The organism is Stenotrophomonas sp. 1278, assembly GCF_029892765.1.
In the GTDB taxonomy this organism is placed as follows: domain Bacteria; phylum Pseudomonadota; class Gammaproteobacteria; order Xanthomonadales; family Xanthomonadaceae; genus Stenotrophomonas; species Stenotrophomonas indicatrix.
In genome coordinates, this window is sequence record NZ_JARXWD010000003.1 from 166,375 (window position 1) to 276,719 (window position 110,345).

Annotated in this window: 111 protein-coding genes (2 of these 111 only partly in view); 47 read left to right on the top strand and 64 right to left on the bottom strand. The window is 67.2% G+C overall.

Translation table 11 applies throughout. The features are described from left to right. Positions 1 to 158, top strand: the 3' portion of a protein-coding gene (locus M2299_RS04710) for a gluconate 2-dehydrogenase subunit 3 family protein (RefSeq protein WP_033830572.1). The gene continues 418 nt to the left of window position 1, outside the view; only the last 158 of its 576 coding nucleotides appear in the window; its start codon lies off the left edge, out of view; the stop codon is at positions 156 to 158. Further along, positions 143 to 916: a DUF1080 domain-containing protein gene (locus tag M2299_RS04715; RefSeq protein WP_099842080.1), complete on the top strand. Its 774-nt coding sequence runs from the start codon at positions 143 to 145 to the stop codon at positions 914 to 916. Before M2299_RS04710 ends, M2299_RS04715 begins: the two co-directional genes overlap by 16 nt. Positions 917 to 926: 10 nt before the next feature. On the opposite strand, the gene M2299_RS04720 is transcribed toward M2299_RS04715, so the two are convergent. Genes M2299_RS04720 through M2299_RS04740 form a run of 5 tightly spaced genes read right to left on the bottom strand, consistent with a single transcriptional unit; the run spans position 927 to position 5,561 of the window. Then, entirely contained in the window at positions 927 to 1,214 is a 288-nt protein-coding gene (locus M2299_RS04720; RefSeq protein WP_280884006.1) for a cytochrome c, read from the bottom strand. 27 nt (positions 1,215 to 1,241) lie between these two features. Beyond that, the gene (locus tag M2299_RS04725) at positions 1,242 to 2,108 is read right to left on the bottom strand and encodes a sugar phosphate isomerase/epimerase (protein WP_099844227.1); all 867 of its coding nucleotides are present in this window, start codon (positions 2,106 to 2,108) and stop codon (positions 1,242 to 1,244) included. A 19-nt stretch (positions 2,109 to 2,127) separates the two neighbouring features. Continuing rightward, positions 2,128 to 3,252 (bottom strand): Gfo/Idh/MocA family oxidoreductase, encoded by a 1,125-nt coding sequence (locus M2299_RS04730; protein ID WP_280883964.1) that lies wholly within the window; start codon positions 3,250 to 3,252, stop codon positions 2,128 to 2,130. A gap of 12 nt (positions 3,253 to 3,264) precedes the next feature. After that, positions 3,265 to 4,482, bottom strand: a complete 1,218-nt coding sequence (locus M2299_RS04735; RefSeq protein WP_099783178.1) for a nucleoside permease — start codon at positions 4,480 to 4,482, stop codon at positions 3,265 to 3,267. A 26-nt stretch (positions 4,483 to 4,508) separates the two neighbouring features. Beyond that, complete coding sequence (locus tag M2299_RS04740) at positions 4,509 to 5,561, bottom strand: sugar phosphate isomerase/epimerase family protein (RefSeq protein ID WP_280883965.1); 1,053 nt, start codon at positions 5,559 to 5,561, stop codon at positions 4,509 to 4,511. Positions 5,562 to 5,656: 95 nt separating this feature from the next. Between M2299_RS04740 and M2299_RS04745 the strand changes: the two genes are divergently transcribed. Further along, complete coding sequence (locus tag M2299_RS04745; RefSeq protein WP_100435941.1) at positions 5,657 to 6,664, top strand: LacI family DNA-binding transcriptional regulator; 1,008 nt, start codon at positions 5,657 to 5,659, stop codon at positions 6,662 to 6,664. A 39-nt stretch (positions 6,665 to 6,703) separates the two neighbouring features. Here the strand turns inward: M2299_RS04745 and M2299_RS04750 are convergent, their stop codons facing one another. The 4 genes from M2299_RS04750 to M2299_RS04765 all read right to left on the bottom strand — a co-directional run bounded on the left by M2299_RS04750 (position 6,704) and on the right by M2299_RS04765 (position 9,172). Further along, complete coding sequence (locus M2299_RS04750; RefSeq protein WP_025873933.1) at positions 6,704 to 7,096, bottom strand: DoxX family protein; 393 nt, start codon at positions 7,094 to 7,096, stop codon at positions 6,704 to 6,706. A gap of 187 nt (positions 7,097 to 7,283) precedes the next feature. After that, positions 7,284 to 8,306 carry an ACR3 family arsenite efflux transporter gene (gene arsB, locus M2299_RS04755; protein ID WP_280884007.1) on the bottom strand — a complete coding sequence of 341 codons (1,023 nt, stop codon included), beginning with the start codon at positions 8,304 to 8,306 and terminating at the stop codon, positions 7,284 to 7,286. A gap of 14 nt (positions 8,307 to 8,320) precedes the next feature. Next, the gene (locus tag M2299_RS04760; RefSeq protein WP_025873932.1) at positions 8,321 to 8,827 is read right to left on the bottom strand and encodes an arsenate reductase ArsC; all 507 of its coding nucleotides are present in this window, start codon (positions 8,825 to 8,827) and stop codon (positions 8,321 to 8,323) included. A gap of 15 nt (positions 8,828 to 8,842) precedes the next feature. Further along, a complete protein-coding gene (locus M2299_RS04765; protein WP_080149449.1) occupies positions 8,843 to 9,172 on the bottom strand; it encodes a metalloregulator ArsR/SmtB family transcription factor in 330 nt (109 codons plus the stop codon). Positions 9,173 to 9,189: 17 nt separating this feature from the next. Here M2299_RS04765 and arsH point away from each other — a divergent pair, with 17 nt between their 5' ends. From arsH to M2299_RS04780, 3 genes are all read left to right on the top strand, one after another. Then, complete coding sequence (arsH, locus tag M2299_RS04770; protein ID WP_280883966.1) at positions 9,190 to 9,921, top strand: arsenical resistance protein ArsH; 732 nt, start codon at positions 9,190 to 9,192, stop codon at positions 9,919 to 9,921. A gap of 85 nt (positions 9,922 to 10,006) precedes the next feature. Next, positions 10,007 to 11,032, top strand: a complete 1,026-nt coding sequence (locus tag M2299_RS04775; RefSeq protein ID WP_032975895.1) for an AI-2E family transporter — start codon at positions 10,007 to 10,009, stop codon at positions 11,030 to 11,032. Positions 11,033 to 11,087: 55 nt separating this feature from the next. Beyond that, positions 11,088 to 12,830 carry a GGDEF domain-containing protein gene (locus tag M2299_RS04780; RefSeq protein ID WP_280883967.1) on the top strand — a complete coding sequence of 581 codons (1,743 nt, stop codon included), beginning with the start codon at positions 11,088 to 11,090 and terminating at the stop codon, positions 12,828 to 12,830. A 5-nt stretch (positions 12,831 to 12,835) separates the two neighbouring features. On the opposite strand, the gene M2299_RS04785 is transcribed toward M2299_RS04780, so the two are convergent. The 3 genes from M2299_RS04785 to M2299_RS04795 form a co-directional block, all read right to left on the bottom strand. Then, positions 12,836 to 13,342, bottom strand: coding sequence for a PaaI family thioesterase (locus M2299_RS04785; protein WP_280883968.1), 507 nt, complete (start codon positions 13,340 to 13,342; stop codon positions 12,836 to 12,838). Between the two features lie 25 nt (positions 13,343 to 13,367). Further along, positions 13,368 to 13,811: a hypothetical protein gene (locus tag M2299_RS04790; RefSeq protein ID WP_033830584.1), complete on the bottom strand. Its 444-nt coding sequence runs from the start codon at positions 13,809 to 13,811 to the stop codon at positions 13,368 to 13,370. 171 nt (positions 13,812 to 13,982) lie between these two features. Beyond that, entirely contained in the window at positions 13,983 to 15,323 is a 1,341-nt protein-coding gene (locus tag M2299_RS04795; RefSeq protein WP_280883969.1) for a retropepsin-like aspartic protease, read from the bottom strand. Between the two features lie 50 nt (positions 15,324 to 15,373). Between M2299_RS04795 and M2299_RS04800 the strand changes: the two genes are divergently transcribed. From M2299_RS04800 to M2299_RS04820, 5 genes are all read left to right on the top strand, one after another. After that, a complete protein-coding gene (locus tag M2299_RS04800) occupies positions 15,374 to 15,892 on the top strand; it encodes a hypothetical protein (RefSeq protein WP_152543169.1) in 519 nt (172 codons plus the stop codon). A gap of 7 nt (positions 15,893 to 15,899) precedes the next feature. Then, positions 15,900 to 16,127: a helix-turn-helix transcriptional regulator gene (locus M2299_RS04805; protein ID WP_280883970.1), complete on the top strand. Its 228-nt coding sequence runs from the start codon at positions 15,900 to 15,902 to the stop codon at positions 16,125 to 16,127. 75 nt (positions 16,128 to 16,202) lie between these two features. After that, a complete protein-coding gene (locus M2299_RS04810) occupies positions 16,203 to 16,646 on the top strand; it encodes a hypothetical protein (RefSeq protein ID WP_223484853.1) in 444 nt (147 codons plus the stop codon). An 11-nt stretch (positions 16,647 to 16,657) separates the two neighbouring features. Further along, complete coding sequence (locus M2299_RS04815; RefSeq protein WP_032975904.1) at positions 16,658 to 17,158, top strand: GNAT family N-acetyltransferase; 501 nt, start codon at positions 16,658 to 16,660, stop codon at positions 17,156 to 17,158. A 144-nt stretch (positions 17,159 to 17,302) separates the two neighbouring features. Then, on the top strand, positions 17,303 to 17,734 hold the full coding sequence (locus tag M2299_RS04820) for a pyridoxamine 5'-phosphate oxidase family protein (protein ID WP_025873924.1): 432 nt from the start codon (positions 17,303 to 17,305) through the stop codon (positions 17,732 to 17,734). 42 nt (positions 17,735 to 17,776) lie between these two features. Here M2299_RS04820 and M2299_RS04825 read toward each other — a convergent pair whose 3' ends face one another. Both M2299_RS04825 and M2299_RS04830 read right to left on the bottom strand, forming a co-directional pair. Then, positions 17,777 to 19,165 (bottom strand): DUF2867 domain-containing protein, encoded by a 1,389-nt coding sequence (locus tag M2299_RS04825; RefSeq protein WP_280883971.1) that lies wholly within the window; start codon positions 19,163 to 19,165, stop codon positions 17,777 to 17,779. 11 nt (positions 19,166 to 19,176) lie between these two features. Beyond that, positions 19,177 to 19,488, bottom strand: a complete 312-nt coding sequence (locus tag M2299_RS04830) for a metalloregulator ArsR/SmtB family transcription factor (RefSeq protein WP_025873922.1) — start codon at positions 19,486 to 19,488, stop codon at positions 19,177 to 19,179. 131 nt (positions 19,489 to 19,619) lie between these two features. Between M2299_RS04830 and M2299_RS04835 the strand changes: the two genes are divergently transcribed. The 5 genes from M2299_RS04835 (at position 19,620) to M2299_RS04855 (ending at position 23,925) form a co-directional block, all read left to right on the top strand. Further along, positions 19,620 to 20,213 carry a hypothetical protein gene (locus tag M2299_RS04835; RefSeq protein WP_280883972.1) on the top strand — a complete coding sequence of 198 codons (594 nt, stop codon included), beginning with the start codon at positions 19,620 to 19,622 and terminating at the stop codon, positions 20,211 to 20,213. 186 nt (positions 20,214 to 20,399) lie between these two features. Further along, positions 20,400 to 20,867, top strand: coding sequence for a DUF2975 domain-containing protein (locus M2299_RS04840; RefSeq protein ID WP_059063423.1), 468 nt, complete (start codon positions 20,400 to 20,402; stop codon positions 20,865 to 20,867). Positions 20,868 to 20,880: 13 nt separating this feature from the next. Continuing rightward, entirely contained in the window at positions 20,881 to 21,105 is a 225-nt protein-coding gene (locus M2299_RS04845; RefSeq protein ID WP_025873919.1) for a helix-turn-helix transcriptional regulator, read from the top strand. 62 nt (positions 21,106 to 21,167) lie between these two features. Continuing rightward, a complete protein-coding gene (locus tag M2299_RS04850; RefSeq protein ID WP_099783194.1) occupies positions 21,168 to 22,706 on the top strand; it encodes a TerC family protein in 1,539 nt (512 codons plus the stop codon). 82 nt (positions 22,707 to 22,788) lie between these two features. Then, positions 22,789 to 23,925: a metallophosphoesterase gene (locus M2299_RS04855; RefSeq protein WP_100436584.1), complete on the top strand. Its 1,137-nt coding sequence runs from the start codon at positions 22,789 to 22,791 to the stop codon at positions 23,923 to 23,925. A gap of 36 nt (positions 23,926 to 23,961) precedes the next feature. On the opposite strand, the gene M2299_RS04860 is transcribed toward M2299_RS04855, so the two are convergent. The 6 genes from M2299_RS04860 to M2299_RS04885 form a co-directional block, all read right to left on the bottom strand. Then, entirely contained in the window at positions 23,962 to 24,696 is a 735-nt protein-coding gene (locus M2299_RS04860) for an SDR family oxidoreductase (RefSeq protein WP_025873916.1), read from the bottom strand. 23 nt (positions 24,697 to 24,719) lie between these two features. Further along, entirely contained in the window at positions 24,720 to 25,358 is a 639-nt protein-coding gene (locus tag M2299_RS04865) for a ferric reductase-like transmembrane domain-containing protein (protein WP_280883973.1), read from the bottom strand. Between the two features lie 50 nt (positions 25,359 to 25,408). Further along, positions 25,409 to 26,143, bottom strand: a complete 735-nt coding sequence (locus M2299_RS04870) for a putative DNA-binding domain-containing protein (protein WP_280883974.1) — start codon at positions 26,141 to 26,143, stop codon at positions 25,409 to 25,411. Further along, positions 26,136 to 26,981, bottom strand: coding sequence for a DUF692 domain-containing protein (locus M2299_RS04875; RefSeq protein WP_223484857.1), 846 nt, complete (start codon positions 26,979 to 26,981; stop codon positions 26,136 to 26,138). The genes M2299_RS04870 and M2299_RS04875 overlap by 8 nt, the downstream gene beginning before the upstream one ends. A gap of 54 nt (positions 26,982 to 27,035) precedes the next feature. Then, complete coding sequence (locus tag M2299_RS04880; protein ID WP_025873912.1) at positions 27,036 to 27,512, bottom strand: EF-hand domain-containing protein; 477 nt, start codon at positions 27,510 to 27,512, stop codon at positions 27,036 to 27,038. 102 nt (positions 27,513 to 27,614) lie between these two features. Then, on the bottom strand, positions 27,615 to 28,259 hold the full coding sequence (locus M2299_RS04885; RefSeq protein WP_280883975.1) for a DoxX family protein: 645 nt from the start codon (positions 28,257 to 28,259) through the stop codon (positions 27,615 to 27,617). Between the two features lie 343 nt (positions 28,260 to 28,602). Here M2299_RS04885 and M2299_RS04890 point away from each other — a divergent pair, with 343 nt between their 5' ends. The 5 genes from M2299_RS04890 to M2299_RS04910 all read left to right on the top strand — a co-directional run bounded on the left by M2299_RS04890 (position 28,603) and on the right by M2299_RS04910 (position 33,420). Beyond that, the gene (locus M2299_RS04890; protein WP_032975918.1) at positions 28,603 to 29,397 is read left to right on the top strand and encodes an alpha/beta hydrolase; all 795 of its coding nucleotides are present in this window, start codon (positions 28,603 to 28,605) and stop codon (positions 29,395 to 29,397) included. A 3-nt stretch (positions 29,398 to 29,400) separates the two neighbouring features. Then, positions 29,401 to 29,946, top strand: a complete 546-nt coding sequence (locus tag M2299_RS04895) for a redoxin family protein (protein ID WP_280883976.1) — start codon at positions 29,401 to 29,403, stop codon at positions 29,944 to 29,946. 56 nt (positions 29,947 to 30,002) lie between these two features. Next, a complete protein-coding gene (locus M2299_RS04900; protein WP_280883977.1) occupies positions 30,003 to 30,743 on the top strand; it encodes a response regulator in 741 nt (246 codons plus the stop codon). Then, a complete protein-coding gene (locus M2299_RS04905; protein ID WP_280883978.1) occupies positions 30,740 to 32,053 on the top strand; it encodes a HAMP domain-containing sensor histidine kinase in 1,314 nt (437 codons plus the stop codon). The genes M2299_RS04900 and M2299_RS04905 overlap by 4 nt, the downstream gene beginning before the upstream one ends. 92 nt (positions 32,054 to 32,145) lie before the next feature. After that, a complete protein-coding gene (locus M2299_RS04910) occupies positions 32,146 to 33,420 on the top strand; it encodes an MFS transporter (RefSeq protein WP_025873906.1) in 1,275 nt (424 codons plus the stop codon). Positions 33,421 to 33,424: 4 nt separating this feature from the next. Here M2299_RS04910 and M2299_RS04915 read toward each other — a convergent pair whose 3' ends face one another. Next, positions 33,425 to 34,372: a nucleoside hydrolase gene (locus tag M2299_RS04915; RefSeq protein WP_032975923.1), complete on the bottom strand. Its 948-nt coding sequence runs from the start codon at positions 34,370 to 34,372 to the stop codon at positions 33,425 to 33,427. Positions 34,373 to 34,526: 154 nt separating this feature from the next. Here M2299_RS04915 and M2299_RS04920 point away from each other — a divergent pair, with 154 nt between their 5' ends. Further along, complete coding sequence (locus M2299_RS04920; protein WP_049466048.1) at positions 34,527 to 34,865, top strand: hypothetical protein; 339 nt, start codon at positions 34,527 to 34,529, stop codon at positions 34,863 to 34,865. Between the two features lie 136 nt (positions 34,866 to 35,001). Here M2299_RS04920 and M2299_RS04925 read toward each other — a convergent pair whose 3' ends face one another. The 14 genes from M2299_RS04925 to M2299_RS04990 all read right to left on the bottom strand — a co-directional run bounded on the left by M2299_RS04925 (position 35,002) and on the right by M2299_RS04990 (position 50,075). After that, on the bottom strand, positions 35,002 to 35,721 hold the full coding sequence (locus M2299_RS04925) for a GntR family transcriptional regulator (RefSeq protein ID WP_099842099.1): 720 nt from the start codon (positions 35,719 to 35,721) through the stop codon (positions 35,002 to 35,004). Between the two features lie 104 nt (positions 35,722 to 35,825). Next, a complete protein-coding gene (locus M2299_RS04930; protein ID WP_032975926.1) occupies positions 35,826 to 37,193 on the bottom strand; it encodes an SLC13 family permease in 1,368 nt (455 codons plus the stop codon). Between the two features lie 101 nt (positions 37,194 to 37,294). Beyond that, positions 37,295 to 38,215, bottom strand: coding sequence for a malonate decarboxylase subunit epsilon (gene mdcH, locus M2299_RS04935; RefSeq protein ID WP_280883980.1), 921 nt, complete (start codon positions 38,213 to 38,215; stop codon positions 37,295 to 37,297). Beyond that, positions 38,212 to 39,069: a triphosphoribosyl-dephospho-CoA synthase MdcB gene (gene mdcB / locus M2299_RS04940; RefSeq protein WP_280883981.1), complete on the bottom strand. Its 858-nt coding sequence runs from the start codon at positions 39,067 to 39,069 to the stop codon at positions 38,212 to 38,214. Before mdcB ends, mdcH begins: the two co-directional genes overlap by 4 nt. Further along, a complete protein-coding gene (gene mdcG / locus M2299_RS04945; RefSeq protein ID WP_280883982.1) occupies positions 39,066 to 39,716 on the bottom strand; it encodes a malonate decarboxylase holo-[acyl-carrier-protein] synthase in 651 nt (216 codons plus the stop codon). Before mdcG ends, mdcB begins: the two co-directional genes overlap by 4 nt. Beyond that, positions 39,709 to 40,413, bottom strand: a complete 705-nt coding sequence (gene mdcE, locus M2299_RS04950) for a biotin-independent malonate decarboxylase subunit gamma (protein ID WP_099844233.1) — start codon at positions 40,411 to 40,413, stop codon at positions 39,709 to 39,711. The genes mdcG and mdcE overlap by 8 nt, the downstream gene beginning before the upstream one ends. Positions 40,414 to 40,415: 2 nt before the next feature. Further along, positions 40,416 to 41,324: a biotin-independent malonate decarboxylase subunit beta gene (locus M2299_RS04955; protein WP_280883983.1), complete on the bottom strand. Its 909-nt coding sequence runs from the start codon at positions 41,322 to 41,324 to the stop codon at positions 40,416 to 40,418. Beyond that, positions 41,321 to 41,641: a malonate decarboxylase acyl carrier protein gene (gene mdcC / locus M2299_RS04960; protein WP_280883984.1), complete on the bottom strand. Its 321-nt coding sequence runs from the start codon at positions 41,639 to 41,641 to the stop codon at positions 41,321 to 41,323. The genes M2299_RS04955 and mdcC overlap by 4 nt, the downstream gene beginning before the upstream one ends. A gap of 10 nt (positions 41,642 to 41,651) precedes the next feature. Beyond that, positions 41,652 to 43,295, bottom strand: coding sequence for a malonate decarboxylase subunit alpha (gene mdcA / locus M2299_RS04965; RefSeq protein WP_280883985.1), 1,644 nt, complete (start codon positions 43,293 to 43,295; stop codon positions 41,652 to 41,654). 221 nt (positions 43,296 to 43,516) lie between these two features. After that, positions 43,517 to 45,715, bottom strand: coding sequence for a TonB-dependent siderophore receptor (locus M2299_RS04970; RefSeq protein ID WP_099842104.1), 2,199 nt, complete (start codon positions 45,713 to 45,715; stop codon positions 43,517 to 43,519). 356 nt (positions 45,716 to 46,071) lie between these two features. Next, the gene (mqo, locus tag M2299_RS04975) at positions 46,072 to 47,763 is read right to left on the bottom strand and encodes a malate dehydrogenase (quinone) (RefSeq protein ID WP_025873893.1); all 1,692 of its coding nucleotides are present in this window, start codon (positions 47,761 to 47,763) and stop codon (positions 46,072 to 46,074) included. Between the two features lie 193 nt (positions 47,764 to 47,956). After that, positions 47,957 to 48,403, bottom strand: a complete 447-nt coding sequence (locus M2299_RS04980) for a GNAT family N-acetyltransferase (RefSeq protein WP_280883986.1) — start codon at positions 48,401 to 48,403, stop codon at positions 47,957 to 47,959. Positions 48,404 to 48,482: 79 nt separating this feature from the next. Continuing rightward, positions 48,483 to 49,067: a hypothetical protein gene (locus tag M2299_RS04985; RefSeq protein WP_025873891.1), complete on the bottom strand. Its 585-nt coding sequence runs from the start codon at positions 49,065 to 49,067 to the stop codon at positions 48,483 to 48,485. A gap of 102 nt (positions 49,068 to 49,169) precedes the next feature. After that, positions 49,170 to 50,075, bottom strand: coding sequence for a LysR family transcriptional regulator ArgP (locus M2299_RS04990; RefSeq protein WP_025873890.1), 906 nt, complete (start codon positions 50,073 to 50,075; stop codon positions 49,170 to 49,172). A gap of 139 nt (positions 50,076 to 50,214) precedes the next feature. On the opposite strand from M2299_RS04990, the gene M2299_RS04995 reads away from it, so the two are divergent. The 4 genes from M2299_RS04995 to M2299_RS05010 all read left to right on the top strand — a co-directional run bounded on the left by M2299_RS04995 (position 50,215) and on the right by M2299_RS05010 (position 57,130). Next, on the top strand, positions 50,215 to 50,850 hold the full coding sequence (locus M2299_RS04995) for a LysE family transporter (RefSeq protein WP_025873889.1): 636 nt from the start codon (positions 50,215 to 50,217) through the stop codon (positions 50,848 to 50,850). Between the two features lie 165 nt (positions 50,851 to 51,015). Then, on the top strand, positions 51,016 to 53,004 hold the full coding sequence (locus M2299_RS05000) for a S9 family peptidase (protein ID WP_280883987.1): 1,989 nt from the start codon (positions 51,016 to 51,018) through the stop codon (positions 53,002 to 53,004). Between the two features lie 94 nt (positions 53,005 to 53,098). Then, a complete protein-coding gene (locus M2299_RS05005) occupies positions 53,099 to 55,084 on the top strand; it encodes a S9 family peptidase (protein WP_280883988.1) in 1,986 nt (661 codons plus the stop codon). A gap of 60 nt (positions 55,085 to 55,144) precedes the next feature. After that, positions 55,145 to 57,130, top strand: a complete 1,986-nt coding sequence (locus M2299_RS05010) for a S9 family peptidase (RefSeq protein WP_280883989.1) — start codon at positions 55,145 to 55,147, stop codon at positions 57,128 to 57,130. 55 nt (positions 57,131 to 57,185) lie between these two features. Here M2299_RS05010 and M2299_RS05015 read toward each other — a convergent pair whose 3' ends face one another. The 3 genes from M2299_RS05015 to M2299_RS05025 all read right to left on the bottom strand — a co-directional run bounded on the left by M2299_RS05015 (position 57,186) and on the right by M2299_RS05025 (position 60,818). Further along, positions 57,186 to 58,940, bottom strand: coding sequence for an oligopeptide:H+ symporter (locus tag M2299_RS05015; RefSeq protein ID WP_033830614.1), 1,755 nt, complete (start codon positions 58,938 to 58,940; stop codon positions 57,186 to 57,188). 97 nt (positions 58,941 to 59,037) lie between these two features. Further along, positions 59,038 to 60,183: a heparan-alpha-glucosaminide N-acetyltransferase domain-containing protein gene (locus tag M2299_RS05020; protein ID WP_099783225.1), complete on the bottom strand. Its 1,146-nt coding sequence runs from the start codon at positions 60,181 to 60,183 to the stop codon at positions 59,038 to 59,040. Between the two features lie 92 nt (positions 60,184 to 60,275). Beyond that, positions 60,276 to 60,818 (bottom strand): hypothetical protein, encoded by a 543-nt coding sequence (locus M2299_RS05025; RefSeq protein WP_243378961.1) that lies wholly within the window; start codon positions 60,816 to 60,818, stop codon positions 60,276 to 60,278. A gap of 277 nt (positions 60,819 to 61,095) precedes the next feature. Between M2299_RS05025 and M2299_RS05030 the strand changes: the two genes are divergently transcribed. The 3 genes from M2299_RS05030 (at position 61,096) to M2299_RS05040 (ending at position 66,665) form a co-directional block, all read left to right on the top strand. Further along, positions 61,096 to 63,060 carry an oligopeptide transporter, OPT family gene (locus M2299_RS05030; RefSeq protein ID WP_025873881.1) on the top strand — a complete coding sequence of 655 codons (1,965 nt, stop codon included), beginning with the start codon at positions 61,096 to 61,098 and terminating at the stop codon, positions 63,058 to 63,060. A 172-nt stretch (positions 63,061 to 63,232) separates the two neighbouring features. Next, the gene (locus M2299_RS05035) at positions 63,233 to 65,311 is read left to right on the top strand and encodes a S9 family peptidase (RefSeq protein WP_280883990.1); all 2,079 of its coding nucleotides are present in this window, start codon (positions 63,233 to 63,235) and stop codon (positions 65,309 to 65,311) included. A 130-nt stretch (positions 65,312 to 65,441) separates the two neighbouring features. After that, the gene (locus tag M2299_RS05040; protein WP_080149422.1) at positions 65,442 to 66,665 is read left to right on the top strand and encodes a DUF819 family protein; all 1,224 of its coding nucleotides are present in this window, start codon (positions 65,442 to 65,444) and stop codon (positions 66,663 to 66,665) included. A gap of 88 nt (positions 66,666 to 66,753) precedes the next feature. Here M2299_RS05040 and M2299_RS05045 read toward each other — a convergent pair whose 3' ends face one another. The 5 genes from M2299_RS05045 to M2299_RS05065 are packed head-to-tail and all read right to left on the bottom strand — an operon-like array spanning position 66,754 to position 69,791. Next, on the bottom strand, positions 66,754 to 67,233 hold the full coding sequence (locus M2299_RS05045; protein ID WP_280883991.1) for a hypothetical protein: 480 nt from the start codon (positions 67,231 to 67,233) through the stop codon (positions 66,754 to 66,756). Between the two features lie 46 nt (positions 67,234 to 67,279). After that, positions 67,280 to 67,540, bottom strand: coding sequence for a cell division topological specificity factor MinE (minE, locus tag M2299_RS05050; protein ID WP_005408532.1), 261 nt, complete (start codon positions 67,538 to 67,540; stop codon positions 67,280 to 67,282). Between the two features lie 2 nt (positions 67,541 to 67,542). Next, positions 67,543 to 68,352, bottom strand: a complete 810-nt coding sequence (gene minD, locus M2299_RS05055; protein WP_025873877.1) for a septum site-determining protein MinD — start codon at positions 68,350 to 68,352, stop codon at positions 67,543 to 67,545. A gap of 36 nt (positions 68,353 to 68,388) precedes the next feature. Next, positions 68,389 to 69,249: a septum site-determining protein MinC gene (minC, locus tag M2299_RS05060; protein WP_059063452.1), complete on the bottom strand. Its 861-nt coding sequence runs from the start codon at positions 69,247 to 69,249 to the stop codon at positions 68,389 to 68,391. Then, positions 69,195 to 69,791: a GNAT family N-acetyltransferase gene (locus tag M2299_RS05065; protein WP_025873875.1), complete on the bottom strand. Its 597-nt coding sequence runs from the start codon at positions 69,789 to 69,791 to the stop codon at positions 69,195 to 69,197. The genes minC and M2299_RS05065 overlap by 55 nt, the downstream gene beginning before the upstream one ends. A gap of 150 nt (positions 69,792 to 69,941) precedes the next feature. Between M2299_RS05065 and M2299_RS05070 the strand changes: the two genes are divergently transcribed. The 4 genes from M2299_RS05070 (at position 69,942) to M2299_RS05085 (ending at position 73,583) form a co-directional block, all read left to right on the top strand. Then, positions 69,942 to 71,147, top strand: a complete 1,206-nt coding sequence (locus tag M2299_RS05070; RefSeq protein ID WP_025873874.1) for a sensor histidine kinase — start codon at positions 69,942 to 69,944, stop codon at positions 71,145 to 71,147. Further along, entirely contained in the window at positions 71,147 to 71,788 is a 642-nt protein-coding gene (locus tag M2299_RS05075) for a response regulator transcription factor (protein ID WP_025873873.1), read from the top strand. The genes M2299_RS05070 and M2299_RS05075 overlap by 1 nt, the downstream gene beginning before the upstream one ends. Positions 71,789 to 72,033: 245 nt before the next feature. Beyond that, complete coding sequence (locus M2299_RS05080) at positions 72,034 to 73,107, top strand: SRPBCC family protein (RefSeq protein WP_049467700.1); 1,074 nt, start codon at positions 72,034 to 72,036, stop codon at positions 73,105 to 73,107. A 104-nt stretch (positions 73,108 to 73,211) separates the two neighbouring features. Continuing rightward, entirely contained in the window at positions 73,212 to 73,583 is a 372-nt protein-coding gene (locus M2299_RS05085) for a DUF423 domain-containing protein (protein WP_025873872.1), read from the top strand. 262 nt (positions 73,584 to 73,845) lie between these two features. On the opposite strand, the gene M2299_RS05090 is transcribed toward M2299_RS05085, so the two are convergent. Genes M2299_RS05090 through M2299_RS05115 form a run of 6 tightly spaced genes read right to left on the bottom strand, consistent with a single transcriptional unit; the run spans position 73,846 to position 77,829 of the window. Continuing rightward, complete coding sequence (locus tag M2299_RS05090) at positions 73,846 to 74,655, bottom strand: D-alanyl-D-alanine carboxypeptidase family protein (protein ID WP_280883992.1); 810 nt, start codon at positions 74,653 to 74,655, stop codon at positions 73,846 to 73,848. Between the two features lie 9 nt (positions 74,656 to 74,664). Beyond that, positions 74,665 to 75,258, bottom strand: a complete 594-nt coding sequence (locus M2299_RS05095; protein ID WP_025873869.1) for a PH domain-containing protein — start codon at positions 75,256 to 75,258, stop codon at positions 74,665 to 74,667. Continuing rightward, entirely contained in the window at positions 75,255 to 76,544 is a 1,290-nt protein-coding gene (locus M2299_RS05100) for an alpha/beta fold hydrolase (protein ID WP_280883993.1), read from the bottom strand. Before M2299_RS05100 ends, M2299_RS05095 begins: the two co-directional genes overlap by 4 nt. A gap of 2 nt (positions 76,545 to 76,546) precedes the next feature. Further along, entirely contained in the window at positions 76,547 to 76,726 is a 180-nt protein-coding gene (locus M2299_RS05105) for a DUF4177 domain-containing protein (RefSeq protein WP_025873867.1), read from the bottom strand. After that, positions 76,723 to 76,902, bottom strand: coding sequence for a hypothetical protein (locus tag M2299_RS05110; RefSeq protein ID WP_005412615.1), 180 nt, complete (start codon positions 76,900 to 76,902; stop codon positions 76,723 to 76,725). Before M2299_RS05110 ends, M2299_RS05105 begins: the two co-directional genes overlap by 4 nt. A 45-nt stretch (positions 76,903 to 76,947) precedes the next feature. Then, the gene (locus M2299_RS05115) at positions 76,948 to 77,829 is read right to left on the bottom strand and encodes an SPFH domain-containing protein (RefSeq protein WP_099842114.1); all 882 of its coding nucleotides are present in this window, start codon (positions 77,827 to 77,829) and stop codon (positions 76,948 to 76,950) included. Between the two features lie 145 nt (positions 77,830 to 77,974). On the opposite strand from M2299_RS05115, the gene purT reads away from it, so the two are divergent. Beyond that, entirely contained in the window at positions 77,975 to 79,162 is a 1,188-nt protein-coding gene (purT, locus tag M2299_RS05120) for a formate-dependent phosphoribosylglycinamide formyltransferase (protein ID WP_033830620.1), read from the top strand. Positions 79,163 to 79,251: 89 nt separating this feature from the next. Here purT and M2299_RS05125 read toward each other — a convergent pair whose 3' ends face one another. Both M2299_RS05125 and M2299_RS05130 read right to left on the bottom strand, forming a co-directional pair. Further along, positions 79,252 to 80,457: an endonuclease/exonuclease/phosphatase family protein gene (locus M2299_RS05125; RefSeq protein ID WP_263929754.1), complete on the bottom strand. Its 1,206-nt coding sequence runs from the start codon at positions 80,455 to 80,457 to the stop codon at positions 79,252 to 79,254. Positions 80,458 to 80,495: 38 nt separating this feature from the next. Next, positions 80,496 to 81,251 (bottom strand): arginyltransferase, encoded by a 756-nt coding sequence (locus tag M2299_RS05130; protein WP_032975961.1) that lies wholly within the window; start codon positions 81,249 to 81,251, stop codon positions 80,496 to 80,498. A gap of 156 nt (positions 81,252 to 81,407) precedes the next feature. Here M2299_RS05130 and M2299_RS05135 point away from each other — a divergent pair, with 156 nt between their 5' ends. Next, positions 81,408 to 81,971 carry an EF-hand domain-containing protein gene (locus M2299_RS05135; protein WP_280883994.1) on the top strand — a complete coding sequence of 188 codons (564 nt, stop codon included), beginning with the start codon at positions 81,408 to 81,410 and terminating at the stop codon, positions 81,969 to 81,971. A gap of 51 nt (positions 81,972 to 82,022) precedes the next feature. On the opposite strand, the gene M2299_RS05140 is transcribed toward M2299_RS05135, so the two are convergent. The 4 genes from M2299_RS05140 to M2299_RS05155 form a co-directional block, all read right to left on the bottom strand. Further along, the gene (locus tag M2299_RS05140) at positions 82,023 to 83,234 is read right to left on the bottom strand and encodes an RNA polymerase sigma factor (RefSeq protein ID WP_280884008.1); all 1,212 of its coding nucleotides are present in this window, start codon (positions 83,232 to 83,234) and stop codon (positions 82,023 to 82,025) included. Positions 83,235 to 83,388: 154 nt separating this feature from the next. After that, positions 83,389 to 83,898, bottom strand: coding sequence for a pathogenicity-like protein (locus tag M2299_RS05145; protein ID WP_032975965.1), 510 nt, complete (start codon positions 83,896 to 83,898; stop codon positions 83,389 to 83,391). Between the two features lie 3 nt (positions 83,899 to 83,901). Next, entirely contained in the window at positions 83,902 to 84,801 is a 900-nt protein-coding gene (gene tesB, locus M2299_RS05150) for an acyl-CoA thioesterase II (protein ID WP_280883995.1), read from the bottom strand. Between the two features lie 153 nt (positions 84,802 to 84,954). Continuing rightward, positions 84,955 to 85,731 carry an enoyl-CoA hydratase/isomerase family protein gene (locus M2299_RS05155; protein WP_093817639.1) on the bottom strand — a complete coding sequence of 259 codons (777 nt, stop codon included), beginning with the start codon at positions 85,729 to 85,731 and terminating at the stop codon, positions 84,955 to 84,957. Positions 85,732 to 85,766: 35 nt separating this feature from the next. Here M2299_RS05155 and M2299_RS05160 point away from each other — a divergent pair, with 35 nt between their 5' ends. Then, complete coding sequence (locus M2299_RS05160) at positions 85,767 to 86,216, top strand: copper chaperone PCu(A)C (protein WP_025873857.1); 450 nt, start codon at positions 85,767 to 85,769, stop codon at positions 86,214 to 86,216. Positions 86,217 to 86,269: 53 nt separating this feature from the next. Here M2299_RS05160 and M2299_RS05165 read toward each other — a convergent pair whose 3' ends face one another. The 3 genes from M2299_RS05165 to uvrA all read right to left on the bottom strand — a co-directional run bounded on the left by M2299_RS05165 (position 86,270) and on the right by uvrA (position 90,475). After that, positions 86,270 to 86,995, bottom strand: coding sequence for an enolase (locus M2299_RS05165; RefSeq protein WP_099783239.1), 726 nt, complete (start codon positions 86,993 to 86,995; stop codon positions 86,270 to 86,272). Between the two features lie 76 nt (positions 86,996 to 87,071). Then, a complete protein-coding gene (locus M2299_RS05170) occupies positions 87,072 to 87,479 on the bottom strand; it encodes a thioesterase family protein (RefSeq protein ID WP_059063469.1) in 408 nt (135 codons plus the stop codon). Then, positions 87,479 to 90,475 (bottom strand): excinuclease ABC subunit UvrA, encoded by a 2,997-nt coding sequence (gene uvrA / locus M2299_RS05175; RefSeq protein ID WP_032975969.1) that lies wholly within the window; start codon positions 90,473 to 90,475, stop codon positions 87,479 to 87,481. Before uvrA ends, M2299_RS05170 begins: the two co-directional genes overlap by 1 nt. A gap of 317 nt (positions 90,476 to 90,792) precedes the next feature. On the opposite strand from uvrA, the gene rplU reads away from it, so the two are divergent. From rplU to obgE, 3 genes are all read left to right on the top strand, one after another. Further along, entirely contained in the window at positions 90,793 to 91,110 is a 318-nt protein-coding gene (gene rplU / locus M2299_RS05180; RefSeq protein WP_004148331.1) for a 50S ribosomal protein L21, read from the top strand. Positions 91,111 to 91,121: 11 nt separating this feature from the next. Beyond that, positions 91,122 to 91,385, top strand: coding sequence for a 50S ribosomal protein L27 (gene rpmA / locus M2299_RS05185; RefSeq protein WP_025873853.1), 264 nt, complete (start codon positions 91,122 to 91,124; stop codon positions 91,383 to 91,385). 193 nt (positions 91,386 to 91,578) lie between these two features. Continuing rightward, on the top strand, positions 91,579 to 92,634 hold the full coding sequence (obgE, locus tag M2299_RS05190) for a GTPase ObgE (RefSeq protein ID WP_025873852.1): 1,056 nt from the start codon (positions 91,579 to 91,581) through the stop codon (positions 92,632 to 92,634). A gap of 193 nt (positions 92,635 to 92,827) precedes the next feature. On the opposite strand, the gene rpsT is transcribed toward obgE, so the two are convergent. Continuing rightward, on the bottom strand, positions 92,828 to 93,097 hold the full coding sequence (rpsT, locus tag M2299_RS05195) for a 30S ribosomal protein S20 (protein ID WP_025873851.1): 270 nt from the start codon (positions 93,095 to 93,097) through the stop codon (positions 92,828 to 92,830). 116 nt (positions 93,098 to 93,213) lie between these two features. On the opposite strand from rpsT, the gene murJ reads away from it, so the two are divergent. From murJ to M2299_RS05230, 7 genes are all read left to right on the top strand, one after another. After that, entirely contained in the window at positions 93,214 to 94,818 is a 1,605-nt protein-coding gene (gene murJ, locus M2299_RS05200) for a murein biosynthesis integral membrane protein MurJ (protein WP_032951562.1), read from the top strand. Between the two features lie 75 nt (positions 94,819 to 94,893). After that, a complete protein-coding gene (locus M2299_RS05205) occupies positions 94,894 to 95,841 on the top strand; it encodes a bifunctional riboflavin kinase/FAD synthetase (protein WP_025873849.1) in 948 nt (315 codons plus the stop codon). After that, positions 95,838 to 98,669, top strand: a complete 2,832-nt coding sequence (gene ileS, locus M2299_RS05210; RefSeq protein WP_180831437.1) for an isoleucine--tRNA ligase — start codon at positions 95,838 to 95,840, stop codon at positions 98,667 to 98,669. The genes M2299_RS05205 and ileS overlap by 4 nt, the downstream gene beginning before the upstream one ends. Beyond that, positions 98,669 to 99,193, top strand: a complete 525-nt coding sequence (gene lspA / locus M2299_RS05215) for a signal peptidase II (protein WP_280883996.1) — start codon at positions 98,669 to 98,671, stop codon at positions 99,191 to 99,193. The genes ileS and lspA overlap by 1 nt, the downstream gene beginning before the upstream one ends. Positions 99,194 to 99,220: 27 nt before the next feature. Next, positions 99,221 to 100,171 (top strand): 4-hydroxy-3-methylbut-2-enyl diphosphate reductase, encoded by a 951-nt coding sequence (ispH, locus tag M2299_RS05220; protein ID WP_032975974.1) that lies wholly within the window; start codon positions 99,221 to 99,223, stop codon positions 100,169 to 100,171. 257 nt (positions 100,172 to 100,428) lie between these two features. Further along, positions 100,429 to 102,312 carry a peptidase M61 gene (locus tag M2299_RS05225; RefSeq protein WP_280883997.1) on the top strand — a complete coding sequence of 628 codons (1,884 nt, stop codon included), beginning with the start codon at positions 100,429 to 100,431 and terminating at the stop codon, positions 102,310 to 102,312. Next, positions 102,309 to 102,974: a lysoplasmalogenase gene (locus M2299_RS05230; RefSeq protein WP_280883998.1), complete on the top strand. Its 666-nt coding sequence runs from the start codon at positions 102,309 to 102,311 to the stop codon at positions 102,972 to 102,974. Before M2299_RS05225 ends, M2299_RS05230 begins: the two co-directional genes overlap by 4 nt. Positions 102,975 to 102,982: 8 nt before the next feature. Here M2299_RS05230 and M2299_RS05235 read toward each other — a convergent pair whose 3' ends face one another. From M2299_RS05235 to M2299_RS05255, 5 genes are read right to left on the bottom strand one after another with little or no spacing between them, the layout of a single operon-like run. Beyond that, complete coding sequence (locus M2299_RS05235; protein ID WP_099842127.1) at positions 102,983 to 103,687, bottom strand: hypothetical protein; 705 nt, start codon at positions 103,685 to 103,687, stop codon at positions 102,983 to 102,985. Beyond that, on the bottom strand, positions 103,684 to 104,652 hold the full coding sequence (locus tag M2299_RS05240; RefSeq protein ID WP_099842128.1) for a hypothetical protein: 969 nt from the start codon (positions 104,650 to 104,652) through the stop codon (positions 103,684 to 103,686). Before M2299_RS05240 ends, M2299_RS05235 begins: the two co-directional genes overlap by 4 nt. 45 nt (positions 104,653 to 104,697) lie before the next feature. Then, positions 104,698 to 107,481 (bottom strand): TonB-dependent receptor, encoded by a 2,784-nt coding sequence (locus tag M2299_RS05245; RefSeq protein ID WP_280883999.1) that lies wholly within the window; start codon positions 107,479 to 107,481, stop codon positions 104,698 to 104,700. Positions 107,482 to 107,507: 26 nt separating this feature from the next. Further along, positions 107,508 to 108,476, bottom strand: a complete 969-nt coding sequence (locus M2299_RS05250; protein WP_099842130.1) for a FecR domain-containing protein — start codon at positions 108,474 to 108,476, stop codon at positions 107,508 to 107,510. After that, positions 108,473 to 108,973, bottom strand: coding sequence for a sigma-70 family RNA polymerase sigma factor (locus M2299_RS05255; RefSeq protein WP_080149532.1), 501 nt, complete (start codon positions 108,971 to 108,973; stop codon positions 108,473 to 108,475). Before M2299_RS05255 ends, M2299_RS05250 begins: the two co-directional genes overlap by 4 nt. A 267-nt stretch (positions 108,974 to 109,240) precedes the next feature. Here M2299_RS05255 and M2299_RS05260 point away from each other — a divergent pair, with 267 nt between their 5' ends. Further along, positions 109,241 to 110,345, top strand: partial view of an autotransporter outer membrane beta-barrel domain-containing protein gene (locus M2299_RS05260; protein WP_280884000.1) — the 5' end (the start) only. 1,781 nt of this gene lie beyond the right edge of the window; 1,105 of the gene's 2,886 nt are visible here — the first part of the coding sequence; the start codon lies at positions 109,241 to 109,243; its stop codon lies off the right edge, out of view.

Sequence of the window (110,345 nt, forward strand, 5' to 3'; positions counted from 1 at the left end):
TGCCGCATTACTTCACGATGTTCAAGCAGCTCACCATCTTCGGTTTCTTTACCTCCAAGGTTGGCGCGACCGAAGTGCTGCGTTACGTCGCCGTGCCGGGCCGCTACGACGGCGACCTGGCCTATGTTCCCGGCACGCCCGCATGGGGGACCAGCTGATGGATCACGCCATGAAGATCGCGCCGCTATTGATCGCCGCCGGCGTGCTGGCCGCGGCACCGGCGTTCGCGCAGGCCAACACCGATCCTGCGCGCGACCCGGCGAAGACCGAGGTGTGGACGCCCGTGCCTGCAACCGTGGCCACGCCGCCGGGCAAGGCGCCGTCCGACGCCATCGTGCTGTTCGATGGCAAGGATGCCTCCGCCTGGGAGTCGGAGCAGGGCGGACGTGTGCCCTGGACCGTCGCCGACGGCGCCATGACCATCGTGCCGGGCAGCAAGGGCATCCGCACCAAGCAGCGCTTCTGCGACATCCAGCTGCATGTCGAGTGGCGCACACCCGTCGAGACCAAGGGTTTCGACGGCCAGAACCGGGGCAACAGCGGCATCTTCCTGCAGGAACTCTATGAGCTGCAGGTGCTGGACAGCTACAACAACCCGACCTATGCCAACGGCCAGGCCGGCTCCATCTACAAGCAGGCCATGCCGCTGGTGAACGCCTCGCGTGCGCCGGGGCAGTGGCAGGCCTATGACATCCTCTGGAAGGCGCCGCGCTTCTCACCGGGCGGCGGGCTCATCTCGCCGGCGCGCATCACCGTGCTGCACAACGGCGTGCTGGTGCAGGACGACACCGTGCTGGCGGGCAGGACCGAGTACATCGGCCCGCCCTCGTATTCACCGCATGCGTGCGCGCCGATCCATCTGCAGGAGCACGACGCCAAGGTCAGCTACCGCAACATCTGGGTGCGCGAGCTGTAACGCTGGCGGCCTATTTCGCCAGATAGCTGGTGATGTCGTCGATCTCCTGTTGCGACAGCTGGGAGAACGGCGGCATCAGTCCGCCGCCCTTCCTGATCTTGTCCTTGATCTGCGCGGCATCCAGGCGCTTGCCGATGTCGGTGAGCGCGGGGAATGCGCCCGGCATGCCGGCGCGATCGGCACCATGGCAGGCCGTGCAGTTCGCTGTGTAGAGCTTTGCGCCGGCTGCAGGGTCGTCCTTGGACCATGCCGTGGTTGCCAGCATCGCCGCACAGAGAATCACAGTCACTTTCAGCATCGTTTTCAATCAGGACTCCTTCGCGTACTAGCGCTGCGCGCTGGCTGGCAGGCGGGGGGACAGGTGTTCACGCAGGTAGTCCGCGCCGGTCTGGATGACCTTGGCCGGATCGCGTGGCTGGTCGTGCTCGAGGATGTACCAGTGCACGCCGGCCGCTGCGGCGGCTGGCAGGATCGCGCGCCAGTCCAGCACACCCTGGCCGACGGCAGCGAAGCCGCCCTCGTCTTCGGCCTGGCCCTTGGCTGCATTGTCCTTGGCGTGCACCGCGAACAGGCGGCCGCGGAACTTGCCGAGCATCACCGCCGGGTCCAGGCCCGCACGCGCGACCCAGGCCAGGTCCAGCTCGGTCTGCAGGTACGGCCCGGCCGCTGCGAACAGCAGTTCCAGGCCGGTCCGGCCATTGAAGTCGACCAGTTCGAAGTCATGGTTGTGGTAGGCCAGGCGCATGCCCTTGGCCCGTACCTGCTTGGCGATCGCGCCCAGTTCCTTGCCCAGCGCGGTCCAGCCTGCGGCATCGGTCGGCCGATCCTTCGCGTCCAGGTAAGGCACCACCAGGGTGGTGTTGCCGATCGACCGGTTGAAGGCCACCACGCCGTCCAGGTCCTTGCGCAGCTCGGCCAGTTGCACGTGGGAGGAAATCGCCCTGATCGAATACCGGTCCAGCAACTGCTTGAGTTCGCTGGCGCTGACGCCCTGCGTGCCCACCGTTTCCACCGCATCCACGCCGGCGTCATGGACGATCTTCAACTGCTGGTCGAGCGGGCCGGCGTTGCGCAGTGAGTACATCTGCACGGCGATGGGCTTGTGCGGGCTGACGGCTTCGTGTGCCAGGACGGGCAGGGTAGCGAACAGCAGCAGGGCGAGGGTGGCAGTTCTGCGGGCAGGCGTGTTCATCATGAGATGCTCCCGGGGTTCAACCGATGGCGGTCCAGGCACGGGTCCTGGCCGAGGTGATGACGCGGTCGACGATCAGCGCCGAGCGCACGCCGTCTTCGAAGGTGGGCAGGCCATCCGGTCGCTCGCCTTCGATGGCGCGGTAGGTGTCGGCGACGAATGCCTCGAAGCAGTGGCCGTAGCCCTGCGCGTGCCCGGCCGGCAACAGCGACAGCCGGCGCTGTTCGGCACTGCCGGCGCCCGGTCCGCGCACGAAGACTTCCTCGCGTTGGTCGGGCTTGCCGATCCACAGCCGCTCGGCATCTTCCTGGTTGAACGCCACACTGGCCCTGGCACCATCAATCTCGAACCAGAGGCGGTTGTGGCGTCCGGCCGATACCTGGCTGACCGTCAACGATGCCAGCGTCCCGGCGCCGGTACGGAACATCGCTGCCGCCACGTCCTCGCTGGTGACCGCCTGCATCGCGGCACCGGCCGCTGCTGTGGTGAAGCTCTGCCCGGTGTCGGTGCTGCGTTCGGCGATCACCGTGTCGAACGCCGCGCTGACCTCGGTGAAGCGCTCGCCGCTGACCCATTCCACCAGGTCACACCAGTGCGAGCCGATGTCGGCGAACACGCGCGACGCGCCGCCCAGCGCCGGGTCCACGCGCCAGTTGTTGCTGGCCGGGTCCAGCAGCCAGTCCTGCAGGTAGCTGCCATGAATCAGGTGCAGCGGCCCCAGTTCGCCATGGGCGATGCGTGCGCGCGCCTCGCGGACCACCGGGTGGAAGCGGTAGACGAAGGGCACCGTGGCGACCAGCGCGTTGGCGGCCGCCAACGCTGCCAGCGCCCGGGCGTCTTCCAGCGTGGTGGCCAGCGGCTTCTCGCAGACCACGTGCTTGCCGGCTTCCAGTGCGGCCTGTGCCATGGGACGGTGCAGGTGGTTGGGCGTGCATACGTGCACGACCTGCACCTGTGGGTCGGCGACCACCTCCTCGATGTCCCGATAGGCACGCGGGACACCCCACGCCTGCGCCACATCGCGTGCGCGCTGCGGAGAAGAGGCGGCCACGCCACGGATGTCGGCACCCGCCAGCAGCGCCGCGCGACGGTGCACGGCACCGATCATTCCCGTGCCGACGATGGCGATTCCAGGCTTTGGCATCAGGTAGGGTCCTCAGGGCGTGGAAGGTGCGGCCGCAACCACTGGCCGGTCGCGGAACAGCAGCAGGAAGGCGATCAGCACGAGCAGCGCGACCCCTGCCGGGAACAGCCAGATCTGCTGCCAGTCCGGACCGGCTGCAGTGGTGAAGTGCTCCACCACCGCGCCGGACAGGAACGTACCGATCAGCATGCCCACGCCATACGTGGCCAGGGTGATGAATCCCTGCGCGCTGCTGCGCGCGGCCGGGCCGGCATGCGCATCGGTGTAGATCTGGCCGGTGACGAAGAAGAAGTCGTAGCAGATGCCGTGCAGCACGATGCCGATCACCAGCAGCGAGAAGCCGCCGCCCGCATCGCCAAAGGCGAACATGACGTAACGCACGACCCATGCGGCCATGCCCACCGCCAGCATCGTCTTCACCCCCAGCCGCACGAACAGGAACGGCATGGCCAGCATCAGCAGGACTTCGGAGACCTGTCCCAGCGACTGCAGGCCCGCCGCGCCGCGCACGCCCAGGTCGTTGAGATACGGGTTGGTGAAGTTGTAGTAGAACGCCAGCGGGATGCAGATCGCGATGGACGCAAGGAAGAACACCAGGTACGAGCGTGACTTCAGCAGGCGCAGCGAATCCAGCCCCAGGATCTGCCCCAGGCCGGCATCGCGCTGCCGTGCCAGCGGCGGGGTGTGCGGCAGGGTGAACGCATACAGGCCCAGCGCCAGCGACGCCACCGCCGCCATCCGGAAGGTCAGCTCGAGCCGGTGCGCCTGTTCCCAGCCCAGCCAGCCGATCAGCACGCCTGCCACGATCCAGCCGACGCTGCCGGCCACCCGCACCAGCGGGAACTGTTTCTCGGGCGATTGCATGTGCCGCATCGCCACGCTGTTGGCCAGTGCCAGCGTCGGCATGAACAGCAGCATGTAGCCCATGACGCAGGCGGAGAACATGCTGAAGCTGGTTGCGGTGGACGCCAGCCACATCAGCACTGCGCCAGCCAGGTGCAGGACCGCAAGGATGCGCTGCGCCGCGAAGTAGCGGTCAGCGATCAAACCGACCAGGAAAGGCGCGACGATGGCACCGATGGACTGGCTGAGGAAGGCCGTCGCCACTTGGCTTGCGCTGGCCTGCAGCGGGCCCTGCACCAGATAGGTTCCCAGGGTGACGAACCATGCCCCCCAGATGAAGAACTGCAGAAACATCATCGCGCCCAAGCGCGACATGGTGTGCGTCATGGCTTGCCCTCCCAGGCAGTGATGTCTCAGATCCCGAGCATGCGGCGCAGTGATCCGGGATCGGTGCCGCTGTCGGCAAAGTCGTCGAAGGCGCGTCCGGTCACGCGGATGATGTGGTCGCGGATGAAGGCGGCTCCTTCCCGTGCACCGTCTTCCGGGTGCTTCAGGCAGCACTCCCATTCCAGCACCGCCCAGCCGGGGAAGTCGTACTGGGCGAATTTCGAGAAGATCGCCTTGAAGTCGATCTGCCCATCGCCGAGTGAACGGAACCGGCCCGGACGATCGATCCAGTCCTGGTAGCCGCCATACACGCCACTGCTGGCACTGGGGTGATATTCCGCGTCCTTGACGTGGAAGATGCCGATGCGATCGTGGTAACGGTCGATGAAGCCGAGGTAGTCCATCTGCTGCAGCAGCAGGTGGCTGGGGTCGTACAGGATTTTCGCGCGGGGATGGTGGTCCACCACGTCGAGGAAGCGCTCGAAGGTCGCGCCGTCATGCAGGTCCTCGCCGGGATGGATCTCGAAGCACAGGTCCACGCCGCAGGCGTCAAAGGCATCCAGGATCGGGCGCCAGCGTCGGCCGAGTTCGGCGAAGGCTTCGTCCACCAGCCCGGGTGGCCGCTGCGGCCAGGGATAGAAGTAAGGCCAGGCCAGTGCGCCGGAGAACGTGGCATGCGCGGTCAGCCCCAGGCGCTGGCTGGCCTTGGCGGCCAGCAGCAGCTGCTCCACCGCCCAGGCCTGGCGGGCGGCCGGATCGCCACGCTTGTCCGGCGGCGCGAATCCGTCGAACAGGCTGTCATAGGCCGGATGGACGGCAACCAGCTGCCCCTGCAGGTGGGTGGACAGCTCGGTGATCTGCAGGCCATGTCCGCCCAGCATGCCGCTGACGTCGTCGCAGTACGCCTGGCTGCGCGCCGCCTCGGCCAGATCGAACAGGTGGGGCGCGCTGGTCGGCACTTGTACGCCAGAATAGTCCAGCCCCGCGGCCCATCCGGCCAGCGTGTCCAGCCGATCAAAGGGAGGTGTGTCGCCGATGAACTGCGCCAGGAACAGCGCTGGACCCTTGAGCATCTTCACGTTGATTCGCCCTCGATGCAATCGATTGCATTATCCTAGCAGGGGCATTCGAAAGACCCGTTGTGCACTGCACAGCGGAAGGAAGAGGTAACGCCATGGCCACCATCTACGACATCGCAAGGCACGTCGGCGTCTCCGCAGGCACGGTGTCGCGAGCGCTTTCCCGGCCGGACAAAGTGCTGCCGGCTACTCGCACGCGCATCGAGCAGGCCGCTGCTGCGCTGGGCTACGTGCCCAACACGGTGGCCAGGACACTCAAGACCCAGCGCAGCGGCAAGATCCTGGTCACCGTGCCGGACATCGCCAACCCGTTCTTCGCGCAGATCCTGCAGGGCGCGGAGGATGCGGCGCAGGCCGTTGGCTACGCCGTCCTGCTGGGCGACACCCAGAACCTGCCCGAGCGCGAGGAGCGCTACGCGCAGATGCTCCGGCGCAACGAGGCCGATGGTCTGATCGTGCTGGGGCATCGCCTGCCGCCGACGGCGCGCGAGATTGTCCAGCAACGAGGTACCGCTGCACCGGTGGTCAATGGCTGCGAGTTCGATCCCGCGCTGGGCATCCCCAGCGTCCACATCGACAACGCGGCCGCCGCGCGCGCTGTGATGGAGCACCTGTACGGACTGGGGCACGAGCGGATCGCTGTGGTGGGCGGACCGCCCGACAATCCCCTGCACACGCAACGGCTGGAAGGCGTGCGCGCCGCCGGCAGGGCGCGTGGCCGCCTGCGCCACCTCAGCGTCGTGCCGGGTGACTTTTCCGTGGAGTCCGGCCATGCGGCCGCGATGGCGCTGCTGCCGCCCGCAACCGCACCCACCGCGATCTTCTGCTTCAGCGACCAGATGGCGCTGGGTGCGTTGGCAGCCTGCCGTGACCTGGGCATCCGCGTGCCGGATGACGTCTCCATCGTCGGCTTCGACGACCTGGCGTCATCGCGTTACCTCACGCCTCCGTTGACGACCATCAGGCAACCGATGCGGGAGATCGGTGAGCGCGCGGTCAACCTGCTGCTCGCCATCATCGAACAGGTCGATGTACCGCTTCAGCAGACGCTGGATTTCAGCGTGATGCTGCGGGGTTCGACGGCCCCGCCCAAGGGTCGCTGAGGCAAGGGCAGGGCGGCGGGATGCCGCGCTTTGCCCGGCTCAGGGCTTGCCGCGCCTGGCGTCCACGCTGAAGCGGCCAGGCCCGCTGCAGGCCAGCAGCAGGAAGCCGCCGGCGATGGCCAGATTTTTCAGGAACATGATCTGCTGCACCGGGTCGGCGAGCTGGTGGTGGAAGATGAAGGCCGTGACCAGGCTGAAGGCGGCGAGCACCGCTGCCACTGCCCGGGTCTGGAAACCGAGCAGGATGCACAGGGCCGTGCCGATCTCGAACAGGATGGTCGGCCACAGCAGGATGCCGGGGAGACCCATCGCGGCCATGTAGCCCTGTGTTGCCGCCGGGTCGGACAGCTTGCCCAGGCCCGATACCAGGAACAGCAGCATCAGCAACACGCGGGCGGCCAGCTTCGCAAGGGAGTGAAGCGATGTGTCCACGGCAACGTCCTCAGGGTGGGCAGGGCGGGGGATGATCAACAACCATGGAGGGCGGTATGCCCTTGCCCAACCGACCGGGCGCTGCAGCAGGAGCTCCTGTCCGGCCATCGAATCCCATCACGGGTGAAGTGGATGTTGAGAGCGATGGCGTCGGCAGCCTGGGCGACCTGCGCGGTGCGTCCTTGCCTCAGCGCCGCTCGTACCAGCCGCGCGATGCATTGACGATGCGCACCACCGACAGCATCACCGGTACTTCGATCAGCACGCCGACCACGGTCGCCAGCGCCGCGCCGGAATGCACGCCGAACAGGCCCACGGCGGTGGCCACGGCCAGTTCGAAGAAGTTGCTGGCGCCGATCAGCGCCGAGGGACCGGCCACGCAGTGGGCAACACCCAGGCGCCGGTTGAGCAGGTAGGCCAGCCCGGAGTTGAAGTAGACCTGGATCAGGATCGGTACCGCCAGGATGGCGATGACCAGCGGCTGCTGCACGATCTGCTCGCCCTGGAAGCCGAACAGCAGCACCAGCGTCAGCAGCAGGGCCAGCAGCGAGACCGGGCCCAGCGTGCGCAGCGCGGACTGCAGGCCAGCCTGGCCGCGACGGGCCAGCATCCAGCGCCGCAGCAGTGCGGCCACCAACACCGGCGCGATGATGTACAGCGACACCGACAGCAGCAGCGTGTCCCACGGCACGCTGATCGCCGACAGGCCCAGCAGCAGCGCCACCACCGGTGCATAGGCCACCACCATGATCGCGTCGTTCAACGCCACCTGGCTGAGGGTGAAGTTGGCATCGCCGCGGCACAGGTTGCTCCACACGAAGACCATCGCGGTGCAGGGCGCTGCTGCCAGCAGGATCAGCCCGGCGATGTAGCTGTCGATCTGCGCGGCGGGCAGCGCGTCGGCGAACACGTGGCGCAGGAAGAACCCACCCAGCAACGCCATCGAGAAAGGCTTGACTGCCCAGCTGATGAACAGCGTCACGCCAATGCCTTTCCAGTGCTGGCCGAGCTGGCGCATCGCACTGAAATCGACCCGCAGCAGCATCGGGATGATCATCAGCCAGATCAGCACCGCGATGGGCAGGTTGACCTCGGCCACCTCCGCCGACGCCAGTGCAGCGAATGGCTGCGGCAGCGCGTGGCCAAGCAGGGTGCCGGCCACGATGCACAGCGCCACCCACAGGGTCAGGTAACGCTCGAACAATCCCATCGGTGCTGGTGCGCTCACGCCTGGCCGTCCCCGGGCTGCACGAAGCCAATGCGATCCAGCGCGTCTTTCAACGGCCCGCGGTCGGACCATGTCGCTGCGGGCAATGCCAGCAGGGCCAGCAACCGTGCCTTGACGATGGCGTGGGCCTGCGCGAATGCAGCCGCCTTGTCCTCCGCGCTGCCATCGACGGCGGCCGGATCAGGCAGGCCCCAGTGCGCGCGCACGAAATCGCCGAACACCACCGGGCATGCCTCGGCGGCCGCGGCATCGCAGACCGTGATCACCAGGTCCATCGGCGCGCCGTCGGCGAACTCGTCCCACGATTTGCTGCGCAGGCCTGCCGTTGCAATACCCTCGGCCTGCAATTGCGCAAGTGCGAACGGATTGACCTCGCCGGTGGGCTGGCTGCCGGCGCTGAAGACCTCGAAGCGATGACCGGCCCACGCCCGCAGCGTGGCTTCGGCAAGGACGCTGCGGGCGGAATTGCCCGTGCACAGGAACAGGACGCGTTGGGTGGTCACGAAGCAGATCTCCGGTCAGCAGGCGCAATCAGGGGAGGTGGGGCTGCAGGCCGGATCGGGCGAGCCTGCGCAGCAGTTGTGGGTGAGGTAGTCGATCAGGCCGGTCATCGCGCTGAAGTTGGCGCGGTAGCAGACATTGCGGCCCTGGCTCTCGCTCTCGACCAGCCCGGCCTGCAGCAGCTCCTTCAGGTGGAAGCTGAGCGTGGCCGGCGGCACCTGCAGGGCGGCGGCGATGTCACCGGCCATGCGTCCGGCCGGGCCGGCTTCGACCAGCAGCCGGAACGCGGCCAGGCGGGTGGCATGACCGAGGGCAGTGAGGGCGGCGATTGCATTCTTCGTTTCCATATTTCTAGAATAGTCGAATGAATGAATCCATCGCAAGCGCCACCCTTCCGAATCTGGCCGAAGCCTCGCTTCCCCAGCCCGACCCGACCCTGCTGGGCGCCGGCCGCGCACACCCGCCGCGGATCCTGCTGTTGTATGGCTCGCTGCGCCCGCAGTCGTTCAGCCGCAAGCTGGCGCTGGAGGCCGAGCGCCTGCTGCGCCACCTCGGCTGCGAGACCCGGGTGTTCGATCCGCATGCGTTGCCCATGCTCGACAGCGTCGGCGCCGATCACCCTGAAGTGCAGCGCCTGCGCGCGTGGTCGCACTGGTCCGAAGGCCAGGTCTGGATCAGCCCGGAGCGCCACGGCACGGTCACCGGCGTGTTCAAGAACCAGATCGACTGGCTGCCGCTGGAAGACGGCAGCGTGCGCCCGACGCAGGGCAGGGCGCTGGCGGTGATGCAGGTCAGTGGCGGTTCGCAGTCGTTCAACACGGTCAACACGCTGCGCGTGCTGGGGCGGTGGATGCGCATGCTGACCATCCCCAACCAGTCTTCGGTGGCCAAGGCATGGCAGGAGTTCGACGAGAACGGGCGGATGAAGCCCTCGGCGTACTACGACCGGGTGGTGGATGTGATGGAGGAACTGGTCAAGTTCACCCTGCTCACGCGGGATCGTGCGGACTACCTGGTTGATCGCTACAGCGAGCGCAAGGGTGATCAGGAGGCGGTCGCATTGGCGCGTGCGGCAGGCGCGGTGGCCGCACGCTGACGGCACGCGACCGCCACAGGACGCGCATGCGCGGGCGCATCACCTCAATCCACTACCATGGGCCACCCCACCAGGATGTGCCCCGATGTCCCTCGTCATCCCGACCCTGCCCAGGCCTCCCGCCGCACGCATCGCCGCCTGGCTGATGATGCTGCTGGGCATGTGGCTGGCACTGAAGCTTGGCCTGGTGGTGACCCTGCTGTCGGGGCTGCTGGTGTTCCAGCTGACCCATGTGCTGGCCTCCACCGTCGAAGGCAAGCTGCGTCCCGGCCGGGCGCGGGCGATCGCGGTGATCGTGCTGTCGGCGGTGATCATCAGCGTGCTGGTGCTGGCCGGTATCGGCGTGGCCTCGTTCTTCCGCAACGAGACCGGTGGCCCGGATGTGCTGCTGGCGCGGTTGATGGACATCCTCAACACCTCGCGCCACCAGGTGCCGGCCCTGCTGCAGCCCTACATTCCCGAGGATCTGACGGCGCTGCGCGCCGCCGTGAACGAATGGGCCGCCGAGCACCAGCGCCAGCTGGGCGTGGCCGGCACATCGGTGGTGCAGGTGGGCGTGCGGGTGCTGATCGGCATGGTGCTGGGTGCGATGATCGCGCTGTATGACGAACTGCCGCTGCCGAAGATGGGCCCGCTGGCGCAGGAACTGATCGGCCGCACCAGCCGCCTTGCCACGGCGTTCCGCCAGGTGGTGTTCGCGCAGGTGAAGATCTCGCTGCTCAACACCGTGTTCACCGCCATCTTCCTGCTGGGCGTGCTGCCGCTGTTCGGCGTGCACCTGCCGTTGTCGAAGACGCTGGTGCTGATCACCTTCCTGGCGGGCCTGCTGCCGGTGGTGGGCAACATCATCTCCAACACCATCATCGCCATCGTCGCGCTGTCGGTGTCGTTCTACGTGGCCGTGGCTGCGCTGCTGTACCTGGTGGTGATCCACAAGCTGGAGTACTTCCTCAACGCGCGCATCGTCGGCGGCGAGATCCAGGCGCGCGCCTGGGAGCTGCTGCTGGCCATGCTGGTGATGGAGGCGGCCTTCGGCCTGCCCGGGCTGGTAGCCGCGCCGGTGTTCTACGCCTACGTGAAGCGCGAACTGGTGGACCAGCGCTGGATCTGACCCGCCTTCACCCGGGCAGAGCGCTACACTGATCCGCACGCCAGGGGATACATCGATGGGCCGCAGGGCATCGCCAAACGGACTGCAGACCTGGCTCTGGATCCTCGGTGGCCTGTTCGTGCTGTGCACGCTGCCGCTGATGGCCATCGCGCTGGTGCAGGGCACGCAGCGCTACACCGAAGCCGAGGCCAACCTGGTCAGCCTGCAGCAACTGCGGCAGACCTTCGAACTGGCCAATCTGGTGTCGGCCGAGCGGGGACCGGCCAACAGCCTGCTCGGCGCCGACAGCACCGATGTGCAGGAGCAGCGCCGACTGGCCGCGCAGTTGGCGGTCGCACGGCAGCGGGTGGACGCAGCGACGCAGCACCTGCAGAGCGTGTTCCAGAACGACCCGCGGGTGGTGGACGAAACACCGCGCCTGCACGAAGCGCGGCGCCGGTTGCAGACTGCGCGCGCCGCGGTCGACCGGGTGGCCGCGCTGCCAAGAGGCGAGCGCTCGGCAGAGGAGGTGGAGCACGCGATCAACAACATGTTCGCGGTGTATGACCGGCTGCAGGTGCTGACCTCGGTGCAGATCAGCGATCTGGTCGCGGCTGATCGCGAAGCCGCGATTCCTGCCATGCAGGGGCAGATCCTGATCGACCTGCGCGAGCACGGTGGCCGCTTGGCATCCAACGTGATGGCGCCGCTGGCCGTGCCCGGCGCGTGGCGGGAGCCGCAGGTACGCGCTGCGCAGCAGACCGAGGGCCGCCTGTTGGAGCTGTGGCGATTGGCGGCCAGCCACGAATCGGTGTTCCGCAGCGAGCCGGCGCTGTCCCTGCACTGGGACATGGCGCGCCGGCAGTTCTTCGGCCAGTCGCTGCCGATGGTGGAACAGCTGATCGACGATGGCCGGCGCGGCGTACCGCCCCCCTGGACGGCGGCCGAGTTCACCGCGCGCTACGTACCCACCCTGCAATCGCTGGAAGCGCTGCGTGATGGCTACCTCGGCGTTTCGATCGCGCGCTTCCAGCACACCCGCAACAAGGAAGCGGTACGCCTGGCCGTGCTGGGCGCCACCGTGCTGGGTACGCTGCTGCTGCTTGCGCTGGCACTGCGCATCGCCCACGTGCAGATCCTGCGGCCGTTGCTGCAGGCGCAGGCGCAGGTGATCCAGATCGCCTCGGAAACGCCGGGTGCAGAGCAGCATGCCACCCACCCGATGGCGGAAATGCAGCGCCTGTTCGATGCCATCGAGGTACTGCGGGCGAAGTCGCACCAGCGCTCGGCATTGACCCGTGAGCTGCGCGAGCTGGCCGATACCGATCAGCTGACCGGCCTGTTGAACCGGCGCTCGCTGGAGGAAAGGGTACGACAGCGGCGTGCCGAGGGAAGCACGCAGGCGGTGGTGATTCTGCTGGACGTGGACCATTTCAAGGCGATCAACGATGGCCAGGGGCACGCGGCCGGCGATGACGTGCTGGTGCAGGTGGCGCAGTTGCTGCGCAGCCATCTGCGCCGCAACGACAGCATCGCCCGTTACGGCGGCGAGGAATTCCTGGTGCTGCTGGCCGATGGTGATCTGGCCAGTGGCCGGCGGTTGGCCGAGTCGCTGCGGGTGGCATTGCGTGCGCAGGACATCGTGCTGGGCAGCCGTGACATCCTGCGGGTCACGGCCAGCTTCGGTGTTGCCCAGGGCGCGCTTGATCCGATTGGCTGGCACGCGCTGGTGCGCGCCGCCGACGCCGCCATGTACGAGGCCAAGGCGCTGGGCCGCGACCGGGTGCAGGTGGCGGGCAGCGGACGCGCCGCGCGCTGAGCGGGTCAGCCATTGTCCGCCTGCGCCCTGCGCAGGATGTGGCCGACCATGTGCCGGGCCACGGTGCTGGGCACCGGCAGTCCGCGCCAGCGCATCGCCCCCACGCGGAACGTGGCGCTGGCCGTGGCCAGCAAGCGGCCGCTGGGCGAGATCAGGCGCCCGCGGGTGAAGATGATGCTGCCCTTGCTGTGCTCGATCTGCCCCCAGCCGATGATGCGCCCGGGACGGGCGGGACTGACGAAACTGGTCTTCGATTCGACCGTTACCGCCAACCGGTTGGGCGGCAGCGTTGCGTAGATCGCCGGACCCATGCAGTCATCCAGCATCGCCGACAGGAAGCCGCCCTGGATATTGCCCATCGGGTTGGTCAGGGCGGTGCTGGCATCGAACTCGACATTGATCTGGTCCTGTGCGGGATCGTGGCTGATGAAACGCCACCCCAGCAACAGGCCGGCCTTGGACGGAGGAAGGTCGCCGTTGATCACGCTGTACAGCAGGGACTGGGGATTCATGCGGGAAACCTCGGTGTGGGGGAGGTCAGGCAGGTTGCAGCAGCGACAGCAGGGCCAGCAGGAATCCGATGCAGCACAGCGCGACCACGGCCGCACCGGCAGAGACCGGCGTCCTGGCACCCGTGCGCTTTCGCACGCCGGATGCGACCGCGACCGGTGGCAACGTGGCCAGCAGACAGAACAGCTGGAAGGCGACCAGCTGTGGCAGCGCGAAGTGACCACCGAAAAAGATCAGCCAGGCCAGCATCACCCCTGCGCCGGCCAGCGCGATCCAGCCCGCGCCGACCACCTTGATCAATGCCATCAGCAGCACCTGCATGCGCGGTGGGACGCCGCCCCAGGCCAGCCCGACCGCTTCACCGTGGTAGGGCATGAACTCCGAGCGTTTCAGGTAGGCCGCCGCGAACAGCGCGACGATGAAAAAGGCCAGCAGGTAGCTGCCGAACGCGAGCGAGGCGAACAGGTCCATGTGCCATCCATGCCGATGCCGAGAGGGAGCCGATGGCCAGGGCAGGCGCTGCATCCCCTGGCTGGCACATGGCCGTGCGATTCTTGAACGGCGCCCTGTTAGCCGCGTGTCGCGCCGATCACGGCCCTTTCTGCATCCGGAATTAACGCGCGCAGCGTGTTGCGTGCTGCATCACAACGGTGTTGTGACCGACGTTGCGGCTTCACGCGTGCTGATGCCTTCCAGCTCCAGCCGCATGTGATCGAAATCGAGGGTCCAGGCCGGGAAGGCGGCCAGTACATCCCAGCCGAGCACACACTGGTTGCGCACGCTCACCTCGGTTGGATCCTGCAGGGTGACCGCCAGCGACGGCAGCATCGCGCGCTGCCCGCCGATCTGCACCGTCACCTGTGGCCACTGTGCCACTGCGCGTTCGCTGCTGCCGCCGGCGCCGGCCAGGCGCTGGCGCGTTACCGCCAGGTCCTTCAGCACCTGCGGATGTGCGCGGGCGAAATGGGCCGACAGGGACGAGCTGCTGGCGCCGCTGTCCAGGTGCATGGGCACCTCGATGCCGCCGATGCGTGCGTCGACGAACAGATCGCTGCCCGCCAGCGCCAGGTTGCGGGGCAGGTCGGCCGCGCCGGCACCCGGTTGCGGTTGCAGCTGGCCATCGCCGCCGAAGCGGATCCGGCCCATCGCGCGCAGCACCGGGAAGCCGATGATCGCGTCGATGTGGTAGCCGCCGGGCACCGGCATGTCCAGCTGTGCATCGTCCAACACCAGGAACACCACATTGCGCAGGTCCAGCCCGGCCAACTGCAGGCGGTCGGCGATGGCCACGCGGGTGGCCACGGTGCGCCGGCTCGAACTGCCCACCGCGGCCTCGTCGCCGATCTGCAGGCCGAGCCGTTGCGCAGTGCTGGCCGAGATCACCGACAGATTGGCGCCGGTATCGAGCACCGATTCCTGCGCACGGCCGTTGATGAGCACCGATGCGCGCGGCAGGCCGACCTTGTCGCGCGCGAATGCCGTGGGCGCAGGCGTGAACTGCTGCACGCGCTGCGGCGGCGCGCTTGCCAGTGCAGCGGCCAGTGTCGCCAGGGTCTGGCTGCCCTCCACTGCATCGCGGTCGGCAGGGCAGCGTGCGAGCACGTGCAGGGATGCCTGCGCCGCGGCTGCGGCGCGTGCGTAGTCGGCCGCAGCGAAAGCCGCATCGGCGATGACCCGCTGCGCCAGCGCGGTATCGCAGGTGCCACCGCCGCGCTGGGCAATGAAGGCCTCGGCCAGGCTGATCGCCTGCCGCTCATGCAGTTGCGCCGCTGCCTGCCGTGCCTGTGCCAGCAACGGCCACGGCGCGGGCAGCACGGCCGTGGCATCGGCCAACGCAGACAGGTTGCCGTCGGCCGCCTCCCGCAGGCGCTCCCGCGCATCATCGGCGGAGAGCGGGCCCGCCCAGCAGGGCAGGGACAGCAGCAGGCAGAGCGCTGCCACCGACATGGCGCGGGCGCGCGGCAGCTTGGAATGTGCAGTCATCCGAAGTATCCTGTAGATGGATAAAAACTTTCTGTAAAACAGAAATTACTATGCGTGAATCAGAAAAATCAAGGCGTCTCGTCCAGGCCGCGCGCCGGCTGCGCTGGGTGGCGTGGGCCGGCGTGCTGATAGCGCCGCTGTTGACCGCGGCAGCGCTGGCCAATACGTGGCTGGGCAGCACCGCGCCGGTGCAGGCGGAAATGGATGCGGGTGGGTTGCCGCTGGCCTGGGCCGGTACGCTGGCGCTGGCGCAGGCGGCACTGGTGGCCGCAGCGTTGTGGCAGCTGGCGCAGCTGTTGGGCCAGGTCCGCATCGAGCGCCTCTTCCCCCTGCAGGGCAGCCGCCGCTTCGGCCGTTTTGCCGGTCTGCTGCTGCTGGCGGTGCTGGTCAACGGCGTGCTGGCGCCGCTGCTGGGCGCACTGCTGTCGGCCAGCGCGCACGGCCAGCTGCGCCTGTCCATCGATGGTGCCGACCTGCTGGCCGTGCTGGTGACCCTGGTACTGTGGCTGGTAGCCCGCTTCCTCGATGCCGCAGCGCGGTACGAGGACGACCATCATTCGATCATCTGAGGCGCCGATGGGAAGCATCGTCATCCGCCTCGATGTCATGCTGGCGCTGCGCAAGGTGCGCTCGCGCGAGCTGGCGCAGCATGTGGGCATCACCGAATCGAACCTGTCGCTGCTCAAGTCCGGGCGCGTGCGCGGCGTGCGCTTCGACACGCTGGCGCGGATCTGCGAGTACCTGCAGTGTCAGCCCGGAGACCTGCTGGTCTACGACCCGGACGCCGAGGGCGATGAAGGATGAGCGCGCGGCGCATGTTCATCGGTGGCGCACGCGCTGCTGTCTAGACTGGCCATTCGCCCGTCCCAGGAGTACGCCATGACCCTGCGTTCCGTTGTGACTGCCACGCTGCTGGCGGGCCTGTTCGCTGGCTGCGCCAGCAGCACACCGCGGCCCGATCCGGGCGCCGATGCGCCACGTCATCCGTCGATTGCCGCTGATGCCAGCCCGGTGCCCGCCTTCACCGGCGGGGGCGCCGGCTGGTCCATCGAGATCGCCTCCACCGGCAAGGGCAACCACGATGCCACGCTCACCGTTGCTGGCCGCAGCAGCGCTGGAACGCTGCGCTACCTCGGCCAGCCGGCCGGTGCGCCCAGTTCGTTGACGGTACTCAACGGTGAGCTGGGCACGCAGCCCACCATCGTCGAGATCAAGCGCGAGCCCTGCCGCAACGCCGAAGGCGTGGATACATCGGCCAGCGTGCGGGTGACTGTCGAGGGCCAACCACAACGCCGCGGCTGCGGCTTCCTGGCCGTGTACTGACTGGCACACGCATGATCCACATCCCAGTGCTGGAGACACCGCGCCTGCGCCTGCGCGCGCAATGCCTGGACGACTTCCCGGTGTATGCCGCGTTCCTGGCCTCGCCCCGTGCGCGCGGCATGGGCGGGCCGTTCGCTGAGGTCGCCGCGTGGGGGCAGTTCTGCCACGACCTGGCCAGCTGGCATCTGTTCGGCCACGGCGCGTTGATGATCGAGCGCCGCGACACGGGCGAGTGCATCGGCCAGGTCGGCATCAACCATGGCCCGCTGTTTCCGGAACAGGAACTGGGCTGGTTGCTGTATGCCGGGCAGGAAGGGCAGGGTTTCGCCAGCGAGGCGGCGGCGGCGCTGCGTGATTGGGCGTTCGTGGTGCGCGGATTGCCGACGCTGGTGAGCTACATGGCAGCGGACAACCACGCCTCGCAGGCAGTGGCGGTCCGCCTCGGCGGCGTGTTGGACGCGCAGGCGGTGCGCAGCGATCCGGATGACCTGGTGTTCCGCTATCCGCGCTGATGAGTGACGGTCACCGCGGCGCGGGCGCGCTGCATGCGGGAATGCCAACTACGGCCACTGCGTGAAGAAGGCGCCAGCAGCCATCCACGCATCGGTCACCGCGTCGAGCAGACGCTGGACACCCATCTGTTGAAGGAACTGCCCATGACCACGCTCACCCTTCCCGAACTGGCCAAGAAAATGGCCGGCATCGATTTCACCATGCTGCAGACCCATGCCGGCGGCCAGATCGCTGGCCGCCCGATGAGCAACAACGGCGATGTGGACTACGACGGCGACAGCTGGTTCTTCACCATGGAAAACACCGATATGGTGCGCGAGATCAGTGCCGACCCGAACGTGGCGCTGGGCCTGACCGGCAGCAAGTCGCTGCTGGGCAAGCCACCGCTGTTCGTGCACGTGCAGGGCAGGGCGGCGCTGATCCGCGATCGCGCCACGATGGCCCAGCATTGGGTGAAGGACCTGGAGCGGTGGTTCGAGCAGGGCGTGGATACGCCGGGTCTGGTGCTGATCCACGTACACGCCAGCCGCATCCATTACTGGGATGGCGAGGACGAAGGCGAGATCGTGGTCTGATCGCGGGGGCCGCCCAGGGCCCCTGCACATTGCTGCCCCAGCTCAGGAATGCGCAGGCGCGCCGGACCACGCGGCCAGTTCCGGTGCCAGCGCATGTTCAACGGCGCGGCGCAGCAGTGCCGGGGCCACGTAACGACGATGCGCGCTGTCGATCATGGCCATGTAGAAGCGGCCAAACGCATTGAGCGTCTGCACGCGCGAGCCCAGGCTGATCTGGACCTGGCCGTCCTCGCAGAACTGCACGCGCACGCTGCTGCGGAAGCGGAGATGGCGGTCGTCTGCGCCGAGCAGCACTTCGGCACACCGGTCTTCCGCATCTACTTGGGCATCCAGCACCGGGAAACGTCCGCCGAACACGCGGCTGCGATCGGTGGACAGCAGCGACGACACCGGGCAGCCCAGCGGCGAGGTGCGCAGACGCAGTGGTGCAACCAGACGATTGCGCAGGGCCATCAAGCGGCCGACGCCCGCCGGCGGGTTGCGCAGGAACCCGTCCAGTATGTCGGCCAGCAGGGCGGAGGCCGATCGATGGCGGGTCTGCCCGCCGTGCAGGGTCAGCGTGGTCGTGTCGTTGTAGTGACCGTGCGGCAGGGCGCTGGCGAGCATTCCCGCTGGAGGCGACGACGCGCTGCTGCAGACCGGGTACGCCGGCGTCGCCCGCTCCACGAATCCGCGCAGTGGCTCCAGGCTGAAGCGACGCAGCGGCCCCAGCAACGTGCGCGTCTGCACGCACAGGCGTGCGCGCAGGCTGGGCGCCGCCGCCTGCAGTGACAGTTGCAGCAACGGCGTGGCGGCAAGTGTGGTTGCGCTGGGCCAGTGCGCTGCTGGCAGCACGTCGGTCAGGCTGGGAATGTCCGCGGCGTTTGCCTGTGCCAGTGCGCGCGCCTGCGCGCTCATTGCCCCGGCCAGTTCATTGCTGTGGCACGAGAGCGCGAACAGGGCAGGGTGGGCAGGACTGTTCGAGGCGAACTGGTGCCAGGTGCCACCACCAAAGCGCACGGTGAACAGGCAATCGGGCGGGATGCGGACACGACGCAGCGACCGCAGGAAGTGCGAGGGATCGTCCGCCAGCTGCTGATCGGATGCGCTGGCAAACCGCAGCTCGGCACCGGCACTGCCGGCGATGGCGGTGAACATGCGCGGCCCGGCATGGCGGTGGAAGGGATGGCCGCCGGCACCCACCACGAAGCTGTACAGCGATGACGGATCGCCGTGCTGCAGGTGCATGCCACCCAGCCGTGCCGAGGGCTCGTCCAGCGCATCGATGAAGGCCGGGTGGTGGCGCTGGCGCTGGCTGGCATCGCTTACCAGCGCATCGCCGGCACCGATGCCGAGCTGCGCGATCAGGGTGACTTCCACCGGGCCGCCACCGTCGTGTGCCGGAAGCTGGATACTCGGGAACGAACGGCTGGTGCGGGTCGAACCGGGCATCGCAGTGCTCCTCAGCGGGCGGGTGTCTTGCGGCGTGCGCGCGCTTCGCGCTTCAGCGGGCCGCCGACCGGACAGACTTCGGCGGCCCAGGAAAACAGTGTGTTGGCCAGGCGGTCGGGCACCTGCCGGAAGTACACGAACTGGCCGCGCTTCTCGCGTTCGATCAGGCCGGCGTCTTCCAGGATGCGCAGGTGGCTGGAGAGTGCCGGCTTGCTGAAATCGAAGCGCTCGGCCAGCTCGCCGGCGCTGAGTTCGCCGGCGCTGAGGTAGGCCAGGATCTGCCGGCGTGCGGTGGAGGCCAGGGCTTCGAAGATGCGGTCCATGGTTGCAGTTAACTAATTCGTTAACTGATGTTCCCCCTGGTGGCAGGTGATGTCAAGCGCGGGGGGGGCCGTTGCGTACTGCCTCCCGGCTTTGTCATCCTCCCCGCTGTTTTCCGTTCCGTGGAGTTCCGATGCGCCCTGCGCCCTGGCTGATCGCTGGCCTGCTGCTGCCGATCGTGGTGATGGCCCAGCCTGCGCGTGCGCCGAAGGTACCGGCGCAGGATCCCTTCAGCGAACTCTTCGACACTGCCTGCATGCAGCACATCGGCGCGCCGGCGCGGCTGCAGTCGCTGATGGATGCCAATGGCCTGACGCCGCTGCAGCCGGCCGAGGCCGCTACGCTGCTGCAGGGCCAGCCGGGCATGGCATGGATGGTGCCGTTGGCCAGTGGCCGCTACGCGGTCAGCTGGGCCGATGATGGCACCTGCACCGTGTATGCCGAGAAGGCCGACCCGGCGGTAGTGCAGAAGGGCTTCGCGCGGCTGATGCAGGCCGCACCGAAGCCGCTGCAGATCCGCTCGCTGCCATCGCGCGGTCCATTGTCCGGCGACCAGGTGGCGATCCAGTACGGTTGGGCAACGCCGGGCGAAAGCAAGCTGCGCGTGCGCTTCCGGCTGGTCACCCGGCAGGCCGCCGAGGCCGGGGTGCAGGCGATGGCCTCGGCCACGCCGGGCGAAGCGATGCGCGAACAGGCCGCGCCGCCTGCACCGGCACCCGCCCGGTAGCGCTGCCGGAGTACACGCGATTCAGCCAACAGCCCGGGGATGTGATATATCGTTTATCGATAAATCCACCCCGGGGCGGCAGGGCCGCTCCACATCGGAGGCTGCTTGACCGCTCGTCCCGCCCGCGCCCTTCCTGCGCGCGGCTTGTTCACCCTGGCCCAGACCGCCGTGCAAGCGGTGCGCGCGATGTGCTGGCTGGGCATCCTGGCCGCGCTGCTGGCGGTGCCGCTGGTGGCCTACGACCGCAGCTGGCTGCTGGACAGCGTGCACGACGCGCAGGCCGCGGCCATGCACGGTTCGCATCTGTTCCTGCATTTCTGCGTGGGCCTGGCCGCCATCGTCGCGCTGCTGGTGTTGTGCCTGGTGTTCCTGCGCCACCTGGCGCGGCTGCTGCGTTCTGCGGCCAACGAACGCCCCTTCACCCATGCCAATGCCGTACGCCTGCAACGCATGGCCTGGCTGATGCTGGCGATGGAGGTGCTGTCCATCGTGATCGGTCTGTATGCCAGCTGGATGGGGCCGGACTTTGCGTGGATGGAAGTTGGCGGTGGCATGTCGATCACCGGCCTGGTGGCCGTGCTGATGCTGTTCGTGCTGGCGCGGGTGTTCACCGTTGGCGCAGCGATGCGCGACGATCTGGACGGTGTGATTTGATGGGCATGATCTGATGGCGATCGTCATCACCCTCGACCGCATGCTGCAGCAGCGCGGCATGACCTTGTCCGAGCTGGCCGGGCGCATCGACATCACCCTGGCCAACCTGTCGATCCTGAAGACCGGCAAGGCACGCGCAATCCGCTTTTCCACCCTCGATGCGATCTGCCGCGAACTGCAATGCAGCCCTGGCGACCTGCTCGGGCATGACCCTGCGCAGGCGCAGGATGCGGATTGAGCCTGGCCGCGCCGCACGCCTGCACCGCACCACTTTTCCCTTACTGACGAAACGGACCTGAAATGGAATGGTTGGCTGACCCCTCGATATGGATGGGCCTTGCAACCCTGGTCGTGCTGGAGATCGTTCTCGGCATCGACAACCTGGTGTTCATCGCGATCCTGGCCGACAAGCTGCCGCCGCACCAGCGCGACCGCGCGCGGGTGATCGGCCTGGCATTGGCGCTGCTGATGCGGCTGGTGCTGCTGGCTGCGTTGGCCTGGATCATGAAACTGACCGAACCACTGGTCACGCTGCTGGAGCACAGCTTCTCCGGCCGCGATCTGATCCTGCTCGGCGGCGGCCTGTTCCTGCTGTTCAAGGGCACCATGGAGCTGCACGAGCGGCTTGAAGGCCGCGAGCATCACGAGGACGGCAAGAAGGTCTATGCCAGCTTTGCGATGGTGGTGGCGCAGATCGTGGTGCTCGATGCGGTGTTCTCGCTGGATTCGGTGATCACCGCGGTCGGCATGGTCGACAACCTCGGCGTGATGTATGCGGCGGTGACCATCGCGATGGCGCTGATGCTGCTGGCCAGCAAGCCGCTGACCCGCTTCGTCAACAAGCACCCGACCGTGGTGGTGCTGTGCCTGGGCTTCCTGCTGATGATCGGTTTCAGCCTGGTGGCCGAGGGCCTGGGCTACAGGATTCCGAAGGGGTACCTGTACGCGGCCATCGCGTTCTCGATCCTGGTGGAAGCGTTCAACCAGTGGATACGTTTCAACCGCGAGCGCAACGAGCAGCGCCAGCCGTTCCGCCAGCGTACTGCCGATGCCGTGCTGCGGCTGCTGGGTGCGCGCCAGGCCAATGGCCACGATGAAGATGAAACCGATGAGCGCGGCAGCACCGAAGAACGCCTGCAGCCCGCCGAGCACGAGATGATCCGCAGTGTGCTGGGCCTGGCCGACCGTCCGGTATCGAGCGTGATGACGGTGCGTGCCGACGTGCAGTGGATCGACATGGCGCGTGGTCACGACGATGTGGTCGCGCGCCTGGTGGCGTCGCCGCATACGCGGATGCTGGTGGGCGAGGGCGACCTGGACAGCCTGCGTGGCGTGGTGCAGAGCCGTGACCTGCTGGCCGACCTGCTGCAGGGCAAGCCACTGCAACTGGAAGGCAACCTGCGCGAGCCGCAGTACGTGCTGTCCAGCGCCAGTGCGTTGCAGGCCCTGGAGCTGATCCGCCAGCACCCGGTGCCGTTGGCGGTGGCGGTGGACGAGTACGGCAGCGTGGAAGGCCTGGTAACGGCCAACGACCTGCTGGCGGCGATCGCCGGTGATCTGGCCGATACCCAGGACGAGCGCTATGGCGTGGTTGCACAGGGCGAGGACTGCTGGGACGCCGACGGCGCGCTGACCCTGGACGACCTGCAGCGGCTGGCCGGCGTGTCGCTGCCGCGCAGCGCGGACTACATGACCATTTCCGGGCTGGTGCTGGAGCAACTGGGACGCCTGCCCGACATCGGCGACACGCTGGAGGTGGCCGGTATCCGCATCACCGTGCTGGCGATGGAGAAGCGGCGCATCACGCGGTTGCGGGTGGAACGCCTGCCAGAAGCGTGACGATGTCGGGGCTGGGCCCATGCCCGGCTCTATCCATTGCCATCTTCTGCCGTCACCATGGCGGGCCTGTTCGCCGTTCTGGATTGTCGTAGTGCTGAGTACGATTGGTTTTCTGATGGGCCTGTATGTGGCCTGGCGCCTGTTCTGGCCGCTGCGCCTGCCTGTCTGGTCGAAGGTGGTGCTGTCGGTGCTGCTGGTGGGCATTGCCGTGCAGCTGCGCATCGTCGCCAGCTTCTGGGGCACGATGGCCTCCCCGGAAATTCCGAAGATGGCCATTGCCACGCTGGCCACCGGTTCCACCGCCGTGCTGCTCCTGGCCCTGGCGTTGCTGGTGCTGGACGCGGGCCTGTTGGCCGCGCGCCTGCTGCGCGCCCCGCGCGCCCTTTGCGTACTGCGCAGCAAGGCGCTGCGCCCGACTGCCGCGGTGCTGGCGCTGCTGCTCAGTGCCTTCGGTGTCAGCCAGGGCATGGCCGTACCCAAGCCACGGCAGATCGAGGTGGCCATCAGCGGCCTGCCGCAGGCCTTCGATGGCTACCGTGTGCTGCAGCTCACCGACATCCATGCCAGTCGCCTGCTGACCGGCGACTGGGTGCGCCAGGTCGTGGCTGCAAGCAACGCACTGCAACCGGATCTGGTGGTGATCACCGGCGACCTGATCGACGGCAGCGTGCAGGCGCGCCGCAACGATTACACCCCACTGGCGGACCTGCGTGCGCCGGACGGGGTGATCGCCATTACCGGCAACCACGAGTACTACGCGCAGTACAGCGAATGGATGCAGGCGTTCCGCGCGCTGCACATGCAGGTGCTGGAAAACAGCCACACCCAGGTGCGCCGTGGTGAGGCAGCACTGACCATCGCCGGTGTCACCGACCCGGTAGCCGCACGCTATGGCCTGCCGCTGCCCGACCTGGAGGCCGCCCTGGCCGGTGCCGACCCCAGCGCACCGGTGATCCTGCTCGACCATCGGCCACGCAATGCACGCGAGGCCGCTGCACGCGGGGTGAAGCTGCAGCTGTCCGGGCACACCCATGGCGGACAGATCATCGGCATGGACCAGCTGGTGAAGCGCGCCAACGGCGGCTTCGTCTCCGGTCGCTACGCGGTGGATGGCATGACGCTGTACGTGAGCAACGGTGCCGGCCTGTGGGCCGGGTTCCCGGCCCGCATCGGCGTACCGTCGGAGATTACGATGATCACCCTGCGCCGGGCGCCGTGATGCGGTGGGGTGTGGGATGGGGGATCGTGCAACGGCTCAGAGGATGAAGCCTCCATCGATGGTCAGGCTGCTGCCTGTCATGTAGCCCGCTTCCGGCCCCGCTACCCAACTGGCCAATGACGCGATCTCGGCAGGCTGGGCAATGCGGCCCAGGGGTACCCGCGCAGCAAGCTTTTCATCCAGCCCGGCGGTGATGTCGGTCGCAGTCGGGCCGGGTTGCAGGTTGTTGATGGTGATGCCGCTGGGGGCCAGCTCCAGCGCCAGCTCGCGCACCAGAGCGGCCACCGCCGCCTTGCTCATCGCATACAGGCTGCTGCCGGGCGAACCACTGCGCACGGCAGTGTTGCTGCCGATGGTGATGATGCGGCCACCGCCGGACAGATGCGGCAGGGCCGCCTGGATGGCCAGCACCACGCCACGTATGTTCACCGCCAGCAGCTGGTCCAGCGTAGGCAGATCCACGCTGTCGATCGGTGTATGCCGGTACAGGCCGGCATTGACCACCAGCACATCCAACCCACCGAAGGCCTGGGCAGCGGCGGCCACGGCCCGGCGCAACGCATCGGCATCGCTGCTGTCAGCCTGGAAGGCGAGCGCGCGGCCACCGTGCGCGCGGATGGCATCAAGCGATGCCTGCGCCCCATCGGGGCGCGAGACGTGGGTGATGGCGACGTCATGGCCATCAACGGCCAAGCGTTGCGCAATGGCCGCACCGATACCGCGTGAGCCGCCGATGACCAGTGCACGGCGGCGAGAGGAAGAGACTGTCATGTTCAAACTCCGGTTTGGGATGATCAGGCCGCTGGCAGGGAAGGACGGGCGTGGGCGCTGCGGCGCAGCGACTGAGCACGTTTGGCGATCCAGCGGACCACGAAGGCGGTGAACAGCAGTGCCGAAGGCACCGAATACCAGAAGTTCGTGGGTACACGTTTGAAGTACGAATAGGTGAACACCGCCGCGATGACCCACATGCCGGTGACGTGCAGTCGCCGCCAGGCGGTTGGGCCCATGCGCCGGGCGATGCTCCGGTGCGAGGTGATGGCCAGCGCCAGGATGGCCACGTAACCCATCGTTCCGGGAAGATTGGCAAGGGCGGAGCGCGCTGGCCAGAACGCCGGATTGAGGATGCCGAACGCGGTGATGGCGAAGGCATGCAGCAGGTGCGAGAACGCAAACGACAGGCCGATGATGCGGCGTTCGCGCATCAGGAAGCGGGTGGTCGGCCCGGGCAGCAGGGTGGCAAATGACGATGCCGTAAACGCGGCCAGGAACAGCAGGAATGACGTGCGGGCAGTGACCCGGATCGCTGCGCGGCTGCCCTCGGCCAGATCCGGTTGCAGAGCGAAGGCTGCCAGCGCAAAGGCGATCAGGACTGCGGCGATGGCCACGAACAGGCGCCAGCCATGCAGCAAGGAAGTGTTGGAAACAGCCATGGTCAGACCTCGAATCAGATAAAGGTAGTGCCGGCCGCTGGCCGGCAATCTCAGAACCCGGTCAGCGCGACCAGCACGCCGGCCGCGCACAGTTCGCCCAGCAAGGGCGCGGCCACCACGCGCAGTGCATCGGTGGCCACGCCATGCGCCTCAGCCAGCGCCTGCCTGGCGTCGTCCACGCGCGCACCGTCATTGCCAAATGCCGACAACAGCGCATATGCAAGCGGTGCCAGTTCCTCGACCTGCAGGCGGTCGTCCGCCATGCGACGCAGCAGCAGAAGCGTCGGCTCGCTGGCGGGCGCATCGTCCAACCCGGCGTCCTCATGCACCGGCCACTGGTAGCCCAGTACCCGCACCAGCGGCGACAGCGCCAGCACGTCGCTGCCCGCAGGCATGGAGTGCAACGAATGCCCGGCATCACGCGCTTCGATGTGCAGTGCCTGCTGCGTGCTCTCGTAGTGCGCCAGTTCCGCCGCCCAGCCGGGCAGCGCGAACGTGTCCTGCGCCGCCAGCCAGGCAGCGAACTCGCTGGCGATCTGCGGGAACAGCGGGGTGTGGCAGTCGTGGTACGCATAGTAGTGCTCGACCAGGCCACGCCAGCGCGCTTCGCCCAGTTGTTGATGCAGGCGCGGCAGGCTGCCGGCCAGCAGGTTGTCCAGGCTGTCGATGCACAGGCGGCGGTAGATCGCCAGCCGCCATGCCGCGATGCCATCGGGTGCGGGCATCGAGGGATCGCGCACATGGTCGGCCCAGCGCCGCTGCAACGTGGCCAGGGACTCAGCCATGGGCCACCTCCGGCAACTCGGCGTCGGCCTGGGCCCTGCGGATCTGTTGCACTTCAGCCAGCAGTTCGGCCAGCGGCGGGAAATTGAAGTCGCGCTCCAGCAGGGTGGGGCGCACGCCGACGTGCGCATAGGCCTGGCGCAGCAGGGCCCAGACCACACCCTTCACCGGCGCGCCGTGGGTGTCGACCTTGAAGCCGTCGTCCTCGTCGAAGTGGCCAGCCACATGCAGGGAGGCCACGCGGTGGGCCGGCACGCGGCGCAGGAAATCGAAGGCGTCGTAGCCATTGTTGCAGGCGTTGACGAAGACATTGTTGACGTCCAGCAGCAGGTCGCAGTCGGCTTCGGCAAGCACGGCAGTGATGAACTCGATCTCGCTCATGTCGGCAGCGGGCACTGCGTAGTAGGAGATGTTTTCCACCGCGATACGACGCCCCAGGCTGTCCTGCACCTGGGCGATGCGACCGGCAACGTGGCGTACGGCCTCGGCGGTGAACGGCAGCGGCAGCAGGTCATAGAGGTGGCCCCCGGCGGCGCAGTAACTCAGATGTTCGCTGTACAGCTGTACCTGGTGCAGGTCGAGAAAAGCGCGGGTCTGTTGCAGCAGCGTGCGGTCCAGTGGGTCCGGGCCACCCAGCGACAGCGAAAGACCGTGGCAGGTCAGGCGGTGGCGCTCGCTCAGCTGGCGCAGCGCGGCACCGTGTGCACCGCCGACGCCGATCCAGTTGTCCGGCGAGCATTCGAGGAAGTCGATGGCATCGGCCGGCATCGCCAGCAGTTCATCGATCAGGCCTCGGCGCAGGCCGAGGCCCGCACTGGCGGTAGGCAAAGGCAGGGACATGGTGGGTACTCCGGGATGAGGTGCCGCCACGAGGGCGGCACCGGGTGCGGGCAATCAGTCGGCAACGCGCGAGAACAGGCCCTTCGGCATCGGCTTGCCATTGGCGGTATAGACGCTGCGCAGGTAGTCGTGCGCTTCCTGCTCGCTGATGTAACCGTCGTGGTCGGTGTCGATGCGGTCGAATTCGGCGGCACGTTTGGCGGCCACGGCATTGAACTCGGCACGCGACACCTTTCCGTCGTGGTCACGGTCGGTCCGGGCAAACGAGGCGTCGCCGCACTTGCCTTCGCCGCACTGGCCCTCGGCTACCTTGGCCTTTCCGGCGGGCTTGCTGGTGGTGGCCTTGTTGGCGCCGCACTTGCCTTCACCGCACTTGCCTTCGGCGGCGGCGCTCATGGCCACGGCACTGATCGCCAGCGGCTGGATCGCGGCAGCCTGGCCGGCCAGCAGCAGGCCGCCGGCCAGGGCGATGCCGATGGCGCCGATGCGCGGCAGACGGGAAGCAGAGGTGTTATTGGTCGAGACGGACATGGTGATGACTCCTTGGGATGTGCACGCAGGGCGTGCGGGATGGACGCCGCTGGAAGGCGACGGAATGCGATGCGAGGAAGGGTGGGAAAGGGCGGAAGCGGATCAGGCGCTGCGGCGGCGGCGCAGTACATGGGCCAGCAACAGCGCGGCGCCGAGCAGGGCACCGCCGAAGCCGACGCCGGGCAGTAGTGCGGCGACCGGCAGCAGCAGCGCGATCAGGCTGCTGCCCCAGCCGAGGCCGTCATCGTCTGCGGCGGCGTGTTGCGGGCCGGCAAGCAGACGGTCCAGGCTGAGTGATCCAGCACCGTTGAGGATCAGCGGCAGCAGCATGGCCAGGAACAGCAGCGGCAGCTTGAAGTTGCCGTAGCCCTGGTCGGTGATCGCATAGCCCCGCCAGAGTTCATCCAGACCGTTCCACTGGTCGGGCCAGTGCACGGCGGCGATGGCCACGATGGTGAGCACCCAGAAGATGTACGCCACCGAGCGCGTGGCCAGGCCCAGCAGCAGCATCACCGCGCCCACCAGTTCCAGCCAGGTGGCCAGCTGCCAGTTGAGCGAGGCGGGCAGGGTGGAGAAGGGGAACGGGAACCGGCCTTCCAGATCGGCGAACCAGTTCTGGCCGCCCAGCTTCTCGCGGCCGGATTCAAAGAATTCCCAGGCGAGCAGGGCGCGCAGGGCCAGCGGCGAAAGCCAGCGGCCGACGGCATCCAGGCGTGGGGTGTAGAGGGAGGAGGCGGTGCTGATCATGGGTGTGTCCTGCGGGCCGGTGGTCGATGCAGGCCATTTCGGGCCACGCAGGTATCGGCAACGTGTGCCGATGCCCGGGGTTTTGTCAGCGACTGTGGCTGCGGCAGGGGTTTCGTACAGTTGGATACAAAGACGCCGCATCGGGGGCGCATCGGCGCGTTGCGCGCCCGCGTGCGGGGAGCGATATGCACCCGATGGCGCCGGGGCATGCCCAGCGGCCGAATGTATCCCACTGTAGGAACCCGCCGCCGCCCTACAGTCCGGTACAACTCGGCATCACAGCGAAACAGCAGCGATACACCGGCACGCGGAAATGGCCACTCCCAACACCGGAGTGCCACCCATGATCCGCACCACCCTGCTTGCCGCTGCCCTGGCCCTGGCCGGCGCCGCCACCCCCGCCTTCGCCGTGCAGGCCGATGCCGGCGCGCCGCCCACCATCATCCTGGTGCATGGCGCCTTCGCCGATGGCTCCAGCTGGAACAAGGTCATCGGCACCCTGCATGCCTGGAAGCTGCCGGCGGTGGCGGTACAGAATCCGCTCACCTCGCTGGCCGATGACGTTGCCGCTACCCGTCGCGCGATCGCTGCCGCGCCCGGCAAGGTGGTGCTGGTCGGCCACAGCTGGGGCGGCACGGTCATCACCGAAGCGGGCGACGATCCCAAGGTGCAGGCGCTGGTCTACGTGGCCGCGTTCGCACCGGATGTCGGCCAGTCCTCCGCGCAGCAGGGCGAAGGCTTCCCGGTTGGCCCCGGGCTGACCCGCCTGCAGGAGAAAGACGGTTACCTGACCCTGCCGGCCGATGCCATCGCCCAGGATTTCGCACCCGACGTGATGAAGAAGGCCGCCGCCCTGCTGTACAGCACGCAGGTGCCGTTGAAGGCCAGTGCGCTGGGTGAGGCCGTGACCACGGCGGCATGGCGCAGCAAGCCGAGCTGGTACGTGGTCAGCCGCGATGACCGCATGCTCTCGCCGCAGCTGCAGGTCGCCACCGCGCAGCGCATTGGCGCGCAGCTGCAGTCGATCGGCAGCAGCCATGTCTCGCTGCTCTCGCACCCCGCGCAGGTGGCCGACAGCATCCTGGAAGCTGCCGGTGTGAAGCCGGCCGAGCTGCCGCTGGCCGAGCAGGGGGGCTGAGCAATGGCCACGCGTCGTGCCTATACCGTGCCGCTGCTGCTGTCCCTGCTCGGCGCCGTTGCGCTGCTGCTTGCGTGGCCAAGCCCCGAAGCCGGTGCACAGACTGCCGAGGCCGCACCCGCTGCGGGATTCAGCGGCGGTGGGCCATGGCACAACAGCCCGCCGCTGACCCTGCAGCAGCTGCGCGGGCAGGTGGTGCTGGTCGAATTCTGGACCTACACCTGCAGCAACTGCCTCAACGTGGCGCCGTACGTTCACCAGTGGCATCGCCGATACGCGGAACAGGGCCTGCACGTGATCGGCGTGCACACCCCCGAATTCGCGTATGAAGGGCTGCCGGGAAACGTGCGCCGTGCGATCCACCGGCTGGATATCACCTGGCCGGTGGTGCAGGACAACCAGTACCGGATCTGGAACGCGTGGGGTAACCGTTTCTGGCCCGCGCTGTACCTGATCGACCGGCAGGGGCGGGTGGTCTACCGGCACTACGGTGAAGGCGACTATGCGCGTACTGAAAGCGAGATCCAGCGCCTGCTGGCCAGCCCCTGAGCCGCGCTACCATGGCCGCGCCGCGCGGTTTCGCCCCTGCCTCGATAGAGAATACGATGAACCACGTACCGCACATCCTTGTCGTCGACGATGACAGCGACATCCGCCAGATGCTGGCCGACTACCTGCAGCGCAACGGCCTGCGCGTCAGCCAGGCCGATGGTGGCCGCGCGATGCGCGCGCTGATGGACACCCATGCGGTGGACCTGGTGGTGCTGGATGTGATGATGCCCGGCGAGGATGGCTTGAGCCTGTGCCGCAACCTGCGGGCCGGCAAGCACCGCGCCGTGCCGGTGGTGCTGCTGACCGCCCGCGATGATGAGACCGACCGCATCATCGGCCTGGAAATGGGCGCCGATGATTACGTGACCAAACCGTTCTCCTCGCGCGAACTGCTGGCACGCATCAACGCGGTGATCCGCCGCACGCAGATGCTGCCGCCGAACCTGCAGGTGAGTGAAGCCGGCCGCCAGCTGGCCTTCGGCGAATGGCGCCTGGATACCACCGCCCGCCACCTGCTGGACGCGCAGGACACCGCCTATCCGCTCAGCGGCGCCGAGTTCCGGCTGCTGCGCGCGTTCCTTGACCACGCCAACCGTGTGCTCAGCCGCGACCAGCTGCTCAGCCTCACCCAGGGCCGCGATGCGGAGCTGTTCGACCGCTCGATCGACCTGCTGGTCAGCCGCGTGCGCCAGCGCCTGGGCGACGATGCGCGTGAGCCGACCTACATCAAGACCGTGCGCAGCGAAGGCTATGTGTTCAGCGTGCCGGTGCAGTTGCTGGGGCCGGAGGAATGAACGCCGCGGCGCGCCGCCTGCCGTGGCCGCGCACGCTGTCGGCGCGGCTGCTGCTGTTGCTGCTGGGTGGGCTGACTCTGGCCCATGCGCTGTCGTTCGGCCTGCTGTTCTACGAGCGCTACCAGTCCACCCGCAGCATGATGCTGCGCAACCTCGACGAGGACGTAGCCGTGAGCGTGGCCTTGCTGGAGCGCTTGCCCGCCAGCGAGCGCGAAGCGTGGGTGCCGCGTCTGGAACGGCGAACCTACCGCTATCTGCTGCGCCCGGCCGCGGCCGGCCCTGCGCCGGAGACTGATCGTGCGCGGCAGGTCACCAGCATCATCGATGACAGTCTGCGGCATCGATATCCGCTGCAGGCGCGGCAGGTCTCGCGTATGCCCGAGCGCTTCGAAGTGGAGCTGCGCCTGCACGACGGCACGCCGCTGACCATCGAGGTCACACCGTCCGGCCTGCCACTGGCACGCTGGTTACCGCTGGTGCTGATGGCGCAGCTGGCGCTGCTGTTGCTGTGCGCATGGTTGGCGGTGCGGCTGGCGATGCGGCCGTTGGCACAGCTGTCGCACGCGATGGAGCACCTGCAGCCCGGCCAGGACGGGCCGGCGCTGCCTGAAGGCGGTCCCGCGGAGGTAGGCACCGCAGCAACGGCACTCAACGCACTGCAGGCCCGCATCCGGGGTCATGTCAGTGAACGTCTGCAGATCCTGGCGGCGATCTCGCACGATCTGCAGACGCCGATCACGCGGATGAAGCTGCGGGTGGAAACGCTGCCTGAAGACGCCACCCAGCAACGGCTGCTGGCCGATCTGGACCATCTGGGACAGCTGGTACGCGAAGGCGTGGCGTACGCGCGCAGCAGCCATGTGGCCAGTGGTGAACCGGTGGCAATGGATCTGGCGGCATTCCTGTCCAGCGTGGTCGGCGATTACCAGGACGTGGGCAAGCCAGTCAGTGGTGGCGCCCCGAGCGGCCTGATCGTGCAGACGTGGCCGCAACCACTGCGGCGGGTGGTCGGCAATCTGGTCGACAACGCTTTGCGCTATGCCGGGAGCGCGGAGATTGATGCCGGTCGCGACGAGGTGGGCAGGGTGTGGATTCGGATTTCCGATCGTGGCCCCGGTATTCCCGAAGACCAGCTGCAGGCGGTATTGGCGCCCTTCCATCGGCTGGAGAGCTCACGCAACCGGGATACCGGCGGTACCGGGCTCGGTCTGGCCATCGCCGTGCAGCTGGCGCAATCGCTCGGTGGTTCTCTACGGCTGCACAATCGCGAGGGCGGCGGTTTGCAGGCGCTGTTGCAGTTGCCGGCCTGAAGTCTGGCGGGGCAGGCCATCCACGCATGGCGTGGATCTACTGCATCGTCACCGCCTTCATGACACGCTGCGGCCATGAAGGAAAGCACGCAATGACCGCAGGACGGCAGCGCTCGATGTGGGTGGCCGGCCTGTCCACGGTGGTGGAGTGGTACGACTTCACCTTGTACCTGTACTTTGCCACGGTGCTGTCGCGGGTGTTCTTCGGCGGTGGCGAAGAGGCGATGCTGGTCACCCTGGCCGGCTTCGCGGTGTCCTACCTGATGCGTCCGCTCGGTGCGCTGTGCTTCGGCCACCTGGGTGACCGGCTCGGTCGGCGCTGGATGCTGCTGGCCTCGATGGCACTGATGGCCGCGGCCATGCTGGCCACCGCGTTGCTGCCGACCGCGGCCACCGCCGGTGCGACTGCTGGCGTGCTGTTGCTGATCCTGCGCTGCGTGATGGCCTTCTCCGTGGGCGGCGAATACACAGGCGTGGTCGCCTATCTTCTGGAAAGCGCGCCGGCGCGACGACGTGGCCTGGTCACCTCGCTGGCCTCGGCGGCCAGCGAAGTGGGCGCGTTGCTGGCAGTGGCCATCTCCGCGCTCACCGTGGCCCTGCTGCCTGCGCCGCAGCTGGACAGCTGGGGCTGGCGGATCCCGTTCTTGTTCGGCGCGGCGCTGGCACTGGTGATCCTGATCGCGCGTTCGGGCATGCACGAATCGCCGGAGTTCGAACGGCAGCGGCGCGAAGGCAGCATTCCGGCTACGCCGCTGCGGCACGTGCTGCGCAACCATCCTGGTGCGGTGGCGCGCACGTTCGCGATTTCCGCACTGGGTTCGATCACCTACTACGTGGGCATTACGTATGTGCCGGCGTTCCTGCACGCGCAGGGACACGATGAAGGTGATGCGCTGTGGCTGTCGACGATTGCGGCGGTGGCGGTGATCGCGATCACCCCGCTGTGCGGCGCGTTGTCCGATCGCTTCGGGCGGCGACCGCTGCTGCTGGGGCTGACGGTGCTGGCGGCGCTGCTGCCGCTGTCGATGTTCGGCTGGATGGCCTCTGCTGCGCCGTTGGGCATCGTGCTGGCAGCGGTGAGCCTGGCCTGTGTGGCCGGCGGTATCAGTGCGGTGGCGGCACCGGCTACGGCCGAGCAGTTCCCCGGCGAGGGCCGGGTCAGTGGGCTGGCGCTGGGGGTGACCATGGCCACCGCAGTGTTCGGCGGGGCGACGCCGTGGTTGGCGCAATGGTGGGTGGAACGCAGCGGTTGGGCGGCGGCGCCGGGGGCGATGATCGCGCTGGTGGCGGTGCTGGTGCTGCCGGTGCTGTGGACGCTGCCGGAGACCGTGCCGAAGACCCGCCCCGTGTCCCGGGGCGGGCAGTGAGCGCTTAGACCTTCAGGGTCTGCTCGATGTCGGCCAGCACCGCGGCCGCATCCACGCCGATGGCGATGGACTGCAGGACATGGCCGTCCCACACGCTGGGGCCGAAGCCCATGCCTTCCGGCTTGGGAATGGTCATGCCACGGGCGACGCCGTCGGTGGCCACGCGCACGCTGGCGCGCTCGAACTGGAACAGCTCCGGGCGGGTCAGGGCGATGCAGGCGCAGCAGTCGTGCACGACCATGCCCTTGTGGCCGGCCTGCAGATAGAAGTCGACGTAGTCCTGCGACAGGGCGCGCACCAGTTCGGCATCGGCGCCGCCGATCGCGGCCAGCTTGTCCAGGCCGTCGCGGTTCATCTCGACGCGGGTGGTCACGTCCAGGCCGATCGCGGTGACCGGCCAGTGGGCGGTGAACACGATGTCGGCCGCTTCCGCGTCGCCCCAGATGTTGGCCTCGGCCGCCGGGGTGATGTTGCCGTTGACGTGGAACGCACCGCCCATCAGTACCACGCCACGCACCAGGCCGGCGATGTCCGGGGCCTGCTGCAGGGCCAGCGCCAGGTTGGTCATGCGGCCGACCGCCACCAGGGTCACTTCGCCCGGATGGGCGCGCACCAGGTCGATGATCAGCTGGTGCGCGGGACGGCTGTCGGCGGTTGCGTCCAGCGCTTCCGGCACCGGGTGGTTGCCCAGGCCGTTGTGGCCATGGATGTGCACCGGCCAGGCTTCCGGGGTGGCTTCGGGCTGCAGCGGGCCGTCGGCGCCGCGCGCGACCGGTGCGGACAGGCCCCAGGCCTGCTTCAGGTACAGCGCGTTGTGGGTGGTCGACTCCACCGAGGCATTGCCGAAGGTGGTGGTGACGCCGATCAGGTCGATCTGCGGGTGCTTGTGCAGGTACAGCAGCGCCAGCGCGTCGTCGACGCCCGGGTCGGTATCGAAAATGACTTTCAGCATGTTGTTGTTCTTCTTCTTCCGTCTGGTGCAGGGGGGCCGGCGGCCCCGAGGGCAGGCCGGCGCGCCCCACATTGTCCCATCTTCATGACAGGCAGGGCGAACCGGCGGCGGTGGTATCGTCTGCGGGCCCGAACCCGTCGCAAGGAGCTGCGCCATGCTGGCTGTGACCCTCGTCCTGATTGCCCTGGTGCTGGGGCTGAACCTGGTGGCCAGTTTCGTGGTGCTGGGCCGCGATGACCTTCCCGCCAGCAGCCGCGCCGGGCAGCTGCTGGTGGTGTGGCTGCTGCCACTGGTCGGCGCGATCGTGTGCATGGCGATGGCCACCGCCGATGGTTCGCCCGCGCGCGCCGATGGCAGCAGCGGTGGACCGGCTGATTTCTCCGGGGGCTATTCCGGAGACAGCAACAGCCACCACAGCTACAGCAGTTCCGACTGCAGCAGTGGCGACAGCGGTGGGGGCGGAGACGGCGGCAGCTGCGGCGGCGGCGATTGAGGAGAGATTCCAGGTTGCCGGCCAGCGGCCGGCACTACCCGGACGTGACCTATCGAGGTTGCCGGCCAGCGGCCGGCACTAACGTGACCGGGCCTCGCCGGGGTAGTGCCGGCCGCTGGCCGGCAATCCCATGAGCTCAGCTTCCGCCTTCGGTCGGCAACGGCGCAGGCACGTTCAACAATCCGCCGCTGGCCACATACGCAGCCAAGGCCTGGCCCTGGCTGAGCAGGTGGCGTTCCATCGTGCGTTCGGCGGCTGCAGCATCGCGCTGACGGAAGCAGTCCATCAGTTCGCGGTGTTCGGCCAGCGACTGCGCGGTGCGGCCCGGCGCCAGCAGCTGGCGGCCGCGATGCATCTTCAGGATGCGGTGCAGGTCGTGGGTGATGCGGATCAGCCACGGGTTGCCGGCGTAATGCTGCACTGTCTCGTGGATGAGGTAGTTGTTGCGGTAGTACTCGGCGATGTTGCCCTCGGTGGCGGCCGCTTCCATCGCCGCGTGCAGGTCCTCCAGCTGCTGCACGCCTGCGTCATCGATGTGCTTGACCGCTTCATGCGCACATCGGCCTTCCAGCATCGCCATCACCGGGAACAGCTGGTTGAGGTCTTCCAGGGTCAGCCGGGTTACCCGTGCGCCGCGGCCGGCATCGATCTGCACCAGGCCTTCGGCGGCGAGCAGCTTCAACGCTTCGCGCAGGGGCGTACGGCTGATGGCCAGTTCCTCGCACAGCGCCGGCTCGTCGATCCACTCGCCCGGCGGCAGGCGGTAGTCGTAGATCCGCTCGCGCACGTGTTCTGCCACCTCCTCATACAGAGGGGCGCGCTTCTTCGGAGGACGCGGAGCGGGAGCGATGGTCATGCGGAAAGTGTAACGCCAGGTAGTGCCGGCCGCTGGCCGGCAACCCGTGACCGATCGACGGATCCACGAGGTTGCCGGCCAGCGACCGGCACTACCGCAGGCATTTACATCCAGCCCGGCACCACGAACACCAGCCACGCCAGCAGCGGGCCGAATGCCACCACGAGGCCGCTGTAGACCAGGAAGCGGCGGAACAGCGTTTCGCGTTCTTCCTTCGCGGCCGAGGCCACCACCAGTGCGCCGTTGGTCGAGAACGGACTGACATCGACGATGGTGGAGGACACCGCCAGCGCGCAGATCACGCCTGCGGCACTGAGATGGCCCTGCATCAGGAATGGCACGGCCAGCGGAATGGTGGCACCCAGTACCGCCGCCGACGAGGCGAATGCGGAGACGATGCCGCCCACGTAGCAGACCAGCAGCGCGCCCAGCAGCGGGATACCGATGCTGGAGACGCCGTGGCCGATGAAGTCCACGGCACCGGCATGTTCCAGCACGCCGATGTAGGTGACCACGCCGCAGATCAGCAGCACCGTGGACCAGCTGATGCCGTCCACCGCACCCTTCTGGCTCTGCGGCGACAGCAGGGCCAGCACCACCGCAACCGTGATCGAGACCAGGCCGACGTTGAGGTTGTAGATCAGCGCGGCCACACCCAGGCCGAGCAGGCCGATCAGGGTGAACAAGCGCTCGCGGGTCAGGCCCACCGCATCCAGTGCCACCGGATCGTTGGACAGGGTGCCACCACCGGCTGCGACCAGCGCACCGTGGCCTTCGATGGCGAACTGCCGCGACGAAGCCTGCGGGCCGCCGGCCATCGCCAGCTCCGCGTTGCCCACCGTGCCCGCCGCAGTGATCGAACCGCGACGCAGCAGCGCGATGCCTCCGAAGGCGAAGAAGCAGATCGTGGCCATCATGAAGTTGAAGCCGAGGCTGGTCAGGAACACCGCCATTTCGGTGACTTCCAGCCCGGCCTTCTGCACCACGCCATTGGTGATGCTGCCGTACACGCTGATCGGCGAGAAGCCACCCGCCTGCGCGCCATGGATCACCAGCAGGCCCATCATCAACGGATTGATGTTGTACTGCTTGGCAAAGCGCAGCGCGACCGGGCCGATGATCGCAACCGCGGCCGGGCCCAGCGCGCCGAAGGCGGTCAGCACGGCGGTGATCACGAACATCACCCACGGGATGGCCACGATATGGCCGCGTACCGCTTTCACCGCCCAGTGCACCAGCAGGTCGATGGTGCCGTTCTTCTGCGCGATCGCGAACAGGTAGGTGATGCCGACCAGGGTCAGGAACAGGTCGCCCGGGAAGCCGGCGAGAACCTCCTTGCCCCCCATGTCGACCCAGAGCCCGCCGACGATGAAGGCCAGTGCGAAGGCAACGGCGCCCATGTTGATCGGCATCGCGGTGGCGACGATGAACATGATCACCAGACCGATGATCGTTGCAATTTGTGGAGTCATGCGCCCTCCCAGACACCTGATTCGCGTGTTGCACGGATGGAAGCCCGCCATCCCGGGGTATGGCCTGTTACGTACTGCGCGTTACGTACTGCTCAAACCCGTTACTGCAGCCGCTGCAGCGCGCTGCGGACCCACGCCGCCGCGCCGTCCAGGCTCTGGAATTCCTCGATCGCGCGTACCTCGCAGCACCGATAGGCCGGCGCGATCATGCGTGCCAGTGCGTTGCCCGGGCCCAGCTGCAGGAACACCCGCGCGCCGCGCTCGAAGGCCTGGCGCATCACCTGTGCCCATTCGATGGTCTGTGCCAGCTGCGCGGACAGCGTGTGCACCACCGCTGCGGTGTCGCGCACCGGCCGTGCATCGATGCCGGCCAGCAACGGCAGGCGCGGCGCGTGCAACGTGGTGGCCTGCAGTGCGGCGGCAAACGGTGTGACCGCCGCCGACAGCAGTGGCGTATGCGCCGGCACATGTACCGGCAGCACGCGCACCTCGGCACCCTGTGCGTGCGCGGCAGCGGCCAGCGCACGCAGTGCCGGCAGCGTGCCGCCAACGATGAAATGATCTGTGCCGTTGGCGATCGCCACGTGCGTGCCGTGGATTTCGCACAGCGTCTGCACCGTCTGTCGATCCAGCCCCAGCATCGCCTGCATTCCGGCATCGACCGGACTGACGGCGTCCATGAATCGTGCACGCTGCGCCGACAGGGACAGGCAGGTGGTCACGTCTAAACTATCGGCGATGGCATGTGCCGCCAGTTCGCCGATGCTGTACCCGGCCACCACGATCGGGTCCGGCACGGCGCCGCGCAGGGCATGCCAGTGCGCGATGCTGGCGGCGCACAGCAGCGGCTGCGCCTGCGCGTTGTCGAAGCGGTCGTCGGCGGCCGCAGCCGCGAACACATCGCGCCCCAGCGCATCGCTCGCCGCATCCAGTACCGCGCGTGCAGCGGCCATGCCGCGCACATGGTCGAACATCGCCGGATGCTGCGCACCCTGTCCGGGGCAGAGCAGGGCCAGGCTCATGCGCCCTCCTGCTGCAGCAGGAACCAGGCGCAGGCCAGCAGATCGGCACTGCCACCCGGGCTGAGCCGACGCCTCACGAACGCATTTCCGATGGACTGCAGGCGCACGCGCCAGTCCGGCGCGAAGGCGCCACCGGCGGAAAGGAATGTGGCCGCTTGTTGTTGCGCCCAGCGCAGGCCCTCGCTACCGCCGCGATGCAGCAGGTTCAGATCGTCCACCTGTGCCACCAGCTGCATCAGCGTCTGGCACAACGCGGCGTCGCGCGGCAGGCCGCTGTCCAGCGCATGGCGCAGGGCAGGCAGGGCCAGCTCGCGCAGCACCGGGTAGCCGGCGGCAGCCTGTTCGCGTACGCCGCAGACCCCATGACGCGCACGTGCGCGCTGTCCCGGGCTGTGCGGGTCCAGCGGCGCAGCGATGAGTGCGTCTTTCCACTGCTGAACCGCCAGGCACACCTGCGCGCCCGGCACGGCATGGCCATGCACGCGCCTGCGCTCAGCAGCGGCGGCCACCAGCAGGCCAAGGCTGAAGATCGCACCGCGATGGGTGTTGATGCCGGCGGTGGCGGCCAGCATGGCCGCTTCAGCGGCAATACCGTGATCGCGCAGCACCGTGAAGGGGGCGCCGGCGGCACCGGCCCTGGCCACCGCCGTGAAGTAGTGGCGCAGGGCGAACAGACTGCGCAGGAAAGTGCCGGCATCCATGTCGTCATGGCTGCCGCTGTCGAACGGTGTGACCAGGCCCGGCTTCGGGGCGCACGCCAGTTCGGCGTGCAGGCTGGCAATGGCCAGCCGTCCCAGGCGTGCGCTGTCGACCACCGCGTCGCGTGCCAACAACGGCTTCGGGGCGGCGATCATGCGATCGCCTCGCGCGTGGCGAACAGTGCATCACGCGCTTCCAATGCGGCTCCATCAAGGCGTTTCACCAGCACCTGGCGACTGCGGCCGGCAAGTTCGCGCCAGTTCACCGCGCCACCATCGGGCAGGCACAGCTCGCCATCAAGGCGATGCGGATGGCGGGTCTGCCATGCCAGCAACTGCGCGATCAGCGCCTCGGCCTGCGCGGCATCGGTCACCTGCCACAGCAGGTCGATGTCCGAACGCTCATGTATATAGGGCAGGGCGGTCAGCCATTGCCAGGCGAAGGCGCCGAACACACGGGCCGGCGCCAGTGCCTGCAGGTCGTGGAGTGATTCCTGCCACGGCTGTGGAATACCTGCGTCGCCTGCTGCCAGCAGCTCGCTCAACGCCGGCGGAGCGCGCATGTGCGCGACGTCGCACAGCGGTACGCGCAACGACACGCGCTGCTTGCCTTCGGCCGGTGGCAACGGAACGCCCAATCGCAGGCGCGTATCGGCATCATCCGCGGCACGACGCGCCACCACTGCAGGGAAGCCCTGCGCGAACCAGGCGGCAAGACGCGGCTCGTGCGCGGGCAGGTCGGCCCGCCAATCGGCATCGGCCGACAGCCAGACCAGCGTGTGCCGGGCGGGCCGCTCAGGCATTGCCCTGGCTCACAGCAGTGGCTACCTGCGCAGCCAGCGTACGGCCACCCCGTTCGGCGCCGAGTGCAGCGCGATGGTCACCGTCGACGGCTGCACGCAGTGCTTCAAGCAGGTGATGCGCCAGATCGCCATCCCACAGCGATTGCACTGCGCCCATCGCCACGTAGTTCTCCACGCCCGGTGCGAACACCGGCGAGGTCAGGCTGAGCGCCTGCAGTTTTTCCAACGGCTGCTTGGTCACCCGTGCCATCGCGCGCAGATCCATCACCCGCACCTGCGCATCGGGCAGGGCATGGATGAGGTCGGCCATCAGCCCGAACGACAGGAAGCCGCCGCTGACCGATTCGCCGTAGACCAGCGTGACCAGGCGAGCGCCACGGCGGCGGGCCAGGTCCAGGGTCTGTGCGAGGTGGGCGAAGTAGCCGTTGATGCCCAGCAGTTCATCGCGGCGCGCCAGCCGCTGGCCGGCGGTATCGACCAGCATCACGATGGGGCGCTGCGGATGTGCAGCGGTGCTGGCCAGCACGGTGTCGGCCAGCACCAGCGCGTGGTCCACACCGACTTCGATCCTGTCGGTGGTGCCGATCACCGTCACCTCACCGTCGTCGGTGGTCGCTGTGCCGGTCAGTATCGAATCGTTCACCGCGATCGTATGGCCACGCGGGAACAGTGCGTCCAGCAGCGAATTCAATGGCAGGCTCATGGCAGGCTCCGCTGCGCAGTGGCGGCAAGAAAGGCATCGGTTTCCAGCAGCGCCAGGCGTTCCGGGTCGGCAATGCCCTGGCGTGCCCAGATCTGCAGGCCATCGTTGCAGTCGCCCCACGCCTGTACGCGCGCCTTCAGCGCGGCGTGGCGTGCCTGCAGCGCGGCCAGTGCCGCGTCGGGGTCGGCGCTGGCGGTGTCTGGCTGCAGCGCATCCGAGGCGGCCTCGGCGAACGCGCTGATCGCATCGGGCACCAGCACCTGGGCCTGGTCGATCAGGTAGCGGTGCTTGCCACCGGTCACCCGCCACACCAATGCGCGGTCGCGCGAATCGAATTCCTCCACGCCGCGCACGGTCTCGATCACTTCGGGGCCGGACAGCGACAGCCGTCCTTCCTCGGACATGATCACCGTACTGCAGCAGCGGGCGACGATGCCCATGCCACCGAAGGCGCCGTTGCCGCTGCCGATCAGCGCCACCACCGGTACCCCGGCGGCCCGCGCGCCGAGCGTGGCGCGCATGATTTCGGAAATGGCGATCAATCCCGCATTGGCTTCATGCAGGCGCACACCGCCGGTATCGAGCAGCAGCAGCACGCCATCGCGATGGGTGTCCGCTGCGCGGCGCAGCAGGCCGGTCAACTTGGCGCCATGCACCTCACCCACGCCGCCGCCCATGAATTCACCCTGCTGTGCGGCTACCAGCACGTGCTTGCCGTGCAGGCGTCCCTCACCGACGACGATGCCATCGTCGAAGGCGGCCGGCTGGTCCAGCTGCGCCAGATGCGGGCTGATGGCGCGCTGGGCCGGGCCGAGAAATTCGCGGAACGATCCTGCATCAAGCAGCCCGGCGATGCGCGCGCGGGCATCGGCTTCGTAATAGCTGGTGCGCTGTGCGAGCGTCATGGCTGGCCTCCGGCAAGCAGGGTCTCGACGGCCTGGTCCAGGCGCAGGCTGACCACCGCCGGTGTAGCGCCGGCATCGTTGATCGACACGCGTACATCGCGCAGGGGATGACGCTTGGCGAAGTCGGCGATCACCGCCTGCCATACCGTGCCGAAGCCACGTGCAGCGGTGATGATGCGCACGGTCATCGCACCGTCCAGGTCGGCCGGTTCCAGCAGGATTTCCAGGTTGCCCGAGGCCAGTACGCCCACCAGCACCGCATCGGTGGGGAAGCGCACGGGCGTCGTGCCGGCGAATCGATAGTCGAGGGTTTCCATGGCGTGGCCCTTACCAGTTGCGGAAGCGCTTGGGCGGCTCGTACAGACCGCCGGACCAGCGCACCAGGTCTTTCACCGAACGCGCGGCAAGAAGATCGCGGCTGGCATCGCGCACGTTGATGCCGAGATCGTCCGGGCGGCGGATCACTCCGCGGTCGCGCAGGTTTTCCACCATGGCGCGGTCCCGTCCCCTGCCCACGGCGGTATAGCCGGCCACGCCGCGGATCGCCTGCTCGCGCTCTTCCGGGCTGCGGCACAGCAGCAGGTTGGCGATGCCTTCCTCGGTCAGCACATGGCTGACGTCGTCGCCGTAGATCATCACCGGCGGCAGCGGCATGCTCGCGCGCTCGGCCAGGTCCCAGGCATCGAGGCGGTCGACGAAGGCCGGCGCCATGTGCTCGCGGAAGGTTTCCACCATCTGCACCACCAGTTTGCGCCCGCGTGGCATCTCGCCGGGCCGCGCGGCCTGCTGGCCCGCCTTGATCCAGGCGTCGCTGGCGTGGCGGCGGCCGCGTGCATCCGAACCCATGTTGGGTGCACCACCAAAGCCGGCGATGCGGTCGCGCGTTGCGGTGGAGCTGTTGCCCTGCAGGTCGATCTGCAGGGTGGAGCCGATGAACATGTCGCAGGCATACAGCCCTGCGGTCTGCGAAAACGCGCGGTTGGAGCGCATCGAACCATCGGCGCCGGTGAAGAACACATCCCCGCGCGCGGCGATGTACTTCTCCATGCCCAGTTCCGAACCAAACGAGTGCACGGATTTGACGAAACCCGATTCGATGGCTGGAATCAGCGCCGGGTGCGGGTTGAGCGCCCAGTGCTGGCAGATCTTTCCCTTCAGCCCCAGCGACTCGGCGTAGGTCGGCAGCAGCAGTTCGATTGCTGCTGTATCGAAACCGATGCCATGGTTGAGCCGGTTCACCCCGTACTCGGCGTAGATGCCCTTGATCGCCATCATCGCCATCAGCACCTGGATCTCGGAGATCTGTGCCGGATCGCGGGTGAACAGCGGTTCGATATGGTTCGGGCGCGGCGCCTGCACCACGAAGTTGACCCAGTCGGCAGGAATATCGACGCGGGGGAGGGTGTCGACGATCTCGTTGACCTGGGCGATGACGATGCCGCCACCGAATGCGGTGGCCTCCACGATCACCGGCGTGTCTTCGGTGTTGGGGCCGGTGTAGAGATTGCCGTGGCGGTCGGCAGCCTGCGCCGCGACCAGTGCCACACGCGGAGTGAGGTCGATGAAGTAGCGGCCGAACAGTTCCAGGTAGGTGTGGATGGCACCGATCTGGATGCGTCCTTCGGCCACCAGGTTGGCCAGCCGCACCGACTGCGGCCCGGAGAAGGAGAAGTCCAGCCTGGAGGCGATGCCGCGTTCGAACACATCCAGGTGCGAGGGCAGCGACAGCACCGACTGCACCATGTGCAGGTCATGCACCCGTGCCGGGTCGAGGTCGGCCAGCGTCTGGGCGAGGAAGTCGGCCTGCTTCTGGTTGTTGCCTTCCAGGCAGACCTTGTCGCCCGGCTCCAGCAGCGCGAGCAGCAGCTCGGCGACATCGCCAGCCGCCACCTCGTGGCCCCTGGCCCATGGCGCGGCGCGTTCCAGCCGCGCCTGGCGGCCCCGCTCCAGCGTGTCCCAACTCGGGTTCATCGACGGACTTCCGAATGGCGTTGGAATAATTACGCCATAATTACGGAGGGGTGTGCAACCCGCAGTGCAGCAAAGAAAAGGCCCGCGCGAAGGCGGGCCCATTCAGGTGGGCCACGACCGTGGGTCGTGGCGGAGCGTCAGAAGCGTGCCGACCAACGGTCGGCACCCACCCCCAACAGTGGGCACCCCCCAATGGTCGGCACCCACCGTTCCCGGGTTGCTCAGAACTTCCAGCGCAGGCTGGCCGCCACGAAGCGCGGTTCGCCGTAGTTGTTGTAGTCCAGGTTGGCCCAGTAGGTCTTGTCCAGCGCGTTGCGCACGCTCAGCGTCGCCGTCCAGTTGTCGCTGATGCGGTAGTTGGCGTTGAACTGCACCAGCGCATACGCCGGCTGGTTCACCGTCACCGTGGTGCCCACACCCACCGGGTAGGGGATGTTGTAGCCCTGCACCTTGCTCTGCCACTGCACGCCACCGCCGATGCTCAGGCGTTCCAGCGCGCCGCGCAGCTGCAGCTGGGTGTTGAGCTGCAGCAGGTTTTCGGCCGGATTGGCGTACAGCAGGTCGGTGGCCGCGCGGGTCACCTTGACGTGGGTATAGCCGGCATTGACCGTCCAGCCCGGCAGGATCTCGCCGTTGACGTCCACTTCCCAGCCGCGCGCCTTGGTGCCGTTGACGCCGATGTAGGCCGAGCTGCCGTCGCTCAACGAGCCTTCCGGCACGCTCATGTCACGCACCGCGTAGTTGTCCTGCTTGGCTTCGAACACCGCCGCGTTGGCGGTCAAACGGCCGTCGAACCACTGCGTCTTCAGGCCCGCTTCCAGGTTGGAGCCCTGCACCGGCGCCAGCAGGTTCTCGTTGCGGTCCTTGTAGTTCTGCGGGTTGAAGATCTCGGTGTAGCTGGCATAGGCCGCCACGTTCGGGGTGATGTCGTACACCAGGCCCACGTACGGGGTGATTTCATCGCTCACCTTGTACGCGCCGCTGGTGGCGGTGTAAGCGCCGGCCGCGTTGTAGGCGCGGGTCTGGGTCTGCCAGCGGCTCAGGCGTGCGCCGGCGATCAGCGCCAGCGGATCGGCCAGGCGCAGGCGGGTGGCCAGGTAGAAGCCGCTCTGCGTGGTCTTGGCCACGCGGCGTGCGCCGGTCAGGGTGTAGGTCACTTCGGAGATGTCGCCATCCCAGGTGTGCACGTTGGGAATGTAGTAGCAGCGCTCGCTGCCGCAACGAGCCCAGTCACGCGGATAGTTCAGCGCAAGGGTGTTGGTGGTGCCTTCCAGGTCGGCCCACTGCGCGCCCACGGTCACGTCGTGCTGCTGGCCCCACAGGTTGAAGGTGCCGGTCAGGTAGGCGTCGACGTTGCGGCGGGTGTCTTCCGAATCGCCGGCGGCGGTGCGCAGGTAGATGCCCGCGCCGGTCATCGGGTCGGGATTGCCGGTGCCGTACAGGCGCATGTTCTGCACGTTGCCACGCGTGTAGGCGGTGTTGATCTTCAGCAGCCAGTTGTCACCGAAGCGCTGCTCCAGGTTGGCGAACACCGTGCTGGTCTCGCGCTGCCAGTAGCTCCACTTCGGTGCCAGGTTGGTCGAGCGCGGCAGATGGGCGAAGTTGCCCTGGCTGTCGAAGAACGGCACGGTGCCCCAGGTTGAGCCCACCGGGTTGTTGTCCTGGGTCTGGTAGCCGACGGTCACCGTGGTGCTGTCGGTCACATCGCCTTCCAGCACGGCCATGCCGGCCATCTTGTTCTCTTTGTAGCGGTCGTAATAGAAATCGCGATCGGTGTAGGCGGCGACCACGCGGCTGCGGAAGCGGCCGTCGGCGGTCAGTGGTGCGGTCACGTCCGCTTCCATGCGGCGGTAGTCCCAGCTGCCGGCACTGACCGAGAACGAAGCGTCGAACTCCTTGCCCGGGCGCTTGCGCAGCAGGTTCACCGTGGCCGACGGCACACCCGCGCCGCTGAGCAGGCCGTTGGCGCCGCGGATCACTTCCACCCGGTCATAGAAGGCGGTGTCGTATTCCTGGTTGGTCGAGCCGCTGTAGGTGGGAATGCCATCCACCTGGAAATCGGTGATGGCAAAACCACGCGCGTAGTACAGCGGGCGCTGGGTGTCATAGAAGGACACGCTGACGCCGGTGACATTGCGCATCACGTCGTTGAGGCTGAACAACGATTCGTCCTGCAGGCGCTGCAGGCCGATCACCGTGGACGACTGCGGCGTTTCCTGCAGGGTGATCGGCAGGCGGGTGGTGCTCGATGGCGGCGCGGACTGCTCGGCGCGCACGCTCACCCGGTCCAGGGTCTTGGCATCGGAGGCGTCGGCAGCGACCTCGGCCAATGCCGACGGCGCAGCCAGGGTGAGGCAGGACAGCAGGGCAGCGGGCAGCAGCGCACGGCGGGGCAGGCGGCTGGGGAAAATCTGGGTCATGGCGGGCTCGAAGCGTAGAGGCGGGGGAAGGGGCGGCAACAGTCGTCCAGCACCCGGGGCGGCGGCTTCGGGCACGTCAGGTCCATCTGGGAGGGGCGCGGTCACTGCGCAGGACGCAAATGTAAATAATTCTTAACAACATTACAATTCGCGTCATTTCGCAGGGACTGTCAGGCGCGCAGCAAGCGTCAGGGTGGAATCGGATCCCGTTGCCGCAGGCATTGGGCCCTGACCCTGAGAGAAACTCCCGGAACGGGTCAGAGCCCTCCCGTGCGGGAGGGACCGCCCCGTCGCCGCCCGCAAACGCAGACGGCCACCCGAAGGTGGCCGTCCGCAGGCATCCGCCAAGCGCAGGCTTACAGCGCCTGCAGTTCCTCGTTGGCGTTGCGCTTTTCCTTGGCCGGCGCTGGCGCGGCCGTCGGTGCCAGTGCAGGCGTCGTACCTGCTTCCACCGGAACCTCCAGGTAGGGCAGGTGCAGGGTCTGGCTGGTCAACGTGCGGATCTCGTTGGTCAGCGCGGCACTTTCGTTGAGCTTGCGGCCGTAGGACGGAACGATCTCGCGCAGGCGGGCTTCCCAACCGGCCTTCATCTGTTCCGGGAAGGCCTTGGCCATCAGGTCCAGCATGATCGGCGGCGAGGTCGAAGCGCCCGGCGAGGCACCCAGCAGCGCAGCGAGGGTGTGGTCCTTGTCGGTCACGATCTCGGTACCGAACTGCAGCACCGCGCCCTTCAACGGATCACGCTTGATGATCTGCACGCGCTGGCCGGCGGTGACCAGCTTCCAGTCGCCCGGCTTGGCATTGGGGAAGTACTTGACCAGTTCGGCCTGGCGATCGGCATCGTTCAGGCGCGCCTGGCCCATCAGGTACTGCACCAGGTCCAGGTTGTCCTTGCCCACTTCCAGCATCGGGCCGACGTTGTTGTGGTTGACCGACGAATACAGGTCCCACCACGAGCCGTGCTTGAGGAACTTGGTGCTGTACAGCGCGAACGGCCCGAACAGGACCACCGGCTTGCCATCCAGCTTGCGCGCATCCAGGTGCGGCACCGACATCGGCGGCGAACCGGTCTCGGCCATGCCATAGGCCTTCACGCCATGGCGCGAGGTCACGTCCTGGCCCTGGAAGGCGAGGAACTGGCCGCCCACCGGGAAGCCGGCGTAGTCCTTCGATTCCGGGATGCCCGACATCTGCAGCAGCTTCAGCGCCGCGCCACCGGCACCGATGAACACGAAGCGGGCGTGGGTGGTCGATTCGGTGCCGGCCTTGAGATCCTTCACCGTCACGTTCCAGCTCTTGTCCGCGTTCTGCCGCAGTGCGCTGACCTCGTGGTTGAGGTGCAGGCCGAAGTTCGGGCTGTGCTGCAGGCCGGCGGTCAGCTGGCGGGTGATGACGCCGAAGTTGACGTCGGTGCCCAGCGGCATCCACGTTGCGGCAACCTTCTGCTTCGGGTCGCGGCCTTCCATCAGCAGCGGTGCCCACTGCTTGATCTGCGCCGGGTCCTCGGAGTACTGCATGCCGTAGAACAGCGGGTTCTTCACCAGCGCCTGCTGGCGCTTGTGCAGGTAGGCGATGTTGTCATCGCCCCAGACGAAGCTCATGTGCGGGGTCGGGTTGATGAAGTCGCTGGGCTGGCTCAGCCGCCCTTCCTTCACCTGGTGCGACCAGAACTGGCGCGAGACTTCGAACGATTCGGCGATGCCGACCGCGCGCTTGGTCTCGATGCTGCCATCGGGCAGTTCCGGGGTGTAGTTCAGTTCGGCGAATGCCGAGTGGCCGGTGCCGGCGTTGTTCCAGCCGTCCGAGCTTTCACCGGCGACGCCGTCGAGACGCTCGTAGACCTGGATGTTCCAGTCCGGCTGCAGTTCCTGCAGGTAGGTGGCCAGGGTGATGCTCATGATGCCGGCGCCGACCAGCACGACATCGACGGGCTTGTCGTTGTTCGCGGCGGGCACCGAGCGCTGGGTCAGCGGCCAGTACAGGAACAGCGCGGCCACCAGCAACAGCAGCACGAGCAGGGCGAGCAGGGCCTTGCCAAATTTCTTCATGGGGGCGGGATCGTTGGCGGGGAAGGGGGTCAGGATGCGCAAGAAACAGGGAAAGAGCGTGAAGAAACAACGCCTTGCAGCGTTCCTGTGGCAATTTTAACCGCTTCCGGTCCGATTTTGATGCAACGCAGCATCCGACGGCTCGCGGCACCCTCACCTGGTAGCTCCGGGCCATGCCCGGCGATGCCCTCGATCACGCCAGCTCAAGAATCTCGTCACCGGCCTCATCGATCTCGCCGGTCGCCTTCCAGCCCAGGTGCCGGTAGAAGCCATGGGAACGCGAGTGCGGGTCGGCCGAGCAGGCCAGGAAGAGGCGGCTGTGGCCGGCATCGCGGCTCAGGCTGACCACGTCCTGCAGCAGTTGCCGGCCGATGCCACGGTTCTCGAATTCCGGCAGCAGCGCCAGCACCAGCACCTCGCCGCTTTCGCGGTCGGCAAAGCAGTAACCGGCCATCCGTTGGCCCTCCCAGGCGACGCGGCCAATCGAATCGCCATCGGCGATACCTGCGGCCCAGCTCTCTTCGGTGATGCCCAGCTCGGCCAGTTGCGCTGCACTGAAGGCGTTCTCGCGGGTACGCCCGCGCAGGTCGATGCAGGCGGCGGCGTCATCGGGACGGGCATTGCGGTAGTGGATCGTCATCTGGGAAACCTGCGGTCGAATGGAACCGGGCGATTGTGGCCGACGCCTATGGAGATTGGATGGAGACCGGCGGCGCTCCTCACTCACTGCCGATGGTGAAGTACTCCGCCGCGAAGTAGCCCAGTTGATAGGCCAGCGTCGCTGCGGCCAGCCCCAGTTGCGCGCGCGTACTGCGCAGATGCCAGCCCAGCGCGGCGACGATGAGCATCAGCACCGTATGCAGGGGGTAGGCTTCGCCCAGCAGCCGCCATCGGCTTCCCCCTTTGATCGCGGTATCCACAAGATCCAGAAGGGTCAATATCGCGACCACCCCGAAGATCCAGCGTCGACGCTGCATCAGATAGTTGCCGTAACTTCCGTACTCGCGCAGGTCTTCGGGAAACAGCAGCGCGCACAGCAGGAACCAGGTCGCGCAGTAGGTGATCACGAACAGATAGATTTCAAACGTCCAACGGTGTACCTCAACCAGGCGGAACTCCCACCACCAGAAGGTCACCAGCGATACCAGCGTCCACACCACCCAGCACAGGTGCAGCGCCGAACAGCCACGCCGCTGCGGGTGTTCGATGATCTGCGCCAGCCCCTTCAGCAGGGTGGTGATGGACAGGCCGAGGATGATCCCCATCACCACGCGGATATGCAGGAATACCGGTTCGGTTTCCATCGGTCAGCCCCCTCGTCGGTTGCACCGATGCTTGCATGAAAAGGGGGCGGAGGGGATCAAGGCGTTTGTAGCACAAGCGACTTGATCCTCTCCGTCCCCTCATCAGCGCCTGCGCTGCACCAGTGCCGAGGCGGCGTCCAGCACTGCCCGGGTCAGCAGGGCCATCGTCTGCACGTCGCCTTTCCAGTGCTGCCAGTACAGCGGCACGTCTTCCCACGCGCGCTGCCGCACGTAGACCAGGCGCCCGGCGTCCAGATGGCGCTTGACCAGCGGCAGCGGGTTCATCGTCCAGCCCAGCCCGCCCAGATTGGCCTGCACGAAGGCGCGGGTGGAAGGAATCCACCACGTCGGCGCGGTGCTGGGCAGGTCGGCGCCGGCCATGCGCCGGGCAAAGCGCGACTGCATGTCGTCCTTGCGGTTGAACACCAGCACCGGTGCCTGCGCCAGCGCCTGTGCGGTCACGCCCTTGGCGAAGTGCTGCTCGCGGAACTCCGGCGTACAGGTGGCGGCGTAGCGGATGCTGCCCAGCGCGTGGATCTGGCAGCCCTGCACCGGCTCGTCCAGGGTGGTCACGGCCCCCAGCACGGTGCCCTGGCGCAGCAGTTCGACGGTGTGGTCCTGGTCCTCCACCCGCAGGTCCAGGGTGGTGCCGGTGCCCTGCGCGAACTGCTGGGCGGCCTGTGGGAACCAGGTCTCCAGGCTGTCGTGGTTCACCGCTACAGGGATGCTGGCCTGCGGCAGGTCCTCGTCGGCCAGGCCCATCCGGTGCAGCGCGTCGTGCTCCAGCAGGGCGGTCTGCTCGGCCAGCTGCACCAGCAACTGGCCCTCGGCAGTCGCGGTCGCAGGCGTGCCGCGCTTGACCAGCAGGCGGCCGATGCGGTCTTCCAGTGCCTTGACCCGCTGCGAGATGGCCGAGGGGGTGACGTTGAGCGACTGCGCGGCACGGTCGAAGCTGCCTTCGCGGATCACCGCAGCCAGGGCCCGCAGCTGAGCATGGTCGATGCGCATGGCGATTAAGCTCCGCTAATGTTGGTTTAGTAAGTTTAGCTCGTCTTTTCTATGTTGCGGCGCGACAATGGCGCCCGTTCCGGTGCTGTCCGCCTTCGCGAGGCACCGCTCCCCCAAGCAAGACAAGGTAGTGAATCCCATGTTCTCGGTCATCTCCGCCAGCACCGGCCTTGGTGCCTGGTTCAGTGGTGCGGCTACCGGCATCGGCCTGTTTGCCGTGGTCGGCGCCCAGAGCGCCTTCATCCTGCGCCAGGGCATCCTGCGCAAGCACATCGTGCCGGTGGTCGCCACCTGCGCGGCCATCGATGCAATCTTCATCTTCGCCAGCGTGGCCGGCCTGCGCACGCTCACCACCGCGCTGCCGTGGCTGACCACCGCCGTCCTCTGGACCGGTGTGGCCTTCCTGGCGTGGTATGCGATGAAGTCGGCACGCCGTGCGATCGCCGGTGGCGGTGGCATGGGCGAAGCCGACAGCGATGACGGTAGTCGTCGTGCGGTGCTGATGGCGGCGGTCGGCTTCTCGCTGATCAATCCGCACTTCTGGCTGGACATGATGGTGATCGGCTCCATCGCCGAGAACTTCGGCAATGCGCGCATGGCCTTCGCGGCCGGCGTGGTCACCGCCAGCTGCCTGTGGCTGACCGCGCAGGGCCTGGGCGCGCGCCTGCTGGCACCGCTGTTCACCAAGCCCAGCACCTGGCGCGTGCTGGACGGCACCATCGCGGTGATCCTCAGCATCCTGGCCCTCACTCTGGCGGTGCGCGGGGTCCATTGACCCGGCGCACGCCCCCCGAACCCACGTCCTTACTCTCTCTCTCCAAGGTAGTGGCAACGACGGCACCGGCAACGGTGCCGTCGTTTTTTCTGCCCACTGGCGGCGCGCCCGCTTGCCTGCCTAGAATCGAGACTGCGGGCAGGGGCCCCGTTCTCAGGGGGAAGGATGCGCAGGATTGTGCTTGCCGCGCTGCTGTGCGCGGTGGTGGGCGGGACGTCGGCGGGTACCGGCGGGGTGGACCTGGACCGCTACCTGCGGCAGGAAGCATTCGCCGACATCAAGATTTCGCCGGGTGGCGAGTACGTGGCTGCCACGGTTCCGATCGAGGCGGGTACGGCGCTGGCGATCTACCGGATCGCCGACATGAAGATGGTCGGCACCTTCCGCCCACCCCGCAACAACCACGCCCATACCTTCGACTGGGTAAGCAATGAACGCCTGCTTGTGGGGATGGCGCAGAAGCTGGGTGTGCTGGATCGACCAGCGCCCACCGGCGAGCTGTTCGGCATCAACGCCAACGGCAAGGGGGGAGAACTGCTGGTCGGCTACCGCACCGCTGAAACCGGACTGGGCACCAACATCAAGGTCAAGCCTGCGGGAATGGTGGCGGCTTTCCTCACCGATGAGTTGAAGGACGACGATCGCAACGTGCTGGTGGCGGTCACTCCGTTCACCGACAACGCGGCCACCCAGATCGAACGCATGGACGTGAGCACCGGTCGCCGCAACGCGGTCGCGCGCGCGCCGATCGCGCAGGCCGCCTTCACCATCGACGCCCGGGGCGAAGTGCGCTTCGCTTACGGCGTCGGACCTGACCAGAAAAAGAAGCTGTATTACCGCGCCGGTGCCAGCAGCGAATGGATACTGCTGCACGACGAGGCCTTGAACCCGCGCAACGAAGCGGCCATCGGCTTCTCGGCCGACGGCCGCCTGGCCTATCTGCAGGTGGAGCAGGCCGAAGGCCCCGACGTGATCGTCAGCTGGAACCCGCAGAGCAACGAGCGGCGAACGGTTCTGCGTGATGAGATCGCCGACCCTGCACGCATCATCCACCGCCCCGGTACGCAGGTGCCGGTGGGCGCGCTGTTCACGGGCACTACCCCACGCACGCGCTTCTTCGATGAGACCTCGGAGGATGCCCGGCTTTATCGCAGCCTGGAAACCGCGCTGGGTGCTCCGGTATACATCACCTCCAGCACCCGCGACGGCAGCACTGTCCTGGTGGAATCCTGGTCGGGCCGCAATCCGGGTGATTTCTACCTGTATGACACGCTGGGCAAGCGCGCCCGGCACCTGATCAGCCGCAGCGACTGGATCGACCCGGCGCAGAGTGCCGACGTACGCGCCATCACCTTGCAGGCCCGCGACGGCCGCCCCCTGCATGGATTCCTTACCGTGCCACCGGGGGTGCCGATGCGCGCGCTACCGATGGTGGTGGTGCCGCATGGCGGTCCGATCGGGGTCCTGGACGATGGCACGTACTCCACCGAGACGCAGATGCTGGCGGCCGCCGGCTATGCCGTGCTGCAGGTGAATTTCCGTGGCTCGGCCGGTTACGGGCGCGCACATGCGCAGGCTGCGCGCAAACAGTGGGGCGCGGCGATGCAGGATGATGTGACCGATGCCACGCGCTGGGCCATCGAGCAGGGAATTGCAGACCGTGAACGCATCTGCATCTATGGGGCCAGCTACGGCGCCTATGCGGCGCTGATGGGGACGGTGCGAGAGCCGGGTCTTTACCGTTGTGCGGCAGGTTACGTTGGCATCTACGACCTGCCCTTGATGTATGCGCGCGGGGATATCCAGAGTGACGAATCCGGGTTGATCTACCTGCGCGAGTGGTTGGGACGGCCCAAGGATCTTGTCGAACGCTCGCCGGTCAACCTGGCCGCGCAGGTTGGCGTGCCGGTGCTGCTGGCCGCCGGCCGCGAAGACCAGCGCGCACCGGTGGTGCATACCGAGCGGATGGAGGCGGCATTGAAGCAGGCCGGAACGCCTGTGCAGGCGCTGTACTACAAGAACGAAGGGCATGGGCTGTACAACCTGGCCAACCAGCGCGACTACTACGGCCACCTGCTGGCGTTCCTGTCGCGCAGCCTGGGCGGAGCAACGGCGCAGGTGACGGCCACTGGCAATGCAGAGAAGGCGCCCTGAGTCCGGCGATGGCGGCCTCGCACTGGCGGAGCCATCGCGGGCCTGCCTAGAATCGGCGAATCTGGACAGGGTGTCCGGGCAGGGAGGGGGAAGGATGCGCAGGACTGTACTTGCCGCGCTGTTGTGCGCGGTGGTGGGCGGGACGTCGGCGGGTACCGGCGGGGTGGACCTGGAGAAGTACCTGAAACCGGAGTCGTTTTCGAACGTCAAGCTCTCGCCCGGCGGCGACTACGTTGCCGGCACCGTACCGCTGGACGATTCCACCGCGCTGGTCATCCTGCGCACGTCCGACCGCAAGCCTGCCGGCGTGTTCCGCCCACAGGACAAGAACCACGCCAACACCTTTGAATGGGTGAGCAACGAGCGCCTGCTGGTCGGCCTGGCCGAGAAGCTTGGAGTACTCGATACGCCGCAGCCCACCGGTGAACTGTACGGGGTCAACGTCGATGGCAAGGGCGGGGAACTGCTGGTCGGCTACCGCGTGCAGGGGCGCGGGTTGGGTACGCGCATCCAGCCGAAGAAGGTGGAGGACGTCGCGGCCTTCCTCACCGACGAACTGGCGGGCGACGACCGCAATGTGCTGATCGCGGTATGGCCCTTCGCCGAGGACCCCTACACCCGGGTCGAGCGGCTTGACGTGGTCAGTGGGCGTCGCGTGCGCGTTTCCGGTTCACCCGTGCAGCGTGCCGATTTCACTACCGATCATCAGGGTGAAGTGCGCTTCGCCCACGGCGCAGCGTCGGACAACGTCAACAAGCTCTACTACCGCGCCGGGACCAATGCGCAGTGGTCGCTGGTCAATGACGAGTCGCTGAGCCACCGGATAGAAACCGCAATCGGCTTCTCCGAAGATGGCGCGCTGGCCTATCTGCAGGTCGAGCAGCCCACCGGGCCCGATGCCATCGTCAGCTGGAACCCGCAGACCGGCCAACGGCGCGAGGTGCTGCGCGATGGCGTGGTCGATCCCTACGCGATCATCTTCCGCCCGGGCACCCGCGTGCCGGTGGGCGCGCTGTTTGCCGGCGATGCACCGCGTACGCGGTTCTTCGATGAGAAGGGCGCCGATGCCCGTCAGTACCGCAGCCTTGAGGCGGCGTTCGGCGGCCCGGTGTTCATCACCTCCAGTACCCGCGATGGCGGCAAGGTGGTGGTGCAGACGTGGTCGGGCAGCAATCCCGGGGATTTCTACCTGTTCGACACCCGCGCAAAGGCGGCCGAGCATCTGCTCAGCCGCAGCGAATGGATCGATCCGAAACTGGCCGCCACCGTGCGTCCGTTCTCGCTGAAGGCGCGCGACGGACTGCCGCTGCACGGCTTCCTGACCCTGCCGCCGGGCAGCGAAGGGCGCAATCTGCCGTTGGTGGTGCTGCCGCACGGTGGCCCCATCGGCGTATTCGATGAGGGCAGCTACAGCAACGAGCCGCAGATGCTGGCAGCAGCAGGGTATGCCGTGTTGCAGGTCAACTTCCGTGGTTCGGCCAACTATGGCCGCGCGTTCACCCAGGCGGGTGCGAAGCAGTGGGGCGCGGCCATGCAGGACGATGTGACCGACGCCACCCGCTGGGCCATCGCAGAGGGCATCGCCGACAGCAACCGCATCTGCATCTATGGGGCCAGCTACGGTGCGTATGCCGCGATGATGGGGCCGATCCGCGAACCCGGGCTGTACCAGTGCGCGGCAGGCTACGTCGGTGTGTACGACCTGCCGCTGATGTTCAGTGGTGAGGCACAGTTGAGCGATTCGGCCATGGCCTGGCAGCGCGAATGGGTAGGCGATCCGAAGACCCTGGGAACCCGTTCGCCGGTGAACCTGGCCGCACAGCTGAAAGTGCCGGTGTTCCTGGCCGCTGGCGGCGAAGACACGCGTGCGCCGATCAAGCACACCGAGCGCATGGAAGCAGCGCTGAAGGCGGCCGGCTCACCGGTGGAGAGCCTGTACTACCGCACCGAAGGGCACGGTTTCCACCGGCCTGAGCACCAGCGCGAGTACTACAGCAGGCTGCTGGCCTTCCTGTCACGCAGCCTGGGCGGCAGCACCACCAGCACCAGCGCGACCGCAGGCGCCGACAAGGCGCCGTAAGGCAGGCGCGCCGCGGACCCGGTGCCGGGCAGGGGGATGCCCGGCTTCAAGGAGAACGTCATGAAACATGCAACGGTGCTGGCCGCATTGATGGCCATCTGCGGCGTGGGTGGGGCGGAGGCTGCGGAGGTTTCGCTGGACGGCTACGTACGCCGCGCGGAGTTCAATGACATCCAGCTCTCGCCCACCGGCGAGTACCTGGCCATGACCTTGCCACTGGACGGCGCAACTGCCGTGGCGGTGCTGCGTACCGACACGATGGAACTGGTCGGCAATTTCCGGCCGCCACGCAACAATCACGCCGCCGAGGTCGACTGGGTGAGTGACACCCGCCTGCTCATCGGCCTGGCCGAGAAATGGGGGCCCCTGGACCAGCCACGGCCGACCGGCGAACTGTATGCCATCGATGCCAATGGCAAGCGCGGTGATCTGCTGGTCGGTTACCGCGCGCGCCCGGACGAGCCCGGCTTCGTGACCGGACGGGTGGCCGAGCAGGTCGCTGCATTCCTGGCCGATCCGCTGGCTGCCGACGAGCGCAACGTGTTGATCTCGCTGTGGCCATTTGCCAACGACACCAATACGCGGTTGGAACGGATGGATGTCATCACCGGGCGCCGCGTCCTGGTCTCGCGCTCGCCGGTGCAGCGCGCAACGTTCACCACCGACAATCAAGGCGAACTTCGCTTCGCCCACGGTGCCGCCGCCGACAACGTCAACAAGCTCTACTATCGCCAGGACCGCGATCAGTGGACCCTGGTCAACGACGAAGGCAGCAGCCATCGCATCGAACGCCCGATCGGCTTCTCCGCCGACAACCGGCTGGCCTACCTGGTGGTGGAGCAGGCCCGCGGCCCCGATACGGTGGTCAGCTGGGATCCGGTCAGCGGAGAACGGCGTACGCTGCTGCAGGACGACACCGTCGACCCCACCCGCGTGGTCTACCAGCCCGGCACGCGCGTGCCGGTGGGTATCCAGTTCGTCGGCGCCGTCACGCGCACCGCCTTTTTTGATGAGCAGTCGCCGACCGCCAGCACCCAGCGCAGGCTTGAAAAGGCGTTTCCCGGGCAGGTCGTGAGCCTGCTCACCGGCACCCGCGACAACGCGCGGCTGCTGGTGAAGGTGAGCTCTGCGACCAATCCCGGCGACTATTTCCTGTACACCACCGCCACCCGAAACGCCGCGTTCCTCACCAGCCGCCATCGCTGGTTTGATCGTGACGGCGGTGCCAGCGTTCGCCCGGTCACCCTGGCTGCGCGGGACGGCCTGCCGCTGCATGGCTTCCTTACCCTGCCCAGGGGTAGTGATGGCCACAACCTGCCGATGGTGGTGGTCCCGCATGGTGGCCCGATCGGCGTGTTCGATGACGGTGGTTTCGAGCGCGAGAACCAGTTGCTGGCCGACGCCGGCTACGCGGTGCTGCAGGTCAACTTCCGCGGCTCGGGCAACTACGGCCGTGCACATACCCAGGCCGCTGCCCGGCAATGGGGCCGCGCGATGCAGGACGATGTGACCGACGCCACCCGCTGGGCGATCAGCCAAGGCATCGCCGACAGCGCACGCATCTGCATCTACGGTGCCAGCTACGGTGCGTACTCGGCCATGATGGGCGCTGTGCGCGAGCCGGGGCTGTACCGCTGCGCGGCAGGCTATGTGGGGGTGTACGACCTGCCGTTGATGTTCAAACGCGGCGACATCCAGGATCGCGCCTCCGGCGTGACCTATCTGCAGGAGTGGCTGGGTGATCCGGCCACGCTGGCGGCGGTGTCGCCGGTGAATCTTGCGGCGAGCATCAAGGTGCCCGTGCTGCTGGCCGCTGGTCGCGAAGATCTGCGTGCCCCGGTGCAGCACACCGAACGCATGGAAGCTGCATTGAAGCAGGCCGGCGTGCCCGTGGAAGCGCTGTATTACCCGCGCGAGGGCCATGGCCTGTACGCCGAGGCCAACCAGCGCGACTACTACAGCCGATTGCTTGCCTTCCTGTCACGCAGCCTTGGCGGTAGCACGGCTGCCGCCGCGACGTCTTCCGAAAAGGGCAAGGCGCCCTGAAACAGACGCGGCGGCGACCGACGTGGTGGCCGCCGCGGCATCCTGCCGCCGGGCGTTACTTCACCCCATGCATCATCCGCTTCAACAGCGGCGCAGCGATGAAGGCCAGCAACGCGCAGCCCAGGCCGATCCACATCAGCAGCCAGAACAGGTGCGCATAGGCACCGGCCGCAGCGGCCATGTCCAGCGTTTCGCCTTCAGGTACGTCGATCGCCGCCAGCTTGCCGAACAGCGCGGCCAGCGTTTCGGAGAAGGCCGTCGCCAGGAACCAGGTGCCCATCATCAGGCTCATCACCCGTGGCACCGCCAGCTGGGTGACCGCCGACAGGCCGACCGGCGACAGGCACATCTCGCCGCTGGCCAGCAGGAAGTAGGCCAGCACCAGCCACCACACGCTGGCCATCTCGCCGGTGGCACCAACGTGCTGCGCGGCCAGCGCCAGCGGTACGAACGACAACGCACCGATCACCAGGCCCCAGGCCGACTTCACCGGCTTGCCCGGTTCCCAGCCACGGCGGTCCATCCAGGTCCACAACGCGGCGAAGGCCGGCGCCAGCAGCACCAGGAACAGGCCGCCGAGGTAGGTCAGCGAACCGGCGGTCTGCGGAATCACCAGGCAGTCGCGTACCAGCAGCACCAGCATCAGCGCGACGATGGCGATGAAGAACGTACGCGGCGCGGACGAGCCGGGGCGACGCTCGGACAGGCGCGCGCTGACCACGAAGCCCAGCGGTGCCAGCAGCAGCGAGAGGATCGACCACGGAAGCGGTGAACCTTCGCGGATCACCAGCGCCGGCACGATGTCCTTGGTCAGCAGGCGGTCGGTGAAGGTCACCCACGAACCATACGACTGCTCGTACATCGTGAAGAACACCAGTGCCATGAAGATCAGCACCATCAGCGCGACCATCTGCTGGCGCTGCACCGGCGTGCACTGGGTGCCGGTGAACCACGCGAACCAGACCAGCACGCCGCCCAGCACCACCAGCATCAGCATCAGTGCCAGGCTGATTTCACCGCCAAGCGCGAAGGCACCGTTGCCGGCCGCCCACATCAGCCAGGCCACCGGCAGCACGCCGATCACCGCGCACAGGTAGATCAGCCATTCGCGCGGCAGGCCCAGCACCTTCTGCTTCAAGGTCGCCGGTTGCGGCGGCTCGGCGTGGCCCTGCAGGTATTTCTGGCCCCACAGGAACATCGCCAGGCCGGCCAGCATGCCGATGCCGGCCGCACCGAAGCCGTACTTCCAGCCGTAGACCTCGCCCAGGAAACCGCACACCAGCGAAGAGAACAGGGCGCCCAGGTTGATGCCGGCATAGAACAGCGAGAAGCCCGAATCGCGGCGCGGATCGTCCTGCGGGTAGAGCTTGCCGACGATGGTGGAGATGTTCGGCTTGAGGAAGCCGACGCCCATGATGATCAGCGCCAGCGACAGGTAGGTCACGGCCAATGCCGAGGTGTCGCGCACTACTTCGCCATTGACCCGGTATGCGGCGTGGCCCTCGAAGGCCATGCCGAGGTGGCCGAGCACCAGCAGGATGCCGCCGAACAGCACCGCCCGGCGCATGCCCAGCCAGCGGTCGGCCAACATGCCGCCGAACACCGGGATGCAGTACACCAGCCCGCCGTACGCGCCGAGCAGGTCCAGCCCGGCCTTGTCGCCGAACAGGTGGTACTTGGTGAGGTACAGCAGCAGCAGCGCCTTCATGCCGTAGAAGGAGAAGCGCTCCCACATTTCGGTGAAGAAGCAGACGTAGACGCCCTTGGGATGGCCGAGGAAGTCGTCGGAAGCGATAGCAGTGGAATTCATCGCGGAATTATAGGCGTGCGCTGCAGGCGCGCGCCGGGTAGCGCCGGGCGATGCCCGGCGGTCCTGTGCAACGCCGGGCGTGGCCCGGCGCTACCGTTCACAGGTACCGCAACCAGGCCAGGTCGCGTCGGCGCGCCTTGAACCGCGCGAACGCCCGCGTTGGCGGGTACAGCACCACCGCCAATGCACAGGCCACCAGCAGCAGGCCGGCCACCGAGTCCAGTGCATACAGGCAACCGTGGGTCGGGCCCCAGGTCTTCAGGGCCGCCAGGTACAGCAGCTTCAGCACGTACAGGTGCAGCAGATAGAAGAACATCGGCGCTGCGCCGATATCGGCCAGCGGCCGCAGTGCACGCGCCAGCGGCGGCCACTCGTACAGCCGCAACAGCAGCAGGCCCACGCCCAGGGTCAGCAGCAGGAACTGCAGCGAGGGCGGGTACTTGGTGATGTTGAACACGCTCATCCACGTGCGCAGCGTGGTCTGCTGGTACTGCCACGGCGTGTCGCCATAGCCGTTGGCGAAGCGCAGCAGGGCGAAGGCGGCCAGTGCGCCCAGCCCGGACCACAGCAGCCGCTGCCGGCGCTGCTGTGGGTCGCTGCCGGCAGCGAACCACGGCGCCATCAGGTAGCCCAGCGCGATCACCCCGATCCATGGCAGCACGGGGTAGGAGGTACGCAGGCTCAACGGCCCAGCCTCGATCCAGTCGCGCTGGTGCAGCACCTTCCACAGCACCGCCAGAGCGCCGTCGCCCTGCACCCGTACGCCGTCCAGCAGGTTGTGGCCGACCACCAGCGTCACCGCCAGAACGGCCAGCAGCGGCCGCGGCAGCCACAGCAGGCCGGCCAGCGCGATCATGCTCAGGCCGATCGCCCATATCACCTGCAGGTACAGCGTCTCCGGCGGCCACTGGAAGGTCCAGGCGACGTTGACCAGGGTCAGTTCCAGCACCACCAGGAACAGGCCGCGCTTGAGCAGGAAAGCCGCAATGGCACGGCGCGGATCGGCATGGCGCTGGCCGTACAGCCAGGCCGACAGGCCGGTCAGCAGCACGAACACCGGCGCGCACAGGTGGGCCAGCAGGCGGCAGGCAAACAGGGCAGGGGACACCGTCGCCGCGTCCATCGGATCGCTGACCTGATGCTGCAGGAAGAACGTCTCGCGCACGTGGTCGAGCAGCATCAGCAGCATCACGGTGCCGCGCAACTGGTCGATGGAGGCCAGCCGGGAGGAGAGAGGGGCCACGGGCGCTCAGGTCAATGGCGTGACAGGATATAACATAACAATAAATTGTTTCCAGCGCGTGCTGTCCGTTGTCGGCGAGCGCGCGCGTCGGCTCAGGGCAGGCAGACCGCAGGACTCCAGCCTAGAGCGTCGTCGTAGCGGACCTGGATCGCGTGCAGGCTGCCGTCGGCGTTCGCCTTCAGGCAGAATCGGGCGCTGTAGAACTGGGTGGCGCCGGTCCTGGTGGCCGACATCGAGACGTCGTACAGGCGTCCAGGCTTCAGCGGCATGGACGTTTGTCTTGCAACGGCGTTGGCTGGTACTTCTCCGTAGAGCACGCAGGCTCCGGGTGGAAGCGGGAGTGACGCGGGATAGACAAACTCGAAAGACCATTGCTGCCGCAGCGGTGGAGTAATCGCGTCATACACCTCCACACCAAACACCTGCGGAGTCTCACCGATACGCTTGCGCTCTTTCTTGGGAAGCCCGAAACAGGGTTTGCCAGCGTGGTCGGTGACCTCGATCGCGCCAACGCGACTCCAGGCAGATGCGTGATCGCAAAGCGGCATCAGGCAGAACAGGGTCGCGATGGCCATGACTGGCGATGTGATCGGGCGGATCCGAAGTGCATTGTTCATAGGGCGGCTCAGCGTCATGCGTCCAGATCGTGAACACGATGCATGGGCAGTTGAGACACTTCAAACTGTGTCGCCTGGAGTGCTGCGGTGGCGGCTGGCCTGGCCCATGCAGGGCAAGGAAACCGCGAGACCCGCTAGCTCCCTGGAATGTGCCTGATGCGCTTGATGCGTTGGCCGAGTTTGGCCAAAAGCGACTATCCCACTGGCCGCCCGACCGCAACCCTCCCGAACCGCACTGGACTTGCTGCCCCCTGAACGCTAGCGTGACAGGGATTTTTTGCCAGCAGGGGCTTTCATGAACCATGACGCTGCGCCCAAGCAGCTCACTTTCCGCGCGGTGGTCCTGGCCATCGTGCTGGCGGTGGTGCTGTCGGCCGCAAACGCCTACCTCGGTCTGTTCGCAGGCCTGACCATCGCCACCGCGATTCCCGCCGCGGTCATTTCCATGGGCGTGCTGCGCCTGCTGGGGGGCGGTTCGATCCTTGAGAACAACATCGTGCAGACCGGCGCTTCGGCCGGTTCGTCGATCGCCGCCGGTGTGATCTTCACCATCCCCGCGCTGGTGATCATGGGCTACTGGCCGGACTTCAAGTACTGGTGGGTGCTGGGCATCGCCGGTCTCGGTGGCCTGCTGGGCGTGCTGTTCTCGGTGCCGCTGCGCCGTTCGATGATCGTCGAAGATCCGCTTCCGTTCCCGGAAGGCAAGGCTGCGGCCGAAGTGCTGAAGGCCGGTGAGAACCCCGGCCCGGGCCTGAAGATCCTCGGCCTGTCGGCGGTGATCGGTGCGTTCGTGAAGCTGGCCGCGGAAAGCGGCATGCGCCTGATCCCAGACGCCTGGGCCACCTCGGCCTATGTCGGCAGCTCCAAGGTCACCGCCTTCATCGGCACCAACCTGTCGCCCGCACTGCTGGGCGTGGGGTACATCGTCGGCCTCAACGTCGGCATCGTGGTGGTGTCCGGCTCGATCCTGACCTGGCACATCGCCATCCCGATCTACCAGGCGTTCTTCATGAACACCGATCCGGCGCTGGCCGCCTCGATCGCCACCGCCTCGTCCACCGAAGCGGCGTTCGCCATCTGGGGCGCGAAGATGCGCTACCTCGGTGTCGGCGCGATGCTGATCGGCGGCATCTGGACCCTGATCTCGCTGCGCAAGTCGCTGCTCAACGGCGTCAAGAGTGGCTTTGCGGCCGCGCGCAAGAGCGGTGGCCCGGTGCTGGCGCACACCGAGCGCGACCTGCCGATGAAGTGGATGCTGGTGGCGCTGGTGGTGTTCACCCTGCCGCTGCTGGCGCTGTACCAGGCCATCGTCGGCCAGTGGCACGTGTCGATCCCGATGACCCTCATCATGATCGTCGCCGGCTTCCTGTTCGTTTCGGTGTCGGCCTACCTGGCCGGCCTGATCGGTTCGTCCAACAACCCGGTCTCGGGCATCACCATTTCCACCATCCTGTTCGCTTCGGCGGTACTGGTGCTGCTGCTGGGCAAGGATGGCCTGCAGCCGGTCGGTGCCTTCGGTGCGCCGCTGGGTGCGGTGGCCGCGATCATGATCGGCGCGGTGGTGTGCTGTGCCGCCGCCGTCGGTGGCGACAACCTGCAGGACCTCAAGGCCGGCTACATCGTCGGTGCCACCCCGTGGAAGCAGCAGCTGATGCTGGGCATCGGCGCGTTCTCGTGCGCGCTGATCATGGCCCCGGTGCTGAACCTGCTGGCCACCGCCTACGGCATCGGCGTCAAGTCCGAGCTGCACCCGAATGCGCTGGCCGCACCGCAGGCCAACCTGATGGCGTCGGTGGCCAAGGGCCTGTTCGGTGGCGAGCTGCCGTGGACCTTCATCGGCATCGGTGCCGTGGTCGGTGCCGCCATCATCGCGTTCGACAGCTGGCTGAAGTCGCGCAACTCGCGTTTCCGCGTGCCGGTGCTGGCCGCGGCGATCGGCATCTACCTGCCGCTGGAACTGATGGTGCCGATCTTCCTCGGTGGCCTGATCTCCTACCTGGTCGAGCGCTTCCACAAGGTGCGCGCCGATGACGAAGAGGGCCGCGACCGCGTGCACAAGCCGGGCGTGCTGTTCGCTGCCGGCCTGATCACCGGTGAGGCGCTGATGGGTATCGCCATCGCCGTGCCTATCGTGGTCAGCAGCCGTGCCGACGTGCTGGCCGTGCCGTTCCACCTGCCGGCCGCGCAGTGGATCGGCCTGGCCGTGCTGTTCCTGGTCGGCTGGCTGATCTACCGCACCGGCAAGCGCGCCGTGGCGTAAGGGATGGGGGAGTGCCGGCCAGCGGCCGGCACTACCGGTGTCCCCAGCAAACCGCGCTACGGCGCGGTTTGCCTTTTCTGGCGGCAGCTCAGCCACGGCCATGACCGATGGCCTTGGCAGGCCCGGCCGCGCAGGCCTACCATCGGTTTTTTGCCGTCCTGCGGAGACCCCGATGAAACTGCGTCATGCCCTGCTGCCACTGAGCCTGCTGGCTGCCCTGCCCAGCGTCGCCGCTGCCCGTGGCCTGGAAGTCCGCGACATGGTGGCCATGGACCGCGTCTCCGCGCCGGTATTGACCGCCGACGGCGGCACCGTGGTGTTCGCCAAGCGCAGCACCGATGCCAACCTCAAGGCCAGCACCGCACTGTTCGCGCGCAACCTGCGCACCCGCGACGCGGCACCGCCGAAGCAGATCACGCCGTCTGGCTGGAACGTCAACTCCGCATCGCTGTCGGCCGATGGCCAGACCGTGTACTTCCTCAGCGCCAGGAACGGCAGCCAGCAGCTGTACGCACAGCCGATCAGTGGCGGCGCCCCGCGCCAGCTGACCGACTTCCCGGTGGACGTGGACAGCTACCACGTGTCGCCGCAGGACGACCGCGTGCTGTTCAGCGCCGGCGTGTTCCAGGCCTGTGCGTCGGACCTGGCCTGCACCGAAAAGAAGCTGAAGGACGTGGAAGGCGCCAAGGCCAGCGGCAAGGTCTTCGATTCGCTGTTCGTGCGCCACTGGGATACCTGGAATGACGGCCGCCGCAACACCCTGTTCGTCGCGCCGTTGCCGGCTGCCAAGGCCGGTGCGGTCAAGGGCGCTTCGGCGCTGAGCGCGACCATCGACGGCGACGCTCCGTCCAAGCCGTTCGGTGGCAATGACGATTTCGCCTGGTCGCCGGATGGCAGCAGCGTGGTCGCCAGCATCCGCGTGGCCGGCAAGCAGGAGCCGTGGTCGACCAACTTCGACCTGTACCGCTTCGATGCCGCCGGCAAGCAGGCGCCGGTCAACCTGACCGCGTCCAACCCGGCCTGGGATGCCGGCCCGGTGTTCAGCGCCGACGGCAAGACCCTGTTCTACCGCGCGATGAAGCGCCCAGGCTTCGAGGCGGACCGCTTCGGCCTGATGGCGATGGACCTGGCCAGCGGCAAGACGCGCGAGATCGCGCCGCAGTGGGACCGTTCGGCCGGCGGCATCGCGCTGTCCGCCGACGGCGCCAGCATCTACACCACCGCCGACGACCTCGGCGAACACCCGCTGTTCCAGATCGACGTGGCCAGCGGCAAGGCCACCAAGCTGATCGGCGATGGCAGCGTCACCGCCGTCGACGTGGCCGGCAACAGCGTGGCCATCACCCGCAACAGCCTGAAGAGCAACGACCAGGTGCTGGTCGGCCTGCTGCCGGCCGCTGGCGAGCCGATCGGCGCGCTGCGCGCACTGACCCCGGCCGCTGGCGAAGTGCTCAAGGATGTGAGCTTCGGCGACTACGAGCAGTTCGAGTTCAAGGGCTGGAACAACGACACCGTGCACGGCTATGTGGTCAAGCCGCACAACTACCAGGAAGGCAAGTCCTACCCGGTCGCGTTCCTTATCCATGGCGGTCCGCAGGGCAGCTTCGGCAATGGCTGGAGCTACCGCTGGAACCCGCAGACGTACGCAGGCCAGGGCTACGCTGTGGTGATGATCGACTTCCACGGCTCCACCGGTTACGGCCAGGCCTTCACCGATGCGATCAGCCAGCACTGGGGTGACCGTCCGCTGGAAGACCTGCAGAAGGGCTGGAGCGCGGCGCTGAAGAAGTACGACTTCCTCAACGGTGACAAGGCCTGCGCACTGGGTGCCAGCTACGGCGGCTTCATGGTCAACTGGATCGCCGGCAACTGGAACAGCCCGTTCAAGTGCCTGGTCAACCATGACGGTGTGTTCGACCAGCGCATGATGGGCTATGCCACCGAAGAACTGTGGTTCACCGAGTGGGAGCAGGGCGGTACCCCGTACCAGAAGGCGGCGAACTACGAGAAGTTCAACCCGGTCAACCACGTGGCTGACTGGAAGAAGCCGATCCTGGTGATCCACGGCCAGCAGGACTTCCGCATTCCGGTCGAGCAGGGCCTGGCTGCCTTCACTGCGGCCCAGCGCCAGGGCATCGAGTCGAAGTTCCTGTACTTCCCGGACGAGAACCACTGGGTGCTGAAGCCGAACAACAGCATCCTCTGGCATGACACCGTCAACGCCTGGCTGAAGCAGCACATCGGCAACTGATGACTGCAGTGCCGCCCTCAGGGGCGGCGCTCTGCTTTCTGGTAGTGCCGGCCGCTGGCCGGCAACCGCTTGCTGCTTCCCACCTGAACGAGATTGCCGGCCAGCGGCCGGCACTACCCAGAGCACCTGCATGATCCAGAACGACATCGTCGTCTTCGGCCTGATCGCCGCCACCCTTGGCGCCGTGTTCTGGACCGCTTCGCGCGAGCAGGGCCTGTGGAAGCGCTTCTATACCTTCGTGCCGGCGCTGCTGCTGTGCTATCTGCTGCCGGGCATCTACAACACGTTCGGCCTGATCGACGGGCAGAACACCAAGCTGTACAACCCGGTCGCGCGTGACATCCTGCTGCCGGCGGCGCTGATCCTGTTGACCCTGGCGGTCGACATCAAGGGCATCCTGCGGCTGGGGCCCAAGCTGGTGCTGATGTACCTGGGCGCCTCGGCCAGCATCATGCTGGGTGCGGTGGTCGCGTTCCTGGTCATGCGTGCCATCCATCCGGACACCGTCGCCGGCGATACCTGGGCCGGCATGGCGGCGCTGGCCGGCAGCTGGATCGGCGGCGGTGCCAACATGCTGGCCATGCGCGAAGTGTTCGATGTCAACGCGACCACGTTCGGCCAGTTCGCGGTGGTCGATGTGGGTGTTGGCTACGTGTGGATGGCGGCGTTGATCTTCATGGCTGGGCGCGCGGCGAAGATCGATGCGCGCAGCGGTGCCGATACCTCCGCCATCGACGAGCTGAAGGAGCGCATCGCACGCTTCCAGGCCGAGCATGAGCGCATTCCCAGCCTGACCGATCTGATGCTGATCGTGGCCGTGGCCTTCGGTGGCGTCGGCCTGGCCCACGCCATCGGCGCGCCGCTGGCGGCCTGGTTCAAGGTCCACGTCAGCTGGGCATCGCAGTTCAGCCTGGACGCGCCGTTCGTGTGGGTGGTGGTGCTGTCGACCACGCTCGGCCTGGGCCTCAGCTTCACCCGTGCACGTACGCTGGAAGGCGCGGGCGCCTCGCGCCTGGGCTCGCTGCTGCTGTACTTCCTGATCGCCTGCATCGGCATGCAGATGGATCTGCTGGCGTTGCTGGATCGCCCGTGGCTGTTCCTGCTCGGCATCATCTGGATCAGCGTGCACATCGTGCTGCTGTGGTGCCTGGGCAAGCTGTTGAAGGTGCCGTTCTTCTACTTCGCCATCGGTTCGCAGTCGAACATCGGCGGCCCGGCCTCGGCACCGGTGGTGGCCGCTGCGTTCCATCCAGCGTTGGCGCCGGTAGGCGTGCTGCTGGGCACGATGGGCTATGCCACCGGCACCTATCTGGCGTATGTGGTCGGCATCACCCTGCGCGCGCTGGCCACGTGACCCACGGTAGCGCCGGGCCATGCCCGGCGAACCGCATCGCGGCGGCAGATGTGCATGCCGCCGGGCATGGCCCGGCGCTACCGACGCGTTACGCCACCGGCAAGCAGCGTTCGATCAGCCACGCCTTTGCGTCTTCGGCGTCCTGTTCAAACCACGCCTTCGTCGACCCCAGTCGATACGTATACCCCCACGCATCCATGTCGGCCATCAGCCGCTCACTGCCGACACCGGGCAGGTGCCCGGCCAGCACGATCTGCAGGTAGCAGGTGGCATCTTCTTCGGGCACCGAATCGGTGGCGTCGGTATGCACCTGCGCGCGCCGCTCCGGCGGCAGCACGATCAGATGGCAGGCCTCGTGCAGCATCGAATGCACCGGCGTGTCATCGCGCACGTAGACGTCGCTGGCGATGATGCCCGCCTCGGGCTCGCCCCAGTAACTGCCCGGGATCGGCTCGCCGGCCGCAACGTGATGCAGCCGCAGCTCATGTGCAGCGAGCAGGCGCTGGGCATCGGCGAAGGCGATGTCGCCGACGCGGGTAACGTTCGGTTCGGGCGTGGTATCAGTCATGCGTGTCAGGCTGCCCCGCCCATGCAGGCACGGGCGGGGCAGGGGGTCAGGGTTTGTCCGGGCCTTCAGGCAGCGCCACGGAGATGTCCAGCACGTCGTGCTGGCCATCCTTGACCAGGTCCACCTTCACTGCATCGACGTCGATGTTGACGTACTTCTTGATCACTTCCAGCAGCTCGCGCTGCAGCAGCGGCAGGTAGTCGGGACCGCCACGGTGGCTGCGCTCCTGCGCGATGATGATCTGCAGGCGGTTCTTGGCGGTTTCGGCGGTGGTCTTCTTCGCTTTGAGGAAATCAAACAGGCCCATGCTTACCCTCCGAACAGCTTGCTGAAGAAGCCCTTCTTCTCGACGTTGGTGAAGCGCATCGGGCGTTCTTCGCCGAGGATGCGTGCGACGGCGTCGTCATAGGCCTGGCCGGCAGCGGATTCGCCATCCAGGATGACCGGCTCGCCCTTGTTGGAGGCATTGAGCACGTCGCCCGATTCGGGGATCACGCCGATCGCCTTCAGGCCAAGGACCTCCTCGACGTCGGCGATGCTGAGCATCTCGCCGCTTTCCACGCGCACCGGGGTGTAGCGGGTCAGCAGCAGGAAGGCCGGCACGTCCTGGCCGGATTCGGCCTTGTGGGTCTTCGAATCGAGCAAGCCGATGATGCGGTCCGAGTCGCGTACCGAGGACACTTCCGGGTTCACCACCACCACGGCGCGGTCGGCGAAGTACATCGCCAGGAAGGCGCCCTTCTCGATGCCGGCCGGGGAGTCGCAGATGATGTAGTCGAAGCCGTCGGCGGCCAGGTCCTTCAGGACCTTGCCCACGCCTTCCTGGGTCAGTGCATCCTTGTCGCGCGTCTGCGAGGCAGCCAGCACGAACAGGTTGTCGAAGCGCTTGTCCTTGATCAGGGCCTGCTTGAGGGTGGCTTCGCCGTGCACGACATTCACGAAGTCGTACACCACGCGGCGTTCGCAGCCCATGATCAGGTCGAGGTTGCGCAGGCCGACGTCGAAGTCGATCACCGCCACCTTCTTGCCACGCCTTGCCAGGCCGCAGGCCAGGCTTGCGCTGGAAGTGGTCTTGCCGACGCCGCCCTTGCCGGAGGTGACTACGATGATTTCAGCCAAAGGACTTCTCCTGATGATTCTGTTTGAGGTGCTGCATCAGTCCAGCGCAGCGATCTTGATCTGGTCCTGTTCCAGCCACACCTGCACGGCCTTGCCGCGCAGGGTTTCCGGTACATCGTCCAGTACCTTGTAGTGGCCTGCAATGGCGACCAGTTCCGCATGGAAATCACGGCAGAAAATACGTGCCGCGGTGTTGCCTTGGGCCCCCGCCAGCGCACGGCCGCGCAGGGTTCCGTAGATATGGATGCTGCCATCGGCGATGACCTCGGCGCCGGCGCCGACGGTGGCCATCACGGTCAGGTCGCAGTTTTCCGCATACAGCTGCTGCCCCGAACGCACGTTGCCCAGCTGCATGCGGCCCGGCTGTGGCGCGGCGGCATCGGCAGCCTTGCCCATCGGCGTGGCCGGAGCCGGAGCCGGCGCGGCCTTCGCTTCGGCGCGTGCGGCACGGCGCGGTTCCGGTGCGGGTGCCGGCGGCGGGGCAGGTTCTGCCTCGGCGCGCTCGTACTGGGCGCGGAACTTGGCCAGCAGCGGCAGGCCGAGCTGCTGCGAGAGCAGGTCGACCGCACTGGTGCCATAGGCCAATGCCACCGGCAGTACGCCAGCACCGCGCAGGCCATCGACCAAGGCCTGTGCCGTTGCCACGTCGGGCACCTGGCTGAGGCCGCCGAAGTCCAGGATCACCGCTGCACGGCCGAACAGCTTCGGTGCACGGCTTACCCGTTCCTGCATTTCCTGCACGAGTCGTTCAACATCGAGGGTGCGGATGCGCAGGTTGGCGATGCCCACCTGGCCGATCTTCAGTTCACCGGCCTGTTCGTAATCGAAATTCACTGCCACGCTCAGGTCCCCGTCGACCGCTGTGCCTGCGCCGGCAGCTGCCGGTCGCGCGCCCATGCAACATCAGGCAGCTTGCCGCCATAGGTTTCATTCACCCACGGGAAGCTGCACAGTTCCTTGGCCAGCATGCTGGCGCGCACGTCCACCTGCGGCATGGTGTTCTGGCCCAGCTCGCGGAAGCCGAAGCTGCCGTGGAACAGCAGGGCGGCATCGGCGCCATGGTCCAGGAACACTTCACAGGTCATCTGCGGGTAGCGCAGCTCGGCGAAGCTCTGGGCGTCGGCATAGAACGCACGGCCGACGCCACCACCGCGACGGCGGCTGGCGACCACGATGCGGTCGATATAGAAGAAGGGGGTGTCCAGGTGTTGCTTGAACCAGGCGAAATTGCTGCTGTCGTGCTGGCTGTCGCTGCCGAAGCCGATCAGGAAGCCGGCCAGGTTGCCGTCGCGCTCGGCGACGCGGAAATACTCAGCGGTTGCATAGAACAGGCGCAGACGCTCGGCATCCAGGGGAAGGATGGCCAGGCCAGCATTGTTGTTCAAAGCCAGGACGGAATCGAGCTCGTGCTCGCGCACGTCGCGGATGACAATCGACATTGTGACTCCGTGGGGTAACGCGGTTGGTCCCATGTACGGACCCTGCGCATGATTATTGCATGCCCGGGGTGGGCTGCGGCATGAACAGGGGACCGCACCGAACATGACTTTATGCCCTTGGGCCCTGACGCGCACAGGCTACGATGGGCCATGCTGGCCCGACTCAACCACAATGCGATGCTGCGCTACTCCGGGTTGTTCACCTGGGGCACCGTCGGCCTTTGGCTTGCGATCTACCTGATCGATCCGGTGTCGCTGACACTGGAAAGCCTGGACGGCGAGGCCGGCTTCCGGATCATTCCCTGGGCCTCGGCCTACCTGGCCTTCGGCTTCGTGTACTGGGTGCTGACGCGCTCGCTGGGCGAAAGCCGGCCCGGCTTCTTCGACCATGCCGCGCTGATCCTGCTGACGGCCTGCGCGATCGGCGTGAGCTATTTCTCCGGCACCGCACTGGGCAGCATCCTGCTGATGGTGGTGGCCGGCCTGCTGCCCTGGCTGCTGGGCCCGCGCATCGGGGTGGTGTGGCTGGTGGCCAGCAACCTGGCCGTGCTACCGGTCTACATCCAGCCGCTGGGCTTCCCGCCGGTCATCGCCGTGCTGCAGGCCGTCGGCTACATGGGTTTTTCCAGCTTCGTGTTCGTGATCGCGCTGGTTGCGCGCCGCCAGGCCGAGGCGCGCGAGGAGCAGCGCCGCCTGAACGCCGAGCTGCGCGCCACGCGTGCGCTGCTGGCCGAAAGCGCGCGGGTGAACGAGCGCACCCGCATTTCGCGCGAACTGCATGACCTGCTGGGCCACCAGCTGACCGCGTTGACCCTGAATCTGGAAGTGGCCGGCCACCTCGCCGAGGGCCAGGCGCTGGAGCACGTGAAGCGCTCACATGCCCTGGCCAAGCTGCTGCTGGGCAACGTGCGCGAGGTGGTCAGCCAGCTGCGCGAGACCGGCGCCATCGACCTGGCCGCTGCGCTGCGTCCGCTGACCGAGCACGTGCCGTCGCTGGACATCCAGCTGGAGATCGAGGAGCCGCTGAACGTGGAAGACCCGCAGCGGGCCCACGTGCTGCTGCGCTGCACCCAGGAGATCATCACCAACACGGTGCGCCATGCCGGCGCCCGCCACCTGTGGCTGCGGGTGTACCGTGAGGTCCCGGACCAGGTCGTGGTGGAAGCCCGCGACGACGGTGTCGGGGCGGAAACGGTCAATGTGGGCAATGGTTTGCGCGGCATGCGCGAACGCCTGCAACAATGTGGAGGCCAGCTGCAGGTGGAAACCCGCCCCGGCGAAGGCTTCCGGCTGCGGGCGACGGTACCGGCAACGGTGCTGGCGGCCCTTACCCAGGTTCCTGAAGGAGTGCGTTGATGATTCGCGTCTGCCTGGTCGACGACCAAACCCTGGTGCGGCAGGGGATCCGCTCGCTGCTGGCGCTCGACGACGGCATCGAAGTGGTGGCCGAGGCCGCCGATGGCCGCCAGGCGGTCGAGCTGATCCCGCAGATCCGCCCGGACGTGGTCCTGATGGACATGCGCATGCCGGTGATGTCCGGGCTGGAGGCGCTGCAGGTGCTGTCACGGCAGGAACAGCTGCCGCCGACCATCATCCTGACCACCTTCGACGATGACCAGCTGGTGCTGGCCGGGCTCAAGGCCGGGGCCAAGGGCTACCTGCTCAAGGACGTGACCCTGGCGCAGCTGGTCGGGGCGATCCGCACGGTGGCCGATGGCGGTTCACTGGTGCAGCCGGCGGTGACCCAGCGGCTGCTGTCCGGGCTGGAGCACATGCGCAACGACTTCGTCAGCCTGGACCGGCCCGACCCGCTGACCGACCGTGAGACCGAGATCCTGCGGCTGATGGCCAGCGGTTTCTCCAACAAGGAGATCGCCAATTCGCTGGGGGTCGCCGAGGGCACGATCAAGAACCATGTGTCCAACATCCTTTCCAAACTGGGCGTACGTGACCGTACGCGTGCAGTCCTGAAAGCGTTTGAACTCCAGTTGGTGTGAGGAAAATCCTTTAGCGACAAAGACTTGGCACGCAGTCTGGGCCCGGATTCAGGGTTGCCCCCCACTTGCCCCCTACATGCCGGGTACGCGGATGCGTTACCCTTCGAATTCTTTGTGCATACAAATGCGCAGCCGGCACGGAAACCGGTGCGCCAATCCCGATAACCAATGCCCGCGAAGCCTGCTAGGATTGGCGCTTCGCTTCAATCAACCCGGCCGTGGGATCGGCCCCGGAGACTCTCTGAATGACCCGTATTATCGAGTTCCTGATCGCCTTGGGGATCGTGGCTGGCCTGTTCGTCATCATTGGCGTCTGTCTGCCGGGCGAGCGTCACATCACCGAAAGCATCGAGACCAACCGCAAGATGACGATCGTGTACGACACGGTCAGCAGTCTGCGCCGCTTCAAGGACTGGAACCCGCTGGTACTGCGCGATCCCGCCGTTGAACTGAAGCTGTCCGGCCCGGCCTCCGGCGTCGGTGCCACTCTCGACTACACCTCCAAGGACCTGGGCACCGGTTCCTGGAAGGTGACCGAAGCCGAAGAGAACAAGCGTGTTGTGATCGCCGTCGACGATGCCTCCAAGGGTCACGACAAGGTCACCACCTTCACCCTGGAGCCGACCGGCAAGGGCGGTCGCAACGTCAAGATCACCCAGGACTACTCGGTGAAGTATGGCTTCGACCTGTTCGGCCGCTACGCAGGCCTGTATGTCAGCCGCCAGATCGGCGATGACATCAAGATGGGTCTGTCGCGCCTGGCGAACATGCTGGCCACCGTGCCGAATGTCGACTACCGCACCTCCGAAGCCCCGCTGACCGATCTGGGCATCGTCGATGTCCCGGCCGAAGACCTGCTGGTCGTCACCGCCGGTAATGTCGACCGTGGCCAGGATTCCATCACCAAGTCCATCAAGGACAACCAGGAGTGGATCAAGCGCGTGATCGAGGCCAATGGCCTGGAAGCCGCCGGTCCGCTGCGTATCATCACCACCGATTTCGGTGCTGAGAAGTACGCCTTCGACATCGCCCAGCCGGTGAAGAAGAAGGGTGCCGAAGGCGTGCCGGCCGAACAGCTGACCGTCAAGATCGACGGTGGCGCTCCGGTCAAGTACGTCCGCGTTGCTCCGCACCGTTCGGCGCATGCGGCCTACACCGGTCACATGGCAGGCCTGGACGTTGCCCGCAGCGCCCTGCGCGCCTGGGCCGTGACCTCGGGCAACGAAGTCATCGACCGTCCGTACGAAACCTGGAAGGACGGCGTGGACAAGTCGTTCACCCCGGAAGCGACGTACGACATCTACTGGGCCGTCAAGTAAGCCTCGGCTGACCCGTGTAGTGCTGGACACGAAAACGCGCCGCTTCCTGCGGCGCGTTTTTTTTCATCCCGAGCCCGGTGTCGGGCATTGCGCAAGGAGCTGTCATGTTCAATTCCGAACGACGCGCGCGTAAACCGTCGTTGCTGGCCTGCCTGGGGGCGCTGCTGGCAGCCGCCTCGATCGGTCTCTCGGCCTATGCCGCGCATGGCGTGTCCGATCCGCTGGCGCAGCAGCACCTGAACATGGCGGCGTTGTACGCCTTTGCCCATGGAGCGGTACTGGCCGCCCTCGGCCCCCGCGCGCAGGGCGCGATCGCGCATCTGGCGTTGTATGTGTTGCTGCTGGGCGTGCTGCTGTTCTCCGGCAGCCTGGTGGGCGGTGCGCTGTGGCAGTGGCCGACCCGGCTGGCGCCGGTAGGTGGCACCACGCTGATGGCCGGGTGGGTACTGCTGGCGATCAACGCGCTGCGGCGCTAGCCGCAACGCCCAAGCACTGGTAGCGCCGGGCCACGCCCGGCGTCGAGCGCACCGACCCGCGTCTGCCTTTGCTTTTTTGTTTGTTCAATTCCGTGGCGGACGCACCCGGAAACTGTCCGTGGCCGGGAGGATGGGCGGCGCAGGGGCGTAAGCGCCATGGATGGCGCGCCCGAGCTTACATGGACGTACTTGCAGCGGCCCCTGCGCCGCCCACCCTCCTGGCCAGCCCGAGGACCGCAGTCGAGCAGCTGCCACGAGGGGCTCAGCCGTTGGCCGGTTTCCAGCACCAGTGCCACGGTTCGTAGACGATCCCATGCGGGTTGTCGCGCGGATAGCTCAGATGGAACCCGTGCGCCGCGGCATTGGCCTGCAGCCACGCAAACGCAGCCGTCGCCTCGAAGGTCTCCTCTGCCGGCGCATCCCCCGGTGTGCCGATGTCCAGCGCGTGACCACTGTGGTGTTCGCTGAAACCAGGGGCGGCATTGACCTTCAGGATCTGCGGCACGCTCTGCCCGCGCGCCAGCTTGCGTTCGAAAATGCCGAGCTGATACGCATGGCTGCGGAAGCCGGAGATCGCGTCCAGTGCAATTCCATCCCGGGCGGCATGCAGGCGCATCCGTCGCCAGCCCTGCGCGGCACCGCGGCGCAGCCACAACGGGCGGGCAAAGCGATCACGTCCGGCCCAGTGCAGCACGCACGGCTCGGCTTCCAGTGCCAGCCCGCTGTCGTGCGCATAGCGCTGTGCATCCAGGCCCAGCTGCTGCAGGCGCTGTTGCAGGCCAACCAGCGGCAGCCACTGGTCTTCCAGTGCAGCGCCGAACGGTCGTGACCGTGCGCCATCCAGCAGGGCCAGCGCGTCCTCCACGCCGGGCTCGCGTGGCAGGCGCGGCACCAGCGAGTGCACACCGTGCGCCAGTACTGCCGCCAGGTAGCGGCCATCGCGCTTGCGCCGCAGTACCCATTGCGCGCGGGCCAGCAGGCGGGCGTCGAGATTGCTGCGCGCGCGCAGCAGCGGCGCAGGCCATAGTTCGACGATCTCGGTATTGATCAACAGCGGAGTGCTACGGTGCATCGATCCAGCTTACTGCCGTGGCGCCGTGGCGGCCACCTTGCGCAGCGCCTCGAGCAGGGCCTGCGGGCGCTCCAGGCTGAGCAGCAGGGTGCTGCCGCCGCGCACCGGAATCACCAGCGTGCGTGCGCGGTCGGTGACCAGGGCAAAGCCCTTGCCGCCGCCCTGCAGGCGGAAGTGCCCGGAATAGAAGCCGGGCATGCTGTAGCCGTTGGTCTTGAAACGGATGCCATAGCGGCGATCACGGCTCAGGTCGACCACCTCGGCCTGGTCCAGCAGCAGGTCGGCCACCGGCGTGCGGCGACGGTACAAGGTTGAACGCACGTCCAGCACGTTGCCTGCCAGCTCCACCCGCCGGCGGAAGAACGCCCAGCCCAGGCCGATGCCCATCAGCACGATCACCGCCAGGCTCCATGCCGCGCTGCCGCCCATCAGGAAGAACGGCGGCGACAGGGTGACCTCCATCCAGGGAGCCTCGCTGCGATTGTCGTGCAGCTGTGCCCACATGCCCACGCCCAGTACCGCCAGCAGTGGCAGCAGCACCCACAGCACCCGCAGCGAAGAACTCTCGGCAACCTCGAACGGGCGTGCATCACTGCCGCTCATCGCTGCGCCTCCACCCAACGCGCAACGTCATCGATCAGCTGCCCATCCACGTGGCCCGGCTGCGCGTATTCCTTCAATGAACTGGGGCCGCTGCCGGCGATGCCGATGTGATTGAGGGCAGGGTAGGCCTTCCATTGCACGTCCCGGCGATCGGCCAGGGCTTTTTTCCACAGTGCCCAATCCGTTTCCGGTACCTGGAAGTCGCGGCCCCCGTGCAGCATCAGCAGTGGTTTTTTCAGCGCAACCGCGTCGCCGCGTGCGTTCACCGCTTCGATGCTTTTCCAGAACGTCTGCGGCACGCCCAGTGGCAGTTCGCTGGCTGGAACAAGAGTTTCGCTGCGGGCCGCGGCGATCTGCGCGTCGAGCTTGTCCAGGAACGCTTGTTCCGGGGCGCTGATCGAGCCGTCCAGCGACAGCAGGTAGCGGTTCTGCTCCGGCAGCAGTTCAAGCAATGTGCGCGCCGGCGCGGCCCACAGGATCGCGCCGCGCGCCTGTGGCCAGCGGCTGGCGATGCGCGGGGCGAGCATGCCGCCCTGGCTGTGGCCGAGCACGAAGATCCGCTTGCCGTCGATGCGTGGGTCCGCCGCCAACGCGCTCAACGCTGCGACGGCGTCGTCGGTGGTCTCGTCATCAACGTTGAAGCTGCCGCTCTGGAAGTCCTGGGGGCGGGCATGGGTGCGCTTGTCGTAGCGCAGCACGGCGATGCCCTGGGCGGCCAAGCCGCGGGCGATGTCCAGGAACGGACGGTTGCCACCGATGGTTTCGTCGCGATCCTGTGGGCCGGAGCCGTGCACCAGCACTACGGCCGGGAACGGTCCTTTGCCCTTGGGCAGGGACAAGGTGCCGGGCAGCGCAGCGCGTGCCTGTGGCACGCTGAAATCGGCCTCGCTGTAGTTCGCGTCGGCCGGCGGTGGCGCTGCCTTGGCGGCCGGGGCCGGGCGCAGCAGCAGGCCAGCCACTTGGTCCTGCCCGTTCACCGCCACCTGCGCGATCACCGCGCCACTGGCGAACTGCAACGGTACTTCCACCAGGTGCAGGCCCTGCTGCTCACTGCTGTGTGCCTGGCCGCGCTGCTTCAGTTCACCCAGCGACTGCCACAGGCCCTGCAGCTTGTCGGCAGGCACGGCTGCGGCCATCTGCGGGGTCAGCATGGCTTCGGCATCGGCGGTGCGCCCTGCCTGCAGGTGATCGAGCAGGCGTGCTGCGACCTGCTGCGGTTCGCCAGCGGATGCACTGGCGGACAACAGGGCAAGGGAAACAGCAAGCAACGAGCGGCGTGCGCTCATGGTTACAGCTCCTTCTTGAAGACCAGCAGGGCCGGGCGCATTGGCGCCGGGACGATGATGTTGACCAGTTCCCAGCCCAGCTGGCCCTGGCGGCTGAGTTCGGCCTGGATGTCATCGGCCTTCTGCAGGCCCATCATGGATGTCTTGACCTCGACGGTCAGGTAGCTCCAGCGCTTGCTCATTCCTTGTCCTCCGGCGATGGCTTGGGTTTCGGCAGGCGGCCTGCCTTGCGCAGGGCGTCGCGCAGCACGTATTCGATCTGTGCGTTGAGGCTGCGCAGTTCATCGTCCGCCCAGCGCTGTGCGGCCGCCAGGACCTCGGCGTTGATGCGCAGCGGATAGGCTTTTTTCTCGCTCATGCAGACTCCTGGCGGGGCGGTGGGGCGCCCCGTTGCGAGGGTGGCTCAGTACAGCGAGCCGGTGTTGACGACCGGCTGCGTGCCGCGGTCCGAGCACAGCACGGTCAACAGATTGCTGACCATGTGCGCCTTGCGCTCCTCGTCCAGCTGTACCACGCCGTTTTTCTGCAGCTCGGCCAGCGCCATCTCGACCATGCCGACCGCTCCGGCGACGATGCGCGTGCGTGCGGCGATGACCGCGTTGGCCTGCTGCCGCTGCAGCATCGCCTGGGCGATTTCAGCGGCGTAGGCGAGGTGGCTGATGCGCGCATCGATCACCTGCACGCCGGCATCGGCCAAACGCTCGGCCAGTTCGTTCTTCAGGTGCTGGGAGATCTCGCTGGCATGGCTGCGCAGCGCCAGCTGGCCGTCCTCGTGCTGGTCATAGGGGTAGCTGGTGGCCATCGCGCGCAGCGCCGATTCGGACTGGATGTGCACGAAGCTCTCGTAGTCGTCCACGTTGTAGACCGCTTCGGAGGCATCGACCACCTGCCAGACGATCACCGCAGCGATCTCGATCGGGCTGCCGTCCAGCTCGTTGACCTTCAGCTTGCCGCTCTCGAAATTGCGCACGCGCTGGCTCACGCGGCGCTTGCTGAAGAAGGGATTGTTCCAGCGCAGGCCGTTGTCCTTGACGGTGCCGACGTACTTGCCGAACAGGCTGACCACCGCCGCCTGGTTGGGCTGCACGGTGTACAGACCGGCCAGCGCGACCAGCGCCAGCGCAGCGATCAGCAGGCCGGCCAGGATCAGCAGCACGTTGGGCGAGCCGGTGCTGGCCTTCGCCGCGACCCCGGCCACGAACAGGGCGCCGCCGGCGAGGGCTACGCCCAGGGACCCGGCGAGCGCGCCCAGGCCGTTGAGGGAGGACAGCGACTTCTCTTTCATGGCGGTACGTCCTTGAGGGTTCGAATTGAAGATATCAAAGTGATATCACATTCGGGCTACCGTTCGTCGGCTGGGCGTGCCCGGGCACTGCGGCCGGACCGGCTAGAATGCCCACCCGCCTTCACATCGCTGCTGGAACCCCGCCATGGCCAAGCTTGGAACCCCGTTGTCCCCCTCCGCCACCCGAGTGCTGCTGCTGGGCTCGGGCGAACTTGGCAAGGAAGTGGCCATCGAACTGCAGCGTCTGGGCGTGGAAGTGATCGCTGCCGACCGTTACGCCGATGCCCCGGCCATGCAGGTGGCACATCGTTCGCACGTGATCGACATGCTGGACGCGATGGCCCTGCGCCAGTTGATCGCCCAGGAGCAGCCGCACCTGGTGGTGCCCGAGATCGAGGCGATCCATACCGAGACCCTGGTGCAGCTCGAGCAGGAGCAGGGCCTGCGGGTGATCCCGACCGCGCGTGCTGCGCGCCTGACCATGGACCGTGAGGGCATCCGCCGCCTGGCCGCCGAGACGCTCGGCCTGCCGACCTCGCCGTACCGCTTTGTCGATACCGAGGCCGAGTACCGCGCCGCCGTGGCGGCGATCGGCCTGCCGTGCGTGGTCAAGCCGGTGATGTCGTCCTCGGGCAAGGGCCAGAGCACGCTGCGCAGCGAGGCGGACATCGCCCCCGCATGGGAATACGCGCAGACCGGTGGCCGTGCCGGCGCCGGCCGCTGCATCGTCGAGGGTTTCATCGACTTCGATTACGAGATCACCCTGCTGACCGTACGCCACGCCGCCGGCACGTCGTTCTGCGCGCCGATCGGCCACCTGCAGAAGGAGGGCGACTATCGCGAAAGCTGGCAGCCGCAACCGATGTCGGACAAGGCGCTGGCGCGTGCCGAGGAGATCTCGCGCGCGATCACCGATGACCTCGGTGGCTGGGGGCTGTTCGGCGTCGAACTGTTCGTGAAGGGCGACGAGGTGTGGTTCAGCGAAGTATCACCGCGTCCGCACGATACCGGCCTGGTGACGCTGGTGTCGCAGGAGCTGAGCGAGTTCGCGCTGCATGCGCGGGCCATCCTCGGCCTGCCGATCCCGGTGATCCGCCAGAGTGGCCCATCGGCCTCGTGCGCGCTGCTGGCGCATGGCGAAGGCGTGCCGTACTTCAACAACGTCGCCGCCGCACTGCAGGTGCCGGACACCGCCGTGCGCCTGTTCGGCAAGCCGAGCGTGCATGGCCACCGCCGCGTGGGCGTGACCTTGGCGCGCGCGGAATCCATCGACGAAGCACGCGCCATCGCGCGTGACGCCGCCGAAGCGATCGGCGTCGAGCTGCGCTCGTAAAACGGTAGCGCCGGGTCATGCCCGGCGGCTTCCCATAGGGCGCGCGACGCGGCCGGAAAAGCCGCCGGGCATGGCCCGGCGCTACCGGTTTATTTCACATCCACCCATACCAGGTGGTGGTCGCTGCCATCGGCGATCTTCGCTTCGGCACTCTCATTGGCCGGCCAGAACACGCCGCTGCCGAGGTACTCGAAACCGGTCGAGGGCAGCACGTAGTCCAGGCGCATGGTGCCGGACTTCGGGCCGAAATCGCCGGTGGCATGGAACGGTGCACCCTTGCGGGTGATGCCCTTGGCCGCATAGGCCAGGCTGGTCTGCTCGGCGCCGATGCTGCGCGGGGTGGGGTAACGCAGCACGCGGGCGTTCTCGATCAGTTCGACGATCGCCTCGTGGCGGCCATCGCCATCGACCGGATCATTGTTGAGGTCGCCAAGAATGACAAAACGCGCATCCTGGGCCAGGCCGCCGCACTGGCCCTTGTCGTCGCACAGCCACGGCTTGTCACCCTGGGACAGGTATTCCTGCCACAGGCGCAGTTCGTCATGGTTGCGCGCGGCGTTGCGCTTTTCCGGGCCATCGAACACCGGCGGGGTCGGGTGCGAGACCAGTGCGTGGACCACGCCGGCCGGGGTCTTCACCGGTACATCCCAATGCGACTTCGACGACAGCCGCAGCTGCGACCAGACGGTGTCGTTGTAGAAGCTCTTGCCGGTGCGCGGATCGACCGGGCGGATCGCGCCGGGCATCGCACTCCACTTCAGCAGCTGGAAACTGCGCACCTTGGCTTCGTCGATCGGGTAGCGCGACAGCACCAGCATGCCGTACTGGCCCGGGTGCAGGCCGTAGCCCCAGGCGTCGTTGCCGCGGCCACGGCCTTCGCCGCCGACCACGCCGTTGTTGTCCAGGTCCAGGCCACTGGGCACGCCGGTGTTCACCGGCGCCAGGTAGCGGTAGGCGAAGTGCAGCGGCTTGCCGCCACCGGGCTGGGCCACTTCCAGGTAGCGCTTCTGGAACAGGTCGGCGGCACGATGGGCGTCATCGAAGTCGAACTCGTTCAGCAGCACCAGGTCAGGGCGCGCCTGCTGCAGTACCGCGGCGATCTTGCGCGCATGTTCGCTGTCGCCTTCCAGCTCGGCGATCAGGCCGCCGGCTTCGTCCGAATACAGCGAGGTGTTGTAGGTGGCCAGGCGCAGCGCTGCAGACGGTTTTTCGGTCATCGCGGGGGACGTGGCGAAGGCGGGAGCGGCGGCGCCACAGAGCAGGGCCAGGCCGAGAATCAGGGGTTTGGCGTTCATGGGCCATATTGTGCACCTGGCCCGGTGTCAGTGGTTTGTCAGCGTCCGTCCAGTTCGTCATCGAAATCATGCCAGCGGCGGCCATCGTAGGCCTCCAGCGGGCGATAGCGCCGCTTGTAGTCCATCTTCTGGTGCTCGCGTATCCAGTAGCCCAGGTACAGATGTGGCAGGCCCTCGCGGCGGGCCCACTCCAGCTGCTGCAGGATCGCGAACGTGCCCAGCCCGCGCGCGGCATGGGCGGGGTCGAAGAAGGTATAGACCGCCGACAGCCCGTGCTCGGTCACATCGGTTACCGCCACGCCCAGCAGCTGGCTGGGCTGCCCGTCGTGGCCGGGCAGGCGCATTTCCATGAAGCGCGTGTGCGACCAGCTGCCGATCAGGAACTGTTCGAACTCGTGCGGGCCGTGGTCGTCCATGCCGCCCTTGGCATGACGATGCACCAGGTAGCGGTGGTACAGCTCGAACAGATCCTCGCGTGGCATGGCCGCGGTGATGCGCACTTCCAGATCGGCATTGCGGGCGGCGCAGCGGCGCTGGCTGCGATCCGGGGCGAAGCGGGCCACCGGAATGCGCACGGCGACGCAGGCGTGGCAGTTCGCACAATGCGGGCGATAGACCAGATCACCGCTGCGTCGGAAGCCCCAGCTCAGGGCCAGCGGGTACAGCCCGCCGAGGCGACGGTCCTGCGGGTCCAGCACCAGGTCGCGTGCAACCCGGTCCGGCCAGTACCCGCAGGGGTGCTCGCCGGTCTGGAACAGTCGCAGTTCGTCGTCTCTGTCGCCGTGTCTCGCCATGGGCACAGCATAGCTCCAGCCTGTCGCAATGGCGGCGACTGTCCGCCGGATGAATGGAATGGGCGGCTGCGTCAACCGGGGGCGTGGTCAGGCGTTGTTGTCCTCCGAGGGTGAGGTGTTCACCCCGATGCCAATCCCATTCCCAGGAGTGACCCCATGATCCGTACCCCCCTGCTGCTGGCCCTGCTGCTCGGCACCTCCGCGACCGGTATTGCCTTGGCTGCCGACACCCCGGCTGCACCGGCGCAGCGTTCGGCCAAGCTGGATACCAATGGCGACGGCGTCATCGACCGCAGCGAAGCGGCGGCCAACCCGCGCCTGGCCGCAAAGTTCGACGAGCTGGACAAGAACAAGGACGGCAAGCTCTCGCGTGATGAGCTGCCGCGCTGGAAGCATGGCCGCCACGGTGGTCGCGGTGGCGAGCGCTGGGCCAAGCTGGACGCGAACAAGGATGGCCGCATCAGCCGTGAGGAAGCCAAGGCCGATCCGCGCCTGGCCGAGCGTTTCGACCAGCTCGACCTCAACAAGGATGGCTACCTGGACAAGGCCGACCGCGAGCTGCGCATGAAGCAGCATCGTGACGCTTGGTTCGCCGCGGCCGATACCAACAAGGATGGCCAGCTGAGCAAGACCGAGTTCGACGCCGCCAAGGGCCCGATGCACGGTGGCCCGCGCCACGGCGGCCCCCGTGACGCCGCCGCGCCGAAGCCGCAGCGCTGATTTTCAATGCAGTGATCGACGACAACGCCGGCGCACTGCCGGCGTTGTCCGTTACAGGCGGCCGCTGAGCGTCATCGTGTAGGCCAGGGCACCGATGACGATCAGGTTCACCGCCATCATGCCGGTCAGGCCGTACATGGATTCGTACTTCCAGTTGATCCCGTTACGCCCACGCCGGGCTGCATCACGCGCGAGCAGCGGCGCCATGATTCGCCGCAGCGTCACCAGGCACTGGTAGTTGACCACCACCAGGCCCAGTGCCAGCACCAGCAGCTGCGCCCACATCGGCGCCTGCAGCAGCACGGTGAACAGGATGGCCAGGCACCAGCCCAGGCTGGTGCCGGTGCTGAGGTTGACGAAGCGGCGGACCTGGACCTGCTCGGCACCGGTCTGTGCGTAGGACAGCAGGAAACGCCCACCGAGATAGCTGCCGAGCGCGCCACCGACGACGCCACCGATGATCGCGGCCCAGCTTGACGCAGGCAGCATCTGCAGCTGGCCCAGCGTGGCGGTCAACGAGCCGAGCGCGGTGCCGCCGGCAGCGCTGGCGCCACCGAGGCCGAGCTTGCTGCCACCCACGCCGACGCCGGTTCCCAGCAGGATCGCCGCGCTGGCGGTGCCGGGCGCGGCGATCATCACCATCGACACCACCGCCGTTGCGAACGCTGCACTCGGTGCGCTGCTGCGTGCGAATTCGCCGAAGCGCTGCAGCAGGCCCTCGCGCACCTGCGCACGGGCACGTGACAGGCGCTTGCGTACCGCCGCGTCGCTCAGCCCGAGCAGGTCGGCGACCTGCTGCGAATGCTGGCCCTCGCGGTAATACAACAGCAGGACTTCGCGGCTGTCGGCGGGCAGGGCAGAGATGATGTCTTCGGCAGCGATTTCCTCTTCCAGCCGCTGCAGGCGGTCGGCCACGCCCGGGGTCGGATCCGCAGCCATGGTCAGCGCCACTTCGGCAGCCTCGCCGCTCAGCGGTCGGCCACGTTGTGCGCGCAGCCAGTCGCGGGCGAGGTTGCGGGTGATCTGCCGCAGCCAGGGCAGGAAGCTGCTCGCGCTGCGCAGCTGATGCAGCTGCTGCCAGCCCTTCACGAACGCTTCCTGGGCGATGTCCTCGCTGGCCTGGCGGTCGCCGGTGATGGCCAGGGCGATGGCGGTGACCGTGTTCTGGCAGGCCAGCACGATGCGGCCATAGGCATGCTGGCAACCGCCGCTGGCGGCCGGCAGTTCGCGTTCCAGGGTTTCGTCGATGCTTGCGGCGAAGATCGTCATGGCGGCGGGCTCCTGCAGGGATTGTGTCCCATGACGGAGCCGCGCGCCCGATGTGACCGGTTCGCGTCCCGGTAGCGCCGGGCCATGCCCGGCGGCGTTTCTGTCAGGCCGCTGCGCTCGCCGGGCATGGCCCGGCGTTACCTGCGCGTTACGTGGACGGCTGGATGCGGACCCGCACTTCCTCTTCTTCCGGCGGTGCCGGTGCGGTCGGCTGTGCTTGCTGCGGCTGTGCCTGCGGGGCGGGCACCGGCGCGGTTGGGGCAGGGGCTCCGCGATGGCGCAGGCCGATCACCAGCGCCACGCCGGCGATCACCACCAGCAGGGCAATGCGGATGCGCCAGGCCCAGCCACGACCACCGGCACTTTCCTGCACATCATCGCGGAAGGCGAATTCGGCGGTCGGGTGGTCACGACGGGTGGTGTCGAGCAGGCGGGCGTCGCGCAGGATTTCGCGCGCACGCGGCTGGTCGTCGGCGCGCACGACCCACACCGCAGGGTAGGCGCCTGCATTGCCCAGGTCGGTATAGCTGAACTGACCCCGGCGACGGGTCTTGTACGAGCGTCCGTTGGTGACCTTCACCTGGATGTCGTGGCTGCGCAGGAGCTCGGCCACGCCTTCCACGGTTTCCACGCGCTGGCTGCTGAAAATCTGACGCATCGGTCAATCCTTGGCCGGCACGGCGGCCGCTGCTGCCTGGTCCGGAACCACGCGGATCAAGCCTTCCTGGGCGGTGCTGGCAACCAGCACGCCATCACGGGTGAAGAACTGGCCGCGGGCCAGGCCGCGCGAATCCTGCGCACTGGGGCTGTCCAGCGAGTACAGCAGCCAATCGTCGGCGCGGAACGGGCGGTGGAACCAGATCGCGTGGTCCAGCGAGGCCATCTGCACGTGCGGATGGTAGTAGCTGATGCCGTGCGGGAAGGTCGCCGTGCCCAGCAGGTGGAAGTCCGACGCGTAGGCCAGCAGTGCCTGGTGCAGCTCGGGAGCATCGCCCACGCGCTCGCTCAGGCGCAGCCAGACCTGGTGGTAGGGCGGGCGCTTGGGCGGGTTCAGTTCATCGCGGGGATACACATGGCGGAACTCGAACGGACCGCCGCGCGAGAGCCAGCGCTGCACCTTGATCGGCAAGCGCTCAAGCACCTCCGCCGGCAACGGCCGGTTCGGTTCGATGTCTTCCGGTTGCGGCACTTCGGGCATCTTGTGCTGGTGCTCGGCACCGGATTCGGCCTGCTGGAACGAGGCCGCGCAGAAGAAGATCACCTTGCCATGCTGGATGGCGGTCACCCGGCGCACCGAGAAGCTGCCACCGTCGCGGGTACGGTCGACGTCGTAGACGATCGAATGGTCGATGTTGCCGGCGCGGAGGAAATAGGCGTGCAGCGAGTGCACATGGCGACCATTGTCGACCGTGGCCTGCGCGGCCGCCAGGGCCTGGCCCAGCACCTGCCCGCCGAACACGTACTTGGTACCGATGTCGCGGCTCTGGCCGCGGAACAGGTTGTCCTCCAGCCGCTCCAGGGTGAGCAGATCGATCAGCTCGGAGACGACGGGTTCGGGCATGTCGTTCAAGGGGGCGGCCACAGCGATGAAAGAGGGGTCGATTATACCGGTGTAGGCCGGATGCCCCATCTTCGGTAGTGCCGGCCGCTGGCCGGCATCCGCAGGCGTCCCGGAAGGATCGCCAGGCTGCCGGCCAGCGGCCGGCACTACCGATTACTTGCCGAGACGCGCCACCAGTGCCTGCAGTGCGTTCTGCGCATCCGGGGCGAACCAGGCCTCGACGAAGCGGTCGAGCTGGATCAGGTCCGGATGCAGGGCGTCGTGCAGCTCGGCGCGGGCGATGGCACGGGTCAGCAGCATCGGCTGCCGCGGCTGCTTCAGCAGGTCCTGCAGCCAGGCCACCGCACGGGCCGCCACCAGTTCGCCATCCACCAGTTCATCGACCAGGCCGATCTGCAGCGCCTGTTCGGCCGGTACCAGCGCGCCGGTGGCCAGCAGCACGCTGGAACGGTGCGCCCCCACGGCACGGCGCAGCAGGCGCTGGATGCCTTCCGGTGCGATCAGGCCGACCTGCACTTCGTTCAGGCCGATGGCATACGGGCGCGCCGGATCGGCACTGCGTGCCATCACCCGGTAGTCGCAGCACAGGGCCAGCACGCAGCCGCCCGCCGGTGCATGGCCGGTGATCGCCGCAACCACCGGGATGCGGCTCTCGGCCAGCGTGCGTACCGCGCCGAAGAACGCGTTCCAGGTGTCCAGCAGCTTGTGCTTGTCATCGCCATGCGAGAGCAGGTGCGGCACGTCCATGCCGCCGGTGAAGATGCGCTCGCTGCCGGACAGCACGATGCCGTGCGCGTCCTCGGCCATCGCCAGTTCGATGGCATGGATCAACTGCCGGCACAGCTCGGTGTCCAGTGCATTGACCGGCGGCCGCGCCAGCCGCAGTTCGCGGATGGGGCCATGGTTGATCACCTCGATGAGCGTCGTCATGCTGCGGGTCTCGTTGCGAAGAAGGAACCTGGGCGATGATAACCAAACCATTCGTTGGCGTACTGTTGATGATGTGTGCGGGCGCAGCATCGGCGGCGGCCGCGGTGCCGGAGTGCGTCACCGTCTCGCAGGGCTGGGTACGTCTGCCGCCCAGCCCGACGGCGACGCCCATGACTGCCGGCTATGGCGTGATCCGTAACGGCTGCTCCACCGCGGTGACCATCATCGGTGCGCGCAGTGCGAGTTTCGGTGATGTGTCGTTGCACGAGACCCGGATCGTCGACGGGGTCAGCCGCATGCGTGCCGTCGAGCGCCTGCCATTGGCGCCGGGCGAACGCGCCGTGCTCAAGCCCGGTGGCCTGCACCTGATGTTGATGGACGGCAGGCGCGTATTGGAGGAGGGGCAGCCCGTGTGGCTGCAGGTGCAACTGGAGGGTGGCACCGAAGTCAGCACGGCCCTGATAGTGCGCAAGGCCGCGCCGTAACGCGGCGCTCGTTCCGCCGGGCCATGCCCGGCGAGCGCGCAGCGCGGTGGGGCTTACGACCAGTCGTACGAGAACAGCACCGTGCGGCTTTCCGGCTCGTACAGCATCACGATCGCATCAGCACCGGTTGCACACCAGTTGTAGCCGGCCACTTCGGCCACGGCGAAGAACTTGTGGCCATCGCGGGTGATGATCGCGCGCTCGGCATCGTCCGGCGCATGCCGGTCGTCGGCAGCCTCGGTGAACGCCAGTGCGAAGGCGGCCGGAATCTCCGCGGTTTCGATCCAGTTGCCGGTCGAGATCTGCCCGCCCAGCACATCGAGGTACGCCTGCTCGCCGGGCTCGCCGTCGCCATAGCGCGAATAGCTGGCCAGGCGTCCATGCTGCTGGAAGTACGCACGTGCCTTGCTGTAGCTCTCACGCATCTCAGCGATGTGCTCCAGCGCGTCTTTGTCCTGCACCTGGTCGCCGATGAAGTAGCCCTCCTCACCGAGGAAACGCATACGGTTGTCGGCGGTCAATTCAAAAGCGATCCAGTTGGTGCCGGTGAACGCGTTGTGGTGTTCTTCGGTGGTTTCACCGATGCAGCCGTCGTAGGGCTCGATCGGGCACAGCATCGTGGCCACGCTGCCGGCCAGTTCCGGGCGCAGCACGCCGAGGTCGATCTTCAGCAGCGGCAGCAGATGCTGGCCAAGCCAGGCCTGGTCATCGGGGAATACGTCGGCGGGGAAGGGGACCATGCCGGGCAGCAGGTCGCGCAGTTCGGTCTGGTGGATCATGTCAGTCCTTTGATGGGAACGGTCGCGCCGGGCCATGCCCGGCGGGGAGAGTGCCGGCCAGCGGCCGGCACCACCTTCAGGTGGACGCGTTGCGGATGGCGTCCGGCAGCGGCGCGCTCTTGCCGGTCTGCGTGTCCATCCAGACCACCACCACGTTGCCGTCCGAATACAGCTTCGACTCGTCCTGCTGGTCGACGATGCGATGACCGATGGTCACGCTGCTGTTGCCCAGGCGTTCGACGAACAGCTCGACCAGGATGTCGTTGGGCCACACGATCGGCAACCGGTAGTTGACGTTGGTGGCAGCCACCACCGGCGCGATGCGGTCGGTCATCGACACGCCTTCCACGCCCAGCATCCAGCGCACGCGCGCCTCTTCCAGGTAGGAGATGTACTTGGCGTTGTTGACGTGGCCCATGCTGTCCATGTCACGCCAGCGCACGCTGATCGGAATGCGGGCCAGGATCTTGTGTTCGCTGCTCATCAGGCGTCCTTCTTCTTCTTGGTGCCGGCCGTGGCGGTCTTGCTGGCCTTGCCGGTGCTCTTGGCGGCGGCTGCCTTCTTCGCCGGCTTCTCGGGCTTCACCTTGCGCGGCGGGCGCGCATCGGGCTTGTTGGCCACGGCGGCGGGCTGGTCCGGTCGCGCAGTAGTGGACGGCAGCATCCGGGCGAGGAACTGCCCGGTATACGAATCCGGGCATGCGGCCACGTCTTCCGGCGTACCGGTCACCAGGATGGTGCCGCCGCGATGACCGCCTTCCGGACCCAGGTCGACGATCCAGTCCGCGGTCTTGATGACGTCCAGGTTGTGCTCGATCACCACCACCGTGTTGCCCTCGTCGCGCAGCTTGTGCAGCACGCCGAGCAGCGCCTCGATGTCGTGGAAGTGCAGGCCGGTGGTCGGCTCGTCGAGGATGTACAGGGTGCGGCCGGTATCGCGGCGCGACAGTTCCTTGGACAGCTTCACGCGCTGCGCTTCACCACCGGACAGCGTGGTCGCGCTCTGCCCCAGCTTGATGTAGCTCAGGCCGACATCAACCAGGGTCTCCAGCTTGCGGGCGATGGACGGGACCGGTTCGAACAGCTTCAGTGCATCTTCGACGGTCATTTCCAGCACGTCGTTGATGTTGAAGCCCTTGTACAGGATCTCCAGCGTTTCGCGGTTGTAGCGCTTGCCATGGCAGACGTCGCAGGGCACGTACACGTCGGGCAGGAAGTGCATCTCGACCTTGATCAGGCCATCGCCCTGGCAGGCCTCGCAGCGGCCGCCACGCACGTTGAAACTGAAGCGTCCCGGCGAATAGCCGCGCGCACGCGATTCGGGCACCTGTGCGAACAGCTCGCGCAGCGGGGTGAACAGGCCGGTGTAGGTGGCCGGGTTCGAGCGCGGGGTACGGCCGATCGGCGACTGGTCGATGTCCACCACCTTGTCGAACAGGTCCAGGCCATCGATCTCCTTGTACGGCGCGATCGGGTGCGAGGCGCCGTTGATCTCGTTGGCAGCCAGCGAGAACAGGGTGTCGTTGATCAGGGTTGACTTGCCCGAGCCGGACACGCCGGTCACGCAGGTCAGCAGCCCTGCCGGAATGGCCAGGTCCACGCCCTTCAGGTTGTTGCCGGTGGCGCCACGCAGATGCAGCGTCATCTTCGGGTTCGGCTTGTGCCGGCGCGCCGGGATCTTGATCGCGCGCTTGCCCGACAGGTACTGGCCGGTCAGCGAACGCGGTGCATCCAGGAGGTCCTGCAGGCTGCCCTGGCCGACGATCTCGCCGCCATGCACGCCCGCGCCGGGTCCGATGTCCAGCACGTAGTCGGCCAGTCGGATCGCGTCTTCGTCATGCTCGACCACGATCACCGTGTTGCCAAGGTCGCGCAGGCGGGTGAGGGTGCCCAGCAGGCGCTCGTTGTCGCGCTGGTGCAGGCCGATGGACGGCTCATCGAGCACGTACATCACGCCCACCAGACCAGCACCGATCTGGCTGGCCAGACGGATGCGCTGTGCCTCGCCACCGGACAGGGTGTCGGCCTTGCGCTCCAGGGTCAGGTAATCCAGGCCGACGTCGACCAGGAAGCCGAGGCGTTCGCCGATCTCCTTGACGATCTTCGCAGCGATCTCGCCACGCCAGCCCGGCAGGCTGAGTTCACTGAAGAACTTCAGCGCTTCGTCGATCGGCAGCACCACCAGTTCCGGCAGCGGGCGGTCGGCCACGAACACGTTGCGTGCGGCCTTGTTCAGGCGCGCGCCGTTGCACTCGGGGCAGGCATGTTCGCTGATGTACTTGCCCAGCTCTTCCTGCACCGCCGCCGATTCGGTTTCCTTGTAGCGGCGTTCGAGGTTGGGAATGATGCCTTCGAAGCGGTGCTTGCGCTGGGTGCGGCCACCGGCCTCGGTGAAGTAGGTGAAAGTGATCGCGTCCTCGCCACTGCCGTACAGCACGGCCTGCTGCACCTTTGCCGGCAGCGAGTTCCACGCCGCGTCGGTGTCGAACTTGTAGTGCTTGGCCAGCGAGGCGATCAGCTGGAAGTAATAGGCATTGCGGCGATCCCAGCCACGCACGGCACCGGCCGCCAGCGACAGCTCCGGATGCACCACCACGCGCGAGGGATCGAAGAACTCGGCCATGCCCAGCCCGTCGCAGCCGGGGCAGGCGCCCATCGGTGCGTTGAACGAGAACAGGCGCGGCTCCAGTTCCGGCAGCGAGTAGTCGCAGACCGGGCAGGAATACTTGGACGAGAACAGGGTAGGGGTCGCAGCGGCATCGTCCAGTGACTGCACCGACGCCATGCCATCACCCAGCTTCAGGGCGGTTTCGAAGCTCTCGGCCAGGCGCTGCTTGATGTCTTCGCGCGGGCGGAAGCGATCGATCACCGCTTCGATGGTGTGCTTCTGGCGCAGCGCGAGCGGCGGCACCGCATCGATTTCGTACAGTTCGCCATCCACGCGTACACGCACGAAGCCCTGCGCGCGCAGCTGGTCGAACACCTGCGCGTGCTCGCCCTTGCGGTCGCGGATCACCGGCGCCAGCAGCATGTAGCGCTGTTCCGGGTCCAGCGTCAGCATATGGTCGACCATCTGGCTGACCGTCTGCGCCTCCAGCGGATAGCCGTGGTCGGGGCAACGCGGCGTGCCGACGCGTGCATACAGCAGGCGCAGGTAGTCGTAGATCTCGGTGATGGTGCCGACCGTCGAGCGCGGGTTGTGCGAGGTCGACTTCTGCTCGATCGAGATCGCCGGCGACAGGCCTTCGATGTGGTCCAGGTCCGGCTTTTCCATCACGCTCAGGAACTGCCGCGCGTACGCCGACAGGGACTCGACGTAACGCCGCTGACCCTCGGCATAGATGGTGTCGAACGCCAGCGACGACTTGCCCGAGCCGGACAGGCCGGTGATCACGATCAGTTTGTCGCGGGGCAGGTCGAGGTCGATGTTCTTGAGGTTGTGCGTCCGCGCGCCGCGGATGCGGATGAAATCCATCGCCATGGGGAATCCGGTTGTGGGGGCGTGGCTGGGCCGCCGGGCCAGCGATAGGGCGGCAATCGGTCAGCCTACCGAGGTGACCAGATGGGGGCAATGGGCGACAATGCCAGCCCGGTGTCTCACCCGGTGAGACCGCCTGTCAGGCAGGGGTCAGATCCCTTTTCACCGTGTGAAAAGGGATCTGACCCCTGCCTGGGGCCCCCCGGGCCGTTCAGGGGGTTGACTTGACCCGTCCGGGGCCCTCTGCGTACAATCCCGCTCCTGTCCGCCCTCGACGGCGGCAGTCCATAGACCACAATAACTACAGAGGAAGTCTGGTCATGTACGCAGTACTGGTCACCGGCGGTAAGCAATACCGCGTGGCGCAGGGCGAAAAGCTCCGCATTGAAAAGCTCGAAGTCGAAGTCGGCAGCGAGATCAAGTTCGACAACATCCTGCTGCTCGGCGACAGCGATGGCATCAAGATCGGCGACGCCCTGAGCGGCGCTGCGGTCACCGCCACCGTCCTGTCCCAGGGTCGTGCTGACAAGGTCCGGATCATCAAGTTCCGTCGCCGTAAGCACCACATGAAGCGCCAGGGTCACCGTCAGTACTACACCGAAATCGAGATCACCGGCATTGCCGGTGGCAGCAAGTAAGGAGATAGGTCATGGCACATAAAAAAGGCGTAGGCTCTTCGCGCAACGGTCGCGACTCCAACCCGAAGTACCTCGGCGTCAAGATCTTCGGCGGCCAGGCCATCGAAGCAGGCAACATCATCGTGCGTCAGCGCGGCACCCAGTTCCACCCGGGTACCGGCGTCGGCCTCGGCCGTGACCACACCCTGTTCGCCCTGACGGACGGCAAGGTGGAGTTCACCGTGAAGGGCCCGAAGAAGCGTCGCACCGTCAGCGTCGTCTCGGTCGAAGCCTGATAAGGCTGCGTCCGGCGCCCATGCCTCGGCATGGCCGTGCTGGATGAAGAGCTCGCTGCATGAAGAGCCCCGCTTCGGCGGGGCTTTTCGTTGGAATCAATGGTAAAACGGGCATCGCCCGGTTGTCGGCCAGCGGCCGGCACTACATCAAGGTGGCGGCGTGCATGCCGCGCCCATCGCAGGCATCGAAACAATGAAACTGGTAGACGAAGCAGAAATCGAAGTGTTCGCCGGCAACGGCGGCAACGGCTGCATTGGCTTCCGTCGCGAGAAGTTCATTCCGCTCGGCGGCCCGGACGGCGGCGACGGCGGTGCGGGCGGCAGCGTGTGGATCCGCGCCGACGAAAACCTGAACACCCTGGTCGACTTCCGCCATGACCGCATCTTCAAGGCGCAGCGCGGCGAGAACGGCATGGGCCGCCAGGCCTATGGCAAGGGTGGCGAAGACATGGTCATCACCGTGCCGGTCGGCACCGTGATCATCAACGTGGCCACCGATGAAATCATCGGCGACCTGACCCAGCATGGTGATCGCCTGCTGGTGGCCAAGGGCGGCCGCGGCGGCCTGGGCAACATGCATTTCAAGAGCTCCACCAACCGCTCGCCGCGCCAGGCGCTGCCGGGTGAGCCGGGTGAGGAGCGCACGCTGAAGCTGGAGCTGAAGCTGCTGGCCGATGTCGGCCTGCTGGGCTTCCCCAACGCCGGCAAGAGCACCCTGATCCGCGCCGTCTCTGCGGCAACGCCGAAGGTGGCCGATTACCCGTTCACCACGCTGTACCCGAACCTGGGTGTGGTGAAGGTGGAAAACTACCGCAGCTTCGTGATCGCCGATATTCCGGGCCTGATCGAAGGTGCTGCCGACGGTGCCGGCCTGGGCGCGCAGTTCCTGCGCCACCTGCAGCGCACCCGCCTGCTGCTGCATCTCGTCGACATTTCGCCGATGGAAGGGGGTGTGGAAGGTGTGTCGCCGGTCGAGCAGGTGCGTGCCATCGAGCGCGAACTGGAAAAGCACGATCCGGAGCTGCTGGCCAAGCCGCGCTGGCTGGTGCTGAACAAGGCCGACCTGATGTTCGAGGACGAGGCCAAGGCCGCTGCCGAGAAGATCGTCGCCGAGCTGGGCTGGAAGGAGCCGTGGTTCCTGGTGTCCGCACTGGGTCGCGAAGGCACCTTCCCGATCATGAGCCGGATCATGGCGTTCTTCGATCGCCAGAAGGAAGACGAGCTCGAGGCGGCACGCAACGCGCAGTAATGCCGTTGTGGTTCCCGCGAAAAACCCGGCTTCGGCCGGGTTTTTTTGTACGTGGGTAGTGCCGGCCGCTGGCCGGCAATCCACCGAGGTTGCCGGCCGGCGGCCGGCACTACCAGATTGCAGGCAACAAAAAACCCGGCCGAAGCCGGGCTTTTGCGTGCTGCCGGAGCCGGGGCTCCAGCAACCAACCGGATCAGGCGGCCTGGAGGGCCTTGATGCGGTCGTTCAGGCGGCTCTTGTGGCGAGCAGCCTTGTTCTTGTGGATCAGGCCACGCGCGCTGAAACGATCCAGGATCGGCTGGGCAACGGCGAAGGCGGCTTGAGCGCCGGCGGCATCGTTGGCGTCCAGCGCCTTGATCACTTTCTTGACAGCGGTGCGCAGCATCGAGCGCTGAGCCACGTTGCGCGCGTTGCGCACGACGGTCTGCTTGGCGCGCTTCTTGGCGGACTTGATATTGGCCACGGTGGTGGTTTCCTGAAAAATCGGTGTTATGGGAACAGCAAGCTAGCTAGTATGATGGCGTAAGAAATGTACGTCAAGTCGATTGTCAAGAGGGACGTTGAGTGAGTTCACCCAAGATGTTGCGGGGCCTGCTGTCATTCAGCAGCATGACCATGGTCTCGCGGGTTCTCGGCCTGGTCCGGGACCAGGTAGTGACCTCGACCTTCGGCACCAACGCCATCACCGATGCTTTCTGGGTCGCCTTCAGGATACCCAATTTCCTGCGCCGGCTGTTCGCCGAGGGCTCCTTTGCCACCGCATTCGTGCCGGTGTTCACCGAGGTGAAGGAAACCCGCAGCCACGCCGAGCTGCGTGAACTGATGGCCCGCACCGCCGGCACCCTGGGCGGCGTGCTGATGCTGGTCACCGCGCTGGCGCTGATCTTCGCCCCGCAGCTGGCGTCGGTCTTCTCCAGTGGGGTGGACACCGACCCGGCCAAGCAGGGCCTGCTGATCGACCTGTTCCGCCTGACCTTCCCGTTCCTGCTGTTCGTCTCGCTGACCGCCCTGGCCGGCGGTGCGCTGAACAGTTTCCAGCGCTTCGCGATGCCGGCGCTGACCCCGGTCATCCTCAACCTGTGCATGATCGCCGGCGCACTGTGGCTGGCGCCGCGGCTGGGTGGCACCCCGGAAAAGCAGATCCTCGCCCTGGGCTGGGCGGTGCTGGCCGCCGGCCTGCTGCAGCTGCTGTTCCAGCTGCCTTCGTTGAAGGGCATCGACCTGCTGACCCTGCCGCGCTGGGGCTGGAACCATCCGGGCGTGCGCAAGGTGATGACGCTGATGGTACCGACCCTGTTCGGCTCGTCGGTGGCGCAGATCAACCTGCTGCTGGACACCGTCATCGCCGCCAAGCTGACCGATGGCTCGCAGTCCTGGCTGTCGCTGGCCGATCGCTTCCTGGAGCTGCCGCTGGGTGTGTTCGGCGTGGCCCTGGGCACGGTGATCCTGCCGGCGCTGGCACGGCACCACGTCAGCACCGACCGCGAAGGCTTCTCGCGCTCGCTGGACTGGGGCCTGCGCATGACCCTGCTGATCTCGGTGCCGGCCATGCTGGGCCTGCTGCTGCTGGCCGAACCGCTGATCTCCACGATCTTCCAGCACGGCCAGTTCACCGCCTTCGACACCCGCATGACGGCGCTGTCGGTGTACGGCCTGAGCTTCGGCCTGCCGGCGTTCGCGCTGCTGAAGGTGGTGCTGCCGGCGTTCTACGCGCGCCAGGACACCAGGACGCCGGTGCGCGCCGGTGTCGCCGCGCTGGTGGCCAACATGGTGTTCAACTTCGCCCTGCTGGCGGTGCTGTACCAGGTGATGGTGCCCGACGAGCTGAAGGCGCAGGGGGTGATGGCGGCGCTGGGCAAGCAGCCCGGCCTGCATCTGGCGCTGGGCATTGCCAGCGCGCTGTCCAGTTACCTGAACCTGGGGCTGCTCTGGTACTGGCTGGGCAAGACCGATGTCTACCAGCGGCGGCCGGGCTGGGGCGGCTACCTGCTGCGCCTGTTGCTGGCGTGCACGGCGATGGTCGGCGTGCTGCTGGCCCTGCTGTACTGGCTGCCGGGCTTCTCGTCGATGGGCGTGTGGGAACGGATCGGCGCGCTCGGCCTGCTGGTCGGCGGTGGCGGGCTGACCTATCTGCTTGCGATGGTGGCGATGGGCTTCCGTCCGCGCGACCTGCGTGGGCATTGATCGTGGCTCCCGGCGGCTATACTTCAGGGTTACACCATTGAAACGGCGGGCTTCGGCCGGCCGGAACGAGAGTTGATGAGCAGGCTGTTCAGAAGCGTCGAGGGCGGGGAGCTGTTCCCCAACGGAAGCGTGGTCTGCATCGGTGCATTCGACGGCCTCCACCTGGGCCATCGTGCGCTGGTGCGGCACGCGGTCGCGCGTGCGCGCGCCTTGGGGGTGGCTGCGGTGGCGGTGGCCTTCGAGCCCCTGCCGCGTGAGTTCTTCGCCCAGGGCACGCCGCCGCCGCGGTTGACCCTGGCACGCAGCAAGGTCGAGATCCTGCACGAACTGGGCGTTGATGCGATCGGCCTGCTGCGCTTCGACGCGGCGATGGCGGCGATGCCCGCCGAAACCTTCGTGCGCCAGCTGCTGGCGCAGCGCCTGAACGCCCGCGAGGTGTGGATCGGGCCGGAGTTCTGTTTCGGCAACCGTCGCCGTGGCGATCTGGCCCTGCTGCAGGCGCTGGGCGCCGAGCTCGGTTTCAGCGCCGGCGAGATCGAAGCGGTCGACCTGCATGGTGACCGCATTTCCAGCACCCGTATCCGCCAGCTGCTGCAGGAGGGCGACTTCGCCCGCGTCGGCGACCTGCTCGGTCGCCCGTACTCGATCAGCGGGCGGGTCGTGCGCGGGCGCCAGCTCGGCCGTACGCTGGGCTTCCCCACCGCCAACCTGCGCTTCCCGAAGACCCCGGCGCTGTCGGGCATCTACGCGACCTGGGTGCACGGGGTGTTCGACCAGCCGTGGCCGTCGGTGTCCAGTTTCGGTACCCGGCCGACCGTGGACGGCGTGGAGCCGCTGCTGGAAGCGCACCTGTTCGATTTCCAGGGCGACCTGTACGGGCGCCACATCGAAGTCGAATTCGTTGCCAAGCTGCGTGACGAAGAGAAATTCAACGATCTGGCGGCGCTGACCGACCAGATGCACCGCGACGCCGAACAGGCGCGTGCCATCCTTTCCGAACATAGATTGCGAGCCACTGCGTGAGCCAGGACTACAAGACCACCCTCAACCTGCCGGCCACCGAATTCCCGATGCGCGGCGACCTGCCCAAGCGCGAGCCGGGCATTCTGGCGCGCTGGGAAGAGCAGGGGCTCTACCAGCAGCTGCGCGACAACGCCGCCGGCCGCCCGCTGTTCGTGCTGCATGACGGCCCGCCGTACGCCAATGCGCGCATCCACCTGGGCCATGCGGTCAACAAGATCCTCAAGGACATCATCGTCAAGTCGCGCTACCTGGCCGGCTTCGATGCGCCCTATGTACCGGGCTGGGACTGCCATGGCCTGCCGATCGAAATCGCGGTGGAAAAGAAGTGGGGCAAGGTCGGGGTGAAGCTCGATGCGGTCGAGTTCCGGCAGAAGTGCCGCGAGTTCGCCGAGGAGCAGATCGACATCCAGCGCGCCGACTTCAAGCGCCTGGGCGTCACCGGCGACTGGGACAACCCGTACAAGACCCTGAGCTTCGATTTCGAGGCCAACGAGATCCGCGCGCTGTCCAAGGTCATCTCCAACGGCCACCTGCTGCGCGGCGCCAAGCCGGTGTACTGGTGCTTCGACTGCGGCTCGGCGCTGGCCGAAGCCGAGATCGAATACCAGGAAAAGACCTCGCCGGCGATCGACGTGGCCTACACCGCGCGCGATGCGCAGGCCGTGGCGCAGGCGTTCGGCGTAAGCGTGCCGGCCGACGTGGAAGTGGCCGTGCCGATCTGGACCACCACCCCGTGGACGCTGCCGGCCTCGCTGGCGGTATCGCTGGGCGCGGACATCCGCTACGTGCTGGCCGAAGGCCCGGCGCACAACGGCAAGCGCCGTTGGCTGGTGCTGGCCGCTGCACTGGCCGAGCGCTCGCTGCAGCGCTACGGCGTGGACGCGGTGGTGCTGCACGGTGAGGCCGAAGGTTCGGCGCTGGAAAACCAGCTGCTGGTCCATCCGTTCTACCCGGAGCGCGAGATCCTCGTGCTCAACGGCGAACACGTGTCCGACGAGGACGGTACCGGTGCGGTGCATACCGCCCCCGGCCATGGCCAGGAAGACTACGTGGTCAGCCAGAAGTACGGCCTGCTGGACAAGTACAACGCCGGCCAGGTGACCCCGGTTGATGGCCGTGGCGTATACCTGGAATCGACCCCGCCGGCAGGCGAGGTGGTGCTGGCGGGCCAGCACCTGTGGAAGGCGCAGGAGGCGATCGTGCAGGTGCTGCGCGACAGCGGCGCGCTGCTGGCCTTCGTCGAGATCCGCCACAGCTACCCGCACTGCTGGCGGCACAAGACGCCGGTGGTGTTCCGCGCCACCCCGCAGTGGTTCATCTCGATGGACAAGGCCAACCTGCGCAGCGATGCGCTGGCCGCCATCGACACCGTAGGCTGGTTCCCGACGTGGGGCAAGGCGCGCATCCAGAGCATGGTCGACGGCCGCCCGGACTGGACCATCTCGCGCCAGCGCACGTGGGGCGTGCCGATCGCACTGTTCACCCATCGCCAGACCGGCGAGATCCACCCGCGTTCGGTGGAGCTGATGCAGCAGGTGGCCGACCGCGTGCAGGCCGAAGGCATCGACGTGTGGTACTCGCTGGACGCGGCCGAACTGCTGGGCGCTGAAGCGGCCGACTACGAGAAGGTCACCGACATCCTTGATGTCTGGTTCGACTCGGGCGTGACCCACGAAGCGGTGCTGGCTGCCCGTGGCTTCGGCAAGCCGGCCGACCTGTACCTGGAAGGTTCGGACCAGCATCGCGGCTGGTTCCAGTCCTCGCTGCTGACCGGCGTGGCCATCGACAAGCGCGCGCCGTACAAGCAGTGCCTCACCCACGGTTTCACCGTGGACGAGCACGGCCGCAAGATGTCCAAGTCGCTGGGCAACGGCATCGAGCCGCAGGAAATCATGAACAAGCTGGGCGCGGACATCCTGCGCCTGTGGATCGCCTCGGCCGACTACAGCAACGAGATGTCGCTGTCGCAGGAAATCCTCAAGCGCACCGCCGACGCCTACCGTCGCCTGCGCAACACCGCCCGCTTCCTGCTGGGCAACCTGGACGGTTTCGATCCGGCCCAGCACCTGCGCCCGCTCGACGAGATGGTCGCGCTGGACCGCTGGATCGTGCATCGCGCCTGGGAACTGCAGGAGAAGATCAAGGCCGCGTATGACAACTACGACATGGCCGAGATCGTGCAGCTGCTGCTGAACTTCTGCAGCGTGGACCTGGGCTCGCTGTACCTGGACGTGACCAAGGACCGCCTGTACACGATGCCGACCGATTCGGATGGTCGTCGTTCGGCGCAGAGCGCGATGTACCACATCGCCGAAGCGTTCACCCGCTGGGTGGCGCCGATCCTGACCTTCACCGCCGATGAGCTGTGGGGGTATCTGCCGGGCGACCGTGCCGGCCACGTGCTGTTCACCACCTGGTACGAGGGCCTGGCTCCGCTGCCGGCCGACGCACAGCTCAACGCGGCCGACTTCGACCAGCTGCTGGCCCTGCGCGAGCAGGTGGCCAAGGTGCTGGAGCCGATGCGCGCCAATGGTGCGATCGGCGCCGCGCTGGAAGCGGAGATCACCATCGCCGCCAGCGAAGAGCAGGCGACCCGCTGGCAGCCGCTGGCCGATGAACTGCGCTTCCTGTTCATCAGCGGTGACGTGCAGGTGCGTCCGGCGACCACCGACGAGGTGTTCGTCAGCGCGCAGCCGACGCAGAAAGCCAAGTGCGTGCGCTGCTGGCACCACCGTGCCGACGTCGGCAGCAATGCCGACCACCCGGAACTGTGCGGCCGCTGCGTGACCAACATCGCCGGTGCCGGCGAAGTGCGGAGCTGGTTCTGATGGCCGCCGCGCGCCCGCATCCCAATGCGCTGATCTGGCTGCTGCTGTCGGCAGTCATCATCGGCCTGGACCAGTGGTCGAAGGCCTGGGTGCTGTCGAGCCTGCCGGAGTTCCAGCCGGTGGTGGTCATCGACGGCTTCTGGAACTGGTACCGCACCTACAACACCGGGGCAGCGTTCAGCTTCCTGAGCGATGCCGGTGGCTGGCAGAAGCATTTCTTCACCGTGCTGGCGATCGCCATCAGCGGCCTGATGGCCTGGTGGCTGCGCGCGACCGCCCGTGGCAACTGGAAGGCCGCCGTGCCGTACGCGCTGATCATCGGCGGTGCGATCGGCAACGTGATCGACCGCCAGGTGCATGGCCACGTGGTGGATTTCATCCAGTGGTACGTCGGCGAGCATGTCTGGCCGTCGTTCAACATCGCCGATTCGGCCATCGTGGTGGGTGCCGTAGGCATCGCCCTGTTTGGCCTGTTCGACGGCAAGTCCGCCAAAAAGGCGGATAATGCCAGCCCGAAACCGTAAGCCGGCCGCTGCCGGGAGACTGAACTGATGGATGTGCTGCTCGCCAACCCGCGTGGTTTCTGTGCCGGTGTCGATCGTGCGATCGAGATCGTCAAGCGCGCGATCGAAACGCTGGGCGCGCCCATCTATGTCCGCCATGAAGTGGTGCACAACCGCTTCGTGGTCGATGACCTGAAGCAGCGCGGCGCGATCTTCGTCGAGGAACTCGACGAAGTGCCGGACAACAACACCGTCATCTTCAGCGCCCATGGCGTGTCCCAGGCCGTGCGCCAGGAAGCCGAGCGGCGTGGCCTGAAAGTGTTCGACGCGACCTGTCCGCTGGTGACCAAGGTCCACTTCGAAGTCGCCCGCCACTGCCGTGCCGGCCGCGACGTCGTGCTGATCGGCCACGCCGGTCACCCGGAAGTGGAAGGCACCATGGGCCAGTGGAACCGCGAAGCGGGCACCGGCCAGATCTACCTGGTCGAGGACGTGGAGCAGGTGGCCACGTTGCAGATCAACCAGCCGGAAAACTTCGCCTACACCACCCAGACCACGCTGTCGGTGGATGACACGCGCGGCATCATCGATGCGCTGCGCGAGCGCTTCCCGGCGATGCAGGGGCCGAAGAACGACGACATCTGCTACGCCACGCAGAACCGCCAGGACGCCGTGCGCGACCTGGCCAAGCGCTGCGACCTGGTGCTGGTGGTCGGTTCGCCGAACAGCTCCAATTCCAACCGCCTGAGCGAGCTGGCCCGCCGTGAAGGCGTGGAGAGCTACCTGATCGACGGTGCACACGAGATCGACCCGGCCTGGGTGGTGGGCAAGCAGCATATCGGCGTGACCGCTGGTGCCTCGGCACCGCAGGTGCTGGTCGATGGCGTGCTGGCGCGTCTGGCCGAGCTGGGCGCCAGCGGCGTGGGCGAGCTGGAAGGCGAGCCGGAATCGATGGTGTTCGCGCTGCCGAAGGAACTGCGCCTGCGCCTGGTCGACTGACCGGCAGCGCTGCCGGTGGGTGCGAACCCTGGTTCGCACTGTCGGCTGTACGTCATCCACGCATGGCGTGGATCTACCCGTTACTGCTCTGCTTTCCAGTAGGTCCACGCCATGCGTGGATGCTGTCAGTCTTCGCCGACGCTCCGATGAGGCTTTGCCGCATCTGGTCGATGCGCCACTGACCATGACCTTCGGCCATGGGGCTCGGCACTTCACAGGCCTAGCATCGGGGAATCCTTCGCTGCTGGAAGTTGCCGATGAAAACCCGTGCCCTGGTGATGTCCGTGCTGTTCGCGCTGGCGGCTACGCCCGCGCTGGCGCAGACCTCGCCACCGGCGAACGCGGCCGCCCCCGGCCTGCTGCGCATCGATGTGGATGCACGCGACCTGGCCCGGCGCATCTTCAAGGTGACCGCCACCGTGCCGGCCAAGCCCGGCCCGCTGACCCTGCTGTACCCGCAGTGGATTCCCGGCAACCATTCGCCCACCGGCCCGATCGACAAGCTGGCCGGCCTGCGCGTCACTGCCAACGGCAAGCCGCTGGCCTGGCAGCGCGACCAGTTCAACGTGTATGCGTTCAAGGTGGACGTGCCGGCGGGCGTGAGCGAGATCGTCGCCCACTTCGATTTCCTGTCCTCGCAGGGCGGCAGCCAGGGCCGGGTGGTGATGACCCCGGAAATGCTCAACCTGCAGTGGAACGCCAATTCGCTGTACCCGGCCGGCGTGGACGCGCGCAACCTGCAGGCGCAGGCCAGCGTGACCCTGCCCAAGGGCTGGGCCTACGCGACCGCACTGGAAACCGCACGCCGCGATGGCGACACCGTGGTGTTCAAGCCGATTTCCTATGACCACCTGGTCGATTCGCCGCTGTTTGCCGGTGAGCATCACCAGCGCATCGACCTCGACCCGGGCGCGAAGGCGCCGGTACATCTGAACGTGTTCGCCGACGATGCCAAATCGCTGAAGCCGACCGACGCGCAGCTGAAGGCGCACCGTGCGCTGGTGCAGCAGGCGGACAAGCTGTACGGCGCGCGCCACTACGACCACTACGAATTCCTGCTTGCGCTGACCGATCGCCTCGGCGGCATCGGCCTGGAGCACCATCGTTCCAGCGAGAACAGCGCCGACCCGGGCTACTTCACCGAGTGGGACAGCAACGCGTGGATGCGCGACCTGCTGCCGCATGAGTACACCCACTCGTGGAACGGCAAGTACCGTCGTGGTGCCGACCTGGCCACGGCCAACTTCAATACGCCGATGGGCGACAGCCTGTTGTGGGTGTACGAAGGGCAGACCCAGTTCTGGGGCCAGGTACTGGCCGCACGTTCGGGGCTGTGGTCCAGCGAGCAGGCGCGTGACATGCTGGCCAATGTGGCGGCCACCTATGATCGTGGTCGCCCGGGCCTGGCCTGGCGGCCGCTGCAGGACACCACCAACGACCCGACCATCGCCCAGCGCCGCACGCTGCCTTATCGCAACTACCAGATGAGCGAGGACTACTACTCCGGCGGCCAGATGCTGTGGCTGGAAGTGGAGGGCAAGCTGCGCGAACTGAGTGGTAACCGGCGCAGCCTGGATGATTTCGCGCGTGCCTTCTTCGGCGTCGGCAACGGCGACTGGGACGTCAATCCGTACACCTTCGATGACGTGGTGGCGACCCTCAACGGCATCGCGCCGTACGACTGGGCGAGCTTCCTGCGCCAGCGCCTGGATGGGCACGGATCGTTGACCGGTGGCCTGGAACTGGCGGGCTGGAAGCTGGTCTACCGCGATGCGCCCAACGAGGCCTACAAGGCGCAGGAAAAGCGCGCGAAGGCAGCGCTGCTGGCCTACTCGCTGGGAGCGACGGTGCTCGACAGTGGCGTGGTCGGTGATGTGGTCTGGGACAGCCCGGCGTTCAATGCCGGCCTGGCACCGGGCATGAAGGTGATCGCCGTTGGTGGCCGCGAATACAGCAGCCAGCGCTTGAAGGATGCGGTGGCTGCGGCCGCCACTGACAAGGCGCCGGTCACGCTGCTGGTCAAGCAGTTCGACCGCATCGACACGATGAAGATCGACTACCACGGTGGCCTGCAGTATCCGGTGCTGGAGCGCATCGCCGGCCGCCCGGATCGCCTTGCAGAGCTGTGGAAGGCACGATGAAGCTGCGCACGCGCGATGGGTTGATCCTGGTGGTGGCCGTGCTGGCCATCATCGGCGCCTACCTGGACGGCGACGGGCGCTGGCTGCACTGGTTGGCCAAGCCGGCGACCACGCTGCTGATCGCCGCGATCGCCTGGCAGGCGCGGCCGGCGGGCGATGCGTTCTACCGGCGTGCGGTGCTGGCCGGCATGCTGTTGTCCTGTGCAGGTGATATCGCGCTGATGCTGCCGATCGACGCGTTCGTGCCAGGCCTGGTGGCCTTCCTGCTGGCGCACCTGTGCTACATCGCCGCGTTCCGTGCCGGCCTGCGCGCGGGCCGCGGATTGCTCGCTGCCTTCGTGCTGCTTGCCGCATTCGCTTCGATCAACGTCACCGGCTTGTGGCCGCATCTACCGCTGCCGATGCGCGTTCCGGTGCTGGCCTATGTCGTGGTGCTGGCGCTGATGGCAGTGCTGGTACTGGCCCGCTACTGGAAGCGGCCACACGTCGACGCACTGGAAGCGGGCAGCGCGCGTTGGGCTGCCGCTGGCGCACTGCTGTTCGTGGCCAGTGATTCCCTGCTGGCGTGGGATCGCTTCGGCGGTGGCCTGCCGATGGCCAGCCTGCTGGTGCTGTCCACCTACTACGCTGCGCAGTACGCCATCGCCCGCTCGGTGAGATAGCCCTTTTTCTACTGCAGGTTGCCCTTGGCGTCGTAGCGCAGGCGTACGGTCTGCCGGTCGCCGGCTACTTCATCCGGTAGCCACACCAGCTTGCCGCCCTTACGGATGACCACATACACATGGCCGACGTCGGCGGGCGTGCGCATCAGTGCATTGCGCTGTTGCTGCAGGGCCTGCGTCACCCGTGGTACGGCATCGAAATCGATGTTGGCCAGTGCAGTGCTGCTGCGGCGCAGGGTGATGGTCGGCGCGAACTGGTGCGGATTCACCGCATCGCCCTTGCGCCATTGTCCACGTTGGTAGTGATAACTATCCACGTGGCCCGGCTGCTGTGGATCGACCAGGTCGATGTCGATGCGGCCGTCGTCATGGAAGTGGATGCTGTGGAAAACGACCAGGCGTTCGCCGGCCAGTCCGGGCATCGCCTCCAGCGCCTGCCGTGCCACCTGCAGGCGCTCGCTGTCGAGCAGCAGGTTCGGCCGCGCGCGCCTTGGCAGCGGCATCGGTTCGGGCGCCGCCCGTGGCGTTGCGATGGCCGCCGTTCGCAACGGTTGTTCCCATGGGTCTTGTTGCATCGCATCCGCAGGCACGGTCGATGCGGCACCACGCAGGGTCGCGTTGACGGTCTGCAATGCGCCGCCCGCCGTGGCGGCACCGGCCAGGGCCAGCACTACGCCAGCAAAGACCAGCGGCGTGGACACGGGCCGCTTCACGGCTGCTCCATGCGCACGCTGCGGCGATCATCCGGGTCGTAGAGGATGTCGACCTGCCCGCGTGGAATGTTGGCCAGTTCGAGCAGCGCAACGAAGCGGCGCACGCTGGCCTGCTGCACGTTGCCCTCGCGGTCGAGATATTCCAGCTTGAACTCGACCTGCGGTTGTTCGTTGACGTAGGTGCCGGTCTGGCGCACGTCGAGCACCTGCGCTTCGGCGCCGATACCACGGTACTTGAGCGCTTCGCCGCGCGCGTCGATCTGCAGTGTGCCGGCCAGCAGGCGCGCCAGCAGACGCAGGCCGATCAGGTAGCCGCACAGCACCAGCGGGCAGACCAGCAGCGGATGGCCGAAGCCCAGGAACGTCCAGCCCAGTCCATCGCTCTGCAGGCGATAGGCCATGACGTACGCGGCAGCCACCACGACAATGCCGATCAGGCCGCCGATGCCGCGGCGCCACAGGCTGGCGCGGTCCAGTTCCGGTTGCGATCCTGCCAGCATCAGGTTGGGCGCGGGGCCGGGTGTAGGGCTGAGCAGCACCTCCAGCGGGCTGCCCACGGTGAAGCGCTGCAGCTGTGGCTTGCTGTCGACCACGACCAGCGTTTCGGTGATCGGGGTGCCGGACAGATTGTCGAAGGCCAGCTGCAGCCGCCACTGCGCGAAGCCGCGCACCTGCACGCCGGTCTGTTCGGCCTGCTCGATGCGTGCGCTGCGTGGCGTGCCGTCGGCCAGGATGCCGCGCACACGTTGCAACGCACGGGGTGGCGCCAGCAGCAGGTAATGCAGGAAGGCGTACAGCAGCACCAGCCATAGCGTCAGCGACGTCGCCAGCAGGGCCAGTGCCAGCCAGGGCGCGCTGCGGTCGCCCGCTTCCAGCGGCCAGCTGGTGCCGAAGTAGAGCAGGCAGGGGAAGGGCAGCGCGAAGAACAGCATGAGCGCTCCCAGGAACCAGAGGTAGGCTTTCATGACTCGCCTTCGACGCCGTGGAACAGGCGGCGTAGGGTACTACGCTCAGCGGAATTGCAGGGTCAGCAGGAAGTAGCGCCCGAGTGGATCGTCCAGCCCGGGCATCTGCCCGCCGCTGCCGACCAGGTGGTTCACCGGCCGCGTATCAAGCAGGTTGTGCACGTCCAGTGCGGCAATCACGCGCGGGCTCAGCCGCCGCGCCAGATGCAGGTTCCAGCGCAGCTGCGCCGGGTTCATGCAACGGCCCTGGTCATGCTGCTCCTGCGCGCACGCTTCACCGGCCAGCCATGCGCGGGTGCGGCCGACGCGGTTGCCTCGCAGGGCGATGTCCCAGGACGGGTTCTGCCACTGTACGTTGAGGATGCCCGCGTTCGCCGGCGTGGCATGCCCGCGCAGGTCCACCGATTCGCCATGGCCGCGATCACGACGCAGCTCCTGCTGTTTCAACGCATCCAGCGAGAACAGCCACTGCCCGTTGCGGCCGGTATCCACCCGGTACTCGCCGCGCAGTACCCAGTTGCGCGAGGTGGTGCGGCCGATGTTGTCGAATGACAGGCGAAGATCACGCAGGCGGCCCTGCTCATCCAGTTCCCAGGTGCCGGGATTCCACAGGGCATCGCTGGGTTGCAGGGCGAGGATCTCGTTGCGCAGTTCGACGATGTTGTGGGTCAGTGACAGCGAGAACGCATCGTTGGGTGTCCAGCTGGCGGCCAGCGAGTGGCTGCGCGAGGTCTCGGCTTTCAGCCCATCGTTCTCCATCACCTCCACTTCCACCGCGCAGCCGCCATCGCGCAGCGGGCGCGCGCACGGCGGCAGGGACTCCGAGGCGGGCAGGCCATACAGGCCGAAGTAGCCCGGTGGCCGCCGGCGCTCGAAGATGCTGGGAGCGCGGTAGCCGCGGCCACTGGCCAGCAGGAACGACCAGTGCGGGCTGGGGCTCCAGCGCAGGCCGGCACGCGGCGAAAACGCAGTGTCACCGCCATCGCGGTCCAGTCGCGCGGCCACGTCCAGGCGCAGTGTCGGCGCCAACGGCAGGCCCACTTCGGCGTAAGCGGCGTTGCTCTGCCGCGACAGCCGGCGTTGCTCCATCGGCAGTCCCAGCGCCAGCTCGCCCTTGCCCAGCAGCGGATCGGGCAGCGAGGTCCAGCGCTCGCGGCGCAGATCGATACCGGTGGCCAGTTGTGCTGCACCGCCGGGCAGTGTCATCAGGGTGCGCTGCATGCCCCACCAGCCCTGCCACTGCTCGGTACGTCCGCGGTTGTGGATGGCCGGGAACAGCTCCTCTGCCAGCCCCGCCGGCAGGGTGGAAAATCCGGGCAGGAAGTCCAGCGTGCGTGCTGCTTCCAGCAGGCGTTCGCTGCGCACGGTGCCTTCGGTGCGCAGGTCCACCTGGCTGCGCTGCGCGCTGAGGCCGGCATCCCAACTGCGGCCGGCGCGCTCATGGCCCATGCCGAAACTGATGTCGCCTTCGGTGGCATGCACGCGCGGGCGCACTTCGCCGCCTTCCTGCAGGACCACGTTGAGGATCGCGCCACGGCTGAAATTGAGGGCGACGGCGGTCGGGCCCAGCTCGAAACGCTGGCGGTTGTGGCTGGCGCGTGCTTCCACGTAGGCGTAGCGTCCGTCACCGCGCTCGTGGCGATAACGCAGGTAGCCGGACAGCGTTTCCGACGCCGGTTGCAGCGAGCGCGGGCGCGCGTTGTCGAACCAGCAACCGTCGTCTTCGCTCTGCAATGGCGGATGGCACTGCGTGGCCGGGTAGTAATCACCGTTGGGCATGATCAGCCCGATCGGGTACAGCGAGGTTTCCGCATGCCAGTCGCGCTGGTCACCGGCCACATGCTGCAGGCGATGCAGATCGATGCCGGCGAACCAGCGGTCGCCGCCTTCGCGCACGCCGCCCGTGGCCGCCTGCAGCCGGTACTGATCGCCATCACCGCGGCTGCTGGCACCCGATTGCAGCGTGGCCTCCGGTCCCTCGGCCTGGTCGCGCAGAATGATGTTGACCACGCCGGACATCGCATCGGCGCCGTAGATGGCCGATGCACCGCCACGCACCAGCTCGATGCGCTCGACGAAGCTGAGCGGAATGCCTCCCAGATCGGTCAGCCCGCCTTCCTCCAGCGACACCATCGGATAACGCGGCAGGCGCCGGCCGTTGACCAGGAACAGGGTCGCGCGCGGGCCCATGCCGTCCAGGCTGGTGGTGGCGGCCGCGCCGACCGGCAGGTACAGCGAGTCGCCGCTGCGCGAGGTGCTCAATGGCGGGTGGCCGTTCATGCCGGGCAGGTGGCGCAACAGGTCGAACAGCGTGCCGTAGCCGCTGCGCAGGATGTCTTCGCGGTCGATCACCGTTACCGGCAGCGTGGTCTGCACGGAGGTGCGCGGCAAGCGGCTGCCGGTGACATGGATCGGCGCCAGTTCCACCTGCACCGGCTTCGCTGGCGCGGGCGGCGGTGGCCGCCGTACCGGCTGCGCGACCACGGCGGGTGGGGCAGCGTGCCGGCGGACCACGAATCCGCCGCTGGGGGTCTGCAGGATATTCACCGGCATGCCGGCGACGAGCTGCTTCAGTGCGGCGGCCGGCGCCAGCGAGCCGGCGACGCCGCCGGTGCGCAGGCCGGTCAGTTCACGTGCGTCGAACACCAGGGCAATGCCACTCTGGCGTGCCCATTGCTGCAGGGCCGGCGGCAGGGCGCCGGGAGCGATACGGTAGTCGACCTGTCTGACGGCTTCTGCTGACGCCGCCGTTGCCGCCACACCGGGCACCAACACGACGCACAACAGGGCCTGCAGCAGACCCCAGCGCAGCACGTCCCATCGAAGCACACCAGGCGCCGGCATCGGCGGCCGCCTCAGTAGGTGCGGCGCAGTTCCAGCGCGCCATCCGAGCGCGGCTGGCCAGCAATGGACCACCCCAGTTCCAGGGCGGAAAGCAGTTCATGCGCGTCGCCTGCACGGAAGGTGCCGCTGACCGCGAGGTCGGCGATATCCGGGTCGGCGACCACCAGTGGCGTGCTGCCATAGCGGTTCATGCGCTCGACCACGGTGGCCAGGGGGGTACCGTCGAACACCAGCCTGCCCTGCGGCCAAGCCTCGGCGGCAGCAGTCGAGGACAGCTGCGGGCCGGGTTGGATCTTGCCGGAGGCCAAAACCTGCAGCTGCTGGCCCGGCGAGAGCGTGTGCTGCGCGCTGCCACTGGTGACTTCCACCACGCCTTCCAGCAGCGCGACCTCGACCCGGCCGTCAGCCAGGCGTTCAACCTGGAAGGTGGTGCCGATATCGCGGATCGAGCTGCCGCCGGCCTGCACCCGCAGCGAGCGCGATGACGGTTCGACCTGCAGCTGGATGCGACCGTGTTCCAGCGCCAGTTCGCGCTTGCGCCAGCCGAAGCGTGCGGTCAGCGTGGTGCCGGCGTCGAGCGTGGCGATGCTGCCATCGGCCAGGGTGCGCTGCTGCGGCAGCAGGCTGGCGTTGGCGTAGGTCAGCGGTGTGGGATTGCCATCGGTGTACAGCATCCAGCCCAGGCCAACGGCCAGGCACACGCCTGCAGCGGCGGCGACACCGGGCAGCCAACGCCGCTGCGGCCGGCGTGCCGCACGCGCGGCGGCGGTGCGCAGCCACGGGTCGCTGGCCAGGCCGGCGCTGCGCTGGTGCAGCTTCTCGGCCTGCACCCACGCGCTGACATGTGCCGGATCCTCGGCCAACCAGTCCTCGAAGGACTGCCGTTCTTCGGCGCTGCAGTCGGGGGCGTCCAGCCGGGCCACCCAGGCGCTTGCGTGTTCAAAAAGCAACGTGTCATCCCTGTTGTCGTTGCGGATCATTCGGCATCTCCATCATTGTGGAGAGGATCGGGGCCCAGCTCCTTGCGCAGGCCCTGCAATGCACGGGCGATGTGTTTTTCCACGGTCTTGGCGGTGATGCCGCAATGCCGGGCGATCTGTGTATAGCTCATCCCGGTGATGCGGTTGAGCAGATACACCTCGCGGGCACGTTCGGGCAGCTTGAACAGTGCCTGGCGCAGCAGGGCGAGCATCTGCCCGGATTCTGCCTGACGCAGCGGATCAGGAGAAGCACTGGCGGCTTCTTCGTTTCCGTCGCGTTCGGTCAGCGACAGGTGGTTGCGCGATTGTGGCGAGCGCCCGCGGTCGGCCAGGCGGTTGCGGGCGATGCGGTACAGCAGCAGCCGCAGCTCCTCGGTGCCGTGCGCGCGGTAGCGGATCAGGCGCTCCATGCAGTCCTGGGCGATGTCCTCGGCATCCTCGGGGCCGACACCGCGGGCGCGCAGGAAAGCGCACAGCGGCGCGCGTTCCTCGCGCACGAATGCGATGAAGGCATCCGGAACCCCGGGTAGATCCGGCGCAGGACGGAGCAAAGGGGAGGGCGCGGACAGGGGAGGGCCTCGGACGACGATGACGGACGCGTCACCGAGTTTTACGCGACGGTGACCGGATGGGGAAGCCCACGTTTCTCCCGCATTTCCATTGTGAATGCATTCATGTTTTTTCTCGCCGTCGACTGGGGGCGTCGGGCCCGCTGCTGCGTTCTGCTTTCGACCCGCGTGGTGCGGGCGGAGAGAGAGAACGCAATGAAGCATTCGAAGTTGAGCATCGCCCTGGCAGGCCTGGTGGGTATCGCGACCCTGGGCCAGATGGATGACGTCATGGCAATGAATTATCACGTGCAGGGCGATCGCGTCGTGCTGAGTGGCGGTGTCACCGTCGCCGACGTCGTCGCGCTGCCGGCGCTGCTGGCCAAAGCGCAGGCCGAAGGCCGCCCGATCCGCGAAGTCGTGCTGCGCACCTCCAATGGTGGCGCGCTGATCGCGGGTGAGTGGCTGCAGGGCGTGATCCGCACCAACGGCCTGAACACCATCGTGTCCGGCCACTGCATCTCGTCCTGCTCGATCATGCAGTCCGGTGGCGTCGAACGTTACCTGGCCGGCGACCTGCCGCTGGTCGACTCGGTGCAGATCCACGCTGCCAGCAACAGTGGCAAGGTGATCTACACGCCGTCGCCGCGGATGACCGAGATCTACACCGGCAACTACGGCGGCGGCATGGATGCCGGCCTGCTGCACAAGGCCATGTACGAGGTGGTGCAGCCCAACGGCCTGCTGGTGTTCCGCGACCCGGCCCGGACCACCGGTGCTTCGGTCAGCTTCGATCCCGATGGCAGCGGCCGCAGGCTGGAGACCTTCCCCGGCCAGGACATCTACAGCAACAACATCATCACCGCCGCCGGTTACCGCGATCCGGGCGATACCCTGACGGTCACCGGTAATGTCAGCGGCGACATCAATCCAGGCTACCTGCGCACTGCGCGCCAGCTGCAGGCGTTCGTCGATGACGACTTCGCGCGCTGGAACGATACCGACTTCGCCACCACTTACATCAACCAGGCCGTCTCCATCTACAACGCCGCTGCACGCGGTCCCAACGGCATCGGCACCTTCTCGGTACAGGACTTCCTCAGCGATCCGGGCATCCAGGCCGACCTGCTGGCAAGCCTGCGCCTGTCGGAGCTGGACGCTTCCACGCTGGGCAATTCGGCTGGCGTGATCCGCGTCGCCAAGGGCGGCACCTGGCGCACCGCCGAAACCACCGGCGCCGATTTCATGCTGGTGGAGAACGGCACCATCGCCCTGGAAGGCGGCGCATTGCGCACCCCGGAGCTGCGCGTGCTGGCGGCCG

What these genes read in the sequence shown, in the direction of transcription:
- M2299_RS04715 (WP_099842080.1), top strand. Translation starts at nt 143, where the DNA reads ATGGGGGACCAGCTGATGGATCACGCCATGAAGATCGCGCCGCTATTG.
- M2299_RS04720 (WP_280884006.1), bottom strand. Translation starts at nt 1,214, where the DNA reads ATGCTGAAAGTGACTGTGATTCTCTGTGCGGCGATGCTGGCAACCACG.
- M2299_RS04725 (WP_099844227.1), bottom strand. Translation starts at nt 2,108, where the DNA reads ATGAACACGCCTGCCCGCAGAACTGCCACCCTCGCCCTGCTGCTGTTC.
- M2299_RS04730 (WP_280883964.1), bottom strand. Translation starts at nt 3,252, where the DNA reads ATGCCAAAGCCTGGAATCGCCATCGTCGGCACGGGAATGATCGGTGCC.
- M2299_RS04735 (WP_099783178.1), bottom strand. Translation starts at nt 4,482, where the DNA reads ATGACGCACACCATGTCGCGCTTGGGCGCGATGATGTTTCTGCAGTTC.
- M2299_RS04745 (WP_100435941.1), top strand. Translation starts at nt 5,657, where the DNA reads ATGGCCACCATCTACGACATCGCAAGGCACGTCGGCGTCTCCGCAGGC.
- arsB (WP_280884007.1), bottom strand. Translation starts at nt 8,306, where the DNA reads ATGGGATTGTTCGAGCGTTACCTGACCCTGTGGGTGGCGCTGTGCATC.
- M2299_RS04765 (WP_080149449.1), bottom strand. Translation starts at nt 9,172, where the DNA reads ATGGAAACGAAGAATGCAATCGCCGCCCTCACTGCCCTCGGTCATGCC.
- arsH (WP_280883966.1), top strand. Translation starts at nt 9,190, where the DNA reads ATGAATGAATCCATCGCAAGCGCCACCCTTCCGAATCTGGCCGAAGCC.
- M2299_RS04775 (WP_032975895.1), top strand. Translation starts at nt 10,007, where the DNA reads ATGTCCCTCGTCATCCCGACCCTGCCCAGGCCTCCCGCCGCACGCATC.
- M2299_RS04780 (WP_280883967.1), top strand. Translation starts at nt 11,088, where the DNA reads ATGGGCCGCAGGGCATCGCCAAACGGACTGCAGACCTGGCTCTGGATC.
- M2299_RS04785 (WP_280883968.1), bottom strand. Translation starts at nt 13,342, where the DNA reads ATGAATCCCCAGTCCCTGCTGTACAGCGTGATCAACGGCGACCTTCCT.
- M2299_RS04790 (WP_033830584.1), bottom strand. Translation starts at nt 13,811, where the DNA reads ATGGACCTGTTCGCCTCGCTCGCGTTCGGCAGCTACCTGCTGGCCTTT.
- M2299_RS04795 (WP_280883969.1), bottom strand. Translation starts at nt 15,323, where the DNA reads ATGACTGCACATTCCAAGCTGCCGCGCGCCCGCGCCATGTCGGTGGCA.
- M2299_RS04800 (WP_152543169.1), top strand. Translation starts at nt 15,374, where the DNA reads ATGCGTGAATCAGAAAAATCAAGGCGTCTCGTCCAGGCCGCGCGCCGG.
- M2299_RS04805 (WP_280883970.1), top strand. Translation starts at nt 15,900, where the DNA reads ATGGGAAGCATCGTCATCCGCCTCGATGTCATGCTGGCGCTGCGCAAG.
- M2299_RS04810 (WP_223484853.1), top strand. Translation starts at nt 16,203, where the DNA reads ATGACCCTGCGTTCCGTTGTGACTGCCACGCTGCTGGCGGGCCTGTTC.
- M2299_RS04815 (WP_032975904.1), top strand. Translation starts at nt 16,658, where the DNA reads ATGATCCACATCCCAGTGCTGGAGACACCGCGCCTGCGCCTGCGCGCG.
- M2299_RS04820 (WP_025873924.1), top strand. Translation starts at nt 17,303, where the DNA reads ATGACCACGCTCACCCTTCCCGAACTGGCCAAGAAAATGGCCGGCATC.
- M2299_RS04825 (WP_280883971.1), bottom strand. Translation starts at nt 19,165, where the DNA reads ATGCCCGGTTCGACCCGCACCAGCCGTTCGTTCCCGAGTATCCAGCTT.
- M2299_RS04830 (WP_025873922.1), bottom strand. Translation starts at nt 19,488, where the DNA reads ATGGACCGCATCTTCGAAGCCCTGGCCTCCACCGCACGCCGGCAGATC.
- M2299_RS04835 (WP_280883972.1), top strand. Translation starts at nt 19,620, where the DNA reads ATGCGCCCTGCGCCCTGGCTGATCGCTGGCCTGCTGCTGCCGATCGTG.
- M2299_RS04840 (WP_059063423.1), top strand. Translation starts at nt 20,400, where the DNA reads ATGTGCTGGCTGGGCATCCTGGCCGCGCTGCTGGCGGTGCCGCTGGTG.
- M2299_RS04845 (WP_025873919.1), top strand. Translation starts at nt 20,881, where the DNA reads ATGGCGATCGTCATCACCCTCGACCGCATGCTGCAGCAGCGCGGCATG.
- M2299_RS04850 (WP_099783194.1), top strand. Translation starts at nt 21,168, where the DNA reads ATGGAATGGTTGGCTGACCCCTCGATATGGATGGGCCTTGCAACCCTG.
- M2299_RS04860 (WP_025873916.1), bottom strand. Translation starts at nt 24,696, where the DNA reads ATGACAGTCTCTTCCTCTCGCCGCCGTGCACTGGTCATCGGCGGCTCA.
- M2299_RS04865 (WP_280883973.1), bottom strand. Translation starts at nt 25,358, where the DNA reads ATGGCTGTTTCCAACACTTCCTTGCTGCATGGCTGGCGCCTGTTCGTG.
- M2299_RS04870 (WP_280883974.1), bottom strand. Translation starts at nt 26,143, where the DNA reads ATGGCTGAGTCCCTGGCCACGTTGCAGCGGCGCTGGGCCGACCATGTG.
- M2299_RS04875 (WP_223484857.1), bottom strand. Translation starts at nt 26,981, where the DNA reads ATGTCCCTGCCTTTGCCTACCGCCAGTGCGGGCCTCGGCCTGCGCCGA.
- M2299_RS04880 (WP_025873912.1), bottom strand. Translation starts at nt 27,512, where the DNA reads ATGTCCGTCTCGACCAATAACACCTCTGCTTCCCGTCTGCCGCGCATC.
- M2299_RS04885 (WP_280883975.1), bottom strand. Translation starts at nt 28,259, where the DNA reads ATGATCAGCACCGCCTCCTCCCTCTACACCCCACGCCTGGATGCCGTC.
- M2299_RS04890 (WP_032975918.1), top strand. Translation starts at nt 28,603, where the DNA reads ATGATCCGCACCACCCTGCTTGCCGCTGCCCTGGCCCTGGCCGGCGCC.
- M2299_RS04895 (WP_280883976.1), top strand. Translation starts at nt 29,401, where the DNA reads ATGGCCACGCGTCGTGCCTATACCGTGCCGCTGCTGCTGTCCCTGCTC.
- M2299_RS04900 (WP_280883977.1), top strand. Translation starts at nt 30,003, where the DNA reads ATGAACCACGTACCGCACATCCTTGTCGTCGACGATGACAGCGACATC.
- M2299_RS04905 (WP_280883978.1), top strand. Translation starts at nt 30,740, where the DNA reads ATGAACGCCGCGGCGCGCCGCCTGCCGTGGCCGCGCACGCTGTCGGCG.
- M2299_RS04910 (WP_025873906.1), top strand. Translation starts at nt 32,146, where the DNA reads ATGACCGCAGGACGGCAGCGCTCGATGTGGGTGGCCGGCCTGTCCACG.
- M2299_RS04915 (WP_032975923.1), bottom strand. Translation starts at nt 34,372, where the DNA reads ATGCTGAAAGTCATTTTCGATACCGACCCGGGCGTCGACGACGCGCTG.
- M2299_RS04920 (WP_049466048.1), top strand. Translation starts at nt 34,527, where the DNA reads ATGCTGGCTGTGACCCTCGTCCTGATTGCCCTGGTGCTGGGGCTGAAC.
- M2299_RS04925 (WP_099842099.1), bottom strand. Translation starts at nt 35,721, where the DNA reads ATGACCATCGCTCCCGCTCCGCGTCCTCCGAAGAAGCGCGCCCCTCTG.
- M2299_RS04930 (WP_032975926.1), bottom strand. Translation starts at nt 37,193, where the DNA reads ATGACTCCACAAATTGCAACGATCATCGGTCTGGTGATCATGTTCATC.
- mdcH (WP_280883980.1), bottom strand. Translation starts at nt 38,215, where the DNA reads ATGAGCCTGGCCCTGCTCTGCCCCGGACAGGGTGCGCAGCATCCGGCG.
- mdcB (WP_280883981.1), bottom strand. Translation starts at nt 39,069, where the DNA reads ATGATCGCCGCCCCGAAGCCGTTGTTGGCACGCGACGCGGTGGTCGAC.
- mdcG (WP_280883982.1), bottom strand. Translation starts at nt 39,716, where the DNA reads ATGCCTGAGCGGCCCGCCCGGCACACGCTGGTCTGGCTGTCGGCCGAT.
- M2299_RS04955 (WP_280883983.1), bottom strand. Translation starts at nt 41,324, where the DNA reads ATGACGCTCGCACAGCGCACCAGCTATTACGAAGCCGATGCCCGCGCG.
- mdcC (WP_280883984.1), bottom strand. Translation starts at nt 41,641, where the DNA reads ATGGAAACCCTCGACTATCGATTCGCCGGCACGACGCCCGTGCGCTTC.
- mdcA (WP_280883985.1), bottom strand. Translation starts at nt 43,295, where the DNA reads ATGAACCCGAGTTGGGACACGCTGGAGCGGGGCCGCCAGGCGCGGCTG.
- M2299_RS04970 (WP_099842104.1), bottom strand. Translation starts at nt 45,715, where the DNA reads ATGACCCAGATTTTCCCCAGCCGCCTGCCCCGCCGTGCGCTGCTGCCC.
- mqo (WP_025873893.1), bottom strand. Translation starts at nt 47,763, where the DNA reads ATGAAGAAATTTGGCAAGGCCCTGCTCGCCCTGCTCGTGCTGCTGTTG.
- M2299_RS04980 (WP_280883986.1), bottom strand. Translation starts at nt 48,403, where the DNA reads ATGACGATCCACTACCGCAATGCCCGTCCCGATGACGCCGCCGCCTGC.
- M2299_RS04985 (WP_025873891.1), bottom strand. Translation starts at nt 49,067, where the DNA reads ATGGAAACCGAACCGGTATTCCTGCATATCCGCGTGGTGATGGGGATC.
- M2299_RS04990 (WP_025873890.1), bottom strand. Translation starts at nt 50,075, where the DNA reads ATGCGCATCGACCATGCTCAGCTGCGGGCCCTGGCTGCGGTGATCCGC.
- M2299_RS04995 (WP_025873889.1), top strand. Translation starts at nt 50,215, where the DNA reads ATGTTCTCGGTCATCTCCGCCAGCACCGGCCTTGGTGCCTGGTTCAGT.
- M2299_RS05000 (WP_280883987.1), top strand. Translation starts at nt 51,016, where the DNA reads ATGCGCAGGATTGTGCTTGCCGCGCTGCTGTGCGCGGTGGTGGGCGGG.
- M2299_RS05005 (WP_280883988.1), top strand. Translation starts at nt 53,099, where the DNA reads ATGCGCAGGACTGTACTTGCCGCGCTGTTGTGCGCGGTGGTGGGCGGG.
- M2299_RS05010 (WP_280883989.1), top strand. Translation starts at nt 55,145, where the DNA reads ATGAAACATGCAACGGTGCTGGCCGCATTGATGGCCATCTGCGGCGTG.
- M2299_RS05015 (WP_033830614.1), bottom strand. Translation starts at nt 58,940, where the DNA reads ATGAATTCCACTGCTATCGCTTCCGACGACTTCCTCGGCCATCCCAAG.
- M2299_RS05025 (WP_243378961.1), bottom strand. Translation starts at nt 60,818, where the DNA reads ATGACGCTGAGCCGCCCTATGAACAATGCACTTCGGATCCGCCCGATC.
- M2299_RS05030 (WP_025873881.1), top strand. Translation starts at nt 61,096, where the DNA reads ATGAACCATGACGCTGCGCCCAAGCAGCTCACTTTCCGCGCGGTGGTC.
- M2299_RS05035 (WP_280883990.1), top strand. Translation starts at nt 63,233, where the DNA reads ATGAAACTGCGTCATGCCCTGCTGCCACTGAGCCTGCTGGCTGCCCTG.
- M2299_RS05040 (WP_080149422.1), top strand. Translation starts at nt 65,442, where the DNA reads ATGATCCAGAACGACATCGTCGTCTTCGGCCTGATCGCCGCCACCCTT.
- M2299_RS05045 (WP_280883991.1), bottom strand. Translation starts at nt 67,233, where the DNA reads ATGACTGATACCACGCCCGAACCGAACGTTACCCGCGTCGGCGACATC.
- minE (WP_005408532.1), bottom strand. Translation starts at nt 67,540, where the DNA reads ATGGGCCTGTTTGATTTCCTCAAAGCGAAGAAGACCACCGCCGAAACC.
- minC (WP_059063452.1), bottom strand. Translation starts at nt 69,249, where the DNA reads ATGGGCGCGCGACCGGCAGCTGCCGGCGCAGGCACAGCGGTCGACGGG.
- M2299_RS05065 (WP_025873875.1), bottom strand. Translation starts at nt 69,791, where the DNA reads ATGTCGATTGTCATCCGCGACGTGCGCGAGCACGAGCTCGATTCCGTC.
- M2299_RS05070 (WP_025873874.1), top strand. Translation starts at nt 69,942, where the DNA reads ATGCTGGCCCGACTCAACCACAATGCGATGCTGCGCTACTCCGGGTTG.
- M2299_RS05075 (WP_025873873.1), top strand. Translation starts at nt 71,147, where the DNA reads ATGATTCGCGTCTGCCTGGTCGACGACCAAACCCTGGTGCGGCAGGGG.
- M2299_RS05080 (WP_049467700.1), top strand. Translation starts at nt 72,034, where the DNA reads ATGACCCGTATTATCGAGTTCCTGATCGCCTTGGGGATCGTGGCTGGC.
- M2299_RS05085 (WP_025873872.1), top strand. Translation starts at nt 73,212, where the DNA reads ATGTTCAATTCCGAACGACGCGCGCGTAAACCGTCGTTGCTGGCCTGC.
- M2299_RS05090 (WP_280883992.1), bottom strand. Translation starts at nt 74,655, where the DNA reads ATGCACCGTAGCACTCCGCTGTTGATCAATACCGAGATCGTCGAACTA.
- M2299_RS05095 (WP_025873869.1), bottom strand. Translation starts at nt 75,258, where the DNA reads ATGAGCGGCAGTGATGCACGCCCGTTCGAGGTTGCCGAGAGTTCTTCG.
- M2299_RS05100 (WP_280883993.1), bottom strand. Translation starts at nt 76,544, where the DNA reads ATGAGCGCACGCCGCTCGTTGCTTGCTGTTTCCCTTGCCCTGTTGTCC.
- M2299_RS05105 (WP_025873867.1), bottom strand. Translation starts at nt 76,726, where the DNA reads ATGAGCAAGCGCTGGAGCTACCTGACCGTCGAGGTCAAGACATCCATG.
- M2299_RS05110 (WP_005412615.1), bottom strand. Translation starts at nt 76,902, where the DNA reads ATGAGCGAGAAAAAAGCCTATCCGCTGCGCATCAACGCCGAGGTCCTG.
- M2299_RS05115 (WP_099842114.1), bottom strand. Translation starts at nt 77,829, where the DNA reads ATGAAAGAGAAGTCGCTGTCCTCCCTCAACGGCCTGGGCGCGCTCGCC.
- purT (WP_033830620.1), top strand. Translation starts at nt 77,975, where the DNA reads ATGGCCAAGCTTGGAACCCCGTTGTCCCCCTCCGCCACCCGAGTGCTG.
- M2299_RS05125 (WP_263929754.1), bottom strand. Translation starts at nt 80,457, where the DNA reads ATGAACGCCAAACCCCTGATTCTCGGCCTGGCCCTGCTCTGTGGCGCC.
- M2299_RS05130 (WP_032975961.1), bottom strand. Translation starts at nt 81,251, where the DNA reads ATGGCGAGACACGGCGACAGAGACGACGAACTGCGACTGTTCCAGACC.
- M2299_RS05135 (WP_280883994.1), top strand. Translation starts at nt 81,408, where the DNA reads ATGATCCGTACCCCCCTGCTGCTGGCCCTGCTGCTCGGCACCTCCGCG.
- M2299_RS05145 (WP_032975965.1), bottom strand. Translation starts at nt 83,898, where the DNA reads ATGCGTCAGATTTTCAGCAGCCAGCGCGTGGAAACCGTGGAAGGCGTG.
- tesB (WP_280883995.1), bottom strand. Translation starts at nt 84,801, where the DNA reads ATGCCCGAACCCGTCGTCTCCGAGCTGATCGATCTGCTCACCCTGGAG.
- M2299_RS05155 (WP_093817639.1), bottom strand. Translation starts at nt 85,731, where the DNA reads ATGACGACGCTCATCGAGGTGATCAACCATGGCCCCATCCGCGAACTG.
- M2299_RS05160 (WP_025873857.1), top strand. Translation starts at nt 85,767, where the DNA reads ATGATAACCAAACCATTCGTTGGCGTACTGTTGATGATGTGTGCGGGC.
- M2299_RS05165 (WP_099783239.1), bottom strand. Translation starts at nt 86,995, where the DNA reads ATGATCCACCAGACCGAACTGCGCGACCTGCTGCCCGGCATGGTCCCC.
- M2299_RS05170 (WP_059063469.1), bottom strand. Translation starts at nt 87,479, where the DNA reads ATGAGCAGCGAACACAAGATCCTGGCCCGCATTCCGATCAGCGTGCGC.
- uvrA (WP_032975969.1), bottom strand. Translation starts at nt 90,475, where the DNA reads ATGGCGATGGATTTCATCCGCATCCGCGGCGCGCGGACGCACAACCTC.
- rplU (WP_004148331.1), top strand. Translation starts at nt 90,793, where the DNA reads ATGTACGCAGTACTGGTCACCGGCGGTAAGCAATACCGCGTGGCGCAG.
- rpmA (WP_025873853.1), top strand. Translation starts at nt 91,122, where the DNA reads ATGGCACATAAAAAAGGCGTAGGCTCTTCGCGCAACGGTCGCGACTCC.
- obgE (WP_025873852.1), top strand. Translation starts at nt 91,579, where the DNA reads ATGAAACTGGTAGACGAAGCAGAAATCGAAGTGTTCGCCGGCAACGGC.
- murJ (WP_032951562.1), top strand. Translation starts at nt 93,214, where the DNA reads ATGTTGCGGGGCCTGCTGTCATTCAGCAGCATGACCATGGTCTCGCGG.
- M2299_RS05205 (WP_025873849.1), top strand. Translation starts at nt 94,894, where the DNA reads ATGAGCAGGCTGTTCAGAAGCGTCGAGGGCGGGGAGCTGTTCCCCAAC.
- lspA (WP_280883996.1), top strand. Translation starts at nt 98,669, where the DNA reads ATGGCCGCCGCGCGCCCGCATCCCAATGCGCTGATCTGGCTGCTGCTG.
- ispH (WP_032975974.1), top strand. Translation starts at nt 99,221, where the DNA reads ATGGATGTGCTGCTCGCCAACCCGCGTGGTTTCTGTGCCGGTGTCGAT.
- M2299_RS05225 (WP_280883997.1), top strand. Translation starts at nt 100,429, where the DNA reads ATGAAAACCCGTGCCCTGGTGATGTCCGTGCTGTTCGCGCTGGCGGCT.
- M2299_RS05230 (WP_280883998.1), top strand. Translation starts at nt 102,309, where the DNA reads ATGAAGCTGCGCACGCGCGATGGGTTGATCCTGGTGGTGGCCGTGCTG.
- M2299_RS05240 (WP_099842128.1), bottom strand. Translation starts at nt 104,652, where the DNA reads ATGAAAGCCTACCTCTGGTTCCTGGGAGCGCTCATGCTGTTCTTCGCG.
- M2299_RS05250 (WP_099842130.1), bottom strand. Translation starts at nt 108,476, where the DNA reads ATGATCCGCAACGACAACAGGGATGACACGTTGCTTTTTGAACACGCA.